This is a genomic window from Rothia santali (genome assembly GCF_024199905.1).
In the GTDB taxonomy this organism is placed as follows: Bacteria; Actinomycetota; Actinomycetes; order Actinomycetales; family Micrococcaceae; genus Rothia; species Rothia santali.
Window position 1 is genome coordinate 1 of the sequence record NZ_JANAFB010000009.1, and the last position, 91033, is coordinate 91033.

78 protein-coding genes, 1 tRNA gene, 7 pseudogenes and 1 riboswitch are annotated in these 91033 nt (G+C 73.2%); of the genes and pseudogenes, 55 read left to right on the plus strand and 31 right to left on the minus strand.

The genetic code is table 11. The features are described 5' to 3' along the window. The coding region (locus NBM05_RS05125; protein WP_254165620.1) for an AMP-binding protein at positions 1-1174 on the plus strand (1174 nt) is incomplete at its 5' end. 193 nt (positions 1175-1367) lie between these two features. On the opposite strand, the gene NBM05_RS05130 is transcribed toward NBM05_RS05125, so the two are convergent. The 3 genes from NBM05_RS05130 to NBM05_RS05140 form a co-directional block, all read right to left on the minus strand. After that, positions 1368-2078: a methionine ABC transporter permease gene (locus tag NBM05_RS05130; protein ID WP_254165622.1), complete on the minus strand. Its 711-nt coding sequence runs from the start codon at positions 2076-2078 to the stop codon at positions 1368-1370. Beyond that, positions 2078-3136 carry a methionine ABC transporter ATP-binding protein gene (locus NBM05_RS05135; protein WP_302183715.1) on the minus strand — a complete coding sequence of 353 codons (1059 nt, stop codon included), beginning with the start codon at positions 3134-3136 and terminating at the stop codon, positions 2078-2080. Before NBM05_RS05135 ends, NBM05_RS05130 begins: the two co-directional genes overlap by 1 nt. 129 nt (positions 3137-3265) lie before the next feature. Continuing rightward, positions 3266-4126, minus strand: coding sequence for a MetQ/NlpA family ABC transporter substrate-binding protein (locus tag NBM05_RS05140; RefSeq protein WP_254165624.1), 861 nt, complete (start codon positions 4124-4126; stop codon positions 3266-3268). A 370-nt stretch (positions 4127-4496) separates the two neighbouring features. Between NBM05_RS05140 and NBM05_RS05145 the strand changes: the two genes are divergently transcribed. Then, the gene (locus NBM05_RS05145; RefSeq protein ID WP_254165626.1) at positions 4497-5909 is read left to right on the plus strand and encodes an RbtT/DalT/CsbX family MFS transporter; all 1413 of its coding nucleotides are present in this window, start codon (positions 4497-4499) and stop codon (positions 5907-5909) included. A gap of 9 nt (positions 5910-5918) precedes the next feature. Here the strand turns inward: NBM05_RS05145 and NBM05_RS05150 are convergent, their stop codons facing one another. Beyond that, a complete protein-coding gene (locus tag NBM05_RS05150; protein ID WP_254165628.1) occupies positions 5919-6899 on the minus strand; it encodes a sugar-binding transcriptional regulator in 981 nt (326 codons plus the stop codon). A gap of 90 nt (positions 6900-6989) precedes the next feature. Here NBM05_RS05150 and NBM05_RS05155 point away from each other — a divergent pair, with 90 nt between their 5' ends. The 6 genes from NBM05_RS05155 (at position 6990) to xylB (ending at position 13475) form a co-directional block, all read left to right on the plus strand. Further along, positions 6990-8084 carry a zinc-binding dehydrogenase gene (locus NBM05_RS05155; RefSeq protein WP_254165630.1) on the plus strand — a complete coding sequence of 365 codons (1095 nt, stop codon included), beginning with the start codon at positions 6990-6992 and terminating at the stop codon, positions 8082-8084. 66 nt (positions 8085-8150) lie between these two features. Next, positions 8151-9272 carry a dihydroxyacetone kinase subunit DhaK gene (locus tag NBM05_RS05160; RefSeq protein ID WP_309248117.1) on the plus strand — a complete coding sequence of 374 codons (1122 nt, stop codon included), beginning with the start codon at positions 8151-8153 and terminating at the stop codon, positions 9270-9272. Beyond that, positions 9239-9835 carry a DAK2 domain-containing protein gene (locus NBM05_RS15590; protein WP_309248118.1) on the plus strand — a complete coding sequence of 199 codons (597 nt, stop codon included), beginning with the start codon at positions 9239-9241 and terminating at the stop codon, positions 9833-9835. The genes NBM05_RS05160 and NBM05_RS15590 overlap by 34 nt, the downstream gene beginning before the upstream one ends. 63 nt (positions 9836-9898) lie before the next feature. Continuing rightward, on the plus strand, positions 9899-10486 hold the full coding sequence (locus NBM05_RS05165) for a ribose-5-phosphate isomerase (protein ID WP_254165632.1): 588 nt from the start codon (positions 9899-9901) through the stop codon (positions 10484-10486). Next, complete coding sequence (locus tag NBM05_RS05170; RefSeq protein ID WP_254165634.1) at positions 10483-11988, plus strand: mannitol dehydrogenase family protein; 1506 nt, start codon at positions 10483-10485, stop codon at positions 11986-11988. The genes NBM05_RS05165 and NBM05_RS05170 overlap by 4 nt, the downstream gene beginning before the upstream one ends. Before the next feature lie 95 nt (positions 11989-12083). Continuing rightward, a complete protein-coding gene (gene xylB, locus NBM05_RS05175) occupies positions 12084-13475 on the plus strand; it encodes a xylulokinase (protein ID WP_254165636.1) in 1392 nt (463 codons plus the stop codon). A 440-nt stretch (positions 13476-13915) separates the two neighbouring features. Here the strand turns inward: xylB and NBM05_RS05180 are convergent, their stop codons facing one another. The 5 genes from NBM05_RS05180 to NBM05_RS05200 all read right to left on the minus strand — a co-directional run bounded on the left by NBM05_RS05180 (position 13916) and on the right by NBM05_RS05200 (position 18745). Continuing rightward, positions 13916-14566, minus strand: coding sequence for a hypothetical protein (locus tag NBM05_RS05180; protein WP_254165638.1), 651 nt, complete (start codon positions 14564-14566; stop codon positions 13916-13918). 71 nt (positions 14567-14637) lie between these two features. Then, positions 14638-15504: a GolD/DthD family dehydrogenase gene (locus NBM05_RS05185; RefSeq protein WP_254165640.1), complete on the minus strand. Its 867-nt coding sequence runs from the start codon at positions 15502-15504 to the stop codon at positions 14638-14640. Beyond that, positions 15501-16988, minus strand: coding sequence for an FGGY-family carbohydrate kinase (locus NBM05_RS05190; RefSeq protein ID WP_254165643.1), 1488 nt, complete (start codon positions 16986-16988; stop codon positions 15501-15503). Before NBM05_RS05190 ends, NBM05_RS05185 begins: the two co-directional genes overlap by 4 nt. A 134-nt stretch (positions 16989-17122) precedes the next feature. After that, positions 17123-17848 carry a hypothetical protein gene (locus tag NBM05_RS05195; protein WP_254165645.1) on the minus strand — a complete coding sequence of 242 codons (726 nt, stop codon included), beginning with the start codon at positions 17846-17848 and terminating at the stop codon, positions 17123-17125. A gap of 141 nt (positions 17849-17989) precedes the next feature. Then, positions 17990-18745: an HAD family hydrolase gene (locus NBM05_RS05200; protein WP_254165647.1), complete on the minus strand. Its 756-nt coding sequence runs from the start codon at positions 18743-18745 to the stop codon at positions 17990-17992. A 273-nt stretch (positions 18746-19018) separates the two neighbouring features. Between NBM05_RS05200 and NBM05_RS05205 the strand changes: the two genes are divergently transcribed. The 13 genes from NBM05_RS05205 (at position 19019) to NBM05_RS05265 (ending at position 32351) form a co-directional block, all read left to right on the plus strand. After that, entirely contained in the window at positions 19019-20089 is a 1071-nt protein-coding gene (locus tag NBM05_RS05205; RefSeq protein ID WP_254165649.1) for an ABC transporter substrate-binding protein, read from the plus strand. 7 nt (positions 20090-20096) lie between these two features. Further along, positions 20097-21146 (plus strand): FecCD family ABC transporter permease, encoded by a 1050-nt coding sequence (locus NBM05_RS05210; RefSeq protein WP_254165651.1) that lies wholly within the window; start codon positions 20097-20099, stop codon positions 21144-21146. Beyond that, the gene (locus NBM05_RS05215) at positions 21146-22213 is read left to right on the plus strand and encodes a FecCD family ABC transporter permease (RefSeq protein WP_254165654.1); all 1068 of its coding nucleotides are present in this window, start codon (positions 21146-21148) and stop codon (positions 22211-22213) included. The genes NBM05_RS05210 and NBM05_RS05215 overlap by 1 nt, the downstream gene beginning before the upstream one ends. 3 nt (positions 22214-22216) lie before the next feature. Next, positions 22217-23059, plus strand: coding sequence for an ABC transporter ATP-binding protein (locus NBM05_RS05220; protein WP_254165656.1), 843 nt, complete (start codon positions 22217-22219; stop codon positions 23057-23059). After that, positions 23056-24030 (plus strand): siderophore-interacting protein, encoded by a 975-nt coding sequence (locus NBM05_RS05225; protein WP_254165658.1) that lies wholly within the window; start codon positions 23056-23058, stop codon positions 24028-24030. Before NBM05_RS05220 ends, NBM05_RS05225 begins: the two co-directional genes overlap by 4 nt. An 84-nt stretch (positions 24031-24114) precedes the next feature. Continuing rightward, positions 24115-25029, plus strand: a complete 915-nt coding sequence (locus tag NBM05_RS05230; RefSeq protein WP_254165659.1) for an SGNH/GDSL hydrolase family protein — start codon at positions 24115-24117, stop codon at positions 25027-25029. Between the two features lie 292 nt (positions 25030-25321). Continuing rightward, the gene (gene rpmB, locus NBM05_RS05235; RefSeq protein WP_254165660.1) at positions 25322-25558 is read left to right on the plus strand and encodes a 50S ribosomal protein L28; all 237 of its coding nucleotides are present in this window, start codon (positions 25322-25324) and stop codon (positions 25556-25558) included. A 2-nt stretch (positions 25559-25560) separates the two neighbouring features. Then, the gene (gene rpmG, locus NBM05_RS05240; protein ID WP_254165661.1) at positions 25561-25734 is read left to right on the plus strand and encodes a 50S ribosomal protein L33; all 174 of its coding nucleotides are present in this window, start codon (positions 25561-25563) and stop codon (positions 25732-25734) included. Positions 25735-25739: 5 nt separating this feature from the next. Then, positions 25740-26045 carry a 30S ribosomal protein S14 gene (rpsN, locus tag NBM05_RS05245; protein WP_048683817.1) on the plus strand — a complete coding sequence of 102 codons (306 nt, stop codon included), beginning with the start codon at positions 25740-25742 and terminating at the stop codon, positions 26043-26045. 67 nt (positions 26046-26112) lie between these two features. Next, on the plus strand, positions 26113-26394 hold the full coding sequence (locus tag NBM05_RS05250; protein ID WP_254165662.1) for an HU family DNA-binding protein: 282 nt from the start codon (positions 26113-26115) through the stop codon (positions 26392-26394). A gap of 831 nt (positions 26395-27225) precedes the next feature. Continuing rightward, entirely contained in the window at positions 27226-27927 is a 702-nt protein-coding gene (locus tag NBM05_RS05255; RefSeq protein ID WP_254165663.1) for a copper resistance CopC family protein, read from the plus strand. 96 nt (positions 27928-28023) lie between these two features. After that, positions 28024-30198 carry a bifunctional copper resistance protein CopD/cytochrome c oxidase assembly protein gene (locus NBM05_RS05260; protein ID WP_254165664.1) on the plus strand — a complete coding sequence of 725 codons (2175 nt, stop codon included), beginning with the start codon at positions 28024-28026 and terminating at the stop codon, positions 30196-30198. 218 nt (positions 30199-30416) lie between these two features. Next, positions 30417-32351, plus strand: coding sequence for an NHL domain-containing thioredoxin family protein (locus NBM05_RS05265; protein WP_254165666.1), 1935 nt, complete (start codon positions 30417-30419; stop codon positions 32349-32351). A gap of 15 nt (positions 32352-32366) precedes the next feature. Here NBM05_RS05265 and NBM05_RS05270 read toward each other — a convergent pair whose 3' ends face one another. Beyond that, the gene (locus tag NBM05_RS05270; RefSeq protein WP_254165668.1) at positions 32367-33344 is read right to left on the minus strand and encodes a hypothetical protein; all 978 of its coding nucleotides are present in this window, start codon (positions 33342-33344) and stop codon (positions 32367-32369) included. Positions 33345-33421: 77 nt separating this feature from the next. Between NBM05_RS05270 and NBM05_RS05275 the strand changes: the two genes are divergently transcribed. After that, complete coding sequence (locus tag NBM05_RS05275) at positions 33422-34102, plus strand: hypothetical protein (protein WP_254165671.1); 681 nt, start codon at positions 33422-33424, stop codon at positions 34100-34102. A gap of 97 nt (positions 34103-34199) precedes the next feature. Then, complete coding sequence (locus NBM05_RS05280) at positions 34200-34850, plus strand: class I SAM-dependent methyltransferase (protein ID WP_254165673.1); 651 nt, start codon at positions 34200-34202, stop codon at positions 34848-34850. A 125-nt stretch (positions 34851-34975) separates the two neighbouring features. On the opposite strand, the gene NBM05_RS05285 is transcribed toward NBM05_RS05280, so the two are convergent. Continuing rightward, positions 34976-35046, minus strand: a tRNA-Gly gene (locus NBM05_RS05285). A 92-nt stretch (positions 35047-35138) separates the two neighbouring features. Here NBM05_RS05285 and dcd point away from each other — a divergent pair. Continuing rightward, entirely contained in the window at positions 35139-35738 is a 600-nt protein-coding gene (gene dcd, locus NBM05_RS05290; RefSeq protein ID WP_254165675.1) for a dCTP deaminase, read from the plus strand. 16 nt (positions 35739-35754) lie between these two features. Next, positions 35755-36132: pseudogene (locus NBM05_RS15840) on the plus strand (MauE/DoxX family redox-associated membrane protein); the annotation flags it as partial. A 752-nt stretch (positions 36133-36884) separates the two neighbouring features. Here NBM05_RS15840 and NBM05_RS05295 read toward each other — a convergent pair. Then, positions 36885-38192 carry an MFS transporter gene (locus NBM05_RS05295; RefSeq protein ID WP_254165677.1) on the minus strand — a complete coding sequence of 436 codons (1308 nt, stop codon included), beginning with the start codon at positions 38190-38192 and terminating at the stop codon, positions 36885-36887. A gap of 161 nt (positions 38193-38353) precedes the next feature. On the opposite strand from NBM05_RS05295, the gene NBM05_RS05300 reads away from it, so the two are divergent. From NBM05_RS05300 to mnhG, 6 genes and pseudogenes are all read left to right on the plus strand, one after another. Next, positions 38354-41578, plus strand: coding sequence for a Na+/H+ antiporter subunit A (locus NBM05_RS05300; protein WP_373689296.1), 3225 nt, complete (start codon positions 38354-38356; stop codon positions 41576-41578). After that, the gene (locus tag NBM05_RS05305; RefSeq protein WP_254165679.1) at positions 41575-42126 is read left to right on the plus strand and encodes a Na(+)/H(+) antiporter subunit C; all 552 of its coding nucleotides are present in this window, start codon (positions 41575-41577) and stop codon (positions 42124-42126) included. Before NBM05_RS05300 ends, NBM05_RS05305 begins: the two co-directional genes overlap by 4 nt. Then, positions 42123-43850, plus strand: a complete 1728-nt coding sequence (locus NBM05_RS05310) for a Na+/H+ antiporter subunit D (protein ID WP_254165680.1) — start codon at positions 42123-42125, stop codon at positions 43848-43850. Before NBM05_RS05305 ends, NBM05_RS05310 begins: the two co-directional genes overlap by 4 nt. After that, positions 43847-44503: a Na+/H+ antiporter subunit E gene (locus NBM05_RS05315; protein WP_254165681.1), complete on the plus strand. Its 657-nt coding sequence runs from the start codon at positions 43847-43849 to the stop codon at positions 44501-44503. The genes NBM05_RS05310 and NBM05_RS05315 overlap by 4 nt, the downstream gene beginning before the upstream one ends. Beyond that, positions 44504-44827 carry an MrpF/PhaF family protein gene (locus NBM05_RS05320; protein ID WP_254165682.1) on the plus strand — a complete coding sequence of 108 codons (324 nt, stop codon included), beginning with the start codon at positions 44504-44506 and terminating at the stop codon, positions 44825-44827. Then, a pseudogene (mnhG, locus tag NBM05_RS15365) lies at positions 44827-45108 on the plus strand (monovalent cation/H(+) antiporter subunit G); the annotation flags it as partial. The gene NBM05_RS05320 and the pseudogene mnhG, both read left to right, overlap by 1 nt. A gap of 128 nt (positions 45109-45236) precedes the next feature. Here mnhG and NBM05_RS15595 read toward each other — a convergent pair. Then, on the minus strand, positions 45237-45608 hold the full coding sequence (locus NBM05_RS15595) for a DUF4235 domain-containing protein (protein ID WP_309248119.1): 372 nt from the start codon (positions 45606-45608) through the stop codon (positions 45237-45239). After that, positions 45605-45706, plus strand: a riboswitch (TPP riboswitch). (Overlaps the previous gene by 4 nt.) 56 nt (positions 45707-45762) lie before the next feature. Here NBM05_RS15595 and NBM05_RS05335 point away from each other — a divergent pair. The 6 genes and pseudogenes from NBM05_RS05335 (at position 45763) to NBM05_RS15600 (ending at position 51463) form a co-directional block, all read left to right on the plus strand. Continuing rightward, entirely contained in the window at positions 45763-46407 is a 645-nt protein-coding gene (locus tag NBM05_RS05335; RefSeq protein ID WP_254165684.1) for an ECF transporter S component, read from the plus strand. Next, a pseudogene (locus tag NBM05_RS15845) lies at positions 46404-46874 on the plus strand (ABC transporter ATP-binding protein); the annotation flags it as partial. The gene NBM05_RS05335 and the pseudogene NBM05_RS15845, both read left to right, overlap by 4 nt. A gap of 592 nt (positions 46875-47466) precedes the next feature. Beyond that, complete coding sequence (locus NBM05_RS15850; protein ID WP_373689295.1) at positions 47467-48231, plus strand: ABC transporter ATP-binding protein; 765 nt, start codon at positions 47467-47469, stop codon at positions 48229-48231. Positions 48232-48323: 92 nt separating this feature from the next. Next, positions 48324-49103 (plus strand): annotated as a pseudogene (locus NBM05_RS15855) (energy-coupling factor transporter transmembrane component T family protein); the annotation flags it as partial. A 226-nt stretch (positions 49104-49329) separates the two neighbouring features. Then, positions 49330-50046: an ABC transporter ATP-binding protein gene (locus NBM05_RS05345; protein WP_254165688.1), complete on the plus strand. Its 717-nt coding sequence runs from the start codon at positions 49330-49332 to the stop codon at positions 50044-50046. Next, the gene (locus NBM05_RS15600; protein ID WP_254165690.1) at positions 50039-51463 is read left to right on the plus strand and encodes an ABC transporter permease; all 1425 of its coding nucleotides are present in this window, start codon (positions 50039-50041) and stop codon (positions 51461-51463) included. Before NBM05_RS05345 ends, NBM05_RS15600 begins: the two co-directional genes overlap by 8 nt. A gap of 127 nt (positions 51464-51590) precedes the next feature. Here NBM05_RS15600 and NBM05_RS05355 read toward each other — a convergent pair whose 3' ends face one another. From NBM05_RS05355 to NBM05_RS05370, 4 genes are all read right to left on the minus strand, one after another. Next, the gene (locus NBM05_RS05355; protein WP_254165692.1) at positions 51591-52472 is read right to left on the minus strand and encodes an aminotransferase class IV; all 882 of its coding nucleotides are present in this window, start codon (positions 52470-52472) and stop codon (positions 51591-51593) included. Positions 52473-52477: 5 nt separating this feature from the next. Continuing rightward, complete coding sequence (locus NBM05_RS05360) at positions 52478-53671, minus strand: multidrug effflux MFS transporter (RefSeq protein ID WP_254165694.1); 1194 nt, start codon at positions 53669-53671, stop codon at positions 52478-52480. A 75-nt stretch (positions 53672-53746) separates the two neighbouring features. Then, positions 53747-54358, minus strand: coding sequence for a nucleoside/nucleotide kinase family protein (locus NBM05_RS05365; protein ID WP_254165696.1), 612 nt, complete (start codon positions 54356-54358; stop codon positions 53747-53749). Further along, complete coding sequence (locus tag NBM05_RS05370) at positions 54355-54858, minus strand: low molecular weight protein-tyrosine-phosphatase (RefSeq protein ID WP_254165698.1); 504 nt, start codon at positions 54856-54858, stop codon at positions 54355-54357. Before NBM05_RS05370 ends, NBM05_RS05365 begins: the two co-directional genes overlap by 4 nt. Positions 54859-55783: 925 nt before the next feature. On the opposite strand from NBM05_RS05370, the gene NBM05_RS05375 reads away from it, so the two are divergent. From NBM05_RS05375 to NBM05_RS05400, 6 genes are all read left to right on the plus strand, one after another. Then, complete coding sequence (locus tag NBM05_RS05375) at positions 55784-56122, plus strand: histone-like nucleoid-structuring protein Lsr2 (RefSeq protein ID WP_254165699.1); 339 nt, start codon at positions 55784-55786, stop codon at positions 56120-56122. Positions 56123-56399: 277 nt separating this feature from the next. Next, positions 56400-58259: a molecular chaperone DnaK gene (dnaK, locus tag NBM05_RS05380; protein ID WP_254165700.1), complete on the plus strand. Its 1860-nt coding sequence runs from the start codon at positions 56400-56402 to the stop codon at positions 58257-58259. 2 nt (positions 58260-58261) lie between these two features. Then, positions 58262-58876, plus strand: a complete 615-nt coding sequence (locus NBM05_RS05385; protein ID WP_254165701.1) for a nucleotide exchange factor GrpE — start codon at positions 58262-58264, stop codon at positions 58874-58876. A gap of 158 nt (positions 58877-59034) precedes the next feature. Continuing rightward, a complete protein-coding gene (locus NBM05_RS05390; RefSeq protein WP_254165702.1) occupies positions 59035-60045 on the plus strand; it encodes a DnaJ C-terminal domain-containing protein in 1011 nt (336 codons plus the stop codon). A gap of 6 nt (positions 60046-60051) precedes the next feature. Further along, complete coding sequence (locus tag NBM05_RS05395) at positions 60052-60498, plus strand: heat shock protein transcriptional repressor HspR (protein WP_254165703.1); 447 nt, start codon at positions 60052-60054, stop codon at positions 60496-60498. A gap of 106 nt (positions 60499-60604) precedes the next feature. Then, entirely contained in the window at positions 60605-62053 is a 1449-nt protein-coding gene (locus NBM05_RS05400) for an alanine/glycine:cation symporter family protein (protein WP_254165704.1), read from the plus strand. Positions 62054-62157: 104 nt separating this feature from the next. Here the strand turns inward: NBM05_RS05400 and trmB are convergent, their stop codons facing one another. The 5 genes and pseudogenes from trmB to NBM05_RS15610 form a co-directional block, all read right to left on the minus strand. After that, a complete protein-coding gene (gene trmB / locus NBM05_RS05405; RefSeq protein WP_254165705.1) occupies positions 62158-62907 on the minus strand; it encodes a tRNA (guanosine(46)-N7)-methyltransferase TrmB in 750 nt (249 codons plus the stop codon). A 181-nt stretch (positions 62908-63088) separates the two neighbouring features. After that, positions 63089-63514 carry a hypothetical protein gene (locus NBM05_RS05410; protein ID WP_254165707.1) on the minus strand — a complete coding sequence of 142 codons (426 nt, stop codon included), beginning with the start codon at positions 63512-63514 and terminating at the stop codon, positions 63089-63091. 328 nt (positions 63515-63842) lie between these two features. Continuing rightward, positions 63843-64352 carry a Dps family protein gene (locus tag NBM05_RS05415; protein WP_254165708.1) on the minus strand — a complete coding sequence of 170 codons (510 nt, stop codon included), beginning with the start codon at positions 64350-64352 and terminating at the stop codon, positions 63843-63845. A gap of 203 nt (positions 64353-64555) precedes the next feature. After that, positions 64556-64912 carry an HAD-IA family hydrolase gene (locus tag NBM05_RS15605; RefSeq protein ID WP_309248121.1) on the minus strand — a complete coding sequence of 119 codons (357 nt, stop codon included), beginning with the start codon at positions 64910-64912 and terminating at the stop codon, positions 64556-64558. 73 nt (positions 64913-64985) lie between these two features. Beyond that, positions 64986-65240: pseudogene (locus tag NBM05_RS15610) on the minus strand (HAD hydrolase-like protein); the annotation flags it as partial. A 167-nt stretch (positions 65241-65407) separates the two neighbouring features. On the opposite strand from NBM05_RS15610, the gene shiA reads away from it, so the two are divergent. The 5 genes from shiA (at position 65408) to NBM05_RS05445 (ending at position 71784) form a co-directional block, all read left to right on the plus strand. Continuing rightward, on the plus strand, positions 65408-66718 hold the full coding sequence (gene shiA / locus NBM05_RS05425) for a shikimate transporter (RefSeq protein WP_254165709.1): 1311 nt from the start codon (positions 65408-65410) through the stop codon (positions 66716-66718). Further along, the gene (locus NBM05_RS05430) at positions 66715-67428 is read left to right on the plus strand and encodes a hypothetical protein (protein WP_254165710.1); all 714 of its coding nucleotides are present in this window, start codon (positions 66715-66717) and stop codon (positions 67426-67428) included. The genes shiA and NBM05_RS05430 overlap by 4 nt, the downstream gene beginning before the upstream one ends. A gap of 200 nt (positions 67429-67628) precedes the next feature. Further along, positions 67629-70223, plus strand: a complete 2595-nt coding sequence (clpB, locus tag NBM05_RS05435) for an ATP-dependent chaperone ClpB (RefSeq protein ID WP_254165711.1) — start codon at positions 67629-67631, stop codon at positions 70221-70223. Between the two features lie 197 nt (positions 70224-70420). After that, complete coding sequence (locus NBM05_RS05440; protein ID WP_254165712.1) at positions 70421-71374, plus strand: Sir2 family NAD-dependent protein deacetylase; 954 nt, start codon at positions 70421-70423, stop codon at positions 71372-71374. 200 nt (positions 71375-71574) lie between these two features. Further along, positions 71575-71784 carry a DUF3073 domain-containing protein gene (locus NBM05_RS05445; protein ID WP_254165734.1) on the plus strand — a complete coding sequence of 70 codons (210 nt, stop codon included), beginning with the start codon at positions 71575-71577 and terminating at the stop codon, positions 71782-71784. A gap of 179 nt (positions 71785-71963) precedes the next feature. Here the strand turns inward: NBM05_RS05445 and purF are convergent, their stop codons facing one another. From purF to NBM05_RS05465, 4 genes and pseudogenes are all read right to left on the minus strand, one after another. Beyond that, positions 71964-74987 (minus strand): amidophosphoribosyltransferase, encoded by a 3024-nt coding sequence (gene purF, locus NBM05_RS05450; RefSeq protein ID WP_302183716.1) that lies wholly within the window; start codon positions 74985-74987, stop codon positions 71964-71966. A 108-nt stretch (positions 74988-75095) separates the two neighbouring features. After that, positions 75096-75380, minus strand: coding sequence for a hypothetical protein (locus NBM05_RS05455; protein ID WP_254165715.1), 285 nt, complete (start codon positions 75378-75380; stop codon positions 75096-75098). A 235-nt stretch (positions 75381-75615) separates the two neighbouring features. Beyond that, complete coding sequence (locus tag NBM05_RS05460; protein WP_254165716.1) at positions 75616-76035, minus strand: sterol carrier family protein; 420 nt, start codon at positions 76033-76035, stop codon at positions 75616-75618. 61 nt (positions 76036-76096) lie between these two features. Further along, positions 76097-77083 (minus strand): annotated as a pseudogene (locus tag NBM05_RS05465) (asparaginase); the annotation flags it as partial. A 184-nt stretch (positions 77084-77267) separates the two neighbouring features. Between NBM05_RS05465 and purD the strand changes: the two are divergent. The 3 genes from purD (at position 77268) to NBM05_RS05480 (ending at position 80816) form a co-directional block, all read left to right on the plus strand. Further along, a complete protein-coding gene (gene purD, locus NBM05_RS05470; RefSeq protein ID WP_254165717.1) occupies positions 77268-78572 on the plus strand; it encodes a phosphoribosylamine--glycine ligase in 1305 nt (434 codons plus the stop codon). Between the two features lie 18 nt (positions 78573-78590). Beyond that, a complete protein-coding gene (locus NBM05_RS05475) occupies positions 78591-79514 on the plus strand; it encodes a phosphoribosylaminoimidazolesuccinocarboxamide synthase (protein WP_254165718.1) in 924 nt (307 codons plus the stop codon). A 66-nt stretch (positions 79515-79580) separates the two neighbouring features. Continuing rightward, positions 79581-80816, plus strand: a complete 1236-nt coding sequence (locus NBM05_RS05480) for a glucose-1-phosphate adenylyltransferase family protein (RefSeq protein WP_254165719.1) — start codon at positions 79581-79583, stop codon at positions 80814-80816. Between the two features lie 99 nt (positions 80817-80915). Here NBM05_RS05480 and NBM05_RS05485 read toward each other — a convergent pair whose 3' ends face one another. After that, a complete protein-coding gene (locus tag NBM05_RS05485) occupies positions 80916-81641 on the minus strand; it encodes a FadR/GntR family transcriptional regulator (protein ID WP_254165720.1) in 726 nt (241 codons plus the stop codon). A gap of 1 nt (position 81642) precedes the next feature. Further along, entirely contained in the window at positions 81643-83313 is a 1671-nt protein-coding gene (locus tag NBM05_RS05490) for an L-lactate permease (RefSeq protein WP_254165721.1), read from the minus strand. 401 nt (positions 83314-83714) lie between these two features. On the opposite strand from NBM05_RS05490, the gene NBM05_RS05495 reads away from it, so the two are divergent. The 4 genes and pseudogenes from NBM05_RS05495 (at position 83715) to NBM05_RS05510 (ending at position 88070) form a co-directional block, all read left to right on the plus strand. Continuing rightward, a complete protein-coding gene (locus NBM05_RS05495) occupies positions 83715-84515 on the plus strand; it encodes a (Fe-S)-binding protein (RefSeq protein ID WP_254165722.1) in 801 nt (266 codons plus the stop codon). Positions 84516-84517: 2 nt separating this feature from the next. Beyond that, positions 84518-86080 (plus strand): annotated as a pseudogene (locus tag NBM05_RS05500) (lactate utilization protein B); the annotation flags it as partial. A 416-nt stretch (positions 86081-86496) separates the two neighbouring features. Further along, positions 86497-87159, plus strand: a complete 663-nt coding sequence (locus tag NBM05_RS05505) for a LutC/YkgG family protein (protein WP_254165723.1) — start codon at positions 86497-86499, stop codon at positions 87157-87159. A gap of 239 nt (positions 87160-87398) precedes the next feature. Further along, positions 87399-88070: an HNH endonuclease family protein gene (locus NBM05_RS05510; RefSeq protein WP_254165725.1), complete on the plus strand. Its 672-nt coding sequence runs from the start codon at positions 87399-87401 to the stop codon at positions 88068-88070. Positions 88071-88322: 252 nt separating this feature from the next. On the opposite strand, the gene NBM05_RS05515 is transcribed toward NBM05_RS05510, so the two are convergent. The 3 genes from NBM05_RS05515 to NBM05_RS05530 all read right to left on the minus strand — a co-directional run. Continuing rightward, entirely contained in the window at positions 88323-89624 is a 1302-nt protein-coding gene (locus NBM05_RS05515; RefSeq protein ID WP_254165727.1) for an Nramp family divalent metal transporter, read from the minus strand. Between the two features lie 151 nt (positions 89625-89775). Further along, positions 89776-90420 (minus strand): uridine kinase, encoded by a 645-nt coding sequence (gene udk / locus NBM05_RS05520; RefSeq protein WP_254165729.1) that lies wholly within the window; start codon positions 90418-90420, stop codon positions 89776-89778. 279 nt (positions 90421-90699) lie between these two features. Beyond that, the coding region (locus NBM05_RS05530) for an oxidoreductase dimerization domain-containing protein (RefSeq protein WP_507237314.1) at positions 90700-91033 on the minus strand (334 nt) is incomplete at its 5' end.

A 91033-nucleotide genomic window follows, 5' to 3' on the forward strand; every position in this document is an offset into this window, starting at 1 on the left:
GCCCCGGGCGCGCGCGGCCCGGCGGCGTCTGACGGGCCCGGCCCCGGGGACCGTCCCGTGGCGCCAGCTGCTGGGGCACCCGCGGATCGACGCGCACCACCCGCGCCCCGGCGCCCACGACCTCGCGCTGCTCCAGTACACCTCCGGCACCACGGGCCGCCCCCGGGGCGCGATGCTGACGCACCGGAACCTGGAGTCCAACGCGCGGATGGGCGAGCAGTGGGTCCAGCCGGGCCCGGACGAGTCGATCTACGCCGTCCTGCCGCTCTTCCACGCCTACGGGATGACGCTGGGGCTGGGCATCGCGATCGCCATCCGCGCCCGGCTCGTCCTGTTCCCCACCGTGGACACGGACCTGCTCGCCCGGGCCATGAAGCGCTCCCGCCCCACGATCCTGCCGGCGGTGCCCCCGGTCTACCGGCGGCTGCTCGAGGCCGCGGAGGAGCGCGGCGTCGAGCTGCGCGGCATCCGCTACGCGGTCTCCGGGGCGATGACCCTGCCGCGGGACCTCGTGGCGGCCTGGGAGGAGCGCTCCGAGGGCTTCCTGGTGGAGGGCTACGGGCTGACCGAGTGCGCCCCGCTGGTCGCCTGCAACCCGCTCAACGCCGCGCGGCGGACCGGGTCCATCGGGGTGCCCTTCCCCTCGACCGAGATCCGCCTGGTGGACCCGGGCACGGGGGCCGACGCCGCGGCGGGGGAGCCCGGCGAGCTGTGGGTCCGCGGCCCCCAGACCTTCCGCGGCTACTGGGGGGACGAGGAGGCCACTCGCGCGGCCTACAGCGCCGACGGCTGGCTGCGCACGGGCGACCTCGTGCGGATGGACGCCGACGGGTTCCTCTACGTCGTGGACCGGCTCAAGGAGGTCATCATCACCGGGGGCTTCAACGTCTCGCCCTCCGAGGTGGAGGAGGCGCTGCGGGACGACGACGCCGTGGCCGACGCCGCCGTCGTCGGCCTGCCCTCCCCGGACGGCGGAGAAGAAGTGGTCGCGGCCGTCGTCACAGCGCCCGGGGCCGCCTTCGACGAGCGGGCCCTGCGCGAGCGCTGCTACGCGTGGCTGACCCGCTACAAGGTGCCGCGGCGGATCGTGGAGCTCGAGCGGTTCCCGACGTCGATGCTCGGCAAGACCCTCCGGCGCGAGGTGCGCGCGCTGCTGGAGGAGCGGGAGGGCTGAGACGGAGACGCGAACGGCCCCGCCGCCCGCCCTCCGCCGGTGAGCGGGAGGGGCGGGCGGCGGGGCCGTCGTCGCGTGCGCCGGGGCGGCCGACGCGGGCGCCGGGCGGGACGGGCCTGCCGGCGCGGCGCCGTGCGCACCCAGGCTTGGGCGGCCGACGCCGGTGCTCGGCGGGCCAGCACCGGGTCCGGGCCTAGCGGCGCAGCATCTTCCGGGCCAGGACGTTGCCGAGCAGCTGCACGAACTGGACCATGACGATGATGATGAGGACCGCGACCGCGGTGACCTCCCAGTTGAACCGGCGGTAGCCCTCCTGCAGCGCGAAGTCGCCCAGGCCGCCGGCGCCGAGGTAGCCGGCCATCGCGGACATGTCGACCACGCCGATCACCAGGAAGGTGTAGCCGAGGATCAGCGGGCCGAGCGCCTCGGGCAGCATCACGGAGAACATGATCTTGGTCTTGGAGGCGCCCATCGCGCGCGCCGCCTCGATGACGCCCGGGTCGATCGAGACCAGGTTCTGCTCGACGATGCGCGCCACGGCGAAGGTCGCGGTGAAGACCATCGCGAAGATCGCGGCCTCGATGCCGATCGTGGTGTTGATCGTGTTCAGCATCAGCGGGCCCAGGGCGACCGCCATGATGATGAACGGGATCGGCCGGATGAAGTTGACCACGAAGTTCAGCACGCCGTTGAGCGCGCGGTTCTGCAGGATGTTCCCCTGCCGCGTCGTGTAGAGCAGGGTGCCGATGATCAGGCCCGCGATCCCCGCGATGACCATCGTGGAGGCGACCATGATGAGCGTGTCCACGACGGCGTCGCTGAGCTTGGGGCGCAGGCGGGTCCAGTCGGTGCCGGCGGCCGAGAGGCTCCTGGCGGCGAGGATGCTGGTGGTTGCGAGCGACATCAGGCGCGCACCTCCTTGACGGTGGTCACGGTCTTGAGCTGCTCGACGACGGCGTCGATCGCGGTGATCTCGCCGGTCAGCTCGAGGGTCAGGGTCCCGTAGGTGCGGCCCTGGAGGGTCTCCAGGCCGCCCTGGACGATGTTGAAGCTCACGCCGCGCTGGCCGATGTGGGACAGGACGCTGCCCACCGGGGTCTGGTCCTTGATCTCCACGTTGACCAGGTAGCCGGGGTGGCGCCTCTTGAGCTTGGCGGCGGCGTCGCCCGTGGGCAGCGTCTTCACCGCGGTGGAGACGAACCGGCGGGCGGGGGCGGTGCGCGGGTTGGAGAAGACGTCGTAGACCGGCCCCTCCTCCACGACCCGGCCCTCCTCCATCACGGCCACGCGGTCGGCGATCGTGGAGACCACGTCCATCTCGTGGGTGATGACCACGACCGTGATGCCCAGCTCCTTGTTCACGCGCGTGAGCAGGCGGAGGACCTCCTCGGTGGTCTCCGGGTCCAGGGCGGAGGTCGACTCGTCGGCCAGCAGGAGGTTCGGCTGCGTCGCCAGGGCGCGGGCGATCCCCACGCGCTGCTTCTGCCCGCCGGAGAGCTGGTCCGGGTAGTTCTTGGCCTTGGACTCCAGGCCCACGAACTCGAGCAGCTCCTTGACGCGCGCGGCGCGCCTCTCCCGCGGCCAGCCGGCCACCTTGAGCGGGAAGGCGACGTTGCCGGCCACGGTCTTGGAGTTCATGAGGTTGAACTGCTGGAAGATCATGCCGATGTCGGTGCGGACCGAGCGCAGCTCCGACTCGGAGGCGCCTGAGATGGTCCGGCCGTCCACGGTCAGGGTCCCGGAGGTCACCGGCTCGAGGCCGTTGATCAGCCGCACCAGGGTCGACTTGCCGGCGCCGGAGTAGCCGATGATCGCGAAGATCTCGCCGCGCCGGACGGTCAGGTCGACGGCGTCGACGGCGGTGACCCTGGTCTTGCCGGTCTTGAAGACCTTGGAGACGTCGCGGAGGACGACCATCTCCTCGCCCGCGGCGCCGGCCGCAGCGCTCGTGTTCTCGCTCATGAATGTGTCCCTTGCTGTGGGTGGTGGCCCGATCCGGGGCGGGGGCGCCACGACGCCGGCCCCCGCGTGCTGCGGCGGGCCGGCGTCGTGGCGGCTCCCGGCGGCCCCTGCGGGAGGGGCCCTGCCGGATCAGGAGTTGTTGCGGAGCTCGTCCTCGAGGCGCGTCTGCGTGTCGCGCAGCTCCTGCACGTCCACGTCCACCGTAACCGCAGTGCCCTGCGTGTCCTCCGCGACGGCGTCCTGGACGGGCTCACTGTGATAGATCTCAACGATCTTCTGGTACGTCTCGTTGTCCTCGTCGCCCGCGCGGGAGACGAACAGGTTGACGTAGGGCAGCGCGGCCTGCTGCGAGGCGTCGTCCTCGAAGAGGGCGTCGTCGGGGTTCAGGCCGGCGTCGGCGATGAAGTCGTTGTTGACGATCGAGCCGTCCACTGAGGGCAGGGAGACGACGGTCTGGGCGGCGTCCACCGGCGTCAGGCGGACCTTCGAGGCCTCGGTGTCGACGTCGTCGAGGGTCGGCTGGGCCTTGTCTTCGGTCAGCTGGACCAGGCCGGCGGACTGCAGGACGAGGATCGCGCGGGTCTCGTTCACGGCGTCGTTGGGGATGGCGATCTCGCCGCCCTCGGGGATCTGGTCCACGGAGTCGTGCTTCTCGGAGTAGAGGCCCAGCGGGTAGATCACGGTCGGGCCCACGATCTGCAGGTCGTCGTCCGAGTTGACGTTGTAGTCGGCCAGGTAGGCGATGTGCTGGAACCAGTTGAGGTCGGTCTGGCCCTGGCTCAGCGCGGGGTTGGGCTGGTTGTAGTCCGAGAACTCGGTGAACTCGACGGTGATGCCCTGCTTCTCCGCCTCCTCCCGGAGCTTCTCGTTGGCGGGGTCGGGGCTCACGACGCCGATCGTGACCGTCTCGTCGTCGCTGCCGCCGCTGCCGCAGGCCGCGAGACCGATGGACAGGGGGACGATCGCCAGCAGGGCGCCAAGTTTCTTCACGGCTATGGGTCTCTCTTCAGGTGGGGCGAGGATCGAGTGCGACCGCGCAACGGCGCCGGTTCCGGCGCCGCGGTGACTCGGCTCAATTACACCACGGGGGATCTCGGCGCGAGAAAGCCTTCCAGGTGTGTCAGCATGCGCTTCATGCGACGTCATAAAAGGTCATCAGAGGCGGGTCGCAGGGGGCCTCGAGGCGATGCGCCGGTCTGAAATAACGTTCTGAACGCTTGTGCAAGCGGCGTCGGCTGATCTACGCTGGCCGAACGCCTGTGGCCCACCTCACCCCTTGTGGTGCGGTGCGGGCCGCTGACCTCGATCACCGCGAGGCCCGTCGACGACGACGCGCACCGCCCCGGGAGGAGCATCCGCCATGACCACCGCCCCATCGTCCCAGACCCCTCCGGTCGAGGGGACGTTCTTCGACCGCATCGGCATCCCGTCCGTCCTCAAGTGGGGCTTCCTGGGCGTGCTGCTGTTCATGACCGGGCTCGGCATCGAGTCGAACTTCATCGCGCCCCACCTCGAGGGCCGGATGGGCAGCCCCGGCGAGTCGGTGGCCCTGGTCATCACCCTCTACTCCCTGGCCGTGCTGGTGGCCAGCTACCTCTCCGGCGCGCTGGCCGACCTCTGGGGGCCCAAGAAGGTGATGCTCCTGGGCTTTGTCATCTGGATGGTCTTCCAGGTCGGCTTCCTGCTCTCGATCGAGACCGACTCGCTGTTCCTGGTCGGCCTCATGTACTTCATGCGCGGCTTCGGCTTCCCGCTGTTCGCCTTCGCGTTCCTGGTCTGGATCAACATCACCGCGCAGCCCTCCAAGGCCGGGACCGCGATCGGCTGGTTCTACGTCATGTTCACGGGCGGGCTGCCCACGCTGGGCTCGCTCGTGGCCATCGGCTCGATCCCGGCGCTCGGCGGCGGCGCCGTCGGCGAGACCTGGTCCATGTGGGGCTCCATCGCGCTGATCGTGCTCGGGTTCTGCTGCGCGTGGTTCGGCTGCCACGAGGAGCGCGGCAAGTCCCGCATCGCGCCGGCCGGCGAGTCCGCCTCGTCGGTCGTCCTGGCCGGCCTCCGGCTGACCGCGAGCAACCCCAAGGTCCTCCAGGGCTTCCTGGTGCGGCTCATCAACACCGCCCCGCAGTTCGGCATGTTCATCATCATGCCGGCCGTCATCTCGACGACGCTCGGCTGGGGGCAGTCCCGGTGGCTGCTCATGACGGTGTGCGTCTACGCCGGCAACATCCTGTTCAACGCGTTCTTCGGGGCCGTGGGGGACCGGATCGGCTGGGTCAACACCGTGCGCTGGTGCGGCGTCTTCGCCTCGGCGCTGGGGCTGCTCGCCTGGTGGTACGTCCCGCACCTGGTGCCGGCCGGCTCCACCTGGGGGTACGTCGTCTCCGTGATCGCCGGCGTGACCTTCGGGATCTTCCTCGCCGGCTTCGTCCCGATGGGCGCGATCATGCCCGAGAACGCGCCGAAGCACCGCGGCGCCGCGATGGCGATGTACACCACTGCCGCGGGCGGGGCGACCTTCCTGGGTTCCGGCACCGTGTGGGTCGTGCTGACCGTGACCGGCCTGCTGGGCATCGAGGACCCCTTCATCCGCAACTCCGCCGTCATCTGGACCTTCGTGGCCCTCTACGCCGCGGCGTTCGTGATGGTCGGGCACCTGCGCACCCGCCAGGACGACCCGGCGTACCGCCGCGAGATCCGCGAGGCGGACACCCAGGCCCTCGAGGTCCAGCGCGCGGAGGCCGAGCAGGCGCGGGTCACGATCAAGGACTGAGGGCCGCGGCTACCCCGCCTCGGCCCGCGCCGCCAGCATGAGCCGCGCCGTCGCCTCGTCGGTGACCAGGCGCCGGAACATGCCCATCGAGGAGGCGGTCAGGATGGACCAGACCTTCTCCTCGCCCACCGCGATGGCGGTGGAGAACGGGATCGAGGCCAGGTCCTCCCGCGGGATGCGCACCGTGCGCTCGCTGCCCGGGAACCCCAGCTCGGCGCCCGAGCGGTCGTAGAAGTGCAGGCACACGTCCCCGATCGAGGCCGCCAGGCTGTCCTGGGGGATCGCCGAGGCCAGCGAGGTCCGCCCCGTGGTGGGCGAGCCGATGCCCATGATCGAGCCCTTGGCCCGCTTCCACACCTTGCGGACCTCGCTGAAGGCCTCGTCGGCCTGCACCGCCTCGTACATCAGCGGCGAGGGGATGGCCCCGGCGAAGATCGGGACGTAGGTGCTCCCGGTCCGCAGGGCCATGGTCCGCACGATCTCGTTGGTCTGGTGCCACGCCTCGGGCTCGGCGACCCCGCCCACCGCCGGGGCGAGCGCGACGCCGTCGAGCGGGGGCAGCTCCATGTGCGCGACGCCGTAGACGGCCATCCCGGAGGAGACCACCAGCGCGTCGCCCTGGCTGAGCTGCATGTCCTCGACGGCGCGCAGCACGGCCGGCTGCATGCCCGGCCCCATGCGGGAGGACTGCATCCCGTCCGCGAGGTAGACGGCGTCGAGCCCCAGGGTCAGGCGCAGCTGCTCCGCGAGCTCGGAGCTGCCGCCGGCCCGCGGGTGGATCACCTTGATCTGGACCATGCCGGTCTCCCGGGCGTGGGAGAGCATCCGGCTCACGGTGGGCCGGGAGACGCGCAGCTGCTCGGCGATGGTCGACTGACCGAGCCCCTCCTCGTAGTACATCCGGGCCACGGCGTAGAGGAGGTCGACGTCGTAGAGGTCCGCGGCGCGCGCGGCGTCGCCCTCGGGCCCCTTGCGGGAGCGGTTGGTCATGATGCTGCCCCTTCACGAGAACGGATGTGCTTGACATATGTTCTCAGCCCTCGAAGAATGATGTTATCCGCGACACATAAGGAGTCAGCCATGCCGGCCACCGCCATTCCCGATCAGATGCGAGCAGTCGTGTGCAACGGCCCCGAGGACTACACCCTCGAGACCCGACCCGTCCCCGAGCTCGGCGCCGACGACCTGCTCATCCGGGTCGAGGCGACGGGCGTGTGCGCGTCGGACCTTAAGTGTTACCACGGGGCCCCGAAGTTCTGGGGCGGCGAGGGCCGCGAGCAGTGGGCCCAGGCGGGGGTGACGCCGGGGCACGAGCTGGTCGGCGTCGTCGTCGCCGGCAGCCCCGAGGCCTACGAGGTGCACGGCGTGGCCGAGGGGGACCGGATCGTGTGCGAGCAGATCGTCCCGTGCTGGGAGTGCCGCTTCTGCGTCCGCGGCCAGTACTGGATGTGCGCGCCGCACGACATGTTCGGCTTCCGGAACTTCGACGGCGGGATGGCCGAGTACATGCTCGTCCCGCGCCGGGCCCGCGTGCACCGGATCTCGCACGACGTCGCCCCGCAGCACGCCGCCTTCGCTGAGCCGCTGGCCTGCTCGCTGCACGCCGTGGAGCGCGCGGGCATCCAGTTCGAGGACGTCGTGGTGGTGGCCGGCGCCGGGCCGATCGGCCTGGGCATCATCGCCGGGGCGCGGGCCAAGAACCCGCTGACGCTGATCGCGCTGGACATGGACGACGACAAGCTCGCGCTCGCGAGGAAGTGCGGCGCGGACCTGACCATTAACATCCGGGACGAGGACGCCGTCGCGAAGATCCGGGAGCTCACGGAGGGCTACGGCGCCGACGTCTACATCGAGGGCACCGGGCACCCCTCGGCGGTGGGGCAGGGCCTGAGCCTGCTGCGCAAGCTCGGCACCTACGTCGAGTACTCGGTCTTCGGCTCGGACGTCACGGTCGACTGGTCGATCATCTCGGACGACAAGGAGCTGACCGTCCTCGGCGCGCACCTCGGGCCGTACACCTGGCCCACCGCGATCAAGATGATCGAGGGCGGCGTCCTGCCGCTCGACGAGATCTGCACCGACCAGTTCGGCCTCGAGGACTTCCAGCGGGCCCTGGACACCGTGGGCGACTCGGCCGGGGCCTCGGTCAAGGTCTCGATCCTGCCGCAGTCCTAGGCCGCCCACCCCACCGGACGTCACCCGACCCCACCGGACGTCACTCGACGAGGAGGATCCGCCCGCATGACCCGATTGTTCAACGACCCGTCCGAGTTCGCCGAGGACCAGCTCGAGGGCTTCGCCGACCTGTACTCCGACCGCCTCGCCGCGGTCCCCGGCGGCGTGGTGAGCCACCCGCCGCGCGAGCCGCAGGTCGCCGTCGTCGTCCTGGGCGGCTCGGGGCACTACCCGGCCTTCGCGGGCCTGGTCGGCCCCGGGCTCGCGAGCGGGGCGGTGGTGGGGAACATCTTCACCTCGCCCTCCGCCGCGCACATCTACTCCGTGGCGAAGGCCGCGGACCAGGGCCGCGGCGTGGTCCTGAGCTTCGGCAACTACGCCGGGGACACCATGAACTCCGGCATCGCCGCCCAGATGCTGCGCGCCGAGGGGATCGACACCCGGATCGTGGTGGTGACCGACGACGTCGCCTCCGACCCCGAGCACGGCCAGCGCCGCGGCATCGCCGGGGACTTCGCGGTCTTCAAGGCGCTGGGGGCCGCGGCGGCCGAGGGCCGGGACCTCGACGACGTCGAGCGCCTCGGCGAGCTCGCCAACCGGCGGACCCGGACCCTCGGCGTCGCGTTCTCCGGCTGCACCATGCCGGGGGCCGAGTCCCCGCTCTTCGAGGTCGCGGAGGGCCAGATGGGCGTGGGCCTGGGCATCCACGGCGAGCCCGGCATCCGGGACGAGGCGCGGCCCTCCGCCGAGAGGCTGGGCACGCTGATGGTCCAGGCGCTCCTCCGGGACCTGCCGGAGGGGCCGGGGCGGCGCGTCGGGGTGATCCTCAACGGCCTCGGCACCACCAAGTACGAGGAGCTGTTCCTGCTCTACCGCACCGTGGCCCCGCTCCTGCGCGAGGCCGGCTGCGAGATCGTGGAGCCCGAGGTCGGCGAGATCGTCACGAGCCTGGACATGGGCGGCGTCTCGCTGACCCTGCTGTGGCTCGACGACGAGCTCGAGCCGCTGTGGACCGCCGACGCCTACGCCGCGGCCTACCGCAAGCAGCGCGCCCCGCTGGGCAGCCTCGAGGACGAGTACCGCGGCCCCGAGGCCTCGGCGGCGGCGGACGACGTCGTCGAGGCGAGCCCCGCGCCCGGCAGCTCGCGGCCGAGGTGCGCGCCGCGGCCGGGGAGGTCGCCGAGCTGATGCGGCGGGAGGAGTCCCGCCTGGGCGAGATCGACGCCGTCGCCGGCGACGGCGACCACGGGCGCGGCATGGTCCGCGGCTCGCAGGCGGCGCTCGAGGCGATCGAGGGCCTGCCCGAGCACGCCGGCCCCGCGAGCATGCTGCGCTCGGCGGGGCGGGCCTGGGCCGCGCGCGCCGGGGCACCTCGGGCGTCCTGTGGGCGCCTCCTCGAGGCCGCCTCCGCGGCGGTGGAGGACTCCGCGGAGGAGCTCGGGGCCGAGCAGCTCGCCGACGCCGTCCGCCGCTTCGCCGAGTCCATGCGGACCCTCGGCGGCGCCTCGGTGGGGGACAAGACCCTGCTCGACGCGCTGATCCCGTTCAGCGACGCGCTCGCGGGCTCCGAGGACGCGGCGGCCGCCTGGGGAGATGCCGCCGCCCGGGCCCGCGAGGGCGCCGAGGCGAGCGCGGACCTGGTGCCCCGCAAGGGCCGGGCCCGCCCGCTCGCCGAGAAGTCGGTGGGCCACCCGGACCCCGGGGCGGTGTCCATGAGCCTGATCATCGACAAGATCGGCGAGCGCCTCTAGCGCGCGCCGGCGCCCCAGACCGAGACGATCCGCCGACGCGCGGCAACGAGGAAGGACAGCGACATGACTCAGGACAACGACACGTCCCGCGGCGAGGGCCTGCGGCTGATCGTCGGAGGCGACGACGCCGGGTACCGGTACAAGGAGGCCGTGCGGCGCCAGCTCGAGGAGGACCCGAGGGTCGCCTCGGTGGCCGACGTCGGGGTGAGCGCGGACGAAAGCGTCCCGTACCCCTCGGTGGCGATCGAGGCCGCCGAGCGGATCGCCCGCGGCGAGGCCGACCGGGCCGTGCTGATCTGCGGCACCGGCCTCGGCGTCGCGATCTCCGCGAACAAGGTCAGGGGCATCCGGGCGGTGACCGCCCACGACTCGTTCTCGGTGGAGCGCTCGATCCTGTCCAACGACGCCCACGTCCTGTGCCTGGGTGAGCGGGTGATCGGGGAGCAGCTCGCGCTGCGCCTGGTGGGGGAGTGGATCGGGTACACCTTCGACCCGGCCTCGCCCTCGCGGGAGAAGGTCGCGGTGCTGGACGAGTACGAGGGGCGCCCCGCCGGGCCCCGGTCCGGTGACGCCGCCGCCGAGGACGCCGCGGCCGGCGGTGTCGCGGCTTCCGTGTCCGACGCCTCCGACGCCGAGGGGGCCCGCTCATGACGCGCCGCCTGACCCGTGACGCCCTGCCCGAGATCGCCGCCGCCGCCCGCGAGCGCCTGCCGGAGGGCAGCACCTTCTCGGCGCCGGAGTACGACCGCGCCGGGCTGACCCCCGGCATCGTCCACTTCGGCGTCGGCGGCTTCCACCGGGCGCACCAGGCCCGCTACCTCGACGAGCTGCTCTCCCGCGGGGAGGCCCGGGACCTCGCGATCTGCGGCATGGGCGTGCTGCCCGGCGACGAGCGCATGCGCGACGCCCTGGCCGCCCAGGACCACCTCTACACGCTGATCGCCCGCTTCCCGGACGGCCGCGAGGACATCCGGGTGATCGGCTCGATCGTCGACTACGTGTGGGCCCCGGAGGACCCCGCGGCCGCCGTCGAGCGCCTCGCCGGGGAGGAGGTCCGGATCGTCTCCCTGACCGTGACCGAGGGCGGGTACAACATCAACCAGGTCACCCACGAATACGACCTGACCGCCGACGACGTCGCAGCCGACCTCGCGGACCCGGGGCACCCCCGCACCGTGTTCGGGCTGGTGGTCCAGGCGCTGCGGCTGCGGCGGGAGCGCGGCGTCGCGCCCTTCACGATCCTCAGCTGCGACAACGTCCAGGCCAACGGCGAGATCGCCCGCACGGCCTTCACCACCCACGCCCGGGCCCTGGACCCCGAGCTCGCCGACTGGATCGGCGAGCACGTGAGCTTCCCCCACTCGATGGTGGACCGGATCACGCCGGCCACCACCGACGCAGACCGCGCCTACGTCCGCGAGCAGCTCGGCTACGAGGACGCGTGGCCGGTGGTCACCGAGGACTTCATCCAGTGGGTTATGGAGGACGAGTTCACGGCCGGCCGGCCCGCCTACGACGACGTCGGGGTCCAGCTGGTCGAGGACGTCGCGCCCTACGAGAAGCTCAAGCTCCGGATGCTGAACTCCTCCCACCAGGGCCTGTGCTACTTCGCGCACCTGGCCGGGTACCACCGGGTCGACGAGGCCGTCTCGGACGGGCGCATCGCCGACTTCCTCCGGGCCTACATGCGCCGGGAGGCGATGCCGACCCTGGACCCGGTGGAGGGCATCGACGTCGAGGACTACGCGGAGACCCTGATCCGCCGCTTCACCAACGCCCACGTCAAGGACACGGTGCCGCGGCTGTGCGCCGAGTCCTCGGACCGGATCCCCAAGTGGCTGGTGCCGGTGATCCGGGACAACCTGCGCGACGGCGGGGACGTCCGGCTCTCGGCGGCGATCGTGGCCAGCTGGGCCCGGTACGCCGAGGGCACGGACGAGCGGGGCGAGCCGATCGACGTCGTGGACCACCTGGCCGACCGGGTGCGCGCGGCGGCCGGGCGCCGGGAGGAGGACGAGCTGGCCTTCCTGCGCGACGAAGACCTCTTCGGCGACCTGGCCGAGCAGCCCCGCTTCACCGAGGGCTACGCCGAGGCGCTGCGCTCACTGCACGAGGTCGGGAGCCTGAGGACGCTGGAGCGGCTCCTGGACTGAGGGCCCCGCCGCGCCCACCTGCCCTCCACCGAGGGTGCGGACGCCCGGGATACGGTGGTGCCCACCGGACTCGACGACGAGGAGAGACGAGCGCGATGCCCGAGAAGACCTACGTGCTGGGGGTGGACTCCTCCACCCAGTCCTGCAAGGCCCTGCTGGTCGAGGCGGAGACCGGCCGGGTCGTGGAGACGCGCCGGGCCGACCATCCGGGCGGCACCGAGGTCGACCCCGCCGCGTGGCGCGCCGCGCTGGAGGAGGCGACCGCCGACCTGCTCCCGCGGGCGGCCGCGGTCTCGGTGGCGGGCCAGCAGCACGGCATGGTCCTCCTGGGCGAGCGCCGCGAGCCGGTGCGCCCCGCGCTGCTCTGGAACGACACCCGCTCCGCCCATGAGGCCGAGGAGCTCACGGAACGCCTGGGCGGCCCGGAGCGGGCGGCGCGGCGCGTCGGCAGCGTGCCGGTGGCCTCCTACACCGCCACCAAGCTCGCCTGGACGCGCCGGAACGAGCCGGAGAGCGCGCGCCGGACCCGCGCCGTCGCGCTGCCGCACGACTACCTGACCCTCACCCTCAACGCCGACGACGAGCTGGTCACCGACCACGGCGACGCCTCCGGCACCGCCTACTACTCGCCCGCGGACCGGGCGTGGGTTCCCGAGATCGCCGAGGAGGCGCTCGGCCACGCCCCGCGGCTGCCGCGCCTGGCCGAACCCGGGGAAGCGGTCGGGCGCACGCGGGGCGGCGCCGTGCTCGCGGCCGGGACCGGGGACAACATGGGGGCCGCCCTGGGGCTGGGGCTGCGACCGGGCGACGTCGCGCTCTCGATGGGCACCAGCGCGGTGGCCATGATGGTCGCGGACTCCCCGGCGGAGGACTCCTCGGGGAGCGTCTCCGGGTTCTGCGACGCCACGGGCCGCTACCTGCCCCTGGCCTGCACCCTCAACGGGGCGCCCGTGATGGACCTCGGGCGGCGCCTGCTCGGGGTGGGGCAGGAGGAGTTCAGCGAGCTGGCCCTGGCCGGGGAGCCCGGTGCCGGGGGAGCGGTCTTCCTGCCCTACCTCAACGGCGAGCGCACGCCCAACCTGCCGGATGCGACGGCGCAGTTGGGCGGCGTCGTCGGAGACCTGTCCCGGGAGAACCTGGCTCGGGCCGTCGTGGAGGGCCTGGCGTGCTCGGTGCGCGAGGCGATGGACCGGGTGGTCGGGCACTCCGGCGGCGAGCCGGGCAGGGTGCTGCTGATCGGCGGCGGTGCGCGTTCCCGGGCGTTCCAGCGGATCCTCGCCGGGGTCCTGGGCCGGCCCCTGGAGCTGCCCGACGCCGAGGAGTTCGTGGCGCTCGGCGCGGCCAGGCAGGCGGCCTGGGCCCTGAGCGGGGACGAGGAGCCGCCGCGCTGGGCCGCGGCCGAGGGCGAGACGGTGGAGGCGCCCGCGCGTCCCGAGGTCTTCGAGGCCTATCTGCGCTTCCGGGAGACGATGCACCCGGGCGCGTGATCGGCGGCCGCCGGACCGCAGGCCGCTGCGCCCCGCCCCCGGACCCACGGACCCACCCGCCGCCGACGGTCCGCGGCCGGCGCCTCGGCGGTCCGCCTCGGGCCGCCTCGGGCCGCCCGCCTGATGCCGTGCGCACCCCCGCATCGTTGGGCGCGACGGCCGGGGAATGCATGACCTGCCGCGTCCTCGGGATTTTCGGAGATTTGGTTCCGATCATGTCCCGTTCCCGATGTCGTGACTCCACACGGCATGACATGACATGGCAGGCGACGGCTCGGCCGGCGTCGAGGGCGGCACCCGGTCTTCGGAACCAAAGCTCCGAAAACGCTGAGTAGGCGACGAGCTATGGTGGCCTCCCGTGGGATCTCCTGCCGTGGGAGCGCCGTGGCGCGCCCACAGACGGAACGTTCCCCAGGCCAGACCCCCGGGCAGGGGGCCGCTCAGCGCAGGATCTCGATCAGGGCGATCCACGAGAACAGCATCGAGCCGGCCAGCGCTCCCAGCGAGCCGTAGGCCAGCCAGTAGGTCCCGGACGGCAGGCCGAGAAGCAGCAGGACGCCGCCCACCGAGAACAGCACCAGAGGCCCGAGGAAGACGACGCCGTTGCCCGCGAGATGGCGCAGGCCGTCGCGGTTCGTGGCGCGTCCTCCGTGAGGCTCAACGAGCGGCGTTGAACGGGGGTCTGCGGGCGGTGCTGAGCGGGGGTCCGGGTGCTGCGCTGGACGGGAGCCCGGGGGCGGCGTCGGGCAGGAGTCGTCCGGGCCGGAGCCGCCCGGGCGGTGTGCCGCGGACGCCGGGTTGCGGGCCAGCACGTACATCGCCCGCCCGGCGATGGCCCATACCACGACGCAGCCCGCCAGCGTCAGCGCCCCGTAGGCGACCGTCCCACCGGCGGGGATCAGGCCGAGCAGGCTGCAGACGAGCGTGAGCACCAACAGGGCCAGGGAGGCCGCGGCCCGGGCCGAGACGCCGGGATAGGCGAGGACCTCCCGGACGTTCACCGACAGGACCACCATGATGAGGCCCGCCAGAGCCGCGCTCGCGGCCGCCAGCGCGCCGTTGAACCCCGTCCAGAGCTCCAGCTCGTCCATGGCACCGATCATATCGTCACGGTGGCGCACGTCACTCGACTGAGCGACGGTGGGGGCGGCACCGTCCCGCATCACACGCTGGTGAAGCCCCCGTCCAGCAGCATGTTGGTGCCGGTGACCATGCCGGCGTCGTCGGAGGCCAGGTAGGCGACCATCGCGGCGACCTCCTCCGGCTGCGCGAAGCGGCCCGCGGGGATCCCGGCGCGGGCCCGCTCGCCCTTCTCCCCGGCCCACGCCTTCTTGCCGAGCGGGGTCTCGACGATGGTCGGGGACACGGCGTTGACCGTGACGCCGTGCGGGGCCCACTCGAGCGACATCGCCTTGGTCATGCCCACGATCGCCGCCTTGGAGGCGCAGTAGGCCACGTGCTCGTCCAGCCCGACCACCGCCGCCTGCGAGGCCAGGTTGACGATCCGGCCGTAGCCCGCCCGGGTCATGGCCCGGCCGGCGGCCTGGGCCATGTAGAAGGAGGCGTCGAGGTTGATGTCCATGGTCCGGCGCCAGTCGGAGGCCGGCAGCTCGGAGGCCGGGCTGAGGATCGCGACGCCGGCCGAGTTGACCAGCACGTGCGGCGTCCCCAGCTCGCGCTCCACCTCCTCCACGATCGCGGCGGCGGCCCCGGGGTCGGTGAGGTCCCGGCGCAGGGGCAGGTGCCCCTCGCCCGGGAGGCCGTCCACGACGTCTCGGATGGCCTCGGCGACGTCGACCCCGACGACGCGGGCGCCCCTCCCGGCCAGCCGCTCCGCGATCGACCGGCCGATCCCGCTGGCCGCGCCGGTGATCAGGACGACCCGGCCGGCGAACTCGGCCGTCCCGCCCGCATCGGTGGATGGCGCCGCCCCGCCCTCACCGGCGAACTCGGCTGCCCCGCCCGCAGCGGCGAACTCGTCCGCGCGGTCCGCGGCGTCGGACCCGGTGGTGTGCTCCTGAGACGTCATGCGTTCTCTCCCTTCCTGTGCTGCACCGCGGAGAGGCGGTGCTGGATCTCGGCGGTCGCCTCGTAGAGGCGCCGGTAGTCCTGGTAGAGGTCGTCGTAGAGGGGGAGCGGCTCGGGCTCGATCACGCGCTCCACCGGATTCCAGTCGTCCAGCCGCTCGACCGCCCCCAGCGCCTCGGCGACCATGAACGCGTCCCCGTACGAGGCCCCCACGGTGTTCCGCCGCACCACCTGGCGGAGCCCGGTGACGTCGGAGACGATCCGCGGCCACAGGTCGGAGCGGACCCCGCCGCCCGCGCAGACCAGCGTGCCGACCGACGCCCCCGCATCCTCCATGACCTCGACGTTGTGCCGTACCGCGAAGGCCGTGGCCTCCAGCAGCGCCCGGTAGAGGTGCCCGCGCCCGTGCTCGAGCGTCAGCCCGGCCACGACGCCGCGCGCGTCCGGGTCCTGCAGCGGCGTCCGCTCCCCGGCGAAGTAGGGCAGGGCCAGCAGCCCGCCGGCACCGGGGCCGACCCGGGCGGCGTCGTCGGTCAGCTCCGCGTAGTCCTCGACGCCGGAGAGCGAGCGGAACCAGTCGGTCAGGGCGCCCGAGGTCGCGAGGCCGCCGGCGAGGTTGTGGGTCCCCGGGCGAGTGCCGGTGGTGCCCCACATCGAGGGGTGCCGGACGCGGCGCGGGGAGTTGGCGATGAGGAACAGGGTGGTCCCGTACATCAGGAACAGCTCGTCCGCGCCGGTCGCCCCGACCGACTCCTGCTCCGCCCACGCGTCGATCGAGCCGAAGATGACGGGGATCCCGGCGCGCAGCTCGGGCAGGTCGGGGCGCTCCCGGGTGGTCCCGCAGACCTCGGTGCTCCAGCCGAGCCGGGGGAGCCGCACGCCGGGGGCGATCCGCTGCGCCATCTCCGGGTCCCACTCCTGGCGGGCGGCGTCGTAGAGCGGGGTGCACTGGCTCGCGGAGTGGCGGTCGAGGACGTATTCCCCGGTCAGGCGGCGGACGATCCAGCTGGAGGGCATGTAGAGGCGGACCCCGGCGTCGAACCGCTCGGGGTGGCGCGCGGCGAACCAGGCGAGCTTGGGGCCCGCGGCCTGCGAGGTGAGGAGGGAGTCGCGCTCGGCCAGCAGCCGCTCCTCGCCGAGCTCCTCGCTCAGCCGGGCGACCTCCTCCCGGGCGCGGTGGTCGATCCCGTAGAGGGCGGCCGGGGCGATCGGGGCGTCGTCGAGGTCGGCGACGGCGGCGCAGGGCCCCATCCCGGAGACCCCGATGCCGAGGACCTCCGCCCCGTGCTCCGCGGCCAGGGCGGCGTAGAGCTCGCGGAACTCCTCCCACCAGATCCCCGGGTCCATCCCCACGGCGCCGCCGGGGCCGCGCTCGACGGCGTGCTCCCGGGTCCGCGTGCCGAGGACGGAGCCGTCGGGGCGGACGAGCACCGCCTTGGTGCTCGAGGTGCCCACGTCCAGTCCGAAGAAAGCCTGCTGTCCCATCCGACCATTCTGGTACAGGACGCCGTGCGAGTGGCGCAGCTCACGGGGCGGGTCGGCATCGGGCTTCCGGCGCGGATGCCGGGACCGAGCCGCGCCACCCGCGTCGGAACCGGGTCACCCGCGTCGGAACCCGGTCATCCGCCCCCGCGGAACCAGTCGGAGTCGTAGAAGTCCCGGCCGGGGTCGCGGCGGCCGCGACGACGCCGGGCGCCCGGGTCCTCGGCGAAGTCGGGGCGGCGGAGGATCGACTCGTCCTCGTCCGGCACGGTCCACAGCGCGAGCGCGATGAGCCCGGCGATCAGGGCGGCCAGGAGGATGAGGACGAGCCCGATCTCGACCCACAGGACGACGTGGGTGCGCACCGCCCCGTCCTCCTCGCTCGTGACGAGCCCGGGGCCGAAGTAGCTCACCACGAGCGCGCCGACCCCGAGCATCGCGATCCCGGCCGGGATCAGGAACGTCCGGTTGGCGGTGCGGGGGACGCGGGGCCCGTCGGCGTCGCGCAGGGAGGGGAGCAGGCGCCAGCGCACGGCGATCAGCCCGCCGACGCCGGCCAGCAGCGGCGCCGCGCCCACGAGCGACCAGAAGGGCGCCCCCAGGGCCATCAGCCCGGTGATGACCAGGACGCCCAGCAGGCACATCGCGAACGAGACGCCCGCGACCATGCGCCGCAGCGCCTTCGGCAGGGCGCCGGGTCCCGGCTGCGCGGCCTGCGGGGTACGGCGGGTGGGGCCCGGTCGGGGGATGCGCCGCGTCGCGGGGAGGCGCTGGCCGTACTGCGGCGGGTCCCCGCCCTCCGCGGTCGGGCGCTCATCATCCCAGGCGTCCCCCGCCGTGGGGCGGTCCTCACCCGTGGACATCGTCGCCTCCTCGTGGCTCGCCGGGGCCGGTGGGGCCGGACGCCGAGGGGCCCCGGCCGGCCGACGCGGTCCCCGGCCGGTCCGCGGGGCGGCGGTGCCGGTCTTTAAATGGTATGCCCGCGGAAGCGCCGTCGGACCCGTTCAGGCGGGGATTCTGGAGGAATTCTTCCGCGCTGCGGCGGTCCAGCGGCGCACCTGCGCCCGGAAGTCCGGGTCCTCGAAGCCGGTGAGGGCGAAGTGACCCTCGGGCGCGCGGTCCGGATTCTCCGAGAGCACGACGACGCGCGTCCCGGCGGCCACCGCCGCCGCGGTCCCGGGGGCGGAGTCCTCCACGGTCAGGGTGCGCTCCGGCGAGCCGCCGAGCCGGCGGACGGCCTCGAGGTACATGTCCGGGGCGGGCTTGCCGGCCTCGACGTCGTCGCACGAGACCCAGGTCCGGAGGAACGGCGTGAAGCCGGCGATCCCGAGCTTGGTGTCGAGGATGCCTGCGGCCGAGTTGGAGGCGACGGCGACGGGCATGACGGCGGCGAGCTCCTCGACGAGCTCGAGGGCCCCGGGGATCAGCTCGACGCCGCGGGCGATCCGCTCGGCGTCGAGCCGGGAGAGGCGCTCCAGGATCTCGCCGGCGCGGGCGGGAACCTCCCGCTCGGCGGTGCCGGCGGGCATCGACTCGCGGGCCAGCGCCTCGGCGATCCGCGCGGCCGGCAGCGCGGTGAGCTTGTCCGCGATGTCGGCCGGGCGCTCGATGCCCAGCTCCCCGCTGACCTTCTCCACGGTCTTGATCCACTGGCTCTCGGTGTCCATCAGGACGCCGTCGCAGTCGAAGACCGCGCAGGTCGGGAACCACTCCGCGGCCGGTGCCGCGGTCTGCTGGGCGGAGGTGTCGGTGAAGCTCATCCGTCCATCCTCGCTTAACCCGCGCCCCGGCACCTAGCGTCGGTGAGCAGGGTCTCGGGCGGGGCGTCACGGAGGCCGCCCGGAGTGACCCGATTCACGAGCATTTCTTAAGGTCAGGAACTTGTGCCGTAAAGCCTCCCTGACTATAAGATAAGGGTTGCCTAAGCGAAGCCGTCCCGATGCGCGCGACCGCCCGGGCCACGTCCCCTCCCGGCGACCCGCCGGGACCTGAAGCGGGAGGGCCGGACCCTCCCCTCACGAGGAGAATCTCACATGGTTTCCATCTCTCGCGGTGCCTTCTTGAAGGCCGCGGCCGCCGCCACGGCGGCCGTCGCCCTCGCCGGCTGCTCGACCGGCTCCTCCGACGACGCCGGCGCGGACTCGGGTTCGGGATCCGGCTCCACCGCCGACTCCGGCGCCTTCCCCGTGACGCTGACCTCGCCCTTCGGCGAGACCGTCATCGACGCGGAGCCCTCGACCGTCGTCGGCATCGGCTGGATCAACGCCGAGATCGCGCTCTCGCTCGGGGTGGTCCCCGCGGGCTCGGGCCGGGTCGGCTGGGGCGAGAACGCCGAGGGCTCGACCGACTGGTTCGACGCCGAGCTGGCGAACCTGGGCGGCGAGCAGCCGGTGCGCTACTCCGAGACGGACGGCGTCAACTACGAGGAGATCGCCAAGCTCTCCCCGGACGTGATCCTCGCCGTGTTCGGCACCATGGACCAGGAGACCTTCGACAAGCTCTCCGAGATCGCCCCGGTGGTCACCTACTCGGAGGACTTCTCGAGCGGCTGGACCGTGCCGTGGCAGGACGCGACCCGCATCATCGGCACCGCCCTCGGCCGCTCCGGCGAGGCGGACACGGTGGTCGCCGACGCCGAGCGGGCCATCTCCGACGGCGCCGGCGAGCACCCCCAGCTCGAGGGCGCGACCTTCATCGCCTCCGCGCTGTCCGTGACCGACGCCGAGCCCTCGATCTCCCTCTACGTCACCGGCGACGGCCGCGCCGACTTCCTGACCGCCCTCGGCATGACGATGGCCCCGGTGGTCACCGAGAACCTGCCGACGGACGGCTCCTTCTACCTCGAGTGGTCCAACGAGCGCGCCTCCGAGCTGCAGTCGGACATGCTCTACTCCTGGATCGACGCCCCCGAGGACGCCGAGACCATCCGCGAGGACAGCGTCCTGAGCCTGATCCCCGCCGTCGCGAACGACGCCGCGGTGCTGGACCCGGACAAGCCCCACAGCCTCGCCATGGGCTACTCGGCCCTGGGCGTGACCTGGCTCGTCCAGGAGTCCGACTTCCTGGACCGGGTCTCCGACGCCGTGGACGCGGGCAAGCGGTAGCCCGGACGTGACGACCCAGGCCATCGCCCGCGCGGGCCGGCGCGGCGGACCGCTCGGCAGGGGCCGCTCCCGCAGGGGAGCGGTCCTGCTCGGCGTGCTCGCCGTGGCCCTCGCGGGAGCGGTGGTCTCGCTGCTGGTCGGGGCGCGGCTGCTCGACCCCGTGACCGCCCTCCACGCCCTGCTGGACCCCGGCTCGGGCAGCCCCGAGTCGGTGATCATGGCCAACCGGCTGCGGCGCACCGTCGTCGGCGTCGTGGTGGGGGCCGCGCTGGCCGCGGCCGGCGGCGCGATGCAGGGCGTGACCCGGAACCCCCTCGGCGACCCCGGGATCCTCGGGCTGAACGCCGGGGCGACCCTGGCCGTCGTCGCCGGCATCACCTTCGCCGGGGCGGCCGGGGCGCTGCAGTACGCCGGGTGGGCGCTGGCCGGTACGGCCGTGGCGGCGGTGGTGGTCTACAGCATCGCCGGCGTCGGGCGGGGCGGGCCCACGCCCATCAAGCTCGCGCTGGTCGGGGCGGCCTTCTCCGCGGGGGCGCTCTCGGTGACCTCGGCGCTGCGGCTGCAGGAGCAGGAGACGCTCGACGCCCTGCGCCGCTGGCAGATCGGCGCCCTGACGCGCGCCTCCTACGGGGACGTGCTGACGGTCCTGCCGCTGGTCGGCCTCGGCCTGTGCCTCACGGTCGGGTTCGCGGCCTCGATCAACAACTTCGCGCTCGGCGACGACATGGCGCGCTCGCTGGGGGAGAAGGTCGCGCTGAAGCGGTCCGTCGTCTTCCTCGGCGTCACCGCGCTGTGCGCCGGCGCCGTGGCCCTGGCCGGGCCCATCGCGTTCCTCGGGCTCATGGCCCCCCACGCGATGCGGTCGCTGCTGGGCCCCGACTACCGCTGGATCCTGCCCTCCTGCCTCCTCGCCGGGCCCGCGCTGCTGCTGTGGGCCGACGCCCTGGGGCGGGTGATCCTGCCGCCCACCGAGGTCGAGGTCGGGGTGGCCATGGCGGTGCTGGGCGTGCCCGTGTTCATCGCGCTGATCCGGTCACGGAAGGCGGTGAACCTCTGATGCCCGCCGCGGTCACGACGCCCGCCGCGGCCACGATGGCGGCCGGCGACGTCGCCCGCCTGCGCGCCCGCTCCCGGCGCCGGCCCCGGCTGGTGGTCGCGGCCCTCGCGCTGGCCCTGGTCGCCGCCGTCGGCGTGCGCGTGCTCCTGGGCACCTACACGGTCACGCTGCCCGACTTCGTCTCGATCCTGGGCGGCCACTCGATCCCGGGCGCCTCGGGGGCTCGGTTCATCGTCCTGCAGGACAAGCTGCCGCACGCGGTGCTCGGGGCCCTCGCCGGCCTCGCCCTCGGCTGCTCCGGCGCGATCTTCCAGCTGCTGCTGCGCAACCCGCTGGCCAGCCCGGACATCATCGGCATCAACTCCAGCGCGAGCCTCGGCGGCATCGTCGCGCTCGCCTTCTTCGGCGCCTCGGGGCTCGGCCTCGCGGCCGGCGGGCTGGCCGGGGCCGCGGTCGCCGCCGTCGTGATCTTCGGCCTCTCCGTGGGCGGCCGCGGCTCGGCGGGCAACCGCTTCGTGCTGGTCGGGCTGGGGCTGGCCGTGCTCGCCGCGGCCCTGACCAACTACGTCCTGTCCCGCATCAGCATCTACCAGGCCTCGGACGCGGCGATCTGGCTGACGGGTTCGCTGGGCCAGGCCAACTGGGGGCGGATCCAGCTGCTCGGCGTCGTGCTGGCGGTCCTGCTGCCGCTCGTGGCCGCCCTCTCGCGGAACCTGCACGCGGTCTCGGTGGGGGAGGACCTCGCGGCCGGGCTGGGGGTCCCCGTGGGCGCGACCCGGTGGGGCGGCATCGCCCTCGCGGTCGGGCTCGCGGCGTTCGCGGTCGCCGCGACCGGGCCCATCACCTTCGTCGCGTTCGTCGCCGGCCCGGTGGCGCGCCGGCTCGTCGGGGGCACCCACACGCTGACCGGCGCGGCGCTGGTGGGCGGCGTCGTCGTCGTGCTCGCCGACTTCGCCGCCGGCAACCTGATCCCCGGCGGGCGGCTGCCGGTCGGGGTCGTCACGGGCATCGTCGGGGCGCCCGTCCTGCTGTGGCTCGTCGCCGCGGCGCAGAGAGAGAGGAGCTAGGCCATGACCAGCACCAGCATCAGCACCCACCCGCCGGCCACCGCGCAGAACGGGGCGCCGGAGTTCGCCGCGGAGTCGGTCTCGCTCGGATACGGCGGCCGCGACATCGTCAAGGACCTCAGCTTCGAGATCCCCGCCGGGCGCGTCACCGCGATCATCGGGCCCAACGGCTGCGGCAAGTCGACGCTGCTGCGCGGCTTCTCCCGCATGCTCAGGCCGCGCACGGGGCGGATCCGGCTGGGGGAGCGCGACGTCGCCCGCTTCGGCTCCCGCGAGTTCGCCCGGACCGTGGGCCTGCTGCCCCAGCACCCCGTGGCCCCCGACGGGATCACGGTCGCGGACCTGGTCTCCCGCGGGCGCTACCCCTACCGCGGGATGTTCTCCCGCTCCTCCCGGGACGACGACGCCGCGGTCGCCTGGGCCCTGGAGGCCACCCACACCGTGGAGCTCACCCAGACGCCCGTCGCGGAGCTCTCGGGCGGCCAGCGGCAGCGGGTGTGGGTCGCGATGGCGCTGGCGCAGGAGACCGAGGTCCTGCTCCTCGACGAGCCGACCACCTACCTCGACCTCGCCCACCAGGTGGACCTGCTGGACCTCCTGGTCCGGCTCAACCGCTCCCGCGGCACCACGATGGTCCTGGTCCTGCACGAGCTGAACCTCGCCGCCCGCTGCGCCGACCACCTCGTGGCCATGAAGGACGGGCGCATCGCCTGCTCGGGTGACCCGCGCGAGGTGCTGACCCGGGAGAACCTCTCCGCGGTCTTCGGGCTGGACGCCTCCGTGCTCGACTCCGAGCTCGCGGCGGGGCCGGTCGTGGTCCCCTCGCCGCGGAGGGACGAGGCGTGAGCGGCGTCGCGATGGACCTCTTCGAGGCGGAGGTGACCCGGGTCGAGCGGCTGAGCCGGGACTTCGTCCGCATCAGCCTGGCCTCCGCGGGCCTGACGGGCCTGGTGGCCCCGGCCGGCGACGGCGCGGGGCCGGTCCGGGACGCCTACCTGAAGCTGCTGATCCCGCACCCCGAGGCGCCCGGTCCCGTGCGGTTCGCCCTCGACGAGGCGTGGCGCCGCGAGTGGTTCGCCGCCGGGCCGCGCGAGCGCGGCGGCTGGATGCGCACCTACACCCTGCGGGCCGCGCGGGCGTGGGAGGGGCCGGGCGGGGAACCCGGCGTCGAGGTCGATATCGACTTCGTGCTCCACGGCCACGGACACGACGACGCCGCCGGGATGGGCCCGGGCGCGGCGTGGGCGGCGTCGGCCGAGCCGGGCGCGGCGCTGAGCTTCATCGCCCCCACCCGGGAGGGCCGGCTGTGGGCGATGTGGGAGCCGGGCGGCGCCGAGACGGTGCTGATCTGCGCCGACGAGACGGCGGTGCCCGCCGCGATCTCGGTCCTGGGTGCGCTGCCCGAGGGCTCCAGCGCGCGCCTGCTGCTGGAGCTCCCGGCGGGCAACGAGGCCCTGGGGGAGGCCGTGGCGGGGGAGGTCGAGGAGGCCCGCCGGACGGCCGACGTCGAGCTGGTCTGGCTGCCCCGCGGCGCCGACGACGTGCGCGGCGAGCCGACCCTGCGCGCGCTCCGCGACTGCCTGGGCCTCGCCCCGCACGCCCGCGACCGCGACGTCGAGGAGCTCCGCTCCCAGCGGGTGGGCGCCGAGGAGATCGTCTGGGGGCTCTCCGAGGACCCGCGGGGCCTCTACGTCTACCTGGCGGGGGAGGCCTCCGTGGTCCGCGCCGCCCGTCGGGTGTGCGTGGACGAGGCGGGGATCGACAAGTCGAGCATCTCCTTCATGGGCTACTGGAAGGCGGGCCGCGCCGAGTCATGAGCCGCGGTGCCGCCCGACGGCGTCGCGGACCGTCCGGTAGGGTCGGAGGCGTAGCACCGCCCGCCCGAGGAGGAGGCCCGCACCATGCCCGCAGGACCCGATCGCGAGAAGGCGCCGGGGGAGGACTCCCGCGCGGCGCCGGCCGGCTCCGGACGGACCGCCGGGGAGCCCCGCGGCGGTTCCGGCCACGCCCCCATCCGGTACGTCGCCCTGGGCGACTCCTTCACCGAGGGGGTGGGCGACGTCGACCCCGAGCGTCCCAACGGGGTGCGCGGCTGGGCGGACCGGGTGGCCGAGCAGCTCACCCTGCGCTTCCCCGACACGACCTACGCCAACCTGGCCATCCGGGGGCGCCTGCTGAACCGGATCCTCGACGACCAGGTCGGGCCCGCGCTCGAGCTGGGCCCCACGCTGGTCAGCATCTACGGCGGCGGCAACGACATCCTGCGCCCCAACATCGACATCGACGAGCTGATGCTCGGCTACGACGACGCCTTCGCCCGGATCCGCGCGAGCGGCGCCCAGGTGCTGACCTTCACCGGCTTCGACGTCCGCAACTTCTACGGGATCTTCCGGGGCACCCGCGGGCGCACCGCGATCTACAACGAGCTGCTGCGGCAGATCGCGGAGGACCGCGGGGTCATCCTGGTGGACTTCTGGCGCTTCTCGGGGGAGTTCCAGGACGCCCGGTACTGGGCCCCGGACCGGCTGCACCTGAGCACGCTCGGCCACGTCAAGATGGCCGGCAAGGTCCTGGAGGCCCTCCAGGTGGCCCCCGACGACCTCGGCCTGGAGCCGCTGCCGCGCATGCGCGAGGTCTCCCGCGTCCAGACGACCAGGGCCAACGTGGAGTGGGTCCGGGAGTTCGCGCTGCCCTGGGTGGGGCGGCGCCTGCGCGGCACCTCGAGCGGGGACGCGCTCACGCCCCGCTACCCCGAGGCGCAGTCGATGAGCGTCACGGAGGGACGGGACCCCGGCCCCGGAGCCGTGAGCCCGTGATTCCGCGGTGATTAACGCCATGGGACCCGGCTGCGGGTTGCGCTCAGGGACGGAAATCACCTAGTGTTAAACGCTGTCGTAGTGGTGAGTCCACCTCTCGGCACCGAAGAAAGCTTCACCGTTATCCCGCGGCAGGGGCAGGGCCTGAACTCTCACGCAGGTTCCTTCTCCACACTAGGCCCGGCGAATAATCCGGTGCTCTAAGTAGGTGACGGAGCGCTCAAGACGCGATCCCGTGCGAGCGGGTTCGTCAGCTGCGCGTCGTCATTTTGTCAACATTGGAGGAGAAACTATGGCAGCCGTCTGCCAGGTGACCGGAGCTGTTCCCGGCTTTGGACACAGCATTTCCCACTCGCACCGGCGCAACAAGCGCCGGTTCGACGTGAACGTTCAGAAGAAGCGCTACTGGGTCCCGTCCCTTCGCCGCAACGTCACGCTGACCGTATCGGCCAAGGGCATCAAGGTCATCGACGCCCGGGGCATCGACGCCGTCGTGGCCGAGATCCAGGCCCGTGGGGAGAAGATCTAATCATGGCATCGAAGAACGCCAAGGACGTCCGTCCGATCATCAAGCTCAAGTCCACGGCGGGCACCGGGTTCACCTACGTGACCCGCAAGAACCGCCGCAACAACCCGGATCGCATGGTCATGAAGAAGTACGACCCCGTGATCCGCAAGCACGTCGATTTTCGTGAGGAGCGCTAAACGATATGGCCAAGAAGTCCAAGATCGCTCGCAACGAGCAGCGTAAGGTCATCGTCGAGCGCTACGCCGAGAAGCGTGCCGCCCTGAAGAAGACCCTGGTCGACGAGAACGCGACCCCCGAGGAGCGCGAGGAGGCCCGCCTGGGCCTGCAGAAGCTGCCCCGCAACGCCTCCCCGATCCGCGTCCGCAACCGCGACCAGATCGACGGCCGTCCGCGCGGCACCTTCCAGAAGTTCGGCATCTCCCGAGTGCGCTTCCGCCAGATGGCCCACCGCGGCGAATTGCCCGGTATTACCAAGTCCAGCTGGTAGTTTGACGCTCACGGTCAGCTAAGCTGATCCCAGCCGATACCGTTCAATGTCTCAGGAGGGACACAATATGGCTAAGAACCGCAGCGAACTCGTGGCCGAGGTGGCCGAGAAGTCCGGCATGAGCCAGGCGGCCGTCAACGGCGTCCTGGATGCCGTCTTCCAGGTCTTCGAGTCCTCCGTCGCCGATGGCGAGAAGATCACCATCCCCGGGTGGCTCTCCGTGGAGCGCACCGACCGTGCCGCTCGCACCGGGCGCAACCCGCAGACCGGCGAGGCCATCGAGATCCCGGCAGGCCACGGCGTCAAGCTGAGCGCCGGTTCTAAGCTCAAGGCTGCCGCCTCCAAGTAGTCGCTCCAGACTGCACGGACCATCAGGGCCCCGCACCGATCATCGGTGCGGGGCCCTGATGTCGTCCGGAGCCGGACCCGTGGGTAGAATGGGTCTGCTCGCCGGGGCGGCCACGTCGGTCGCCCGGCGTCCTGATCTCAACCATCGCACCGACCGGGACGGGGGTGACGCGGTGCGTCGTCACGACTCGTCCCGCCGCGCCCGCGTCCTGCTGCGCGGCTGGTCGCTCGCGACCCTGTGCGTCGCCGCGGGCGCGGGATCGCACGCCGTGGTCTCGGGGCACGCGCCCGGACCGGCCGCCCTCGCGGTGGCCTGGGCGCTGACCGGACTGGTCTGCGTGCTGCTGGCCGGGCGCGGGCTGACCGCACGCCGGTCGCCGCGGGGGTCCTCGCGGCGCAGGCCGCGCTGCACTGGCTCATGGCCCACGGCGCCCACGCGCAGCTCGGGGGTCCGCCGGCGGGCACGCGGGGCACGACGTCGTGCTCTCCCCGCCCGCGGCGCCGTCCGCCCAGGCGGAGCCGGCCATGCTCGCCGGGCACCTCCTGGCCGCCCTGCTCACCTACGCGGCCATCCGCCGGGGCGAGGCCGCGGTGGCGGCGTTCGTCCGCTGCGCGGGGTGGCGGTGCGCTGGCTCGCCGGGCCTGGGGCCCGACCCGTCGTCGTGCGGCCCCCGAGGCCGCTGCCGGTGCGGGCCTTCCTGCGCCCCGTCCACGCGCTCCCGCTGGCGGGGGCCGCGCCCGTGCGAGGGCCTCCCGTCGTCGTCAGCTAGCCCACCGGAGGCGGCGCCCGTGCCGCCCCGACCCTCACCGACGACGAAAGAGACGCCCTTCCATGAACGCAGCAATCCCTGCCGCCGCCCCCGCCGCCCGAGAGCGGGCCGCGGTCGCCGAGGCCTCCGCCCCCGCGCGGACCTCCGCCCGGCGCCGGTCCCAGCCCGCCGCCCCGCGCCGCTCCCGGCGCCGGATCGGCACCGCCCTCGCGGCCGCCGCGCTGGCGCTCGGCGGCCTGTTCCTCGCCGCGCCCGCGGCCCAGGCCCACGACGAGCTGATCTCCTCGGACCCCTCCGACGGCCAGGTCCTCGAGGCCACCCCCGACGCGGTCACGCTGACCTTCTCGGCCGACATCACGCCGGTCGGCAACGCGGTCCGGGTGACCGACTCCAGCGGCGAGACCGTGAGCACCGGCGACGTCGAGGTCAACGGGACCGACGCCGTCCAGCGGATCGACTCCGACGCCTCGGACGAGACCTACCGCGTGGTCTGGCGCGTGGTCTCCTCCGACGGCCACCCCATCGAGGGCAGCTACAGCTTCACGGTCGGCACGGGCGGCACCGGCGGCGCGGAGCTGAACTCCAGCGCGACGCCGTCCGCGACGCCGTCCCTGTCCGGCTCGGCCGACGACGCCGCCCAGGACGACGAGGCCTCCGGCGTCCCGACGTGGGTCGTGGTGCTGATCGGCGTCGTCACCCTCGTGGTGGTGCTCGTCATCGTGGGCATCGTCTTCGCCCGCGTCAGGGCCTCCCGCCGCGACTAGCGCTCCGCCGGCCGGCGCCGGGTCCCGCTCCCGCGGTTCCCGGCGCCAGCCCACCCCCGGCCCCGCGGCCGGACCCCACACCCCAGCGAGGATCACATGCCCACACGCACTCACCAGGCCGCCCCCTCCCGCGGGGCGGTCGCCACCGGGCTCGCGCGCGGCCTGCACCGCCCGTGGCTGCTCGTCGTGCCCGCCCTGACCCTCGTGCTGACGGCGGTCTCGCTGTGGGCGGCCGGATCCGCCGGGAGCACGGAGCTCAACGACCCCGGCGGGCTCGTCCGCTGGGGCCTGCCCCTGGCCGAGTCGATCCTGAACCTCTCCATGGCCGTGGTCATGGGGTCCCTCCTGTTCGCCACCTGCCTGCTGCCCCGCTTCGCGGTCGACGCCGCCGGGCGCCGCCGCCGGCAGCCCGCCTCCGAGGGTGCGGCGACCCCCGAGCGCGGCCAGCGGGCCGAGTACCCGCCGTTCACCGCGGCGCTCAACCTGGGCGCCGTCGCCGCCCTGACCTGGACCATCGCGGCCCTGTGCACCCTGGTGCTGAGCTACGCGGACATCTCCGGGACGCCGCCCTCCGCGGACCAGACCTTCACCAGCCAGCTGCTGAGCTTCATGCAGAACATCCCCGCGGGCCAGATCCAGACGACGCTCGTGGTGGTCGGCGCCGTCGTCACCACCCTGATCTTCGGGGTGCGCAGCCTGACCGGCCTGCTGCTGACCCTGGGCCTGTCCTTCGTCGGCATCGTGGCGATGGCTCTGGGCGGCCACTCCTCGGGCGGCGACGACCACATGGGCGCGGTCAACTCCCTGGGCCTGCACCTGCTCGGCGTGTGCCTGTGGTTCGGCGGGCTGCTCGTGCTCGCCTACCTCTCGCGGCAGCTGGGCGGGCCCGACGCCGGGACCGGCACCGTCCCGCAGAAGCGGCGGGGCACCGAGACGGCCCAGACCCGGCGCGTGCCGATGGCGGTGGCCGTCCTGCGCCGGTACTCGGCGGTGGCCCTCGCGGGCTTCATCCTGGTGTCCGTCTCCGGTGTCCTCAACGCCGCCGTGCGCGTCCACGGCTGGCACGACCTGACCTCGACCTACGGCCTGCTGATCGTGGTCAAGGCCGCCCTGACCGTCCTGCTGGGGCTGGCCGGGGCCGTGCACCGCCTGTGGCTGATCCCGCGGGTCGAGTCGGGCGAGACCAGCGCCTTCCGCGGGATCTGGCAGGTCATCGCGGCCGAGCTGATCATCTTCGCCGGCATCTCGGCCGCGGCGGTCACGCTCTCGCGCACCGCGCCGCCGGTCAACGAGGACCTCGCCACCGACGCCTCGCCGGCCCGCATCATTACCTGGTACGACGCTCCGCCGGAGCCCCAGGGCGCCCTCTGGTTCACCACGTGGCGCCCCGACTGGTTCTGGGTGGCCGTGGCGCTCTTCGCGGCCTGGGCGTACGTCTGGGCGTTCATCCGGGTGCGCCGGGGCGGGGGCCGGTGGAATCCGCTGCGGCTGGCCTCGTGGCTGGTGGGGCTGGCGTGCCTCACGGTCGCGACGTCGGGCTCCCTGGCGGTCTACGCCCGCGTGCTGTTCTCGGTGCACATGATGGAGCACATGTCGCTGACGATGATCATCCCGATCTTCCTGGTGCTGGGAGCGCCGGTGACGCTGCTGCTGCAGGCGCTGGAGCCCCGCCAGGACGGCACCCGCGGGCCGCGCGAGTGGATCCTGCGGTTCCTGCACTCGACGTTCTCGAAGGTCGTGACCCACCCGATCTTCGTGGGCGTGAACTTCGCGGCCTCGCTCATCGTCTTCTACTTCACGCCGCTGTTCGGCGTCGCGCTGCGCTACCACGTGGGCCACGAGTTCATGATGGTCCACTTCCTCATCACGGGGTACCTCTTCGCGCTGGTGCTGATCGGCATCGACCCGATCCCGCACCGGCCCACCTACCCGTTCCGGATCGTCATGCTCATCGCCACGCTGGGCTACCACGCGTTCGTGGGCATCGCGATCATGAGCTCGGACACGCTGCTGCAGGCCTCCTGGTACGGGAACCTGGGGCTGGAGTGGGCCGCGCCGGCCATCGAGGACCAGCAGCGGGGCGGCGCCTTCATGTGGGCGCTGGGGGAGATCCCCACCATGGTGGTCGCGGTCATCGTGGCCGTGCAGTGGTCCCGCTCGGACCGTCGGCTCGCCGAGCGCCTGGACCGCAAGGCGGATCGGGACGGCGACGCCGAGCTGGAGGCGTACAACGAGATGCTCGAGCGGATGCAGGAGCGCGGCGGCCGGTGACGACGCCGTCCCCGGTGGACGAGGCCGTCCCCAGCGGACGACGTCGGGCCCGCCTGCACCCCGCCGTCCACAGGCGTCCCGCCCCGCCGTCCTCCGCCGGCGGAACGGGAAATACAATGCCCCGGCCGCTTGTTAGGCTCAGGGACTGAGACGATCCATCCCCGCTCCCGTCCCGGAGGCCGCGCCGCCCCCGGCGGGACGAGCGAAAGTAGGCACCCATGGTTGACCGTTCCCCGCGCGTGCGCGCCTCCGAGCTGACCGGCCGCGCCTGGCTGAACACCGGCGGCAGGGAGCTGGGGTGGCCGGACCTGCGCGGGAAGATCGTGATCCTGGACTTCTGGTCCTTCTGCTGCATCAACTGCCTTCACGTGCTGGACGAGCTGCGGCCCCTCGAGGAGGAGTACTCGGACGTCCTGGTCACGGTCGGCGTGCACTCGCCCAAGTTCGAGCACGAGGCGGACCCCGACGCGCTCGCCGCCGCCGTGGACCGCTACGACATCCGCCACCCCGTCCTGGACGACCCCGAGCTCGGCACCTGGCAGGCCTACACGGCCCGCGCGTGGCCGACCCTCGTGGTCGTGGACCCGGAGGGCTACATCGTCGCCCACCTCTCGGGGGAGGGGCACGTCCAGGGCCTGGTCTCCCTGGTCAAGGAGCTCGTCGACGAGCACGAGGCCAAGGGGACCCTGCACCGCGGGGACGGGCCCTACGTCCCCCGTCCGCGCCCGGAGGGCGTCCTGTCCTTCCCCGGCAAGATCACCGCCCTGCCGGAGGCGCTGCGGGCGCCGGGCGCGGAGGGCGCGACCTACCTGGTCACGGACACCGGCCGGCACCGCGTGCTGGAGCTCGACTCCACCCTGGAGAACGTCCTGCGCACCTGGGGCGGCACGGAGAAGGGCTACCTCGACGGCGCCGCGGACGGGGCCCTGTTCAACGAGCCGCAGGGCCTTGCGGTCCTGCCGGAGGCCGTGCGCGCCCGGGCGGGGTACGACGTCGTCGTCGCCGACTCGGTGAACCACCGCCTGCGCGGCATCCGCCTGGGGACCGGGGAGGTCGTCACCGTGGCCGGCAACGGCGTCCAGCGCCTGCTCGACGCCGAGGGGGCCCGCACGGGCGACCCCAACGTGATCGACCCGGCCGCGGACCCGCTCGAGGTCTCGCTGTCCTCGCCGTGGGACGTCGTCTGGTCGGATCGGGCCGACGCCGTCATCGTCGCGATGGCGGGGACCCACCAGATCTTCTCCTTCGACCCGCGCACCGGCTCCCTGGCCGTCTTCGCGGGCACCGGCAACGAGGGGCTGCTGGACGGGCCCACGGGGGACGCCTGGTTCGCCCAGACCTCGGGCCTGGCGGTCGACGCCGCCGGGACCGTCTGGCTCGCCGACTCGGAGACCTCGGCCCTGCGCCGCATCGACTTCCGGGACGACGACGTCGTGGTGAGCACCGCCGTCGGCCAGGGCCTGTTCGACTTCGGCTTCCGCGACGGCGACGGCGAGCGCGCCCGCCTCCAGCACTGCCTGGGCGTGGCCGTGCTGCCCGACGGCTCGATCGCCGTCGCCGACACTTACAACGGCGCGGTCCGCCGCTGGGACCCCGCCTCGGGCACGCTGAGCACGCTCGCCCAGGACCTGCAGGAGCCCTCCGACGTCCTCCTCGAGGAGCGCGGCGAGGGGGAGGACCCGCTGCTGCTGGTGGTCGAGGCCAACGCGCACCAGGTCGTGCGCCTGCCGCTGCCGAAGGAGGCGCGGTTCGTGGACGAGGGCGCCTCGCAGACCCAGCGCCCGCCGTCGCTGATCGCGGGCGGCACGCTGGACCTGGTCTCCCGCTTCGCGGCCCCGAGCGGCCAGAAGCTCGACGACCGGTGGGGGGACCCGACCCAGCTCAAGGTCTCCTCGACCCCGCCGGAGTTCATCCTGGCGGGCTCGGGCGCGGCCCAGGGCCTGACCCGGACGCTGACCCTGAACCCGGAGATCGACGACGCCGTCCTGCACATCACCGCCCGCGCGGCGGCGTGCGACGGCGAGCCCGGCGGCGAGATCCCCGACCACGCGGCGTGCCACCTCTACCAGCAGGACTGGGGCATTCCCGTCCGGGTCACCGGCGACGCCGCCGACGAGTCGGAGATGGTCCTGGACCTGCGCGGCATCAACTAGCGCGCGGCGCCGGGCTCAGCGGAGGGTGACGACGACGTCGTCGCCCTCCGGCTGGATGTCGGCCTCGACCGTGAACTTCACGGTCTGGGAGACCTTGCTGACCTCGCCCGTGTAGAGGTCCATCTGCTGGAAGTCCACGCGGGCGGAGCCGGAGGGGTTCACCAGCTCCCAGTCGCCGTCGGACCGCACCTTGGCGCTCGCGTTGGGGTACTGGGTGATGCTCCAGACGACGTCGCCGTCCACCCGGCCGTCGAAGTCGTACTCGAAGGGGCACCCCGCGGGGTAGAGGGTGTCCTGCTGCGTGCAGCGGGCCAGTTGCTCTCCCACCTGGGCCTTGACCGAGTCCTTGACCTTCTGGCTGGGCTCGACCGCGAGCTTCAGCGGATCCACCGGGCGGTCCGGCACCGTGACGGTGGTGGTGACCTCGGGGGCGGAGAGCAGGTCCGAGGCGTAGTCGGCCGCGTAGACCCCCGGGTAGAAGACCGGGAAGCTCTGGCCGCCCTGGGGGACGCCCACCTTGCGCTGGTTGAGGGTCGCCGCGCCGGTGGTCGGGGCGCTGACCTTCAGCACGGGCAGCTCGACGGGGTCGATCTCCCAGGTCGTGAACAGCCCGCCCCAGGTGCCCGTGCGGTGGAGGGCGAAGTCGGTCGAGGCGTCGGCGTCGTTGATGCGGTACTCGGCGCGGACGGTCGCGGCGTCGTCGTCCTTCTCGACCACCTCGTAGCGCACGTCCTCGATGCTGCGGGCCGCCTGGCGCAGCGGCTTGCCGTCCATGACGGCGCCGTCGCCCTGCGGCACCTCGGCGTTGAGCAGGCTCAGGGCGCGGCCGCCCTGGCCGTCCTGGATCGCCTCGAAGTAGGTGCGGACCTGCGCGACGGGTCCGTAGGCGAAGTGCGAGATCAGCGCCAGCGCCCCGCCGGCCGCGACGCACGCGACCAGCACGCCGGCGCAGAAGGTGGCGAGGACGCGGGAGGAGGAGGTCGCTGGGCTCATGGGACCACGATACCCACGACGGACCCGGCGGATCGCCCCGGCACGGGGAGCCCCGCCGATCGCCTAGGGTGGTGTCCATGGCAGAGCACTTGCGGGACGTCCCGGAGAAATACGGTCGGCCGGTGGAGGGGTTCCACCCCCGGATCCACTCCTACGGACGGAGGTTCCTGGCGGTGGTGCCCGCCTCGCTGCTCTCCGCGGTGCTCGTGCTGCTGCTGGTCTACCGCCGCCCGGCCGTGCCCTTCGTGGTGCTCTCGCTGGTCGTCGTCGCGGTCTCGCTGGTGATCGCCTACTCCTACCTGCGCCCGGCCATCGCCGTGCTGACCGACACCCACGTGCTGCGCGGCCGGATGATCGGCTGGAAGGCGGCGCCCCGGGCGGCGGTCGAGCACACGGTCTTCGCCGAGCGGCTGCAGCCGCGCGGGGCCGGCGCGGGCGGCCGGGGTGCCCTCGCGCGGTTCAGGAACAGGGGCGTCCCGGCCCTGTGGTTCGTGGGCGCCGGCGGGAAGCGGGCGCTGCGCTTCGACGGGCGGGTGTGGGACGCCAAGACCCTGCAGAGCCTCTCCTCCAAGGTCACCCCGCGGACCACGCGGTACGCGCGCATCGAGATTGACGACCTGGCCCGCCGCCACCCCGGGCTCGTCGGCTGGCAGGAGCTGCACCCGAGGCTGCGCTCCGGGCTGCTGACCGCGGCGGTGGCCGTGGTGCTGGCGCTGATCGCCGCGGTGAACCTCTGGCCGGAGGCCTTCGCGCTCTGAACGGCCCGCGGGCCCGCGGGGAGCCGCCGCCGGTTCCGGGGCCCGCGCGAGACCCGGGGCCGCCGCCCGCCTCCGGGGTCCGCGATAGAGTGGCCCCATGCGCGAACCGTCCCTCTGGGAACTCCAGGTCCAGAAGAACCCCGGCCACTCCCGCTGGTACATCGAGCGATTCGAGGCGATGCGGAGCAGCGGCGCCGACCTGCACGGCGAGGCCCGCATGGTCGACGCGATGCTGGGCCGCGCCTCGCGCGTCCTCGACGCCGGGGCGGGCACGGGCCGCGTCGGGGGCGAGCTGGCGGCCCGCGGGCACGAGGTGACCGGCGTCGACGTCGACCCGGAGCTCGTCGAGCAGGCGCGCGCGGACCACCCGGGGTCCACCTGGATCGCCGGGGACCTGGCCGAGCTGCCCCGGCTGCTGCCCGCGGACCTCCGGGGCGGGTTCGACGCCGTCGTCTGCGCCGGCAACGTCATGACCTTCCTGGCCCCGAGCACCCGGCGCGCGGTCCTGGCCGGCTTCGCCGCGGCCTTGAAGCCGGGCGGGCGGGCGGCGGTGGGATTCGGGGCCGGCCGCGGCTACCCGTTCGAGGAGTTCCTCGACGACGTCGCCGCCTCGCCCCTGGACCTCGACCTCACGCTGTCCTCCTGGGACCTCCGCCCCTTCGAGGCGAGCTCCGGCTTCCTGGTCGCGCTGCTGGCGAAGCCCGAGAACCCCGCCCACGCGGCGGGGGAGCGCACCGCCCTCCTCTGACCCGGGGCCGGCGGCTCTGAGCGTGGGTCGACCGCCCTGGTCCGGGACCAGCGGCTCTGGCCGCCCCCCGACCCAGCACGCGAAAAGGTCCCGTCCGCCGGGTGGCGAACGGGACCTCGTCTCGGAGCGGCTGACGGGAATCGAACCCGCGTATCAGGCTTGGGAAGCGTGCGCTCTACCATTGAGCTACAGCCGCGAGGCCTCCGTGGAGGCACTCGAAACATCGTAGCGCATCACGGCTCCCGGGGCGAAACCGGCGCGCTGCCCCGGGTGCCCTATGGTTAACACGTGCTGATTTCAGATCGAGACATCCGCGAGCAGATCGACGCCGGCCGCATCGGCCTGGAGCCCTACGAGCCCTCGATGCTGCAGCCCGCCAGCATCGACGTGCGGCTGGACCGGTTCTTCCGCCTGTTCGACAACCACAAGTACCCGCACATCGACCCCGCCCAGGACCAGCCGGACCTCACGCGCCTGGTGGAGACCCGCGCCGACGCCCCCTTCATCCTGCACCCGGGCGAGTTCGTGCTCGGCGCGACCTACGAGAAGGTCACCCTGCCCGACGACGTCGCGGCCCGCCTCGAGGGCAAGTCCTCGCTGGGCCGCCTGGGCCTGCTGACCCACTCCACGGCCGGCTTCATCGACCCGGGGTTCTCGGGTCACGTGACCCTCGAGCTGTCCAACATGGCCACGCTGCCCATCATGCTCTGGCCGGGATCCAAGATCGGTCAGCTCTGCTTCTTCCGCCTGAGCTCGCCCACGGAGCAGCCCTACGGCTCGGGCGCCTACGGCAACCGCTACCAGGGTCAGCGCGGGCCCACCGCCTCCCGGGGCTTCCTGAACTTCCACCGCACGGAGATCCGCGAGGACTCCCGGGACGAGGCGTGAGCCCCCGGACGGCGAGATGATCCCCGCCGCCGCGGTCGCGCCGGCGCTGATCCTCGCCGCCGTCCTGATGGTCAGCGGGATCGCGAAGCTGCGCGCGCCCGCTGCGGTGCGGGCGGCGTTCGCGGACCTGCGGGTCCCCGCCGGCCTCGACCGCGCATGGGTCCGGGCGGCCTTCCCCGTCGGCGAGGCGGCCCTGGGCGCCGCGCTGCCGGTGGTGCCGGCCGGCGGCCCCGGTCGTCGCGGGCTGGCGGTCCTGCTGTTCGCGGCCTACTGGGTCCTGATCCGCCGGGCCCTGGGCTTCGCGGAACCGGTCTCCTGCGCGTGCTTCGGGGAGTCCGACGCCGCCCCGGTCACCCGCCGCACCCTCCTGCGCAACACCGTCCTGCTGCTCCTGGCCCTGGCCTGGTGGGGCGTGACGTGGTCCGCGAGCGGCCCCGCGCTGCTGTCGCGCTTCACCGCCGCCGACGCCCTGTGGCTCGCGGGCGGCCTGCTCGGCGCCGCGGTGGTGTGGCTGGCGCGGCCCGGCGCCTCCGCGCCCGCGCCCGGCCTTGTGCCCGGCCCCGGCGCTGCTCTCGCCGTCGGCACCGCGCCCGACGCCGCAACGGTCACAGAGCCCGCGACGGCTAGCACCCCGGCCGACAGATTCCGCACGGCCTGCGGATCCTGGACGCGGAGGGCCGCGAGGCCGAGCTGGCCGGGCGACGTCGTCGGGCGGGGCGCGCCTGCTCCTCCACATCTCGCCCGGCTGCGCCTCCTGCGCGCGGGTGGTGCGCGAGGCGCCCGCGCGGCTCGGTCGCCTGGGCCCGGTGCGGCTGCAGCTGATCAGCCTCGCGCGGCCCGAGGCGGTGCGCGTCGTCGTCCCCGAGGCCCTGTGGCCGGGCCTGCTGCAGGCCGGGGACCAGGCGGCGGTCGCGGCGCTCGGCATCCCCGCGGCGCCGTCGGCCGTGCTGGTCGGGGAGGCGGGGAGATCCTCGCCGGGCCGGTCGCGGGCCCCGACGCCGTTCTCGCGCTCCTGGACCGGCTCACCGCCGGGCGGGCTGACCCCCGACCCGCGGGACCGAACCGCGTCGGCGCCGCGGGATCGGCCGGCGGCCCGGGGCGCAGGAGCGCTCTCGAACTCCCGCCCACGGCCCCGGCGTCGGGGGCTCAGCCCGGCGCGTTCCCGGTCCCGCGCCCTCGCACTGGCTCGCGCCCCGGGTCCAGCCGCGGCAGCCGCAGCGTCAGCAGCAGACCCGCCAGCAGGACCACCATGATCCCCAGCACGCCCCAGATCTGCGCGCCGAAGATCCAGACCGTGAGCGCGAACAGCCCCGGCGCCAGGAAGCTGACGGCCCGTCCCGTCGTGGAGTAGAGGCCGAAGTACTCGCCCTCGCTGCCCGGGTCGGCGATCCGCGCCAGGTAGGTCCTCGACGCCGACTGCGCCGGCCCCACGAACGCGCACAGCGCCAGCCCGCAGACCCAGAACGCCAGCGGATCCCGCAGGACGAGCAGGGGAGCGGCCGCGACGAGCAGCCCGGTCAGGGAGGCGAGGATGACCCGGCGCGGCCCGACGGCGTCGTCGAGCCTCCCGCCCACGACGGCGCCCAGCCCGGCGACGACGTTCCCGGCGATCGCGAAGAGGATGACCTGCTGAAACGAGAAGCCGAAGGTGCCCGCCGCCAGCACCCCGCCGTAGGTGAAGACCCCGGCCAGGCCGTCGCGGAAGACCGCCGAGGCCAGGAAGAACCGGAGGGTCGTGGGCTCCTCGCGGTACATCCGGCGCAGGGTGGCCCAGAGCCGGCGGTAGGACTCCGCCAGGCTGTCCCGCCGCGCGGCCTCCCTGGCCTCGGTGGGTCCCTGCGGGAAGCGCAGCAGCAGCGGCGCGGAGAGCAGCGCGGCCCAGAGCGCGGCGAAGACCGCGACCGCCCGGATGTTCAGCGCGTCCTCCTCCGGCAGGCCGAGCAGGCCGGGCGTGATGAAGCCCAGGAGCACCACGAGCAGCGCCAGGATCCCGCCGAAGTACCCCATCGACCAGCCGAGCCCGCTGACGCGGCCCAGGGTGCTCGGCGTCGAGACCGCGGGCAGCAGCGCGTTGTAGTGCACCGCGGCGATCTCGTTGAAGATGTTGCCCAGCGACAGCAGGGCCACGCCGAGCAGGAGGTAGCCGGGCTCGGGGGCGACGAAGAAGCAGGCGCCGCTGCAGACCACCACTCCCGCGGTGTTCAGGGCGAGCGCGGAGCGGCGGGACCCGGCGCGGTCGGCCCGCTGGCCGATCACCGGGGCGGTGAGCGCGATGACCAGGCCGGCGCAGATCAGCCCGGCCGAGAGGACGAGCGAGGTGTGCGTCTCGTCGCCGAAGTCCGAGCCCGTGAGGTACACGCTGAAGACGAACGTGGTCATGATCGCGTTGAAGCTCGCGGCCCCCGCGTCCCAGAGGGCCCAGGGGATGACGGGGCGTCGGGTCTCCGCACTCATGGGACCACTGTACCCACGCTGGTGAGGGTCGATGTGGGTGATCTCACGCCCCGCGCGTGTTCGCTCTCGAAGTGACTCGTCGTAAACCTTGAGACGTTGACCTTTGCCATTGGTAGCATGGCGGGAAAGCACAGCATTTCGATGATCGAGGAGGCCGACCGATCACCGCCGTCATCCTTGTCCATGTGCTGGCTGCGATCGTGGCGCCGTTCTTCTTCCGTCGGTGGGGCCGCACCTGTTTCTACTACCTTGCCCTCGTCCCCGCCGCGAGCTTCGTCTGGCTCTGCACCCTCCTCCCGGGGGTCCTCCGCGGCGAGCAGGCGACCGAGAGCATCGAGTGGATCCCGCAGCTGGGCATCGGACTCACCTTCCGCATGGATCCCCTCTCGTGGATCCTCTCCGCCATGGTGCTGGGACTCGGCGCCCTCATCGTCTTCTACTGCGGCAGCTACTTCAAGCACACCAACAAGTATTCCGGCGCCTTCGCAGCGCAGCTGATCGCCTTCGCGGGCGTCATGTTCGGCCTGGTCACCGCCGACGACATGATGGTCATGTTCGTCTTCTGGGAGATCACCAGCATCCTCTCCTACCTCCTGATCGGCTTCGCCAACACCCGCCTGTCCTCGCGGCGCTCGGCGCTGCAGGCCCTGATCGTCACGACGGCGGGCGGCCTGGTCATGTTCATCGGCCTCATCATGCTCGCCGAGGCCAGCGGCAGCTACCTGTTCTCCGAGGTCATCGCCCGCGCGCCCGAGACGATCGCGAACCCGGCCTACGCGGTGTCGATCCCCGCGGCCCTGGTGCTGATCCTCGTCGGCGCGCTGTCGAAGTCGGCCCTGTTCCCGCTGCACTTCTGGCTCCCGGGGGCCATGGCCGCCCCCACGCCGGTCAGCGCGTTCCTGCACGCGGCGGCCATGGTCAAGGCCGGCATCTACCTCGTGGCCCGGCTCTCGCCGGCCTTCGCCGGGGTCAGCCCCTGGACCGAGATGGTCGCGCTGCTGGGCCTGTTCACCATGCTCTACGGCGGCTACGTCGCGCTGAAGCAGACCGACCTCAAGCTGATCCTCGCCTACGGCACGGTCAGCCAGCTCGGATTCATCTCCACGATCGTGGCCTTCGGCACGCCCAGCGCCCTCTACGCCGGGCTGGCCATGATGGTCGCCCACGCCCTGTTCAAGTCGGTGCTCTTCCTGGTCACCGGCATCATCGACCACCAGGCGGGCACGCGCGACATCCGGCGCCTGTCCGGGATCTACCGGCGCACGCCGCTGCTCTTCGTCATGAGCGTGATCGCGGCGGCGTCGATGGCCGGCCTGCCGCCGCTGCTGGGCTTCGTGTCCAAGGAGGCCGTGATCGAGCTGGTGCTCGACGGCGCCAACGCCGGCGGCCTCGGCGCCCTCGGCGCGGGTGCGACCTGGACGGTGCTCGCCGCGGTGTGCGTCGGCTCGGTGCTGACCCTCGCCTACAGCGCCCGCTTCGTCTGGGGCGCCTTCGCGGTCAAGCCCTCGAGCTTCGCGCACCCCGAGACCATCACCGACGGCCGGGTCCAGCCCACCAGCTTCCACCAGGTGACCGCGACCTTCGCGGCCGCCCCGGCGCTCGTCGCCGTGGCCACGGTGGTCCTCGGCCTGTGGCCGGAGCCGCTCCACCTCCTCGTCGGCGCCGCCGCCGCGGAGACCGGCGAGACGGACAAGCACCTCGCCCTCTGGCACGGCCTGACCCCGGCGCTGGGGCTCTCGGCGGCCATCATCTGCCTGGGCTTCGCGCTGTTCGCGGCCCGTGCCGGCGTCGAGCGCTCGCAGAACGCGCTGCCGACGCTGCCCGGGGGCGACGCCGTCTACCGCTACGTCATCGGCGGCCTCGACTACACCGCGGTCCGGGTGACCGGCGCGACCCAGCGGGGCTCGCTGAGCTTCTACCTCGCGGTCATCCTGGCCACCGCCGTCGTCGTGCCGACCGTGGGCCTGTTCATCGTCCAGACCCCGCCGCTGAACGCGATGCGCTGGACCGACTCGCCCGCGCAGTGGGCCACGGCCCTGACGATGATCGCGGCGGCGCTGGTGGTGCTCACCGCCAACAAGCGCTTCCTGGCGATCCTCATGGTCTCCGTGACCGGCTACGGCATGGCCCTGCTGTTCGCGCTGCGCGGCTCGCCGGACCTCGCGCTGACGCAGATGCTCGTCGAGACGATCTCGCTGATCGCCTTCGTCCTGGCCCTGCGGATGCTGCCGGCCCGCCTCTGGAACTTCCGCAAGCCGCGGCACAAGCCCATCCGGGCCCTGATCGCCATCGGCTTCGGCCTGTTCATGATGGCGCTCGCCGCGTTCTCGCTCTCCTCGCGGGTCGAGGCGCCCATCTCGCTGGACATGCCGCGCCTGGCATACGAGATCGGGCACGGCAAGAACGTCGTCAACGTGACCCTGGTCGACATCCGCGCCTGGGACACCTACGGCGAGATCTCCGTGCTGGCGCTGGCCGCCACCGGCGTCGCGAGCCTCATCTTCATCGCCGGCCGCCAGGACCGCGGCCCGGACCACAAGAGCCTGGACACCCGGAGCCTGCGGCGGGTGACCCGGCACTACGCCGAGCGCACCGACCTCAGCGCGGGAGCGCAGGTCGCCGGCCGGTTCATGAACGTCCGCCGGGATCCGTTCCTGGTGGCCGGGCGCACGCTGGCGCCGGAGAACCGCTCGCTCATGCTCGAGGTCATCACCCGGCTGCTGTTCCACACGGTCATGCTGGTCTCGGTCTACCTGCTGCTGGCCGGGCACAACCTGCCCGGCGGCGGGTTCGCCGGCGGCCTGCTGGCGGGCCTCGCGCTGGCCATGCGCTACCTGGCCGGCGGCCGGTACGAGCTCGAGGAGGCCACCCCGGTCAACGCCGGCGTCCTGCTGGGCTCGGGCCTGCTGGTCTCGGCGCTCTACGCGCTCACCCCGCTGCTGTGGGGCGGCGCGGTGTTCAGCTCGTACGCGATCGACGCCGACCTGCCGGTCTTCGGCGACGTCCACTTCGTCACCTCGGTGATCTTCGACGTCGGCGTCTACCTGGTGGTGATCGGGCTGATCCTGGACGTGCTCCGCAGCCTCGGCGGCAAGGTCGACGAGTCGCTCGAGAAGGAGCGCGAGAGCCGCTCGGGCCGCGGCCGCAAGCGCCGCCGCATCACGGTCCGCCGCACCGGGAACATGGCGACCCCGGCGGTCGCCTCGGGCCCGGTCACCGCGACCTCCGTCGAAGAGCCGGCGCACGGCTCCGAGGATGAGGACGGCGCCGGGGACGGCCGCACCGAGGCCGGCGGCCCCACCGAGGACGCCGCCGGGGCCGCGGCCGACGCCGGGGAGCACGACCGTTCCGAAGAGAGCCTGCACCAGGAAGGGGGCCGGGCATGATCGACGCCGCACTGCTGATCGTGATGGGCGTGCTCTACGCCGTCGGGGTCTACCTCCTGCTGGAGAAGTCGCTGACCAAGGTGCTGCTGGGCATCATGCTCATCACCAACGCCACCAACATCTTCATCCTGCACGCCGGCGGCCTGCCCGGCGTCCCGGCCCTCTACGACCCGGAGACCCCGCCCGACGAGTACCTGGACCCGCTGCCGCAGGCCCTGGTCCTCACCGCGATCGTCATCTCCTTCTCCGTCACGGCCCTCATGCTCGGCATGATCTACCGCAGCTGGGTCCTGTCGAAGAAGGACGACATCCAGGACGACGCCGAGGACCGCCGCGTCGCCCAGCAGCCCGACTACGACCCCGAGGACGACGACGCCGCCCCGGTCGAGCCATCCGAGTTCGAGGGCAGCGAGGAGCAGCGCGAGGTGGCCTACCAGCAGCGCAAGCGCGCCGAGCGCGGCGTCGCCGAGGAGTCGCCCGGCTCCGTCCGCATGCAGCACGAGCACCTCAACCGAGGAGACCGCGACCGAGGGGAGTGGGACTCATGAGCATCTTCGACCTGGCCCCGGCCGCCATCATCCTGCCGCTGCTCGCCGCTGGCCTGAACTTCACGCTCTACCGCCGGCCCACGGCCCAGCGCCTCATCTCGCTGATCGCCATCATCGTGGTGCTGGCCCTGGAGTCCACCCTGCTCATCGCGAGCTGGGGCTCCGGGCCGGTCTCGATCAGCCTCGGCGGCTGGGCCGCCCCGTTCGGGATCGTCCTGGTCGTGGACCAGCTGTCCTCGCTGATGCTGGTCGTCTCCAGCGTCGTCTCCCTGGCGGTGCTCGTCTACGCGACCGGCCAGGGCCTGGCCGACGGCGACGACGACGCCCCCATCTCGGTCTTCTACCCCACCTACCTGGTCCTGCTCGCGGGCGTCTCCAACGCCTTCCTCGCGGGCGACCTGTTCAACCTGTACGTGGGCTTCGAGATCCTCCTGACCGCGAGCTACGTGCTGCTGACGATGTCCGGCACCGCCCCGCGCATCCGCGCCGGCGTCACCTACACGGTGGTCTCGGTGATCTCCTCGCTGCTGTTCCTCATGTCCATCGGCATGATCTACGCGGCGGTGGGCACCGTGAACATGGCCGACATCGCCGCCAAGGTCCCCGAGCTGCCCCCGGGCACGCAGCTGCAGCTGCACCTGATGCTCCTGGTCGCCTTCGGCATCAAGGCCGCGGTCTTCCCGCTGTCCCTGTGGCTGCCGGACTCCTACCCGACGGCGCCGGCACCGGTCACCGCGGTGTTCGCGGGCCTGCTGACCAAGGTCGGCGTGTACGCGATCATCCGCACCGAGACCCTGCTCTTCCCGGACAGCCGGGTGGACGACCTCCTCACATGGGTCGCGATCCTGACGCTCGTCGTCGGGATCCTCGGGGCGCTCACGCAGGGCGACATCAAGCGAACGCTGTCCTTCATCCTGATCAGCCACATCGGCTACATGATCTGGGGGATCGCGCTGGCGACCCCGCGGGGGATGATGGCGGTGGTCTTCTACGTGGCCCACCACATCGTGATCCAGACCAGCCTGTTCATGGTCATCGGCCTGATCGAGCGGCGGGGCGGCTCGGCCAACATGGACCGCCTCGCGGGCATGGCCCGGATCGCGCCGATCCTGGGCATCCTCTACTTCGTCCCGGCGATGAACCTGGGCGGCATCCCGCCGTTCTCCGGGTTCATCGGCAAGGTCGGGCTGATCGAGGCGAGCGTGGAGGTCGGGTCCTGGCAGGCCTACGCGATGGCCGGCGTCGGCGTCTTCGTCTCGCTGCTGACGCTGATGACGCTGGCCCGGATCTGGAACCGGGTGTTCTGGCGCAAGCCGGAGCACGCCGAGTTCCCGGACCCGATCCTGCTGGCCACCGACGAGAACGGCAACTACGGCATCCACACCTCCGGGGAGTCCGACGCCGAGTCCCGCCGCTACCGGGGCCGGGACGTCAAGCTGCTGCCCGGCTCGATGCTCGGCTCGACCATCGGCCTGGTGGCAGTGGGCGCGGCGATCACGCTGGTGGCCGGTCCGCTGTTCGCCTTCTCGGACCAGGCCGCGGAGAACCTGACGAACCCGGAGATCTACATCCAGGAGGTCCTGGGGGACAACGCCCCGGACTTCGCCGGGGACTCCGCCGAGGCCGCGGACGACGCCGCGCCCGGCACCGCGGACGTCCCCGAGCCCGCGGACGCCCCCGGGACCGCCGACGCCGCCCCCGCGGAGAACGGAGGCCGGGAATGAACCTCGGGACCTCGGGCCGCCGGCCCCACGCCCGCCCCCGCAACAGCCTGAAGACCGAGATCCCCCTGCTCGTCTGGCTCGTCCTCGTCTGGGGCGCCATCTGGCAGGACTTCTCGCTGGGCAACATCGTCTTCGGCGCCATCCTGGCGCTGGTCATCGTCAACGTGTTCTACCTGCCGCCGGTGCGGCTGGCCGGGCGCTTCAACGTCCTGTGGGCCGCCTGGTTCCTGGTGAAGTTCCTGTGGCTGATCGTGCTCGGCAGCCTCGAGGTGTTCTGGCTGGCCGTCCGGCCCGGGCCCTCGCCCCAGAACGCCGTGCTCTCCGCGCGGCTGCGGGTCACCGACGACCTCCTGCTGACCTCGGTCGGCCAGGTCGTCTCGCTCATCCCCGGCTCGCTCGTCATCGAGGTGGACCGCCGCAACGCCACCATCTACTTCCACGCCATCGACATCGCGAGCGAGGCCGACGCCGAGAAGTTCCGGCGCAGCGTCCGCTCGATGGAGGAGCTGTTGATATGCGTCATGGGCTACCGGGACGACTACCGCGCCGTGCGCGAGGGCACGCTCGACGAGAAGGCCGCCGAGCAGCCGCACGGCGTGATCGTCCACCACAGCGCCTCGGACGAGGTCCGCGACCGGAAGGAGGTCGACTAGATGCTCGGCGTCGTCATCGCCTGCGGAATCATCCTGGCCCTCGCCACGGCCGGGACCATCTACCGGCTGGCCAAGGGGCCCTCGCTGCTCGACCGCGTCATCGCGACCGACGTCCTGCTCGCGATCGTGGGCGCCGCGATCAGCGTGGACATGGTCTACCGGGACAGCTACGAGAACCTGACCCTGCTGGTCGTCGTGGCGCTGGTCGGCTTCATGGGGTCGGTCACGGTGGCCCGCTTCGCCAACAACAAGCGCGACCCGAACGAGGAGCCCCAGGACTCCTCGCGCGCGGCCGACGCCAGCGCACGGAGAGGTGACGCCTGATGGAGCTGCTGATCGACGTCCTCACGGGGATCTGCCTGATCGTGGGCTGCCTCATGTCCCTCGGCGCGGCCTTCGGTATCGTGCGGTTCCCCGACGTCCTGGCGCGCCTGCACGCGGGCGCCAAGCCGCAGGTCTTCGGCCTGTTCATGCTGCTGGCGGGGATCGCGCTGGCCGCGCGCTCGTGGACCGTGCTCGCGCTGCTGAGCCTCATCTGGATCCTGCAGATCCTCGCGATCCCGGTCTCCTCGCACATGGTGGGGCGCTCCGGGTTCCGGAACAAGCACTTCCAGCCCGACTACCTCTCCCAGGACGACCTGGCGGAGCTCGTGGATCGGATGAACCGGGAGAGCCCGGAGGAGGACCCGGAGACCGAGCCCCAGCCGGGCCGCGGGGCCCAGGCCGCCGACGACTACAGCGCGCGGGAGACCCCCACCTTGATCAGCGTGCCGACGAGACCGGTGACCAGCGACCAGATGATGATGTCGCGGATCTGCTCGTCGGGATCGTCGTTGACTGTGGGCGGCTCGTCCCCGGTGACCTTCTTCCAGCCGGCGGTGAGGATCTTGTTGGCCAGCGCGACCCCCGCGAGCGAGGCGACCGTGGAACCGATCTTGATCATGGGATTGCTCATGTGCGTCTCCTCCGTGATGGGACCGGGCGGGTGACCCGCGCCCGGCCGTCTGGTGCTACTCACCACCCTAGCCGCCCGGCCCGGGGATCCGCGCGGCTCGCCGAGGGATTCACGGCCCGCGAACCGTGGCGTAGACTGGTGCCCGTTCATCACGACAGGGGAGCCCCGCACGGGGCTGAGAGTGCGCAAGCAGACCCTCGAACCTGAATCCGGCTAGCACCGGCGTAGGAAGTCGAGCATCTCGGGGCGATCCGCGCGAGAGCGGATGCGTCCACCCCTCCTGAAGCATCTCTGGGAGGAACTCATGAACACCACCGCCACCGCCCGCCGTTCGGCGCCCCGCCGCAGGATGTCCTGGCGCGTCATCGACATCGTCACCGCCTCGGTCCTGGCCATGGTCTGCGGCGTCGTCTTCTGGATCTGGTCCAACGCCGTGCATCCGGTGGTCGAGCTGGCCACGCTCGGCTTCCCGCCCGCGCTGGGGCTCATGGCCGGGGGCTGGCTCTTCGCCGGGATCCTCGGCGGCCTGGTCATCCGCAAGCCGGGGGCCGCGCTGTACTGCGAGCTCGTCGCGGCCGCGGTCTCGGCGCTGATGGTCACCCAGTTCGGTCCCGCCGTGCTGCTCTCGGGGCTGATCCAGGGCATCGGCGCGGAGCTGGTCTTCCTGCTGGTCGGCTACCGCCGCTTCGGCGTCGTCGTCTCGGTGCTCTCGGGCGCCTCCGCGGCGGTCTTCCTGTCCGTCAGCGAGAACATCATGTACAACTTCGCCTGGTCGCTCCAGTTCCAGCTGGTCTACGCGGCGTGCGCCGTGGTCTCGGGGATCGTGCTGGCCGGCGTCGTGCCCTGGCTCATGACGCGGGGGCTGGTGCGCACCGGGGTGCTCAACGGCGTCGCCGCCGGTCGGGACGCCCGCAGGGACCGCACCCCGCGCTCGCGGGTCGCGGCGTGAGCCGGGCGGGGGAGGTCCACCCGGCCGGGGCCGCGGTCCGCGCCGCCGGCTTCGGGTGGCTGCACCCGGGCCGCGAGGAGCCGGCCTTCTCCGGTCTGGACCTGGAGATCCCCGCGGGGCAGCGGGTCCTGCTGCTGGGCCCGTCCGGGGCCGGGAAGTCGACGCTGCTGCACGCGCTGGCCGGGGTCCTGTCCGAGGACGACGGCGACGAGCTGATCGGCGTCGTCGAGATCGATGGGCTCCCGCCGCGCGAGGCGCGCGGGCGGGTGGGCCTGATGCAGCAGGACCCCGAGGCCTCGATCGTCATGGGCCGGGTGCTGGAGGACCTCGCCTTCGGCCCGGAGAACCTCGGCGTCGACCCCGCGCTGATCCACGGGCGCGCGCGGGACGCCCTCGCCGCCGTCGGCTTGGACCTCGACGACGACCGCCCCACCTCGGCCCTGTCCGGCGGCCAGAAGCAGCGCCTGGGCCTGGCCGGCATCCTGGCCATGCGCCCTGGCCTGCTGCTGCTCGACGAGCCGACCGCCAACCTGGACCCGGAGGGCGTCGAGGAGGTGCGCGACGCCGTCCTGGCCGCCGCCGCGTCCAGCGGCTCGACCCTGGTGGTCGTCGAGCACCGCGTGCAGGTCTGGGCCGAGCACGTCGACCGCGTGATCGTGCTGCGCCCGGGCGGCGGCATCAGCCACGACGGCGCCCCGCGCGAGGTCCTCGCCCGGGCGCGGGAGGAGCTGATCGCGGCGGGCGTCTGGGTCCCCGGGCACGTGCCGCGGCCCCCGGCCGACGACGCAGGGGCGACCCCCGGGAGCCCCGGCGCTCCCGGCACCCCGACCGCCCCCGAGCTGCTGGCCGCTGAGGCGCTCTGCGTGACCCGCGACCCCGCCCCGCGCCGCTGGGCGCGCGCACGACGTCGTGCCGTCCGGCGGGCGGCCGAGCCGCCGTCGGTTACCACGCGCTCCGCCGCGGCGTCTTCCGCGGAGGCCGCGGTCCGTCGGCCGCCGCCCGTCCGCCGCCGCGCCGTCGTCCCCCTGGAGCCGCCCCGCCCGCATCGCGGCCGGCCCGGTGGATCTGGGGGTCGTCGCGGGCGAGCACGTCGCGATCACGGGGGCCAACGGGGCCGGCAAGTCGACCCTGGCTCTGACGCTCGCCGGCCTGATCCCGCCCGCGGCGGGCCTGGCGGTCGCCGCCGAGGAGCTGCGGCGCGGCCGCGGTGGAGACGGCACCGGGTGGGACCCCCTGGACTGGCGCCCGGGGGAGCTCATCACCCGGATCGGGACCGTCTTCCAGGAGCCCGAGCACCAGTTCGCGCGCCCCACGGTGCGGGCCGAGCTGGAGCTCGGACCCGCCCTGGCCGCCGGTGCCCGGGGCGAGGACCCCGGCGAGGAGCCCGCCCGGATCGCGGCGTCCCTCCTGCGGCGGCTGCGGCTGGAGCACGTGGCCGAGGCCAACCCGTTCACGCTCTCCGGGGGCGAGAAGCGGCGCCTCTCGGTCGGCACGGTGCTCGCCGCGCGCCCGCGCGTGCTGGTGCTGGACGAGCCCACCTTCGGGCAGGACGCGCACACCTGGGGCGAGCTCGTGGACCTGCTGCGCGAGCTGATGGCCGAGGGGACGGCCGTGGTCTCCGTGACCCACGACCTCGACTTCATCGCGGCCCTCGGCGGGCGCCGGTTCCACCTCGGATCCCCGCGCCCCGTCCCGGACGGGCCGTCCCCGGACAGGCTGGCCCCGGACGCCGCCGGGCCGGCCCCCGCCGACGGCTCGGCCCCGCATCCCGCCACCGGGCGGCCCGCCTCCCGGCCGGTCGCCGCGAGGGGAGGTCGGTGGTGATGGACGTCCTCGACTCCGCCCCCGGCGCCCGCTCGGCCCTCGGCCGGGTCAATGCCGGGACCAAGATCCTCCTCGTCGCCGTGCTGACCGCCGCGTTCCTGCTGAGCGCGGACTGGGTCACCTCCGCGACGGGGCTCCTCCTGCTCATGCTCCTCACGGCCGCGGCCGGCATGAACCCCGCCCGGCTGCTGGCCCGTCTCTGGCCGATCCTCACGGCCGCCGTGCTCGGCGGCTGGGCCACGGCGCTGCTGGCCGACAAGGCCGGCCCGGTGGTCGTGGACCTGGGCGTCACGGTCCTGACCACGGGCTCGCTCGAGGCCGGCGTCGCCATCGCGCTGCGCAGCGCGACCCTGGCCCTCGCCTCGGTGCTGCTCCTGACCACCACCGACGCCTCGGAGATCGGCCAGGCCCTGGCCCAGACCTTCCGCCTCCCGGCGCGCTTCGTGCTCGCGGCGGTGGCGGCCCTGCGCCTGGTCGGCACCATGGTCACGGAGTGGGGCACACTCGCCTCGGCGCGCAGGGCCCGGGCGCTCGGCGGGGCCGCGGGCCGCGCCGCTGCGCGCGCTGACGGGCCCGTTCGCCGACGCCGGGCCGCGCGCCTTCGCGCTGATCGTCCAGGCGCTGCGCCGCGCGGCCCGGCTCTCGGTGACCATGGAGGCGCGCGGCTTCGGCTCCGGTCCCCGCACCTGGCTCGTCCGGCCGCGCTACGGTCGCGCGGACCTCCTGGCGGTGGCCCTCGGCCTCGCGGTCCCGGCGGCGGCCATCGGGGCGTCCGTGCTGAGCGGCCACTACCGGACGATCTTCGGCGGCTGAGGGCGGGCGGGGGCCGGGTAGAGCTGGCTCTACGGCACGGGCCATCCCCGCCCCACTGACTCCTCCCGGCCGCGGCGGCAGACTCGAGAGCGTCACTTTCTCGACCCCGTCAGGAGGACCGCCATGCGTCCCGAGAACCGCCCGCCCGCCGAGCCCGCCCGAGGGCCGGCCACCCCGCCACACGCAGCCGCCCCTCCGCAGGCAGCCGCTCCTCCGCAGGCAGCCGTCCCTCCGCATGGACCCGCCGCACCCCGTCCGGCGGTCGCCCGCGTGGAGGGCGTCGGCATGACCTACGGCACCGGCGAGGGCGCGGTCCACGCCGTGCGCTCGGTCGACCTCGAGATCCCCCGCGGAGGCTTCACCGCCGTCATGGGCCCCTCGGGCTCCGGCAAGTCGACCCTGATGCACATCATGGCCGGCCTCGAGACCCCCACCCGGGGCCGGGTCTGGATCGGCGACCGGGAGATCACCGGGCTCGACGACGAGGCGCTCACCGTGGTGCGCCGCCGCCGCGTCGGCTTCGTGTTCCAGGCCTTCAACCTGATGCCCGCGATGGACGTCATGGAGAACGTCCTCCTGCCCTTCGAGCTGGACGGGCGCCGCCCCGACGCGGAGCAGCAGGCGTGGATCGAGGAGCTCGTGGCCCGGCTCGGCCTGGCCGGGCGCCTGCGCCACCGACCGGGCGAGCTCTCGGGCGGGCAGCAGCAGCGCGTGGCGATCGCCCGCGCGCTGGCCGGCCGCCCGGACCTGATCCTCGCGGACGAGCCGACCGGCAACCTCGACTCGCGCTCGGCCCGGGAGGTGCTCGAGCTGCTCGGCATGGCCTGCAGGGAGCTCGGCCAGTCCATCGCGATGGTCACCCACGACCCCCGCGCCGCCGCGCACGCCGACCGCGTGGTCTACCTGGCCGACGGCGTCGTCGTCCGCCGGGACGAGGCCCCGGCCGGCGCGGACGCGATCGCCTCGGCGATGCTCCTGCTGGAGGAGGGCACCCGTGCGTGACGCCCTCCGCGAGCTCCTCCGCTCCCCGCGCCAGCACGCGGCGACGCTGCTGGTCGTGACCGTCGCGGCGCTGTTCGGCACGCTGCTGATCGGCGGCACCGCGATCCTGTCCAACGTCGTCCTCGCCAACGAGGCCTTCGCCGGCTCCGGCACCGTGATCGTCCTGCTGGGCCTCGTGGCGGCCGTGTTCTTCGGCATCGCGCTGTTCGTGGCCTCGCTGACGGTGAGCAACACCTTCTCGATCGTCGTCGCCGGGCGCACGGGGCGGCTGGCATTGCTGCGGCTCATCGGCGCGAGCGCTCGCCGCCTCCGCCGCTCGATCGCCGCCGAGGGCCTCCTCGTGGGGGCGCTGGGGGCGGTGCTCGGCACGCTCGCGGGCGCGGGCCTGTGCCTGGCCGCCGCGGGCTGGGCCGAACGGGCCGGCGCCGGGGAGGGGCTGTCCGCCGGCGTCGTCAGCGGCTGGCTGATCTGGCCCGGCCTGCTGACGGCCCTCACCGCGTGGTGGGCGGCCCATGCCGGGGCGCGCCCGGTCCTGACCGTCTCGCCGCTCGAGGCGACCCGGCGCAGCGCCGAGCCGGCCCTCAAGGCCGTGCGCGCCCGCCGCGGGGTGCTGGCCCTGTCCGTCGCCGCGACCGTGGCGGGCGCGGTGCTCCTCGCGGGCGGCACGCTGCTCGGGTCGTTCACGCCGCTGGGCGTGCTGCCGGCGCTGCTCGGCGGGATCCTGTCCTTCACGGGGCTCGCGCTCGGGGCGGGCTGGGTTATGCCGGCGGTGTTCCGCGTGGCGTCGCTCCTGCTCGCGCGGGGGACCGCGGGACGGCTCGCGGCGGCCGGCATCCGCCGCCACCCGCTGCGCTCGGCGCGCACCTCGATGGGCCTGGTCATCGGAGTAACGCTGGTGGTCATGTTCGCGACGGCGGGGGAGACCTTCCGCGTCACGATGCGTCGCCTGCTCGAGGGGGCGGGCGCGGACCCCTCGGCCATGGCCGAGCTCACCCGGGGGATCGACGGCGTCCTGCTGTTCCTCTACGCGATGCTGCTCTTCTCGGTGGTCATCGCGGCCATCGGCGTCGCCAACTCGATGCGGGCCACGATCATGCAGCGCTCGCGGGAGCTGGCCCTGCTGCGCGTCACGGGCCTGTCCCGGAGGCAGATGTGGCGGATGATCGGCGGCGAGGCGGCGCACCTGACGGTCGCGGCCGCGCTGCTGGCGATCCCGCTGGGCGTCCTCTACGGCTGGTGCGGGGTGCTGAGCATGCTCTGGAGCCTCGCGGGCGTCGGCTTCCTCTGGCCGGCCGTGCCCTGGACGGTCCTGGCCGCGGTGGTGGCCGGCTGCGCGGCGATCACCCTCGCCGCCACGGTGCTACCGGCCCGCCGGGCCGCGGCGGTCCCGCCCGCGCGGGCGCTCGCGGTGGCCTGAGGCCTCGGCGCGGTCCCGTGCGGCCCGTCCGCTCCGGGGGCGGCTCACCCGGTCCGAGGGCGGCCCACCTGCGCAGAGGACGACCCACCCGCGCAGAGGGCGACCCGTCCGCCCGTGCCTGCGCCCCTCAGCGGGACATCAGGTACCCGAGCAGCCGGTCGGTCAGCCCCCGGTCCACCGGCAGGGCCTGGTTGTTCAGGCGGGCCACCGGGGCCAGCAGCCGCACCGAGGAGGAGAGCCAGACGCCGTCGGACTCCAGCAGGTCCGCCGGGTAGAGCGGGCCGAAGCCGAGCTCCCAGCCGTCCGCGCGGGCGCCCTCGAAGATCGCCCCCTGGGTGGTGCCGGGCAGGATCCCGTGGCTGGGCTCGGGGGTCAGCAGGGTGAGGGCGTCACCGTCGCGGCGGGCGACGATGACCGAGCTCGTGGCGCCCTCCAGGATCCTGCGGTCCGAGGCGGTGAAGATCGCGTCCTGCGCCCCCAGCGAGCGGACGTGGCGCAGCACCGCCATGTTCACGGCGTAGGAGAGCGTCTTCGCGCCCGCCAGCAGCCAGGGGTAGGCGGTGTCCTCGGCCGGGTCGTGCCCGCGCGGCAGCAGCATGGCCCGGACACCGTCGCGGCGCTGGGCGATGGTGGACTCGGGCACCGCGCTCACGACGACCAGGCCGTACGGGCCCTCGGCCGGGGTGCCGCGGCTCAGCAGCAGCTTGACCGTGTGCTCGGCGCCCAGCTCGCTGGGAGTCCCCGCGGGCGCCGCGCTGAGGGCCAGCTCGATCGCGGCCTGCCAGTCCGCGTCGTCGTACCGGGGCAGGTGCAGCAGCCGCGAGGACTGCGCGAGCCGGAGCAGGTGCAGGTCCAGCTTCCGGACCGTGAGGTCCAGCGCGAGCATGGTCTCGAAGGCGCCGTCGCCCCGGGTATAGCCCTCGTCCTCGATGCTGATGAGCGGGCCGGTGGCGTCGAGGAGGCGGGGCTGGGGCGAGGAGCGGTCGATGCGGACTACGGTGGGTGTCATAGACCTCATTGTTCACCGCCGCGCGGCGTCAGGGCGAGAGCCCCGACGGCGAGCGTGGCGCAGATGAGCATCGTGAGGGACATGGGCAGCACCGCGGTCTCGCCGCCGAGCCCCACGAGCGGCGAGACGAGCGCGCCCATCCCGAACTGCAGGGACCCCAGCAGCGCCGAGGCCGAGCCGGCGACGTCGCGCCCCTCCGTGACCGCGAGCGAGGTGATGTTGCCGAAGATCAGCCCCTGCGCCGCGACGCACAGGAAGAGCAGGATCAGCGTGGGCGCCAGGCTCAGCCCCACCAGCGAGAGCACGAGGAGCCCGACGGCGCCGGTCAGCGAGACGCCCAGCCCCACCGTCGCGATCCGGCGCGGGGGCACGCGCTTGACCAGGATGCTGGAGACGATCGTGTTCCCCAGCAGCCCCACGGAGTTCATCCCGAAGACCAGCGCGAACTGCGTCGGGCTCAGCCCCAGGACGTTCTGGAGGACGTAGGTGGACCCGGAGACGTAGGCGAACAGGGTCCCGAAGGAGAGGATGAACGCGAGCACGAACCCGACGTACCGCGGGCGGCGCAGCAGGGCCAGGATGCCGCGCCCGGCCGAGGCCAGACCGCCGGGGCGGCGTCGCTCCCGGGGCAGGGTCTCCGGCGCGAGGAGCAGCACCGCCACGGTCAGCAGCAGCGTCAGCCCGGTGAGGAACCAGAAGATGGCCCGCCAGTGCGCGAAGGCCAGCACGACGCCGCCCAGGGTCGGGGCGAGGATTGGCGCCAGCCCGTTGATCATCATCATGAAGTTCATGTAGCGCGCCGTCTGCGGGCCCGAGGTGAGGTCCGTGATCATCGAGCGCGCCAGCACCACGCCGGCCGCGCCGGAGAAGCCCATGAGGAAGCGCCCGCCGATGAGCAGCTCCGCGCCCGGGGAGAGCGCGCACCACGCGGCGCTGAGGCAGCAGACCACGGAGCCCACGACCAGGGGCCGGCGCCGCCCCCACTGGTCGGACATCGAGCCGATGACGAACTGCCCCGCGGCCAGCCCGAGCATGAACGCGGAGAGGGTCAGCTGGATCGACGACGCCGGGGCGGCGAGGTCCTCGGACATGGCGGGGAAGGCCGCCAGGTACATGTCGGTGGCCAGGGGCGTGACGCCGCACAGCGATCCGAGGAGGATCAGCAGCGGCAGGCTCACGCGGGCGGAGCGGTGGGGCACGGCGGGGTGGTCTCCAGAGGCGTGGTGCGGTGAGGGTGGGGGCGGGGCGGCCGGGAGCGGTGCGGGCGGGCCGGGTCAGAGCGCGAAGAGGCGCTCCTCCTGAGCGGCCCACCGGTCCCAGTGCTGCCGGTACATCTCGCCGTCCCGGCGCAGGGCGCGGTGCTTGCGCAGCGGCTCCTCGAGGTGGAGCCACACGCCGAAGTGGGGGCGGCAGCCGGGGTGCCCGGGGGCCGTCGAGCCGACGCCCTCGGTGATCAGCAGCGGCGCGGAGGCGGGGACGGTCCGCTCCCGCGGGTCGGTCCGGTCCAGCTCCCAGTCCCAGGCGTGCCAGGCGGCGTCCCGGCCCTCCCTCAGCGCGGCGATCATCCCGGCGTAGAGCTCGACACCGTCCGCCAGCCCGTCCCAGCCGGGGTACAGCTCCTCCAGGTGGAAGACGCGGACCGCGTCGGCGCCATCGCGGGCCTCGAAGCGCTCGCGCAGGAGCGCGGCGAGGCCCGACTTCCCGGCGCCCGAGCGGCCGTCGATGGACACGATGAACGGCCCCGGCCCGGCGTGCCGGGCGCGGGCCCGGTCGATGCCGCGCATCAGGTCGGCGACGTCCGCTTCGGAGATGCGCTGGGAGGGGATGACCCACACGACCGGGTGGCCCGAGGGCGGGTTCGGGCGCTCGAGGTGCTCGGGGATCACGCCGCGCCGCTCCGGGAGCCGGACTGCTGGGCGGCGAACTCGATGACGCCGGGCACGGCGGCGCGGATCATCTCGTACGCGGCCTCGAAGTCGCCCGGGTCGCCGTACCAGGGGTCGTAGATGCCGAGGTCGTCGTGCTCGCGGTGGGCGACGGCCGGGTCGAACTCGCGCAGGAGCCGGATCTTGCCGGTCTGCGCCTCGTCGGCCATGCGGCGCAGGGCCCGGTCGTGGTCGACGTCCAGGGCCAGCACGAGGTCGGCGTCGGCCAGCTCTGCGGCCTCGAACTGCCGTGCCGAGTGGTCGCTCGGGTCGATCCCCTCGCGCACGAGGACCGTCCGGGCCCGCGGGTCGACCGGGTTGCCGCGCTCCTCGTCGCTGATGCCCGCCGAGGAGACGACGACGCCGTCCAGCCCGGCCTCGCGCGCGGCCCGGCGGATCAGGTAGGCGGCCATGGGGGAGCGGCAGATGTTGCCGGTGCAGACGGTGATGATTCGGTACATGACTCCAGGCTACTCAACCGCGCCCGCGGCCGTCCCGCGCGGCCGCCCTTCCTCCCCGGGAAATTTTCGTCCACGACGGGTGGCGCCGCCGCGGGATTCGGCGGAGGATCGGTGATGACGGTTCGCTCCGGCGCGGGCGAGGGCCCGGGTGCTCACGGCGAACCGCCGCACGGCGCCCGTGCCATCGAACGAGAGTCAGGACCCGCCATGTCAGATGCCTCGAAGCAGCCGCCGCTGGACCCGGGACGGGACGAGGAGAGTCCGGACCCCGGCCGCCGGGAGGACCCCGGCGTGCCGGGCCACCCGAGCAGGACCCGCCGGTGCCGGGACGGCCCGAGCACGAGCCACCGATCCCCGGCCGCCCCGAGCACGAAAACCCGGTGCCCGGCCGCCCGGAGCACGAGCCGCCGGTCCCCGGCCGACCCGAGCAGGACCCGCCGGTCCCGGGGCGGCCGGACGAGCCCGAGACCCCGGCAGCCCCGGCCCCCCCGCGCGTCCCGGGGTCCCCGGACCGTCCGGACGACCCCTCCGCCCCCGAGGAGCCGGAGGCCCCGCCGGCGGGCAGCCCCGGATCCCCGGTGGCGACCCCGGCCCGCGCATCCCGGCGGCGACCCCGGCCCGCGCCTGCCGGGCCGCCACGTCGCGCCGGAGGACCCCTCCTCGCCCAACGGACCCGACGAGACCGCCCCGCCGGCCGATCCCGAGAGCCCCGGTCGGCAGACGCCCGCGGGGGACCCCGGACCGGGGTCGCCGCGGCCCCCGAGCCGTCCCGACGAGGGGGAGCCCGAGCGCCCCGCGGGACCGGGGCCCGCTCCGCAGCCGTGATAATTTGTCAGCCTGTCACCCGTCCCGCCGCGGCGGGACGGGTGACGCCGGCATTCATGGAATCAGCGCCGCGCGAGCGGACGCGAGTGAGGAGAAGCTCTTGGCACAGAAGGTCAACGTCATCCTGGAGGACGACCTGGACGGGGGCGCCGCCGCCGAGACGGTGCGGTTCTCCCTGGACGGCAAGCAGTACGAGATGGACCTCTCCGCCGAGAACGCCGAGCGCCTGCGCGCGGAGCTGCGCCCCTTCGCCGAGAAGGCCCGGCGGGTCAAGCCCCGCTCCGGCCGCGGGGCCGCGCAGGCCGAATCCGCGCCCCGCTCGGGCGAGACCGCCCGGATCCGGCAGTGGGCCAAGGACAACGGATACGAGATCTCGGATCGCGGCCGCATCCACAAGGACGTCCGCGAGGCCTACCGCGCCGCGCAGCAGGCGGCCTGAGGCGTCGCCGCGCCCGGCGCGGCCTGTCACCCGCGAGGGCGGGCGGAGGAGCACGAGGTGCTCTCCCGCCCGCCCTCGCGGCGTTTTCGGGTCCGCGAAGGTCCGGGGGATGTCCCTCGGCAAGAAAATTGAGTCGAGCTCGCTCAAGTCTCTTGACATCACCGAAGAACGTGGCAGACTTGAGTCAGGAAAACTCAAGAAGTGAGACCTCCGGGCACCCGTGCCGCGCACGGCGTCGGGACCCGGCCTTCGGACGACATCTAAGGAGTCAGAACACATGTCACGTGCAGTAGGCATCGACCTCGGTACCACCAACTCCGTGGTCTCCGTCCTCGAGGGCGGCGAGCCCTCGGTCATCGCGAACGCCGAGGGCGCCCGCACCACCCCGTCCGTCGTCGCGTTCGGCAAGGACGGCGAGACCCTGGTCGGCGACATCGCCAAGCGCCAGGCCGTCACCAACGTCGACCGCACCATCGCCTCGGTCAAGCGCCACATGGGCACCGACTGGAACACCGACATCGACGGCAAGAAGTACACCCCGCAGGAGATCTCGGCCCGCACGCTGCAGAAGCTCAAGGGCGACGCCGAGTCCTTCCTCAACGACAAGGTCACCGACGCGGTCATCACCGTCCCGGCCTACTTCAACGACGCCGAGCGCCAGGCCACCAAGGAGGCCGGCGAGATTGCGGGCCTGAACGTCCTGCGCATCGTCAACGAGCCCACCGCGGCCGCGCTCGCCTACGGCCTGGACAAGGGCAACGAGGACGAGCTCATCCTGGTCTTCGACCTCGGCGGCGGCACCTTCGACGTCTCCCTCCTCGAGGTCGGCAAGGACGAGGACGGCTTCTCGACCATCCAGGTCCGCTCGACCGCGGGTGACAACCGCCTCGGCGGCGACGACTGGGACCAGCGCGTCGTCGACTGGCTGCTGGAGCAGGTCAAGTCCAAGACCGGCGCGGACCTGTCCAAGGACAAGATCGCGCTGCAGCGCCTCCGCGAGGCCGCCGAGCAGGCCAAGAAGGAGCTCTCCTCGGCCACCTCGACCAACATCTCGCTGCAGTACCTCTCGGTGACCTCCGAGGGCCCCGTCCACCTGGACGAGAAGCTGACCCGCGCGAAGTTCCAGGACCTCACCAAGGACCTGCTCGAGCGGACCAAGAAGCCCTTCCAGGACGTCATCAAGGAGGCCGGCATCAAGGTCTCCGACATCGCGCACATCGTGCTGGTCGGCGGCTCGACCCGCATGCCCGCCGTGGTGGAGCAGGTCAAGGAGCTGGCCGGCGGCCGCGAGCCCAACAAGGGCGTGAATCCGGACGAGGTCGTCGCCATGGGCGCCGCCCTGCAGGCCGGCGTGCTCAAGGGCGACCGCAAGGACGTCCTCCTGATCGACGTGACCCCGCTGTCGCTGGGCATCGAGACCAAGGGCGGCGTGATGACCAAGCTCATCGAGCGCAACACCGCGATCCCGACCCGCCGCTCCGAGACCTTCACGACCGCCGAGGACAACCAGCCCTCCGTGTCGATCCAGGTCTTCCAGGGCGAGCGCGAGTTCACCCGCGACAACAAGTCGCTCGGCACCTTCGAGCTGACCGGCATCGCCCCGGCCCCCCGCGGCGTGCCCCAGATCGAGGTCACCTTCGACATCGACGCCAACGGCATCGTCCAGGTCTCCGCGACCGACAAGGGCACGGGCACCGAGCAGTCGATGACCATCACCGGCGGCACCTCGCTGTCGAAGGACGACATCGACCGCATGGTCAAGGACGCCGAGGCCAACGCCGAGGCCGACAAGGCCCGCCGCGAGGCGGCCGACCTCCGCAACAACGCCGAGACCAGCGCGTACCAGATCGAGAAGCTCCTCAAGGACAACGAGGACAAGCTGCCCGAGGACGTCAAGACCGAGGTCCAGGGCGACGTCGACGAGGTCAAGAAGGCCCTGGAGGGCGAGGACGACGACGCCGTGAAGGCCGCGTTCGAGAAGCTCCAGGCCTCCCAGACCAAGCTCGGCGAGGCGATCTACTCGCAGGCCCAGGCCGCCGGAGCCGAGGGCGACTCGGCCGAGGCGAACGCGGACGCCAACGAGGACGACGTCGTGGATGCCGAGGTCATCGACGACGAGGACGAGAAGAAGAAGTAGTCATGGCCAACAGCGAGAACACCCAGAACCCCGAGAGCAACGACCCGCTGGAGGACGCCTTCAACGCCCCCGACGCAGAAGGCGCTCCCGAGGCCGAAGGTGCGGATGCTGGAGCCACCGCGGAGGAGGCGCCGGCGGCCGGGGAGGCCGCCGACGCCGCCGAGGCGGAGTTCATCGAGAACCCCGACTCCGAGGCCGAGAAGCTGGCCAACGAGCGCCTCGAGGACCTGCGCCGCCTGCAGGCCGAGTTCCAGAACTTCCGGAACCGGTCGCAGCGCGAGAAGGACCAGCTCCGCGAGTTCGTGGTCGCCGACGTGCTCGGCTCCCTGCTCCCGGTGATCGACGACATCGACGCCGCCCGGAAGCACGGGGACCTGACCGACGGCCCCTTCGCCGCCATCGCCGCCAAGCTGCAGGAGGCGCTCACCAAGCAGGGCCTCGAGGCCTACGGCGAGGTGGGGGAGGACTTCGACCCGAAGATCCACGAGGCGGTCATGCAGCAGCCGACCAGCGAGGTCGCTCCCGACCAGGTCTCCCTGGTCCTGCGCAGCGGCTACAAGGTCAAGGACCGCGTGGTCCGCGCGGCCCAGGTGGCCGTGGCGGTCGAGGAGTCCTGACCGGAGTCCCGATCGGCCGCCCGATCCAGTGACCGTCGACGCCGGGGTGCCCCGGTTCCGTCCCTCGCCGGGACGGGACCGGCCCCCGGCGTCGTCGTTTCCGGGCCCGGGGCGGGGCAGAATGCACACTATGAACGACTTCACGAAAGGAGGCGTCGATGGCTAGCGAGAACTGGCTTGAGAAAGACTTCTACAAGGTTCTGGGCGTCTCCAAGGACGCCAGCCAGGACGACATCAAGAAGGCCTACCGGAAGCTGGCCCGCAAGTACCACCCGGATCAGAACCCCGGGGACCAGGCCGCCGAGAAGCGCTTCAAGGAGATCTCCGAGGCCAACACGGTGCTCGGCGACCCGGAGGAGCGCAAGCAGTACGACTCGATCCGGGCCATGGGCTCCGGGGCGCGCTTCAGCGCCGGCGCCGGCGGCCAGGGCGGTCCCACGGGGGCGGGCGGGTTCGAGGACCTGTTCGGCGACATCTTCGGCGGCCACCGCGCCTCCCCGGGCTACGGCGGGGGCGGGCCGCGGGTCCAGTACTCCTCCGGCGGCGGGGACCCCTTCGCTGACCTCTTCGGCGGGGGCGGCCGCGGCGGCTACGGCGGCAGTCCCTTCGGCGCCCCGCCGCCCCAGCCCACGCCCGACGCCGAGGCGCAGGTGACCGTCGACTTCGGGCAGTCCCTCGAGGGCGCTAAGGTCCGCGTGCGGCGGCCCGACGGCAGCACCACCACGGTGCGGCTCCCCCAGGGGGTCCGCGACGGGCAGAAGGTGCGCCTGCGCGGCAAGGGCAACTCCGGCCCGGGCGGCACGTCCGACCTGATCGTGACCGTGCACGTGCGCCCGCACGAGGTCTTCGAGCGCTCCGGCGAGGACCTGACCCTCCACGTCCCGGTGACGGTGGAGGAGGCGACGCTGGGCACCGTCCTGACGGTCCCGACGCCCGACGGCTCGACCGTGCGGCTGCGCCTGGCCCCGGGTCAGGAGCCCGGCAAGCGCATGCGCGTCAAGGGCCGCGGCGTCAAGACCGCCAAGCGCACGGGCAACCTCTACGTGATCCCGGAGGTCCGGGTCCCCACGGGGCTGAGCCCCGAGGCCGAGGAGGCGCTGCACCGCTTCACCGAGCTCGCGGAGCAGCCGGATCCCCGGAGCGCCCTGTTCGAGAAGGCGAAGGTGTGATCGTCCATGCACTTCAGTGACGCCAACCAGCCGCTCTTCGTGATCTCGGTGGCCGCTGAACTCGCGGAGATGCACCCCCAGACCCTCCGGCAGTACGACCGGATGGGCCTGGTCACCCCCTCGCGGCTCCCGGGGCGGGCGCGCCGCTACTCGCAGCGCGACGTCGAGCGGCTGCAGCAGATCCAGCGGCTCTCCCACGAGGGGGTCTCGCTCGAGGGCATCAAGCGGGTCCTGCAGCTGGAGAACCAGGTGGACGCCCTGCAGTCGCGGGTGCGCGAGCTGACCGCGGAGCTGCAGCACGCGCGAGACCAGCTGGAGGAGTCGAGCCGGATCTTCGCGGCGGGGTTGGGGGGCGACGTCGTCCGGCTCGGCCGCGGCCAGCGCCCCGCGGCGCGCAAGTACTCCCGGGCGCTGATGCTCTACGACCCGGAGCGGCGGGGGCCCGCGAGGTAACGGTCTCGTTAACCGGCGTGCCGGGAGGGCCCCGTGGATTGCCGGGGGGCCTCCCGTTCCCTAGTGTGATCTAGACAATCATCGATCACGCGAGACGAGGCGGCCCGTGCTGGAGCAACTTGAGACAGTCCTAGGGGAGATCAGCGGCGTGGTGTGGGGGCCCTTCCTCCTCATTCCGCTCCTACTGGGGACGGGGGCCTGGCTCACGTACCGGCTCCGCGGCATCCAGTTCACCAAGCTGGCGTCCGCGCTGCGCCTGGCGTTCTTCGACCGGAAGGACGCCGGCGCCGAGGGAGGGGACATCTCGCAGTTCCAGGCCCTGACCACCGCGCTGGCGGCGACCGTGGGCACGGGCAACATCGTGGGCGTCGCGACGGCGATCTCCGTCGGGGGCCCCGGGGCGCTGTTCTGGATGTGGGTCACCGCCCTGCTGGGCATGGCCTCGAAGTACTCCGAGGCCTTCCTCGGCGTCAGGTTCCGGACCAAGGACGCCAAGGGTGAGGTCTCCGGCGGGCCGCAGTACTACCTGCAGCGGGGGATCCGCGGCGGGTTCGGGAAGTTCCTGGCCCTGTTCTTCGCGATCGCCGCGGTGATCGCCTCCTTCGGCATCGGCAACATGACCCAGGGCAACTCGATCGCGACCAACGTGGAGGACTCCTTCGGCTTCCCGGTCTGGATCACCGGGGCGGTGCTGGCCGTCCTGACCCTCCTGGTGCTGGTCGGCGGCATCAAGTCCATCGGCAAGGTGACCTCGGCCCTGGTGCCGGTCATGATCCTGTTCTACGTGCTGGGGGCCCTCTACATCCTGGCCGTGAACGTCGTCGACATCCCGGCGGCCCTCGGCCTCATCTTCACGAGCGCCTTCACCGGCCACGCCGCCGCGGGCGGCTTCCTCGGCTCCACGATCATGCTGGCCGTGCAGATGGGCGTGGCCCGCGGCATCTTCTCCAACGAGTCGGGCATGGGCTCGGCGGCCATCGCGGCCGCGGCGGCCAACACCACCCACCCGGTGCGCCAGGGCCTGGTGTCCATGACGCAGACCTTCATCGACACGATCATCGTGGTCAGCTGCACCGGCCTGGTCATCATCACCACCGGCGTGTGGGACCAGGGCGAGGAGTCCGCCGGCGTCATGACCAACCTCGCCTTCGGGCACGGCCTGCCGGGGGAGTCCGGCGGCCTCATCGTGACCGTCGGCCTCGTGCTCTTCGCCTACTCGACCATCCTGGGCTGGGCGTACTACGGGGAGCGCAACGTCGAGCGGCTGGTCGGGCGCCGCGGGGTGATGCCGTACCGCGTCTTCTTCTCCGTGATCGTCTTCATCGGGGCGACCGTGCCGCTCAGCCTGGTCTGGACGTTCTCCGACCTCGCCAACGGCCTGATGGCGCTGCCCAACCTGCTGGGGCTGCTGATCCTCTCGGGCCTGATCGCCCGCGAGACCCGACACTACCTCCTCAACGACCCCCGGCTGCTGGCGGACAAGGCGCAGGTGGACGCGTTCATGGAGGGCCGGCCGGGCGCCATCGACGCCTACGAGCCGGTCGGCCGCCGGTAGGCCGCCCGGAGCACCCCCTCACGCGCGAGGCCCCCTTCCCTGCTGGGGAAGGGGGCCTCGCGCGTGAGGTCGGGCGCCGGGGCGGTCCGACGCCGGCTCCGGGCTCAGACGCGCCGGTAGGTCAGGTCGTGGGCGCGGCGCCCCGCCTCGCCGGCCTTGCGCTCGAAGCTGGTGAGGATCCGGCCCTCCCAGCGCGGCGACCAGCCGCCCTCGGGGTCCGCCTCGGTCGCCCCGGCGCCGGGGAAGACGTTCTCGAAGTCCGCCGAGGCCTCCAGGACCTCGCGCATGACCAGCGCGTACTCCTCCCAGTCGGTGGCCAGGCGCCACAGCCCGCCCGGTTTGAGCACGCGGGCCGCCTTGGCCGCGAAGTCGGGCGAGACCAGGCGGCGCTTGTGGTGGCGCTTCTTGTGCCAGGGGTCCGGGAAGAACACCCACAGCTCGTCGACGCCGTCCTCGGGCAGCAGGTGGTCCAGCACCTCGGGCGCGTTGGCCTGCACGCAGCGGACGTTCTCGACGCCGGCCTGGCCCATCTTCAGCAGGAGGTCGGCGATCCCGGGGGTGTAGACCTCCACCGCCAGGTAGTCGTTCTCCGGGTGCTGCGAGGCGGCGCTCACCACTGCCTCGCCGAGCCCGGAGCCGATCTCGACGACCAGGGGAGCGCGGCGACCGTAGACGCGCTCCTGGTCGAAGGAGGCCCCGGCGGCCACGGAGGTGTCGGTGAGCTCGCGGGGCACCTCCAGGACGTGGGTGGGGGAGTAGGTGTCCCAGGCGTTCTGCCGGCGGGCCGTCAGCCGGTCTCCGCGCCGCACGAAGGAGTACGGCTGGCGGTGGAACTTCTGCGGTACCTCGTTCATGGATCCCCTCATCGGTGGTGCGGCGGCGTCGTGCCGGTCATGCGGCGTTCAGCTTACAGCACGCCCCGCGGGGCCGCCTCGGGCACGACGCCGCCCGCCCACCCCGGCGCGCGTCGGGCGAGGGGTGGGCGGGCGGCGTTTCGGGGTGCGGGCGGACTGGGGTCCGCCCGGCGGGGTCCGGCTACTTCTTCTTGCGCTTCTTGCCCTTGCCCTGGATGAGCAGGGCCAGGGCGATGGCGGCCAGCCAGGAGTCCTTCGCGACCGGGGTCCCGGACTGGGAGGGGCGGACGCCGTCGTCGAGGGTCATGTCCTCGGTGCGGAAGTACATGGTGAGCATGCCGGCGGAGAACGCGCCGAGCGCGAGGCCCGCGAGGCGGTTGGGGAAGATCGGGGTGAGCAGGGTCGCGCCGACGGCCATCTCGGAGTAGGCCAGCGCCTTGCCGAAGGTCGCGGCGTCGAGGTCCTTCACGGCCGGGAACGCGTTGGCGGCCATCGACTGCAGGTACCCCGCGGAGTCGGCGTCGAGCTCGAGCTTGCTGATGCCCGAGTTGAGGATGAATGCGCCCGGGATGCCGCGCAGGGCGGCGTTGGCGAGGTTGAAAGCCATGATCGAATCCTTCTCTGCGGTGGTCCTGTGCAACTCGTGCGGGACGGCCTCGCGCCTCGCACTTAACTGATCAGCCTATACACAAGTCGGTTCCCGGGCGCCCGGGTCGGGGCGTGTTCTCCCGCCGAGAAGCCGCGTGACACCGCGGTCCCGTGCGCCGGGGGCCCGCGCCCCTGCACAGCGGACCCCCGCGCCCCTCCGCCGCGGGCCCGCGCCGCGGCGGGAGGGGCGCGGGGCCGGGGACGCGAAAGGACCCGGCGGCCGCTGCCCGGCCGCCGGGTCCTCCCCGTGTGGTGATGCCGGCCCGCGAGGGGCCGTTCGGCGCGTCCTACTTGTCCAGGACGCCCTCGTTGTTCTCCAGGTGGGCCCGGATGAACCACTGGAACTTCTCCAGCTCCGCGGTCTGGCCGATGAGGATGTCCTCGGTGACCGGGTCGATGTCGCGGGTCTTGGCCATCGCGACGCGGTGGTCCTCGATCAGGCCGGTGTAGACCGAGTCAAGGGCCTTCAGGTGCTCGCTGACCAGCGCGCGGCCCAGCTTGTAGTCATCCCAGTCGCGGGTCGCGACCAGGTCGCCGGGGGTGCCGTTGGGGGACACGCCCAGGGCGGCCATGCGCTCGGCCAGCTCGTCGGCGTAGCCGCGGACCAGGTCGATCTGCGGGTCGAGCATCTCGTGGACGCCGATGAAGTTGGGGCCCACCACGTTCCAGTGGGCGTGCTTGAGGGTGAGGTGGAGGTCGTTCAGCGCGTGCAGGCGCAGCTGCAGGACCTCGCCGACCTGGTGGCCGGCCTCGGTGGACAGGCCCGGGACGGTGAACGGCGCGTTCTTCTCAGACATGATCTTCCTTCCTGTGGACGCGGCCGCGGGCGGGGGTGTGATGCGGTCCCCGCCGGGCGACCTTCTGTTATGAATCATTCATAACAACGTTATTATGAGTAAATCAGGATAGAGGGTCTCCGTCAAGCACCAGCGGCGAAGTTCTCCGGGCGAGAACGGGCTTGTCCGGTTGCGGCCGGTCGGCCTCGGGCGAGGGCGGCCGGTCAGCCCTGGACGGGTGCGGCCGGTTCCCGCGCCGGAAAGAGCGAGCGCAGCGCGTCGAGGGTCAGCTGCGAGTGGTCCGCGCGCAGGTCGCCGAGGTCCTCGGGGACCGTCAGCAGGCCCGGGACCACCGCGACCTTCATGCCGGCCGCGGCGGCGCTGGCGGCGCCCGCGGGGGAATCCTCGACCGCGACGCAGGCCGCGGGGTCGACGCCGAGGCGCTCGGCCGCCATGAGGTACGGCTGGGGGTCCGGCTTGGGGCGGCTCACGTCCTCGTTGCCGATCACCGTGCGGATGAGGCCCTCGGGGGCGCGGCCCGCGGTGATCGAGGCGATCTCCGCCGTGGCGTTGGTGACGATGGCCGCGGGGACCCCCCGCCTCGGCCAGCTCGTCCAGGAGGGCGGCGATGCCGGGCAGGAACTCGATCCGGGTGCGGGCTACGACCTCGCGCGCCCCGGTGGCCAGTCGCTCCATGATTTCGTCCCGGGGCAGGTCGACGCCGATCGCCCGCAGCCGGTCGATCGTCTCCGACATGGGGCGGCCGAGGCAGTCGAGGGTGTCCTGCTGGGTCCAGGCGGCGCCGTGCTCCGCCGCCAGCTCGACCTTCGCCTCCTCCCACAGGGGCTCGGTGTCGACGAGCGTTCCGTCGTGGTCGAAGAGGACTGCGTGGGGGAGGGCGTGGCTCATGCCCTCCACTCTATCCCGGTGGTGGCCGGCGCGGCCCGGCGGGGGATCGGACGTCACAGAGTGAGGACCGTTACACAGAGCGAACGCCCGTTTGGGCGGCGAACATGCCCCATGCTGAGATGAGCGGACTCGTGGGCCCCCACGGCATCGCAACGGAGGGATGGGACATGGCACAGGCGACGGCGGCGCCGGAATCAACCGGCTTCGACCAGCGGCAGGCGCGGCGGGCGGCGTCGTCCAGCTTCGTCGGGGCGGTGGTCGAGTGGTACGACTTCCTGCTCTACGGGCTCGTCGCGGCGACGGTCTTCAACAAGCAGTTCTTCGCGTTCGAGAGCGCCTCGATGGACCTCCTGGCCTCCTTCGCGGTCCTCGGCGTCGGCTTCCTGTTCCGCCCGCTCGGCGGACTGTTCTTCGGGCACATGGGCGACCGGCTCGGGCGCAAGCGGGTGCTCTACCTGACCATGACCGTCATGGGCGTCGCGACCGTGCTCATCGGGCTGCTGCCCACCTTCGACGCCGTCGGCTGGTGGGCCCCGGTCTTCCTGGTCCTGCTGCGGGCCCTGCAGGGCTTCGCCGTGGGCGGCGAGTGGGGCGGGGCCGCGCTGCTCGCGGTCGAGAACGCCCCGCGCCACCGCCGGGCCCTGTACTCCTCCGGCGTGCAGGTGGGCTACGCCGTCGGGCTGGTCATGGCCACCGGCGCGGTGACCATCATGCAGTCGGTGGCCGGCGAGGGGTACGAGGCCTGGGGCTGGCGCGTGCCGTTCGTCGCCGCGGGCGTGCTGATCGCGGTCGGGCTGTGGGTGCGCTCCTCCGTGTACGAGGAGCCGCCGGCGCCGCGGGACCAGGAGGAGGGGCTCCCCATCGTCGCGGCGATCCGGAAGCACCCGCGGGCCTTCTTCGAGATCATCGGCCTGCGCTGCGTCGAGCTGTTCTCGATGTACATCGTGACCACCTTCGCCGTCAGCTACGCGAGCGGCGTGCTGGGGCTCGAGCGGTCCTTCATGATCGACATCGCGCTGCTGGTCGGCGTGCTGGGCATCTTCTTCATCCCGTTCTTCGCCTACCTCTCGGACCGGATCGGGCGGCGCCGGGTCTACGTCGCGGCGTCGCTGGTGGCCGCGGCGTCGGCGGTTCCGTTCTTCCTCACGCTCGAGGCGGGCAACGCGTGGGGCGTGGCGCTCAGCGCCGTCGTGCTCATCAACATCGGGCACGACGCCGTGGTCTCGACCCAGCAGCCCCTCATCACCGAGATGTTCGGCAAGGAGCACCGGAACTCCGGGGCCTCGGTGGGGTACCAGGTCGCCGCGGCGCTCGCGGGCGGGTTCACGCCCTTCATCGCGACCTGGCTGGCCGAGGTCGGGGGCGGGTGGCACCTGGTCGCGGCGTACCTCGTCGCGGGGTCGCTGGTCTCCGCCGCGGTGGCCGCGTGGGTCACCCGCGAGAAATCCGAGCCGGAGGACCTAGAATCTAAGGCGTGAGCGAGCGACCCCAGAACTCAAGTCCCGGCCACTCGACCCCGGCGGGCGCGCCGCCGGAACCCTCCGTCGGCGAGCCCGCCGGCACGCGGGTCCCCGAGCCCGCGCCGTCCGCCGCCGCCCCGGGGGGCACCGGGGGCCCCCGGCCGGCTCGCGCGGGCGGGCTCGAGGGTCGGCCCGACAGCGCCTGGCTGCGCGCCTCCCTCTGGCTCTCGGCGCCCCTGACCGTGCTCGCGGCCGCGTGGGTGACGTTCGGGCGCGCCCTCTTCGGCGCCGCCGGGGAGCTGACCGGGATCTTCGCGATCAGCCTCGGCCCGCTCATGCTGATCGTCATGGGCCTCGCGAGCGTGCGCATGCACCAGGACGCCCGGCGCTTCGCCCACCGGGTGACGACGCCGCTGCTCTCCTTCGCCCAGCTGGCCGCCTGGGTGCTGGCCTTCTTCTTCGGCCTGCTCATCCCCGACCGCGTGGACGGCCGCACGATCTCGGCGGTCTCCGAGATCGCGGGGGACCACCTGGTGGGCCTCTCCGCCGGGTTCGGCAACACGGTGGGCATCCTGACCTACGTCGCGGCCTTCGCGACGCTGCTGATCGCCTCGACCGAGCAGCGGCGCAGCCGCCGGGCCGTGGCGGGCGAGCCGGCGACCGAGGACGAGATGCTCGACCGCGCGGAGTACGACGGTGGCCCCTACGCCCCGCCGCGTCTGTTCTGACCCTTCGCAACGCGAGACCGGCGCCCCGCTCCGGGGGCGCCGGAGCCCGTCATGGCGGGCGAAGACCTGTGGAAAACTTTCCGGAACTCCTGTACTCCTTGGCTTGAGCGTAGTAGACTCAACTTAGCTGAACAGCTACGAAGCAATCCGCCGCGCGTCAACGACCGCACGGCGACGTCGACCGACTGAAGGAGCCGGCATTGGACACCAAATTCACCACCAAGAGCCAAGAGGCTCTGAACGCGGCCAACATGAACGCCCAGACCGCGGGCAACCCCCAGATCGAGCCGGCGCACCTGCTCAAGGCGCTGCTGGACCAGCGCGACGGCGTCGCGGTCGCCGTGCTGGCCTCGCTCGGCGTCGACGTCGACGCCCTCTCCGTGCGCGCCAGCGCCGCCATCAAGGCGCTGCCGGCCTCCTCCGGGTCCTCGGTGGCCCAGGCGCAGTTCTCGCGCCAGGCCCTGCGCGTGGTGCAGAGCGCCCAGGAGGCCGCCGCGAGCCTCGGGGACGAGTACGTCTCGACCGAGGTCCTGCTCCTCGGGATCGCCCGCGGGGAGGGCGCCGCCGCCCGCGCGCTGGCCGAGGCCGGCGCCACCGCCGAGGCGATCGAGGGCGCCATCCCGGCCGTGCGCGGCGACCGCACCGTGACCTCCCCGGACCCCGAGGGCAGCTTCCAGGCGCTCGAGAAGTACGGCGTGGACCTCACCGCCGTCGCGCGGTCCGGCAAGCTGGACCCCGTCATCGGGCGCGACTCGGAGATCCGCCGCGTCATCCAGGTGCTGTCCCGGCGCACCAAGAACAACCCGGTGCTGATCGGCGAGCCCGGCGTCGGCAAGACCTCCGTGGTGGAGGGGCTGGCCCAGCGCATGGTCTCGGGCGACGTGCCGGAGACCCTGCGCGGCAAGACGCTCATCAGCCTGGACCTCGGCTCGATGATCGCGGGCGCCAAGTACCGCGGCGAGTTCGAGGAGCGGCTCAAGGGCGTCCTGGACGAGATCAAGCGCTCCGAGGGCCAGGTCGTGACCTTCATCGACGAGCTGCACACGCTCGTCGGCGCGGGCGCCTCCGAGGGCTCCATGGACGCGGGCAACATGCTCAAGCCCATGCTGGCCCGCGGCGAGCTGCGCCTGATCGGCGCGACCACTCTGAACGAGTACCGCGAGAACATCGAGAAGGACGCCGCGCTGGAGCGCCGCTTCCAGCAGGTCTACGTGGGCGAGCCCTCGGTGGACGACACCGTGGGCATCCTCCGCGGGCTCAAGGAGCGCTACGAGGCGCACCACAAGGTGCAGATCGCCGACTCCGCGCTCGTGGCCGCCGCGAACCTCTCGAGCCGGTACATCCAGGGCCGGCAGCTGCCGGACAAGGCCATCGACCTCGTCGACGAGGCGGCCTCGCGCCTGCGCATGGAGATCGACTCCGCGCCGGAGGAGATCGACCAGCTGCGTCGCTCCGTGGACCGGATGACCATGGAGGAGCTGGCGCTGAAGAACGAGACCGACCCGGCGTCGGTCGAGCGCCTCGAGTCCCTGCGGGCCGACCTCGCGGACAGGAGGGAGCAGCTCGACGCGCTCAACGCCCGCTGGGAGGCCGAGAAGGCCGGCCTGAACCGGGTGGGGGACATCAAGTCGCAGATCGACGAGATGCGCTCCCGGGCCGAGATGGCCCAGCGCGAGGGGAACCTGGCCGAGGCCTCCCGCCTGCTCTACGGGGAGATCCCGGCCAAGCAGACGGAGCTGGAGGCCGCGCAGCAGGCCGAGCAGGACATCGAGTCCCAGGACACGATGGTCTCCGAGGAGGTCACCGCCGACGACATCGCCGAGGTCATCTCCGCCTGGACCGGGATCCCCGCGGGCAGGATGCTCCAGGGCGAGTCCGAGAAGCTGCTCCATATGGAGGACGAGCTGGGGCACCGGCTCATCGGGCAGGAGCGCGCGGTGCGGGCCGTCTCCGACGCCGTGCGCCGCTCCCGGGCGGGAATCTCCGACCCGGACCGGCCCATCGGGTCCTTCCTGTTCCTGGGCCCCACCGGCGTCGGCAAGACCGAGCTGGCCAAGGCCCTGGCCGAGTTCCAGTTCGACGACGAGCGCGCCATGATCCGCATCGACATGAGCGAGTACGGCGAGAAGCACTCCGTCTCGCGCCTGGTCGGGGCGCCTCCCGGCTACGTCGGGTACGAGGAGGGCGGCCAGCTCACCGAGGCCGTCCGGCGCCGCCCCTACTCGGTGGTGCTGCTGGACGAGGTGGAGAAGGCCCACCCGGAGGTCTTCGACATCCTGCTCCAGGTGCTCGACGACGGCCGCCTCACCGACGGTCAGGGCCGCACCGTCGACTTCCGGAACGTGATCCTGATCCTGACCTCCAACCTGGGCAGCCAGTTCCTGGTGGACGCGAGCCTCGACCCCGAGGCCAAGCGGGACGCGGTCATGAGCGTGGTCAACGCCTCGTTCAAGCCCGAGTTCCTCAACCGCCTGGACGAGGTCATCATGTTCGACGCGCTGTCCGGCGACGACCTGGCCCGGATCGTGAGCCTGCAGGTGCAGGCGTTGGCGCGGCGGCTGGCCACCCGCCGGCTCGCGCTGGAGGTCACCGACGCGGCGACCGAGTGGCTCGGCATCACCGGCTACGACCCGGCCTACGGCGCCCGCCCGCTGCGCCGGCTGGTGCAGAAGGAGATCGGGGACCGCCTGGCCAAGGGCATCCTGGCCGGGGAGATCGTCGACGGCGACGCCGTGCGCGTCGACGTCGATCCGGACCTCGCCGCGGACGGGCTCACCGTCACCGCGGTCCGGTGACCGGCGAGGGCCGCCCGGCCCGCCTCGATCCCACCCCGACCGATCCGGCCAGCCCCGCCCCGACCGATCCGGCCCGGCCCGCCCCGATCCCGCCCCGACCGATCCGGCCGGCCCCGACCCGACCGATCCAGCCCGGCCCGCCCCGGTCTCCGCGCAGAGCGGACGGCCGGGGGCCCGCGCGGCCGAAGGAGGATAGATTGGTTCCCGTGAAGGACTCCTGGGGGCTCGACGACGCGCGGATCGGCACCGCGCACCGGGCCGCGCTGCGCTCGATCGGCCGCGTCGTCGAGGAGACGGCCGTGCCGACCCCTCCGGGGGAGGCCCTGGAGGGCATCGCCGGGATGCTCGAGGAGGGTCCCGCGCTGGTGCTGACCGGTGCCGGCGTCTCGACCGACTCGGGGATCCCCGACTACCGGGGCCCGCGCGGCTCCCTGCGGAACCACCGCCCCATGACCTACCAGGAGTTCCGGCACGACGAGGCGGCGACCCACCGCTACTGGGCCCGGTCCTTCGTCGGCTGGCGGCTCATGAACCGGGCCCGGCCCAACCGCGTGCACTACGCGCTGGCCGAGCTCGAGCTGGAGGGGCGGGTGAGCGGCGTCGTGACCCAGAACGTGGACGGGCTGCACGCCCGCGCCGGCAGCCGCCGCCTGGTGACGCTGCACGGCGACCTCGACGCCATCGTGTGCCTGAGCTGCGGGGCCGTCGAGGACCGCGCGCACCTGGACGGGCGCCTGCGGGAGCTGAACCCGGGGTACCTCGAGTCGGTCGAGCTGGACCCCTCGCAGGTCAACCCGGACGGCGACGTCGAGCTCACCGCGGACCGGGTGGCGCAGTTCCGGATGGCCGGCTGCCTCGTCTGCGGCTCCCACCTGCTCAAGCCCGACGTCGTGTACTTCGGCGAGCCGGTCCCCGCCGAGCGGAAGGCCGCCAGCGCGCGGATGCTCGCCGACTCCGCGTCCGTGCTGGTCGCGGGGTCCTCGCTGGCGGTCATGAGCGGGCTGCGGATCGTGCTCGACGCGCTGCGGCAGGGCAAGCCGGTCGCCGTGGTCAACGGCGGGCCGGGCCGGGCCGACACGCGGGCCGACTACCTGTGGCGGACGCCCGTCGCGCCCGCCTTCGACGCCCTCCTGGACCGCCTGGGCGTGTGATTCCGGGGCCGGAGGGGCCGCCCGCCGTGAGGATTTCATCACGGGCTGAACGGGGGAGGGGGTCACCGGGGGCCATCGACGAGCACAGCCGGGCCAAACCATGTAATCTTAAGGGACGAAAGATTGACAGATTTTCCGGGGCCTCGCTGTGCGCTCAGATCAGCGACGCCCGGAAGCGAGCGATAAGAGGGGGTCACGCCATGGGGCGCGGCCGTCAAAAGGCTAAGGCGACGAGGCAAGCGCGGGAGATGAAGTACTACAGCCCGCAGACCGACTACACGGCGCTCGAGCGCGAACTGACCGGGACCAAGAGCTCCCGGTCAGTCGAACGTGAGCGGGAGGTCCCGGAGAACGAGGAGTACTCGGACTACGAGGACCCCTACGACGACGAGTATTCGGACGAGCGGTAGTCCGCACGTCTCACCACGCCTGAAGGGCCCCGGAACATCCGATGTTCCGGGGCCCTTTGCCGTGCTCGCGGCTCGGTCGTGCTAGCTGCGCTGCCGCGCCCGTCCGTGGCGGAGGGCGCCCGCGCGCCCGTCCCCACCGGGGGAACGGGAGACCCGCCGGGGGCCTCCCGCCCGTCGGGTCAGGCGTAGGAGCCCAGCAGGCGGACCGCGCCGCCGTCGACGCCCTTGGCGCCCTGCACGTAGTCGACGTCGGCCTCGGCGGGCGGCTCGGCCTCGCCCACGGTGCCCATGACCCAGGAGGGCACGCCGCGGGCGGAGAGGTGGGCGACGGCGGCGTCGGCCGCGGAGGCGTCCACGATCGCGACCATGCCCACGCCCAGGTTCAGCGTGCGCTCGAGGTCGGCCTGGGGGACCTTGCCCAGCTCGCCGATGACGCGGAAGATCGCGGGGACCTCCCAGGTCGAGCGGTCGATGCGCGCCTCGAGCCCGCGGGGCAGCACGCGGGCGAGGTTGGCCGCCAGGCCGCCGCCGGTCACGTGGCTGAAGCCGCGCACCCCGGTGCCGAGCGCCCCGTCGGCCCCGAGGACGGGGAAGGCGCGGGCGAGGTCCAGCACGTCCGCGGCGTAGACGCGGGTGGGCTCCAGCAGCTCCTCGCCCAGGGTGCGGCCGAACTCGGAGACCTCGCGGTCCAGCGACCAGCCGGCCACGTTCACGACCTTGCGCACCAGCGAGTAGCCGTTGGAGTGGATGCCGGAGGAGGCCATGCCGATCACGACGTCGCCCGCGCGCACCCGGTCCGGACCGAGCAGCTCGTCGGCCTCGACGACGCCGGTGGCCGCGCCCGCGACGTCGTACTCGTGCTCGCCCAGCAGGCCCGGGTGCTCGGCGGTCTCGCCGCCGACCAGGGCGGTCCCGGCGGCCTCGCAGGCCGCCGCGATGCCGCGCACGATCCCGGAGATGCGCTCGGGCACGACCTTGCCGCAGGCGATGTAGTCCGTCATGTACAGCGGCTTGGCGCCCACCACGACGATGTCGTCCACGACCATGCCGACCAGGTCGTAGCCGATCGTGTCGTGGACGTCCATGGCCTGCGCGATCGCGACCTTGGTGCCGACGCCGTCGGTGGAGGTCGCCAGGTACGGCTTGCGGTAGGAGGTGAGCTCCGAGACGTCGAACAGCCCGGCGAAGCCGCCGACCCCGCCCACGACGCCGGGGGTGTGCGTGGCCTTGATCGCGTCCTTCATGAGCTCGACGGCGCGGTCTCCGGCCTCGACGTCGACGCCGGCGCTGGCGTAGGTCAGGCCGGTGCCGGGGTGCTGGGGGTCAGCCATGTTTCGGGTCCTTCGGTGTCGGGTGCTGTGCTGGGGTCTCGGGAGGAAGGGTCTGACGGGGCGGGGCCGGGCGCTGTCACCCGGGTCGAGGGCCGTGCGGGGCTTCGACGAGCCGCGCGGGGCTTCGGCCACCCGCCCGTGCGAGCCGCGCGGGGCTCCGGCGGTCCGTACGGGCGGGCCGCCGGAGCCCACGGGGCTCAGCTCCGCGCGTCCCGGCGGTCCTTGGGCAGGACCAGGGACTCGAGGTCGGGTCGGGGCCGGGCTCGCACGCGGTGCCGGTGGCCGCGGCGTCGGCGGCGGCTCTGCGGGCGGGCCGTCCACCGGGCGGTCCGGGGGTCGTGGCGGGCGACGTGGGCGCGGGGCGGCCGGGGCCTCGCCGGCCTGCCGGCCCGCCGCGCCGCGCCCGCCCGGCACCGAGGCCGCCGGCTGTGGGGCGCGGCGGGTGCGGTGGGCGTCGAAGAGGTTCTTGCCCAGGCGGGCGGCGTCGGGCAGCTCGATGGGGTACTCGCCGGTGAAGCACGCGGTGCACAGGCGCTCGCGCGGCTGGCGGGTCGCCCCGATCATGCCGTCCTCGGAGATGTAGCCGAGCGAGTCCGCGCCGAGCGACTGGCAGATCTCCTCCGTGGACATGCCGTTGGCGATCAGCTCCGCGCGGGAGGCGAAGTCGATGCCGTAGAAGCACGGCCACTTCACCGGGGGCGAGGAGATCCGCACGTGGACCTCCAGGGCGCCGGCCTCGCGCAGCATGCGCACCAGCGCGCGCTGGGTGTTGCCGCGCACGATCGAGTCGTCGATGACCACCAGCCGCTTGCCCTCCACCACGCTGCGCAGCGGGTTGAGCTTGAGCTTGATGCCCATCTTGCGCATGGTCTGGGTCGGCTGGATGAACGTGCGGCCCACGTAGGAGTTCTTGACCAGGCCGTTGCCGTAGGGGATGCCCGACTCCTCGGCGTAGCCGATGGCCGCCGGGACGCCCGACTCCGGGGTGGGCATGACGAGGTCGGCCTCGACCCGGTGCTCGCGGGCCAGCTGCCGGCCCATCTCGACGCGGGACTCGTAGACCACGCGGCCGTCGATGATCGCGTCCGGGCGGGAGAGGTAGACGTGCTCGAAGACGCAGCCGGCCGGCGTCGCCTCCGCGAAGCGCCGGGAGCGCAGCCCGTCCTCGTCGATCGCGATGAACTCGCCGGGCTCGACCTCGCGGACGAAGCTCGCCCCGACGATGTCCAGCGCCGCCGACTCCGAGGCCACGACCCAGCCGCGCTCCAGCCGGCCGAGCACCAGCGGGCGGACGCCGTAGGGGTCCCGCGCGGCGTAGAGCGTGTTCTCGTCCATGAAGGTCAGGCAGAAGGCGCCCTTCAGGGTGGGCAGCAGCTCCAGGGCCGCGTGCTCGAGGGAGTCGTGGGGGTGCTCGGCGAGCAGGGCGGTGACCAGGGCGGTGTCGGTGGTGTTGCCCTGCGCGACCTCGCCCGCGGAGGGGAAGCCGGACTTGTCGATCAGCCGGTCGTAGAGGTCCGCCGAGTTGGTCAGGTTGCCGTTGTGGGCCAGGGAGACGGTGCCGTGCGGCGTCGAGCCCAGGGTCGGCTGGGCGTTGGCCCAGGTCGTGGCGCCCGTGGTGGCGTAGCGGCAGTGCCCGACCGCGATGTGGCCGTGCAGCGTGTTGAGGATGGTCTCGTCGAAGATCTGGGAGACGAGCCCCAGGTCCTTGTACACCGAGATGCGCTCGCCGTTGCTGGTGGCGATGCCGGCCGACTCCTGGCCGCGGTGCTGCAGGGCGTAGAGGGCGAAGTAGGTCAGCGTCGCGACGTCCTCGCCGGGGGCCCAGACGCCGAAGACGCCGCATTCATCCTGGGGGCCCCTTTCTCCCGGCATCAGGTCGTGTGACAGTTTTCCGTCCGGACGAACCACGAGTTCTTCTTCCTGAAGGTGTGCTTGAGAGGGAAGGCGCGGGCCGCGTGTGCCCGCGGCCACCCCTGCAGTCTACCGGCTCCCGGGGGCTTCCGGGTCCGTCCCGGGGCGCTCCTCGTCCAGGCGCAGGGCGCGGAACCGCTGCGCCCGACGCCGGGAGCGCCAGTCCAGCAGCAGCGCCACGATCGCGCCGAGCAGCACGCCGGCGGTCCCGAACACCACGGCCAGGATCCCGAAGACCGCGGGGGCGGTGTAGGCCTGGTCGGTCGGGCCGAAGAGGGTCGAGAACAGGGCCACCACGAGGCCCACGACCAGGCCCACGGCCATGAAGGCCACGATGGACGGGGCCCGGCGCACGGTGACCTCGCGCTCCCGGGGGCCGCGCTCCGGGGCGGTGGGCCGCTGAGCGGCGGCGGGCTGCCGCGGCGCTGCGGGACCGGCGGCCGGGGCCTGCGCGCCGTCTGCGGCATCGGGGGCCGGACGCGGCTCGCCGGCGCCCGCGGCGGGGCCGCGGGCTCCCGGCCCGCTTCGGTCCTCGGGTGCTCCTCGCCCGCTCCCGGGGTCTGCTCGGGGCGGTCGGACGGGGTCTCGGTCATGTCTCCTGGGTATCCTTCGTCGCTGTCTCGGTCCTCCTCCGGGCCGCCGTCCGCGTCGCGAACAGGGGCAGGAGGGAGGAGATGTCGCTGCGGTTGCCGGAGGCGTCCAGCCGCCCGGCACCGTGGGCCTCGGCCCACGTCAGACCGCCCGTGACCAGGCCCAGCCAGGTGCGCGCGTCGGTCTCGACGACGCTGGGCGGGGTGCCGCGGGTGTGGCGGGGCCCCTCGACGGCCTGGGTCACCCCGAAGGGCGGCACCCGGACCTCCACCGAGTTGCCCGGCGCCCGGTGCGCCAGCTCCTCCAGAGCGTAGCGCACCGCCAGGGCGGTGGTCCTGCGGTCGGCGCCCTCGGGGTCGGCCTCCCACGCGCGGACGGCCGCCAGCCCGGCGTCGTCGGCGATCTTGCGCCGGGCCATCAGGACCCGGCCTCCCGGGCGCCGGCGGCCGCGCGGGCGCCTCCCGGCCGGCGTCGGGGTCCGCCAGCGCCGCGCCCGGCTCGATCCGGCCCACGGGCTCCTCGCCGCCGAGGATCGGGCGGACCACCCGCCCCAGGACCTCCCGGACCCGGTCCTCCGGCAGGAAGCCGTGCCGGGCCAGCAGCGTGAGCGCGACCAGCGTCGTCGCGCGCGAGGAGCCGTCCAGGACCTTGACCGCGACGCCGGCGCCCTCCCGGGTGCCCACGGCCAGCACGCCCTCGGCGCCGAGCTTGGCGACGACGTCGAGCTCCTCGGAGACCACGGTGTTGGGGCGGCCCACGCCCTCGACCATCTCGGGGTAGTCGACCATGGCGGTCGCCAGGGTCGCGGTGCGCGCCTCGGCGCCGATGTTCCGGATGGCCCCGCCCAGGCGGCCGTAGCCGCGGGCCAGGGCCTCGAGCGGGATCGCGGCGACGGGCGCGCCGCAGCCGTCCACGCCGAGGTGGGCGGGCGCCGCGCCCGTCGCCTCCTCGACCACCTCCATCACGAGCCGCTGCAGCGGGTGGCCCGGGTCCAGGTAGCCGGCCGTGTCCCAGCCGTTCTCGGCGCAGGCCCACAGGAACGCGGCGTGCTTGCCCGAGCAGTTCATGGCGATGCGCTGCTTCGGCTTCTCCCGGGACAGGAGGTAGGCGCGGGCCTCTGGGTCGGTGGGGTAGGCGGCGGGGCAGGCGAGGTCCCCGGGGGTCAGCCCGGCCTCCTCGAGCATGCCGGCGACCACGCGCATGTGGTCGAAGGAGCCGGTGTGGGAGCCGGCCGCGATGGCCACCTGCGCGCCGCGCAGGGGCGCGCCCGCGGTCAGCGAGGCGACCGCCTGGAACGGCTTGAGCGCCGAGCGGGCGTAGACCGGGGCCTCCGTGTCGCCCACGCGCTCCACGAGCTCCCCGTCGGGACCGACGACGGCCGCCGCGCCGATGTGCCGCGACTCGACGAAGCCGCTCCTGACCACGACGGCCAGCTCCGCGGCGGCCTCCCAGCTGAAAGTCTGCATGGGGCCATTCTTCCACGCCGCCGGCCGCCGGGCCCGACGTCGCGCCCGCACCGCCGCCGGGCGCCGCACCGCCCGCACCGCAGCGTGCCGCCGGGACGGGCACCACTCTCCCGCCGACCGGACCCCCTCCCGCATCGCGGACCCCGTGGCGGTGGGACCAGGCACGATTCGTTATGGTTGCTCCATGAAGGTTTTGGTGCTGGGCCCCGGGGGCCGTGAACACGCAATCGTCAGCACGCTGCTCAGGGACCCCGCCGTGACCGAGGTCCACAGCGCCCCCGGCAACGCGGGGATCGCCGCGCTGGTGCAGACCCACGCGGTCGACGCGAACAGCCCCGAGGAGGCCACCGCCCTGGCCGAGCGGCTGGGCGCCGACCTGGTCGTGGTCGGCCCCGAGGCGCCCCTGGTCGCGGGGGTCTCCGACGCCCTGCGCGAGGCGGGCTTCCCCGTCTTCGGCCCCAGCGCCGCGGCCGCCCGGCTCGAGGGCTCCAAGGCCTTCGCCAAGGAGGTCATGGCGGAGGCGGGGGTCCCCACCGCGATGGCCCGCGTGGCCCACGACCTCGACGCCGCCGCCGAGGCCCTCGACTCCTTCGGGGCGCCCTACGTCGTCAAGGAGGACGGGCTGGCGGCCGGCAAGGGCGTCGTCGTGACCGAGGACCGCGCCGAGGCGCTGGAGCACGCCCGCATGTGCCTGGACGGTGGCTCGACCGTGGTGATTGAGGAGTACCTCGACGGCCCGGAGGTCTCCCTCTTCGTGATCTGCGACGGCGTCCACACCGTCCCGCTCTCCCCGGCCCAGGACTTCAAGCGCATCTTCGACGCCGACCGCGGCCCCAACACCGGCGGCATGGGTGCCTACACGCCGCTGCCGTGGCTGCCCGAGGGCTTCACCGACGAGGTGGTCCGCCGGGTCGCCCAGCCGACCGTCGACGCGATGGCCCAGCGCGGGACCCCCTTCGTCGGGGTCCTGTACTGCGGGCTGGCCATGACCAGCCGGGGCCTGCGCGTCGTCGAGTTCAACGCCCGCTTCGGGGATCCCGAGACCCAGGCCGTGCTGGCCCGGCTCGCGACGCCGCTCGGCCAGCTCCTGCTCGCGGCCGCCATCGGCGAGCTGGACGGCCGGGAGACGCTGCGCTGGGACACCCGCTCCGCCGTCGGGGTCGTGATGGCCGCCGAGAACTACCCGGGCACGCCCCGCGGGGGCGACCCGATCGAGGGCATCGCCGAGGCCGAGGGCCTCGAGGGGGTCACCGTGCTGCACGCGGGGACCCGCGCCGAGCACGACGCCGAGGGGCGCCCGGCCGTGGTGACCTCCGGGGGCCGGGTGCTCGCCGTCGTCGCCCTCGCCGAGGACCTCGGCACGGCCCGCGCCGCCGCCTACGAGGGCGTGGGGCGCATCTCGTGGGCCGGCGCCCAGCACCGCACCGACATCGCCGAGCGGGCCGCCGCGGGCGAGATCAGCATCCCCAGCGCCTCGGCGTCGAACTAGAAGCAGGAGCCACCACCCATGTCCCACGAACCGGTCGAGATCCCTGGCTGGCAGCACATCTACTCCGGGAAGGTGCGGGACCTGTACGTCCCCGCCCAGGGGTGGGACGTCTCCGGGTCCTCCCTGGCGGACAACGCGGAGGTCAGGGCCGGCTCGGTCATGGTGGTCGCCTCCGACAGGATCAGCGCCTTCGACCACGTGCTGCCGAGCCTCATCCCGGACAAGGGCAAGATCCTCACCCAGCTGAGCCTGTGGTGGTTCGACCAGCTCCGGGGCATCCCCAACCACGTGCTCTCGACCGACGTGCCGGAGGTCGTGGCCGGGCGGGCCATGATCTGCAAGTCGCTGTCGATGTTCCCGGTGGAGTGCATCGCCCGCGGGTACCTGACCGGCTCGGGGCTCGCCGAGTACCGGCGCTCGGGCAGCGTGTGCGGCGTCGAGCTGCCGGACGGGCTGGTGGACGGCTCGCGCCTCGAGGCGCCGATCTTCACCCCCACCGGCAAGGCCGAGGTGGGCGAGCACGACGAGGCCATCACGTTCCAGGAGATGAGCGAGGCGGTGGGCCGCTCGATGGGCGAGCGGCTGCGCGAGCTGACCCTGCAGATCTACTCGACCGCCGAGGCCGTGGCCCGCGAGCGGGGGATCATCCTGGCGGACACCAAGGTCGAGTTCGGGCTCGACTCCTACCGCGGCGAGGTGACCCTCGGCGACGAGGTGCTGACCCCCGACTCCTCGCGGTTCTGGGACGGCCGGGCCTGGGAGCCGGGCCGGGCCCAGGCGAGCTTCGACAAGCAGTACGTGCGCGACTGGCTGACCTCGGACGCCTCCGGGTGGGACCGGGCGGGCGCCCCGCCGGAGCTGCCGGGCGACGTCGTAGAGCGCACCCGGGAGCGCTACGTCGAGGCCTACGAGCGGCTGACCGGGACCGAGTTCACAGCCTGAGGGCCCGGCCTTCCGCATGACCGCCGTCCGGAGCCGGGCGCGGAGACCGACGCCGAGGAGGGCGCCATGTCAGACCCGTTCCCGCAGGACGACGGGCATCGCACCGTCGCGCTCGTGCTCGCGGGCGGCCGGGGCAGCCGGCTCTCGCCGCTGACCGACGCCCGCTCCAAGCCCGCGGTCCCGGTCGCGGGCAGCTACCGGCTGATCGACGTCGTGCTCTCCAACCTGGTGCACTCCGGGCTGCGGGATGTGTGGGTCGTGGAGCAGTACCGGCCCTTCACCCTCAACCGGCACCTGGCCGGCGGGCGGCCGTGGGACCTCGACGGCACGCGGCACGGGCTGCAGATCCTCCCGCCCTCCGAGGGGCGCCCGGAGGAGGGGTTCGCGGCCGGCAACGGCCACGCCCTCTACCAGCAGATGGCCGTCCTGGAGGCCTTCGGGGCGCGGGAGGTGGTGGTGCTGAGCGCCGATCACCTCTACCAGCTCGACCTGCGGCCCGTGCTCGAGCAGCACCGGGAGCGCGGCTCGGAGCTGACCGTGGTCACCACCGAGGTGGACGAGGACCCCTCCCGCTACGGCGTCGTGCGGGTGGGCGAGGCGGGCGAGGTCACCCACTACGACTACAAGCCCGAGAACCCCGCGGGGAACCTGGTGGCCACGGAGATCTTCGTCTACGACGTCGCGGCCCTGAGCGCCGTCATGGAGCGCCTGGTCCGGCGCTGGGAGACCGAGGGCGACGCCGGCGAGCCCGATCCCGAGGACGGCGACCCCGGCGGGGACGCGACCGAGGACGAGGGGACCTCCCTGGGCGACTACGGCGAGTCGATCGTCCCCGACTTCGTCCGCCGCGGCCGGGTGCACGAGTACCGGCTGGAGGGGTACTGGCGGGACATCGGCACGGTGGACGCGTACTTCCGCGCCCACATGGACCTGCTCGAGGGCGGCGGGCTCCCGCTGGAGAACCCCGAGTGGCCGATGATCTCCAACAACGCCCCCGCGGCGCCCGCCCGGATCGAGGCGGGCTCGGAGGTCTCGGGCTCCCTGGTGTGCGCCGGGGCGCGGGTCCGCGGGGCCGTGGAGCACAGCGTGATCGGGCCGGGCGTGGTGGTCGAGCGCGGGGCGCGGGTCTCGCGCTCGGTCCTGCTGGGGGACACGCGGGTGCCGTCCGGGGCGGTGCTGGAGTCGGTGATCGCCGACGTCGGGGCCCCCGTGCCGGAGGGACGCACCGGGCGCACCCGCCCCGGGCCCGGGAACATCACGGTGCTGGCGGCGACCGGCGGCGGGGCCGACACGGAGGAGTAAGGAGGGGCCGCCCTGGCCGGGGCGCCTCGGACGCGGGCTCGGCGAGGGGCCGCATGGCGCGGGCTCGGCCCGGCGAGGGCGCCCCGGGCGTGGCCCGGCTCAGCCGTGCGGGAAGGCCGTCTCGTGGAACCAGCGGATGTGCTCGGCCACCGCGCGGGAGGCGGCGTCGGCGTCGTGCCCGCGGACGGCCGCCAGGATGTCCCGGTGCTGGGCCTGAAGGCGAGCGCGCACCGCGGGCCAGTCGGGCAGGCCCCGCACGCCCTCCTGGACGTAGCCGACCGTGGCCTGGCGGAGGGACTCGAGGATCGTGCCCACCACGACGTTGCCGCCCAGCTCGCTCAGCATCACGTGGAAGCGGGCGTCGAGCTCGTGGAAGCGCTCGTCGGGGAGGCCCGGGTCGTCGAGCTCGTCGAGGATGCGGCCGGCCCGGTCCAGGACGGCCTCGGCGCGCTCGCCGGACCAGGCCGCGGCGGCCGCGGCGGCGTCGGACTCCAGGAGCACGCGGGTCGAGACCATGTCCGCCACGGGCAGGAAGCGGGAGGCCAGGTGCATCCGCAGCCCCCAGCCCAGCGCCGCGGAGGGCTCGGAGATCACGACGGCGCCCGCGGCCGGCCCCGAGCCGACCCCGGAGCGCACCAGCCCCATCGCGTCCAGCACGCGGATGGCCTCCCGGACCGAGGTGCGGGAGATCCCGAACTCCTCGGCCAGCGCCCGCTCGGAGGGCAGCCGGTCGCCCACGCTCAGGTCCCCCGAGCGGAGGCGAGTCTCGATGGCGCTCAGCACCACCTCGTACGTCTTGTTGCCGATGACGGCGCTCTTTCCCACATTAGGGAATCATCCACGCCAGCACGGTGGACTGCAAGAAGACCAGGGCGCAGATGATCAGCAGCAGCCCGAGGCTCCACGGCAGGACCCGCTTGAAGATCTCCGACTCCTGCCCCTCCATCCGGACCGCGGTCGCGGCGATCGCCAGCGACTGCGGCGAGATCATCTTGCCCACGACGCCGCCCGAGGTGTTGGCCGCGAGCAGCAGGTTCGGGTCGATGCCCGCGTTGGTCGCCGCGGTGTGCTGGAGGTTGGAGAACAGCGCGTTGGCCGAGGTGTCCGACCCGGTGACGGCGGTGCCGAGCCAGCCGAGGACGGGGGAGAGGAACGCGAAGACCCCGCCGAGGGAGGCAAGGTAGACCCCGACGCTCACGGTCTGGCCGGAGAAGTTCATGACGTAGGCCAGGGCCAGCACCGCGACGATCGTCAGCGCGGCCCAGCGCATCCGGTGGGCGCACACCCAGATCTGCGCGAGCGCCGTCGGGATCCCGAGCCGGTAGCGCCCGCCCTCGCTGAAGAGCGTGTAGGCGACCGCCACGATCAGCCCGGCCGCGAACAGCATGGTGCCCGGGCTGGACAGCCACGAGAAGGTGTAGGTGGCCCCGGCGATGGGCGTGCCCTCCGCGGTGACGATCCGCTCCGAGATCACGGGCCAGGGCACCTTGAGGTCGGTGGCCGCGAGCGCCCGGGGCACGTCCGCCCCGAGGGTCCAGAGCTTGCCGACCGCGAAGACGCCGACGACGACCAGATAGGGCAGCAGCGCCATCCACACCCGGACCGGCCGGAGCGGCTCCCCGGCCTCTGCCTCGCCCACCGGGAGGCCGAGCCGCTCCTTGAAGCGCCGCGCCCCGCGGGGCCGCCACGCCTTGAGCAGCAGGACCGCCGCGCCCAGGGAGACCAGGCAGGCCACGATGTCGGTGAGCTCGTAGGAGAAGTGCGTGGCCGACCACCACTGCGCGACCCCGAAGGAGACGCCGATGACCAGCGCGGCCAGCCACGCGTCCCGAAGCCCGCGGACCCCGTCCAGGATCCACAGCAGGATGAAGGGCACCAGGACCGCGACGAACGGCGCCTGGTGCCCCACGATCGCGCCGATGTGCGCCGGGTCCTCCCCGGTCAGGGTCCCGGCCGTGGTGATGGGGATGGCCAGCGCGCCGAAGGCCACCGGCGCGGTGTTGGCCAGCAGCACGGTGACCGCGGCCCGCAGCGGCTTGACGCCCAAGGCCATGATCATCGTCGCGGTAATGGCCACGGGCGCGCCGAAGCCGGCCAGGGCCTCGAGCAGGCCGCCGAAGCAGAAGGCGATGAGGATCGCCTGGATGCGCAGGTCCCCTCCGCCGATCCGGTCGAAGGTGCGCCGCAGGTCCTCGAAGCGGCCCGAGCGCACGGTCAGCTCGTAGAACCACAGCGCCATGACGATGATCCAGACGATGGGGAACGCCCCGAAGGCCGCCCCCTGGGTCCCCGAGAGCAGGGCCAGCTCGAGCGGCATGCCGAACGCCAGCCAGGCCACGAGCACCGCGGCGGTCAGGGCGGCGAGGGCGGAGGTGTGGGCGCGGGCCTTCACGGCCAGCAGCATGACGAAGAACGTCACGAGGGGGATCAGGGCCACGAGGGCCGAGAGGCCCGCGGATCCGCCCACGGCGTCGGTGGTGGCGGTGAAGAGGTCCACGCGCGCTCCTTTCGGGTGCCGCCGGGCGCGGGGAGCGCGCATCGGCGGTGATGCGGGTAATGTGGTCGGACCACAACGGAATCCGAAGATGTGAGGTACAATACATCATGTGGTCGGACCACACGATACCCGTGCGATGCGGCATGCGGAACCCGGTCTTTCCGGGCCTCTGCGAATCCGCGACGCTCTGCGGACCCCACGGATCCGGCCGCTCATTAGATCAGAAACTTATGCGCTAAATGAGGATGAAAAATCGCGAGCTGGGTGAAACTCGCGACGCGAGATGATTCCGAAACAACGACCGGTCCTCACTACAGTGGAAGGGGAACGTCGGCCTCTTCCGGCCCCGGATCCCGTCCCGGACCGGACCGCACGCCCTCGGACCCGAAGAACGGAGACCCATGCGGATCGCACTCTTCTCGACCTGCATCGTCGACGCGATGTACCCCCGCGTCGCCCGCGCCACCGTGGAGATCCTGGAGCGCCTCGGCCACGAGGTGATCTTCCCGCCCGGCCAGACCTGCTGCTCCCAGATGCACGTCAACAGCGGCTACTTCGAGGACGCCTACCCGATCGTGCGGAACCACGTGGAGGCCTTCTCGGAGTGGGACTACGACGTCGCCGTCGCGCCCTCCGGGTCCTGCGTCGCCTCGCTGGGGCACCAGCAGCCGATGATCGCGCGCCGCGCGGGCGACGAGCCGACGGCGCGGGCCGCCGAGGACGTCGCGGGCCGGACCTTCGAGCTCTCCCGCCTGCTGATCGACGTCCTGGGGGTCGCCGACGCCGCCCGGCAGCTCGGCTCGTACTTCCCGCACCGGGTCACCTACCACGCGAGCTGCCACGGCATGCGGCTGCTGGGTCTCGGCACGCGGCAGCCGGATCTGATCCGCACCGTCGAGGGGATCGAGTTCGCCGAGCTGCCCGACGTCGACCAGTGCTGCGGCTTCGGCGGCACGTTCTCCTTCAAGAACGCCGACACCTCGGGCGCCATGACCGCGGACAAGGTCGCGAACATCGAGTCGACCGGGGCCTCGCTGTGCACCGGGGGCGACGTCTCCTGCCTCATGAACATCGGCGGCGCCCTCAGCCGCACGGGCTCCGCGGTGCGGACCGTGCACTTCGCCGAGATCCTCGCCAGCACCCGCGAGAACCCGCTCGAGGTCCCGGAGCCCGGGGCCGTCGTCGTCACGGAAGGGAAGTGACCATGTCCGTCACCCAGCTCGGCATGCCCCGGGTCCACCACGGCAGCGGCAACATCGTCGCCCGGGAGCCGTTCCCCGACTTCGCCCGCCGGGAGCTGAGGAACGAGCAGCTGCGGGCCAACCTCGGGTTCGCGACCCACACCATCCGGTCCAAGCGGGCCAGCGTCGTTGGGGAGCTGCCCGACTGGCAGGAGCTGCGCACCGCCGGCTCCGAGATCAAGCAGCGGGTCATGGCCCGGCTGCCCGAGCTGCTGGAGCAGTTCGAGGAGAACGTCACCGCCCGCGGCGGGCACGTGCACTGGGCGCGCGACGCCGGGGAGGCCAACCGGATCGCGCTGGACCTCATCCGGGCCGAGGGCGCCGAGGAGGTCATCAAGATCAAGTCGATGGCCACCCAGGAGACCGGGCTCAACGAGTACCTCGAGGAGCACGGGATCGGGGCGGTGGAGACGGACCTGGCCGAGGAGATCGTGCAGATGGGCGAGGACAAGCCCTCGCACATCCTGGTGCCCGCGATCCACCGCAACCGCACGGAGATCCGGGACATCTTCCTGAACCGGATGCCCGGCGTCGACCTCGGGCTGACCGACGACCCGCCGGCCCTGGCCGACGCCTCGCGCCGGCACCTGCGGGAGAAGTTCTTCCGCACCGGCGTCGCGATCTCCGGGGCCAACTTCGGGGTGGCCGAGACCGGGACGCTCGCCGTGGTCGAGTCGGAGGGCAACGGGCGGATGTGCCTGACCCTGCCGGATACCCTGATCACGTTCATGGGGATCGAGAAGCTGGTGCCGAGCTTCGAGGACCTCGAGGTGTTCTTCCAGCTGCTGCCGCGCTCCTCCACGGGGGAGCGGATGAACCCCTACACCTCGCTGTGGTCGGGGGCGACGCCGGGGGACGGGCCGCAGAACCTGCACGTCATCCTGATGGACAACGGGCGCACGGCGGCGCTCGCCGACGAGGTGGGGCGGCAGGCGCTGCACTGCATCCGCTGCTCGGCGTGCATGAACGTGTGCCCGGTGTACGAGCGCGCGGGCGGGCACGCCTACGGCTCGACCTACCCCGGGCCCATCGGGGCCATCCTCTCGCCGCTGCTGACCGGCGTCGAGGACCACGCCAACAACTCCCTGCCCTACGCCTCCTCGCTGTGCGGGGCCTGCTACGAGGCGTGCCCGGTCAAGATCAACATCCCGGAGGTCCTGGTGCACCTGCGCGGCAAGGACGTCGACGCGCGGCACGGCAGGGGCGAGTCCGGCACCCGGCGGAAGGCGCCCGACCAGATGGACGCCCTGATGGCCGGGGCCAAGGCCGTGTTCAGCAACGCGAAGCTGCTGAGCCTGGCCGAGCGGGGGCTGCCCGTCGGGCGGCTCGCCGCCGGGCGGAAGCACCGGATCTCCAAGCTGCCCGGGATCGCGGGCGGCTGGACCGAGTACCGGGACGTGCCCGAGCCGCCGTCGCAGTCCTTCCGCCACTGGTGGCGCAAGAACCGGCGCAACGGCGCCGCGCGGCGCCCGGCGGGGGAGCGGGCCGACGTCGAGGCCCTACTGGCGGCCAACGCCGGGTTGGCGGAGAGCCTCCACGGGCGCTTCGCGGCGGAGTCCGAGGAGCGGCAACGGGCCGCCGACCGGGCCGCCCTCGAGGCGAAGGCCGAGGAGAAGCAGGAGGTCCAGGAGGGCGTCTCACGGGAACTGGCGGAGGGCGAGGGTCCGCGGGACACCGAGGCCGGCCGCACCGCGCCGGAGCGGCCGAAGCCCGACGTCGGGAAGCTCGCTCGGGCCGGGGCCGAAGCCGGGGATGGGGCTACGGCCGGGGCCGAGACCGGGGCTGGCGAGGACGGACCGGGCACCGGTTCGGGCGGTGGTCACGGCTCGGGCGGCGGCCACGGCTCGGGCGGCGGTCCCGACCTGAGCGACCAGGGACCGGGCCGCACGGACCCCGAGCCGACCGGCAATGCGCCGCTGGAGAACGAGGAGGAGCGCTGAGCATGACGAACGCCAAGGACGAGATCCTGCGCAGGGTGCGGGCGGCACTGGCCGACGGGCCCGAGGCGCCCGAGCCCGCCCGCGCGTACCGCCGTTCCTCGGACCGGCCGCTCGGGGACGTCCTCGAGATGCTCGTGGACCGCCTCGAGGACTACAAGGCGGTCGTGCACCGGGAGGACGCGGGGAGCATCGCGGGGAGGATCGAGCAGCTGCTGGGCCGCTCGAGCCGATACGTGATCCCGACCGGGCTGGACCAGGAGTGGCTGCCGCCGGACAGCGCCGCCCGGGTGCGCATGGTCGACTCGGGGCACGCGCGCCGGGTGGGGGCCCTGACGGTCCGCGAGCTCGACGCCGTCGACGCGGTCGTGACCTCCTCGACCGTCTCCTGCGCGGAGACCGGCACCATCTTCCTCAACGCGCGGCCGGACGAGGGCCGCCGGGCGATCACGCTGGTGCCCGACCACCACATCTGCGTGGTGCCGGTCTCCCGCGTGGTGGAGCTGGTCCCGGAGGCCATGGGCCGGGTGGATCCCGAACGGCCGATCACCATGATCTCCGGCCCCTCGGCCACCTCGGACATCGAGCTGCAGCGGGTGGAAGGCGTGCACGGGCCGCGCCGGCTCGACGTCGTCCTCCTGGACGACGCGGAGGCCGCGCGCGGCTGACGCAGTCCACAACCATCCCCTGATCCACCCCTCGCACGGACCTCTCCACAACGGTGGCTCCACACGGCAGCTCGAGTGCCGCGCGCCCCGCCCGCCGTGTCATCATCCGGGGCATGGGGAAGAGGACGACGCCGCTCGGGCGGCTGGGCATTCGCGGCGAGGGCCGCGCGCCGTCGCGGTGGGCAGCCGCCCGCGGGGGATGGGCGCCGCGCACGGGCTCACCGGGACCGCCGCGGTGGGTGCCTCCGCTGCTGCTGCTGGCGATCCTGCTGATCGCGGCGGCATCGGCGTGGCGGGCCTGCGGCGAGGGCCGGGCGCCCGGCCGCTCGGGCGGCGTCGTGCTGTCCCAGCAGACCGCCGAGCGGCTGGCCGGCATCCCCGTCCGGCCGAAGGGCGGGCCCGCCTACAGCCGCGAGGAGTTCGGTCCCGCGTGGGCCGACGCCGACCGCAACGGCTGCGACACCCGCAACGACGTCCTCGCCCGGGACCTCCTGGAGGTGACGCGCGCACCCGGGGAGCGCTGCGAGGTGGCCGGGGGAGTCCTGGAGGACCCGTACACCGGGCGGCGCATCGACTTCGAGCGGGGGAGGACCTCGCGGGAGGTGCACATCGACCACGTGGTGGCCCTCTCCGACGCCTGGGCGTCCGGGGCGCACGGCTGGGACCGGCCGGCGCGGCAGGCCATGGCCAACGACCCCGCGAACCTGCTCGCGGTGGAGGGCCGCGCGAACACGGACAAGGGGGCCTCCGACGCCGCGGGCTGGCTGCCACCGCGCCGGGAGTACCGCTGCGACTACGTCGGGCGGCAGATCCTGGTCAAGGCGACCTACGGGCTGAGCGTCACCGTGGCGGAACGCGAGGCGATGCTGGGGTCCCTGGCCGCGTGCCCCGGATTCGAGCTCGGGGGATGAGGCGGATGGCGCTGCACGGAAGACGCGGAGCCGCAGACGCAGAGAGGGCGCGGCCCGCATGCGCGGGCCGCGCCCTCTCCAACAGGTGCGGTGTCGTCAGCAACTATACAGGTCTTGGAGGCAAACGCTCAGGTTTCCCGGGAAAGGGGCCGCGTGGCATCCGACGCGTCGTCCTCCGGTCCGGAGTCCTTCGACCTCGGCACGTCAGCCTCCGGACCCTCGGCCTCAGGCTCCTCACGCTCCTCAGGCCCCTCAGCCCCCGAGCACGCCCACCACCGCGTCCCACACCTGGTAGATGCCCAGGACGCCGAACAGGACGGCGCAGACCGCGAGGCAGAGGTTGGTGAACCAGCCGTTGCGCCACCGCTTCGGCACCCGGCGGGTGTTGAGGATCCACAGCAGCGTGACCGCCAGGAACGGCATGAACAGCGCCCCCAGGACGCCGTAGAGCAGGATCAGGAAGATGGGCCGGTCCAGGAGGAGCAGCAGCATCGGCGGGAAGGTGATCCACAGGAGGAAGAACTTGAAGTACTTGCCCCCGGTCACCGTGTCCGGGTGCCCCGCGGGCTTCTTGCGCACGTTGCCCCAGAAGTCGGCGAACATCAGTGAGACGCCCGACCACACGCCGATCACCGAGGAGAACGACGCCGCCCAGAACCCGATCAGGAAGGTGTGGCCGATGACGGTCCCGTAGCGCTCGTCCAGCACGGCCGAGAGGTCCAGCAGCCCGCGGTCCCCGGCGGAGACCGCCAGCCCGGCGGAGTAAAGGACCTCGACGCCGAGGATCAGGGTCGCGATGACGAAGAGCCCGGACATGATGTAGGCGACCGTGTTGTCCAGCTGCATCACGCGCATGAACTTCGGCCGGTCCCAGCCCTTCTCCCGCAGCCAGTAGCCGTAGGCGGCCAGGGTGATGGTGCCGCCGACGCCGCCGGCCAGCGCCAGCGTGTAGGTCAGCCCGCCGCTGGGGATCCACGGGATCAGGCCGGTCAGGGCCTCGGGGATGTTGGGCACGGTGTAGATCGCGAGCCCGACGATGACCAGGAACATCAGCCCGATCATGATCGCCGAGACCTTCTCGACCACGTGGTACTTGCCCAGCCACACCATGCCGAAGCCCAGCAGGCCCATGACGATCGCCCAGGCCCACAGGGGGAGGACGGGGAAGAGCACGGCGAGCGGCATCGCGGAGGCGCTCATCGCCGTCGCCCCGTACACGAAGCCCCAGATCATGATGTAGGGGCCGAAGTAGACGGACGTCCAGCGGCCCAGGGAGCGCCAGCCCTCGAAGATGGTGCGGCCCGTGGCCAGCGTGTAGCGGCCGGCGCCCTCGACCAGGACGATCTTCATGAGCACGCCGACGAAGACGGCCCACAGCAGGGCGTAGCCGAAGCGCGAGCCGGCCACGAGGGTGGCCACGAGGTCGGCGGCGCCGATGCCGGTTGCGGCCACCACGAGCCCGGGCCCGACGATCTTGTACCCCTTGGTCGAGGCCACCTCCTCGTCCGGGTCGACCAGGGGTGGCGGAAAGCGGGTGTCTTGGGCGAGCGGCATGGCGGTGGGTTACCTCATCGTCATCGGGGCGCGACGCCGGCGTCACGCGGGCCTGCGGGCGGGAACGGACCTCAGCCTACCCGACGTGACCTCCGCCACGAAAAGAGACGGAGGCCCTCCGGGACCCGCGGACGTGCGGCGCGCCCGCGGGTCAGGACCCCGCTCGAGGCGCGGGGTCGAGGGCGCCGTCGAGCTGGCGCTGGACGCGGTGCACCAGCATGTCCAGGGCGACCAGGTTGCCGCCGCCCTCCGGGATGATGAGGTCGGCGCGGCGCTTGGAGGGCTCGACGTGCAGCTCGTGCATGGGCTTGACCGTCTGCAGGTACTGGGCCTCCACGGACTCGACCGAGCGCCCGCGCTCCAGGACGTCCCGCTTGATGCGGCGGAGGATGCGCACGTCGGCGTCGGTGTCCACGAAGAGCTTGATGTCGCACCGGGAGCAGATCTCCTCCTCGGCGAAGATCAGGATGCCCTCGACGATGACGATCGGCTGCGGCTCGATGAGCTCGGTGCGCTCCGAGCGATTGTGGTCGCTGTAGTCGTAGATCGGGCACTCGATGGCCTCGCCGCCGATGAGCCGGTCCAGCTGCTCGGTCAGCAGACCGTTGTCGAAGGCCTCCGGCGCGTCGTAGTTGAGGTCGCAGCGCTCGGCGTAGGTCAGCTCGTCGCGGCGCCGGTAGTAGTTGTCGTGGTAGACCACGGCGACCCGGCCGTCGAAGGAGCTGACCAGCTCGCGGGTCAGGGTCGTCTTGCCCGACCCGGTCCCGCCGGCGATCCCGATGACGAGCGGCTTCATGGGGTCCTCCTGGAGGGGGCGGGGCGGCGGGGATTCGCCTACATTCTGCCGCACCCCGCCGCCCGGCCCAAGGCGAGGGGGTCCCGAGTGGCCAAGACCACCGGGACCCGCGGCCGCGAGTCCGCCGCGAGCGGCATGCCACCCGGTCCGGGCCCGCCGAGGACCGTCCCATCCTCGGAGCCGCCCCACCGCGGACCCGGATCACTCCACGACAGGCTGCCCGGCCCGGACCGCCCGGCCCACCCCACCACAGGCCGCCCGGCCCGGGCCGACCCGCCCTCAGGCCCGCTGCGGCTCGGCGTCGAGCAGGCGCAGCCAGATCTCGCTGGCCGTGGGGTAGCTGGGCACCGCGTGGCGCAGGGTCGCCAGGGTCAGCCGCCCCGCGATCGCGACCGTCGCCGAGTGCAGGAGCTCGGCCGTGCCCGGGCCCACGAAGCTCGCGCCGAGCAGCTCGCCGCTCGCGGCGTCGACCACCAGCCGTGCCGTCCCCGCGGCGTCGTCCCGGAGCAGGGCCGCGCCGGCCGCCGAGGCGTAGTCGGCGTCGTGGAGCACGACGTCGAGCCCCTCCTCCCGCGCCGCGGCGGCCGTCCGCCCCACCCAGCTGACCTGCGGG

Excerpts from the sequence above, each read along its gene's own strand:
- NBM05_RS05170 (WP_254165634.1), top strand. The coding sequence starts at position 10,483 with ATGACGCGCCGCCTGACCCGTGACGCCCTGCCCGAGATCGCCGCCGCC.
- NBM05_RS05215 (WP_254165654.1), top strand. The coding sequence starts at position 21,146 with ATGCCCGCCGCGGTCACGACGCCCGCCGCGGCCACGATGGCGGCCGGC.
- purF (WP_302183716.1), bottom strand. The coding sequence starts at position 74,987 with ATGCCGGGAGAAAGGGGCCCCCAGGATGAATGCGGCGTCTTCGGCGTC.
- NBM05_RS05305 (WP_254165679.1), top strand. The coding sequence starts at position 41,575 with ATGATCGACGCCGCACTGCTGATCGTGATGGGCGTGCTCTACGCCGTC.
- NBM05_RS05355 (WP_254165692.1), bottom strand. The coding sequence starts at position 52,472 with ATGACACCCACCGTAGTCCGCATCGACCGCTCCTCGCCCCAGCCCCGC.
- NBM05_RS05460 (WP_254165716.1), bottom strand. The coding sequence starts at position 76,035 with ATGGCCCGGCGCAAGATCGCCGACGACGCCGGGCTGGCGGCCGTCCGC.
- rpmB (WP_254165660.1), top strand. The coding sequence starts at position 25,322 with ATGGCAGCCGTCTGCCAGGTGACCGGAGCTGTTCCCGGCTTTGGACAC.
- NBM05_RS05150 (WP_254165628.1), bottom strand. The coding sequence starts at position 6,899 with ATGACCAACCGCTCCCGCAAGGGGCCCGAGGGCGACGCCGCGCGCGCC.
- purD (WP_254165717.1), top strand. The coding sequence starts at position 77,268 with ATGAAGGTTTTGGTGCTGGGCCCCGGGGGCCGTGAACACGCAATCGTC.
- rpsN (WP_048683817.1), top strand. The coding sequence starts at position 25,740 with ATGGCCAAGAAGTCCAAGATCGCTCGCAACGAGCAGCGTAAGGTCATC.
- dnaK (WP_254165700.1), top strand. The coding sequence starts at position 56,400 with ATGTCACGTGCAGTAGGCATCGACCTCGGTACCACCAACTCCGTGGTC.
- shiA (WP_254165709.1), top strand. The coding sequence starts at position 65,408 with ATGGCACAGGCGACGGCGGCGCCGGAATCAACCGGCTTCGACCAGCGG.
- NBM05_RS15595 (WP_309248119.1), bottom strand. The coding sequence starts at position 45,608 with ATGAACGGGCACCAGTCTACGCCACGGTTCGCGGGCCGTGAATCCCTC.
- NBM05_RS05130 (WP_254165622.1), bottom strand. The coding sequence starts at position 2,078 with ATGTCGCTCGCAACCACCAGCATCCTCGCCGCCAGGAGCCTCTCGGCC.
- NBM05_RS05480 (WP_254165719.1), top strand. The coding sequence starts at position 79,581 with ATGTCAGACCCGTTCCCGCAGGACGACGGGCATCGCACCGTCGCGCTC.
- NBM05_RS05475 (WP_254165718.1), top strand. The coding sequence starts at position 78,591 with ATGTCCCACGAACCGGTCGAGATCCCTGGCTGGCAGCACATCTACTCC.
- rpmG (WP_254165661.1), top strand. The coding sequence starts at position 25,561 with ATGGCATCGAAGAACGCCAAGGACGTCCGTCCGATCATCAAGCTCAAG.
- NBM05_RS05180 (WP_254165638.1), bottom strand. The coding sequence starts at position 14,566 with ATGGACGAGCTGGAGCTCTGGACGGGGTTCAACGGCGCGCTGGCGGCC.
- NBM05_RS05505 (WP_254165723.1), top strand. The coding sequence starts at position 86,497 with ATGACGAACGCCAAGGACGAGATCCTGCGCAGGGTGCGGGCGGCACTG.
- trmB (WP_254165705.1), bottom strand. The coding sequence starts at position 62,907 with ATGAACGAGGTACCGCAGAAGTTCCACCGCCAGCCGTACTCCTTCGTG.
- NBM05_RS05515 (WP_254165727.1), bottom strand. The coding sequence starts at position 89,624 with ATGCCGCTCGCCCAAGACACCCGCTTTCCGCCACCCCTGGTCGACCCG.
- NBM05_RS05310 (WP_254165680.1), top strand. The coding sequence starts at position 42,123 with ATGAGCATCTTCGACCTGGCCCCGGCCGCCATCATCCTGCCGCTGCTC.
- NBM05_RS05265 (WP_254165666.1), top strand. The coding sequence starts at position 30,417 with ATGGTTGACCGTTCCCCGCGCGTGCGCGCCTCCGAGCTGACCGGCCGC.
- NBM05_RS05390 (WP_254165702.1), top strand. The coding sequence starts at position 59,035 with ATGGCTAGCGAGAACTGGCTTGAGAAAGACTTCTACAAGGTTCTGGGC.
- xylB (WP_254165636.1), top strand. The coding sequence starts at position 12,084 with ATGCCCGAGAAGACCTACGTGCTGGGGGTGGACTCCTCCACCCAGTCC.
- NBM05_RS05295 (WP_254165677.1), bottom strand. The coding sequence starts at position 38,192 with ATGAGTGCGGAGACCCGACGCCCCGTCATCCCCTGGGCCCTCTGGGAC.
- NBM05_RS05160 (WP_309248117.1), top strand. The coding sequence starts at position 8,151 with ATGACCCGATTGTTCAACGACCCGTCCGAGTTCGCCGAGGACCAGCTC.
- NBM05_RS05260 (WP_254165664.1), top strand. The coding sequence starts at position 28,024 with ATGCCCACACGCACTCACCAGGCCGCCCCCTCCCGCGGGGCGGTCGCC.
- NBM05_RS05165 (WP_254165632.1), top strand. The coding sequence starts at position 9,899 with ATGACTCAGGACAACGACACGTCCCGCGGCGAGGGCCTGCGGCTGATC.
- NBM05_RS05385 (WP_254165701.1), top strand. The coding sequence starts at position 58,262 with ATGGCCAACAGCGAGAACACCCAGAACCCCGAGAGCAACGACCCGCTG.
- NBM05_RS05220 (WP_254165656.1), top strand. The coding sequence starts at position 22,217 with ATGACCAGCACCAGCATCAGCACCCACCCGCCGGCCACCGCGCAGAAC.
- NBM05_RS05335 (WP_254165684.1), top strand. The coding sequence starts at position 45,763 with ATGAACACCACCGCCACCGCCCGCCGTTCGGCGCCCCGCCGCAGGATG.
- NBM05_RS05270 (WP_254165668.1), bottom strand. The coding sequence starts at position 33,344 with ATGAGCCCAGCGACCTCCTCCTCCCGCGTCCTCGCCACCTTCTGCGCC.
- NBM05_RS05410 (WP_254165707.1), bottom strand. The coding sequence starts at position 63,514 with ATGGCTTTCAACCTCGCCAACGCCGCCCTGCGCGGCATCCCGGGCGCA.
- NBM05_RS05195 (WP_254165645.1), bottom strand. The coding sequence starts at position 17,848 with ATGTCCACGGGTGAGGACCGCCCCACGGCGGGGGACGCCTGGGATGAT.
- NBM05_RS05255 (WP_254165663.1), top strand. The coding sequence starts at position 27,226 with ATGAACGCAGCAATCCCTGCCGCCGCCCCCGCCGCCCGAGAGCGGGCC.
- NBM05_RS05185 (WP_254165640.1), bottom strand. The coding sequence starts at position 15,504 with ATGACGTCTCAGGAGCACACCACCGGGTCCGACGCCGCGGACCGCGCG.
- NBM05_RS05205 (WP_254165649.1), top strand. The coding sequence starts at position 19,019 with ATGGTTTCCATCTCTCGCGGTGCCTTCTTGAAGGCCGCGGCCGCCGCC.
- NBM05_RS05135 (WP_302183715.1), bottom strand. The coding sequence starts at position 3,136 with ATGAGCGAGAACACGAGCGCTGCGGCCGGCGCCGCGGGCGAGGAGATG.
- NBM05_RS05395 (WP_254165703.1), top strand. The coding sequence starts at position 60,052 with ATGCACTTCAGTGACGCCAACCAGCCGCTCTTCGTGATCTCGGTGGCC.
- NBM05_RS05280 (WP_254165673.1), top strand. The coding sequence starts at position 34,200 with ATGCGCGAACCGTCCCTCTGGGAACTCCAGGTCCAGAAGAACCCCGGC.
- NBM05_RS05155 (WP_254165630.1), top strand. The coding sequence starts at position 6,990 with ATGCCGGCCACCGCCATTCCCGATCAGATGCGAGCAGTCGTGTGCAAC.
- NBM05_RS05230 (WP_254165659.1), top strand. The coding sequence starts at position 24,115 with ATGCCCGCAGGACCCGATCGCGAGAAGGCGCCGGGGGAGGACTCCCGC.
- NBM05_RS05250 (WP_254165662.1), top strand. The coding sequence starts at position 26,113 with ATGGCTAAGAACCGCAGCGAACTCGTGGCCGAGGTGGCCGAGAAGTCC.
- NBM05_RS05315 (WP_254165681.1), top strand. The coding sequence starts at position 43,847 with ATGAACCTCGGGACCTCGGGCCGCCGGCCCCACGCCCGCCCCCGCAAC.
- NBM05_RS05145 (WP_254165626.1), top strand. The coding sequence starts at position 4,497 with ATGACCACCGCCCCATCGTCCCAGACCCCTCCGGTCGAGGGGACGTTC.
- udk (WP_254165729.1), bottom strand. The coding sequence starts at position 90,420 with ATGAAGCCGCTCGTCATCGGGATCGCCGGCGGGACCGGGTCGGGCAAG.
- NBM05_RS05370 (WP_254165698.1), bottom strand. The coding sequence starts at position 54,858 with ATGTACCGAATCATCACCGTCTGCACCGGCAACATCTGCCGCTCCCCC.
- NBM05_RS05275 (WP_254165671.1), top strand. The coding sequence starts at position 33,422 with ATGGCAGAGCACTTGCGGGACGTCCCGGAGAAATACGGTCGGCCGGTG.
- NBM05_RS05495 (WP_254165722.1), top strand. The coding sequence starts at position 83,715 with ATGCGGATCGCACTCTTCTCGACCTGCATCGTCGACGCGATGTACCCC.
- NBM05_RS05200 (WP_254165647.1), bottom strand. The coding sequence starts at position 18,745 with ATGAGCTTCACCGACACCTCCGCCCAGCAGACCGCGGCACCGGCCGCG.
- NBM05_RS05190 (WP_254165643.1), bottom strand. The coding sequence starts at position 16,988 with ATGGGACAGCAGGCTTTCTTCGGACTGGACGTGGGCACCTCGAGCACC.
- NBM05_RS05345 (WP_254165688.1), top strand. The coding sequence starts at position 49,330 with ATGACCTACGGCACCGGCGAGGGCGCGGTCCACGCCGTGCGCTCGGTC.
- NBM05_RS05320 (WP_254165682.1), top strand. The coding sequence starts at position 44,504 with ATGCTCGGCGTCGTCATCGCCTGCGGAATCATCCTGGCCCTCGCCACG.
- NBM05_RS05445 (WP_254165734.1), top strand. The coding sequence starts at position 71,575 with ATGGGGCGCGGCCGTCAAAAGGCTAAGGCGACGAGGCAAGCGCGGGAG.
- NBM05_RS05415 (WP_254165708.1), bottom strand. The coding sequence starts at position 64,352 with ATGTCTGAGAAGAACGCGCCGTTCACCGTCCCGGGCCTGTCCACCGAG.